This is a genomic window from Bordetella genomosp. 13, from assembly GCF_007679965.1.
Lineage (GTDB): Bacteria > Pseudomonadota > Gammaproteobacteria > Burkholderiales > Burkholderiaceae_B > Bordetella.
The window spans coordinates 1,133,588-1,248,930 of sequence record NZ_VEHL01000001.1 but is presented as its reverse complement, the minus strand read 5'-3'; the positions used below and the strand labels follow the sequence as shown (position 1 = coordinate 1,248,930).

97 protein-coding genes, 4 tRNA genes and 1 pseudogene (2 of these 102 running past the window's edge) are annotated in these 115,343 nt (G+C 68.2%); 42 read left to right on the top strand and 60 right to left on the bottom strand.

What is annotated here, in order from left to right; genetic code table 11:
* Positions 1–50, bottom strand: partial view of an NADP-dependent isocitrate dehydrogenase gene (locus tag FS845_RS05730; RefSeq protein ID WP_144631120.1) — the 5' end (the start) only. It extends 2,179 nt beyond the left edge of the window; the window shows 50 of its 2,229 coding nt (coding positions 1–50); it begins with the start codon at positions 48–50; its stop codon lies off the left edge, out of view.
* 158 nt (positions 51–208) lie between these two features.
* Positions 209–1,465 (bottom strand): NADP-dependent isocitrate dehydrogenase, encoded by a 1,257-nt coding sequence (gene icd, locus FS845_RS05725; RefSeq protein WP_144631119.1) that lies wholly within the window; start codon positions 1,463–1,465, stop codon positions 209–211.
* Between the two features lie 123 nt (positions 1,466–1,588).
* Between icd and FS845_RS05720 the strand changes: the two genes are divergently transcribed.
* Positions 1,589–2,014 (top strand): DUF1841 family protein, encoded by a 426-nt coding sequence (locus FS845_RS05720; protein ID WP_144631118.1) that lies wholly within the window; start codon positions 1,589–1,591, stop codon positions 2,012–2,014.
* Positions 2,015–2,035: 21 nt separating this feature from the next.
* Here the strand turns inward: FS845_RS05720 and FS845_RS05715 are convergent, their stop codons facing one another.
* The 4 genes from FS845_RS05715 to FS845_RS05700 form a co-directional block, all read right to left on the bottom strand.
* Complete coding sequence (locus tag FS845_RS05715) at positions 2,036–2,500, bottom strand: hypothetical protein (protein ID WP_144631117.1); 465 nt, start codon at positions 2,498–2,500, stop codon at positions 2,036–2,038.
* A gap of 178 nt (positions 2,501–2,678) precedes the next feature.
* Positions 2,679–3,155: a hypothetical protein gene (locus tag FS845_RS05710; RefSeq protein ID WP_144631116.1), complete on the bottom strand. Its 477-nt coding sequence runs from the start codon at positions 3,153–3,155 to the stop codon at positions 2,679–2,681.
* Positions 3,152–5,650: a cytochrome c oxidase subunit I gene (ctaD, locus tag FS845_RS05705; protein WP_222129963.1), complete on the bottom strand. Its 2,499-nt coding sequence runs from the start codon at positions 5,648–5,650 to the stop codon at positions 3,152–3,154. Before ctaD ends, FS845_RS05710 begins: the two co-directional genes overlap by 4 nt.
* Positions 5,647–6,390, bottom strand: a complete 744-nt coding sequence (locus FS845_RS05700) for a cytochrome c oxidase subunit II (protein WP_144631115.1) — start codon at positions 6,388–6,390, stop codon at positions 5,647–5,649. The genes ctaD and FS845_RS05700 overlap by 4 nt, the downstream gene beginning before the upstream one ends.
* Between FS845_RS05700 and FS845_RS05695 the strand changes: the two genes are divergently transcribed.
* A complete protein-coding gene (locus FS845_RS05695) occupies positions 6,389–6,859 on the top strand; it encodes a DUF2231 domain-containing protein (RefSeq protein WP_144631114.1) in 471 nt (156 codons plus the stop codon). The two genes, FS845_RS05700 and FS845_RS05695, sit on opposite strands and share 2 nt — an antisense overlap.
* A gap of 130 nt (positions 6,860–6,989) precedes the next feature.
* On the opposite strand, the gene FS845_RS05690 is transcribed toward FS845_RS05695, so the two are convergent.
* The 3 genes from FS845_RS05690 to FS845_RS05680 form a co-directional block, all read right to left on the bottom strand.
* Positions 6,990–7,436 carry a CopD family protein gene (locus tag FS845_RS05690; protein ID WP_144631113.1) on the bottom strand — a complete coding sequence of 149 codons (447 nt, stop codon included), beginning with the start codon at positions 7,434–7,436 and terminating at the stop codon, positions 6,990–6,992.
* Between the two features lie 255 nt (positions 7,437–7,691).
* Positions 7,692–8,054, bottom strand: a complete 363-nt coding sequence (locus FS845_RS05685) for a c-type cytochrome (protein WP_144631112.1) — start codon at positions 8,052–8,054, stop codon at positions 7,692–7,694.
* Between the two features lie 13 nt (positions 8,055–8,067).
* Positions 8,068–8,433, bottom strand: coding sequence for a c-type cytochrome (locus FS845_RS05680; protein WP_144631111.1), 366 nt, complete (start codon positions 8,431–8,433; stop codon positions 8,068–8,070).
* 154 nt (positions 8,434–8,587) lie between these two features.
* Between FS845_RS05680 and FS845_RS05675 the strand changes: the two genes are divergently transcribed.
* Together FS845_RS05675 and FS845_RS05670 are read left to right on the top strand one after the other, a co-directional pair.
* Entirely contained in the window at positions 8,588–9,463 is an 876-nt protein-coding gene (locus FS845_RS05675; RefSeq protein ID WP_144631110.1) for an AAA family ATPase, read from the top strand.
* 19 nt (positions 9,464–9,482) lie between these two features.
* Positions 9,483–10,655, top strand: a complete 1,173-nt coding sequence (locus tag FS845_RS05670) for a vWA domain-containing protein (RefSeq protein ID WP_144631109.1) — start codon at positions 9,483–9,485, stop codon at positions 10,653–10,655.
* A gap of 27 nt (positions 10,656–10,682) precedes the next feature.
* Here FS845_RS05670 and FS845_RS05665 read toward each other — a convergent pair whose 3' ends face one another.
* Together FS845_RS05665 and FS845_RS05655 are read right to left on the bottom strand one after the other, a co-directional pair.
* Positions 10,683–11,039 (bottom strand): transcriptional regulator, encoded by a 357-nt coding sequence (locus FS845_RS05665; protein WP_144631108.1) that lies wholly within the window; start codon positions 11,037–11,039, stop codon positions 10,683–10,685.
* A 303-nt stretch (positions 11,040–11,342) separates the two neighbouring features.
* A complete protein-coding gene (locus FS845_RS05655) occupies positions 11,343–11,888 on the bottom strand; it encodes a GNAT family N-acetyltransferase (protein WP_144631107.1) in 546 nt (181 codons plus the stop codon).
* A gap of 368 nt (positions 11,889–12,256) precedes the next feature.
* Here FS845_RS05655 and FS845_RS05650 point away from each other — a divergent pair, with 368 nt between their 5' ends.
* On the top strand, positions 12,257–15,010 hold the full coding sequence (locus tag FS845_RS05650; RefSeq protein ID WP_144631106.1) for a M16 family metallopeptidase: 2,754 nt from the start codon (positions 12,257–12,259) through the stop codon (positions 15,008–15,010).
* A gap of 73 nt (positions 15,011–15,083) precedes the next feature.
* Here the strand turns inward: FS845_RS05650 and FS845_RS05645 are convergent, their stop codons facing one another.
* The gene (locus FS845_RS05645; RefSeq protein WP_144631105.1) at positions 15,084–15,329 is read right to left on the bottom strand and encodes a hypothetical protein; all 246 of its coding nucleotides are present in this window, start codon (positions 15,327–15,329) and stop codon (positions 15,084–15,086) included.
* Between FS845_RS05645 and FS845_RS05640 the strand changes: the two genes are divergently transcribed.
* The 7 genes from FS845_RS05640 (at position 15,316) to FS845_RS05610 (ending at position 21,939) form a co-directional block, all read left to right on the top strand.
* A complete protein-coding gene (locus FS845_RS05640; RefSeq protein WP_144631104.1) occupies positions 15,316–16,518 on the top strand; it encodes a mandelate racemase/muconate lactonizing enzyme family protein in 1,203 nt (400 codons plus the stop codon). The two genes, FS845_RS05645 and FS845_RS05640, sit on opposite strands and share 14 nt — an antisense overlap.
* Before the next feature lie 39 nt (positions 16,519–16,557).
* Positions 16,558–16,899 (top strand): carboxymuconolactone decarboxylase family protein, encoded by a 342-nt coding sequence (locus tag FS845_RS05635; protein WP_144631103.1) that lies wholly within the window; start codon positions 16,558–16,560, stop codon positions 16,897–16,899.
* A gap of 128 nt (positions 16,900–17,027) precedes the next feature.
* Positions 17,028–17,999, top strand: coding sequence for a Bug family tripartite tricarboxylate transporter substrate binding protein (locus FS845_RS05630; protein ID WP_144631102.1), 972 nt, complete (start codon positions 17,028–17,030; stop codon positions 17,997–17,999).
* The gene (locus FS845_RS05625) at positions 17,996–19,504 is read left to right on the top strand and encodes a class I adenylate-forming enzyme family protein (protein WP_144631101.1); all 1,509 of its coding nucleotides are present in this window, start codon (positions 17,996–17,998) and stop codon (positions 19,502–19,504) included. The genes FS845_RS05630 and FS845_RS05625 overlap by 4 nt, the downstream gene beginning before the upstream one ends.
* A complete protein-coding gene (locus tag FS845_RS05620; protein WP_144631100.1) occupies positions 19,501–20,247 on the top strand; it encodes an enoyl-CoA hydratase/isomerase family protein in 747 nt (248 codons plus the stop codon). Before FS845_RS05625 ends, FS845_RS05620 begins: the two co-directional genes overlap by 4 nt.
* An 87-nt stretch (positions 20,248–20,334) precedes the next feature.
* Positions 20,335–21,327 carry an MDR family oxidoreductase gene (locus FS845_RS05615; RefSeq protein ID WP_222129962.1) on the top strand — a complete coding sequence of 331 codons (993 nt, stop codon included), beginning with the start codon at positions 20,335–20,337 and terminating at the stop codon, positions 21,325–21,327.
* Positions 21,328–21,939 carry a cysteine dioxygenase gene (locus FS845_RS05610; protein WP_144631098.1) on the top strand — a complete coding sequence of 204 codons (612 nt, stop codon included), beginning with the start codon at positions 21,328–21,330 and terminating at the stop codon, positions 21,937–21,939.
* Between the two features lie 56 nt (positions 21,940–21,995).
* On the opposite strand, the gene FS845_RS05605 is transcribed toward FS845_RS05610, so the two are convergent.
* Entirely contained in the window at positions 21,996–22,871 is an 876-nt protein-coding gene (locus FS845_RS05605; RefSeq protein WP_144631097.1) for an aldo/keto reductase family oxidoreductase, read from the bottom strand.
* Between the two features lie 86 nt (positions 22,872–22,957).
* Here FS845_RS05605 and FS845_RS05600 point away from each other — a divergent pair, with 86 nt between their 5' ends.
* Complete coding sequence (locus FS845_RS05600; RefSeq protein WP_144631096.1) at positions 22,958–23,596, top strand: TetR/AcrR family transcriptional regulator; 639 nt, start codon at positions 22,958–22,960, stop codon at positions 23,594–23,596.
* A gap of 223 nt (positions 23,597–23,819) precedes the next feature.
* On the opposite strand, the gene FS845_RS05595 is transcribed toward FS845_RS05600, so the two are convergent.
* The 9 genes from FS845_RS05595 to hrcA form a co-directional block, all read right to left on the bottom strand.
* Complete coding sequence (locus FS845_RS05595) at positions 23,820–24,923, bottom strand: alpha/beta hydrolase family esterase (RefSeq protein WP_144631095.1); 1,104 nt, start codon at positions 24,921–24,923, stop codon at positions 23,820–23,822.
* Between the two features lie 25 nt (positions 24,924–24,948).
* Positions 24,949–25,371: a CopG family transcriptional regulator gene (locus FS845_RS05590; RefSeq protein WP_144631094.1), complete on the bottom strand. Its 423-nt coding sequence runs from the start codon at positions 25,369–25,371 to the stop codon at positions 24,949–24,951.
* Positions 25,372–25,547: 176 nt separating this feature from the next.
* Positions 25,548–26,678 carry a molecular chaperone DnaJ gene (gene dnaJ / locus FS845_RS05585; RefSeq protein ID WP_144631093.1) on the bottom strand — a complete coding sequence of 377 codons (1,131 nt, stop codon included), beginning with the start codon at positions 26,676–26,678 and terminating at the stop codon, positions 25,548–25,550.
* Positions 26,679–26,782: 104 nt separating this feature from the next.
* Positions 26,783–28,705 (bottom strand): molecular chaperone DnaK, encoded by a 1,923-nt coding sequence (gene dnaK, locus FS845_RS05580; protein ID WP_144631092.1) that lies wholly within the window; start codon positions 28,703–28,705, stop codon positions 26,783–26,785.
* Between the two features lie 108 nt (positions 28,706–28,813).
* Positions 28,814–29,203, bottom strand: a complete 390-nt coding sequence (locus tag FS845_RS05575) for a thioredoxin family protein (RefSeq protein WP_144631091.1) — start codon at positions 29,201–29,203, stop codon at positions 28,814–28,816.
* Positions 29,204–29,220: 17 nt separating this feature from the next.
* Positions 29,221–29,778 carry a nucleotide exchange factor GrpE gene (grpE, locus tag FS845_RS05570; protein WP_144631090.1) on the bottom strand — a complete coding sequence of 186 codons (558 nt, stop codon included), beginning with the start codon at positions 29,776–29,778 and terminating at the stop codon, positions 29,221–29,223.
* 180 nt (positions 29,779–29,958) lie between these two features.
* On the bottom strand, positions 29,959–30,204 hold the full coding sequence (locus FS845_RS05565) for a hypothetical protein (RefSeq protein ID WP_144631089.1): 246 nt from the start codon (positions 30,202–30,204) through the stop codon (positions 29,959–29,961).
* Between the two features lie 64 nt (positions 30,205–30,268).
* Positions 30,269–31,366, bottom strand: a complete 1,098-nt coding sequence (gene hemH / locus FS845_RS05560; RefSeq protein ID WP_144631088.1) for a ferrochelatase — start codon at positions 31,364–31,366, stop codon at positions 30,269–30,271.
* A 57-nt stretch (positions 31,367–31,423) separates the two neighbouring features.
* The gene (gene hrcA / locus FS845_RS05555; protein WP_144631087.1) at positions 31,424–32,431 is read right to left on the bottom strand and encodes a heat-inducible transcriptional repressor HrcA; all 1,008 of its coding nucleotides are present in this window, start codon (positions 32,429–32,431) and stop codon (positions 31,424–31,426) included.
* Positions 32,432–32,637: 206 nt separating this feature from the next.
* On the opposite strand from hrcA, the gene FS845_RS05550 reads away from it, so the two are divergent.
* Together FS845_RS05550 and recN are read left to right on the top strand one after the other, a co-directional pair.
* Positions 32,638–33,537 (top strand): NAD kinase, encoded by a 900-nt coding sequence (locus FS845_RS05550; protein WP_144631086.1) that lies wholly within the window; start codon positions 32,638–32,640, stop codon positions 33,535–33,537.
* Between the two features lie 15 nt (positions 33,538–33,552).
* Complete coding sequence (recN, locus tag FS845_RS05545) at positions 33,553–35,211, top strand: DNA repair protein RecN (protein ID WP_144631085.1); 1,659 nt, start codon at positions 33,553–33,555, stop codon at positions 35,209–35,211.
* Positions 35,212–35,300: 89 nt separating this feature from the next.
* Here the strand turns inward: recN and fur are convergent, their stop codons facing one another.
* Positions 35,301–35,720: a ferric iron uptake transcriptional regulator gene (gene fur, locus FS845_RS05540; RefSeq protein ID WP_144631084.1), complete on the bottom strand. Its 420-nt coding sequence runs from the start codon at positions 35,718–35,720 to the stop codon at positions 35,301–35,303.
* A 176-nt stretch (positions 35,721–35,896) separates the two neighbouring features.
* Between fur and FS845_RS05535 the strand changes: the two are divergent.
* Positions 35,897–36,334, top strand: a pseudogene (locus FS845_RS05535) (outer membrane protein assembly factor BamE); the annotation flags it as partial.
* Positions 36,335–36,663: 329 nt separating this feature from the next.
* The gene (dapB, locus tag FS845_RS05530) at positions 36,664–37,458 is read left to right on the top strand and encodes a 4-hydroxy-tetrahydrodipicolinate reductase (RefSeq protein ID WP_144631083.1); all 795 of its coding nucleotides are present in this window, start codon (positions 36,664–36,666) and stop codon (positions 37,456–37,458) included.
* Positions 37,459–37,555: 97 nt separating this feature from the next.
* Here the strand turns inward: dapB and murB are convergent, their stop codons facing one another.
* Complete coding sequence (gene murB / locus FS845_RS05525; RefSeq protein WP_144631082.1) at positions 37,556–38,632, bottom strand: UDP-N-acetylmuramate dehydrogenase; 1,077 nt, start codon at positions 38,630–38,632, stop codon at positions 37,556–37,558.
* A 96-nt stretch (positions 38,633–38,728) separates the two neighbouring features.
* On the opposite strand from murB, the gene FS845_RS05520 reads away from it, so the two are divergent.
* A tRNA-Gly gene (locus tag FS845_RS05520) sits at positions 38,729–38,804 on the top strand.
* Positions 38,805–39,391: 587 nt separating this feature from the next.
* A complete protein-coding gene (locus FS845_RS05515) occupies positions 39,392–40,561 on the top strand; it encodes a citrate synthase (RefSeq protein WP_186332175.1) in 1,170 nt (389 codons plus the stop codon).
* A gap of 83 nt (positions 40,562–40,644) precedes the next feature.
* On the opposite strand, the gene FS845_RS05510 is transcribed toward FS845_RS05515, so the two are convergent.
* The 3 genes from FS845_RS05510 to FS845_RS05500 form a co-directional block, all read right to left on the bottom strand.
* The gene (locus FS845_RS05510; RefSeq protein WP_144631080.1) at positions 40,645–41,655 is read right to left on the bottom strand and encodes an SDR family oxidoreductase; all 1,011 of its coding nucleotides are present in this window, start codon (positions 41,653–41,655) and stop codon (positions 40,645–40,647) included.
* Positions 41,656–41,785: 130 nt separating this feature from the next.
* Positions 41,786–43,111 carry an LLM class flavin-dependent oxidoreductase gene (locus tag FS845_RS05505; RefSeq protein WP_144631079.1) on the bottom strand — a complete coding sequence of 442 codons (1,326 nt, stop codon included), beginning with the start codon at positions 43,109–43,111 and terminating at the stop codon, positions 41,786–41,788.
* Positions 43,112–43,309: 198 nt separating this feature from the next.
* Positions 43,310–43,729 (bottom strand): RNA-binding S4 domain-containing protein, encoded by a 420-nt coding sequence (locus FS845_RS05500; RefSeq protein ID WP_144631078.1) that lies wholly within the window; start codon positions 43,727–43,729, stop codon positions 43,310–43,312.
* Positions 43,730–43,893: 164 nt separating this feature from the next.
* Between FS845_RS05500 and FS845_RS05495 the strand changes: the two genes are divergently transcribed.
* Positions 43,894–43,969 (top strand) — tRNA-Gly (locus tag FS845_RS05495).
* 166 nt (positions 43,970–44,135) lie between these two features.
* Here FS845_RS05495 and FS845_RS05490 read toward each other — a convergent pair.
* Complete coding sequence (locus FS845_RS05490; RefSeq protein ID WP_144631077.1) at positions 44,136–44,993, bottom strand: LysR substrate-binding domain-containing protein; 858 nt, start codon at positions 44,991–44,993, stop codon at positions 44,136–44,138.
* Between the two features lie 94 nt (positions 44,994–45,087).
* On the opposite strand from FS845_RS05490, the gene FS845_RS05485 reads away from it, so the two are divergent.
* On the top strand, positions 45,088–45,468 hold the full coding sequence (locus tag FS845_RS05485) for a tautomerase family protein (protein WP_144631076.1): 381 nt from the start codon (positions 45,088–45,090) through the stop codon (positions 45,466–45,468).
* A gap of 22 nt (positions 45,469–45,490) precedes the next feature.
* Here the strand turns inward: FS845_RS05485 and FS845_RS05480 are convergent, their stop codons facing one another.
* A complete protein-coding gene (locus FS845_RS05480) occupies positions 45,491–46,717 on the bottom strand; it encodes a hypothetical protein (RefSeq protein ID WP_144631075.1) in 1,227 nt (408 codons plus the stop codon).
* 105 nt (positions 46,718–46,822) lie between these two features.
* Entirely contained in the window at positions 46,823–47,716 is an 894-nt protein-coding gene (locus FS845_RS05475; RefSeq protein ID WP_144631074.1) for a LysR family transcriptional regulator, read from the bottom strand.
* Between the two features lie 212 nt (positions 47,717–47,928).
* Between FS845_RS05475 and FS845_RS05470 the strand changes: the two genes are divergently transcribed.
* Positions 47,929–48,885 carry a Bug family tripartite tricarboxylate transporter substrate binding protein gene (locus FS845_RS05470; RefSeq protein WP_260986160.1) on the top strand — a complete coding sequence of 319 codons (957 nt, stop codon included), beginning with the start codon at positions 47,929–47,931 and terminating at the stop codon, positions 48,883–48,885.
* 9 nt (positions 48,886–48,894) lie between these two features.
* Here FS845_RS05470 and FS845_RS05465 read toward each other — a convergent pair whose 3' ends face one another.
* The 5 genes from FS845_RS05465 to FS845_RS05445 all read right to left on the bottom strand — a co-directional run bounded on the left by FS845_RS05465 (position 48,895) and on the right by FS845_RS05445 (position 53,719).
* Positions 48,895–50,319 (bottom strand): MFS transporter, encoded by a 1,425-nt coding sequence (locus FS845_RS05465; protein WP_144631072.1) that lies wholly within the window; start codon positions 50,317–50,319, stop codon positions 48,895–48,897.
* An 18-nt stretch (positions 50,320–50,337) separates the two neighbouring features.
* Positions 50,338–50,724, bottom strand: a complete 387-nt coding sequence (locus tag FS845_RS05460) for a lysozyme inhibitor LprI family protein (protein ID WP_144631071.1) — start codon at positions 50,722–50,724, stop codon at positions 50,338–50,340.
* A 55-nt stretch (positions 50,725–50,779) separates the two neighbouring features.
* Complete coding sequence (locus FS845_RS05455) at positions 50,780–51,472, bottom strand: N-acetylmuramoyl-L-alanine amidase (protein ID WP_409929261.1); 693 nt, start codon at positions 51,470–51,472, stop codon at positions 50,780–50,782.
* 166 nt (positions 51,473–51,638) lie between these two features.
* Positions 51,639–52,715, bottom strand: a complete 1,077-nt coding sequence (locus FS845_RS05450; protein WP_313960315.1) for a lactonase family protein — start codon at positions 52,713–52,715, stop codon at positions 51,639–51,641.
* 8 nt (positions 52,716–52,723) lie between these two features.
* A complete protein-coding gene (locus tag FS845_RS05445) occupies positions 52,724–53,719 on the bottom strand; it encodes a Bug family tripartite tricarboxylate transporter substrate binding protein (protein ID WP_144631068.1) in 996 nt (331 codons plus the stop codon).
* Positions 53,720–53,813: 94 nt separating this feature from the next.
* Here FS845_RS05445 and acnA point away from each other — a divergent pair, with 94 nt between their 5' ends.
* From acnA to FS845_RS05415, 6 genes are all read left to right on the top strand, one after another.
* Positions 53,814–56,453 (top strand): aconitate hydratase AcnA, encoded by a 2,640-nt coding sequence (gene acnA, locus FS845_RS05440; protein ID WP_144631067.1) that lies wholly within the window; start codon positions 53,814–53,816, stop codon positions 56,451–56,453.
* Between the two features lie 21 nt (positions 56,454–56,474).
* A complete protein-coding gene (locus FS845_RS05435; RefSeq protein WP_144631066.1) occupies positions 56,475–57,398 on the top strand; it encodes a GntR family transcriptional regulator in 924 nt (307 codons plus the stop codon).
* 36 nt (positions 57,399–57,434) lie between these two features.
* Entirely contained in the window at positions 57,435–58,160 is a 726-nt protein-coding gene (locus FS845_RS05430) for an ABC transporter substrate-binding protein (RefSeq protein ID WP_144631065.1), read from the top strand.
* 108 nt (positions 58,161–58,268) lie between these two features.
* Positions 58,269–59,687 (top strand): TIGR00366 family protein, encoded by a 1,419-nt coding sequence (locus FS845_RS05425; protein ID WP_144631064.1) that lies wholly within the window; start codon positions 58,269–58,271, stop codon positions 59,685–59,687.
* A gap of 148 nt (positions 59,688–59,835) precedes the next feature.
* A tRNA-Cys gene (locus FS845_RS05420) sits at positions 59,836–59,909 on the top strand.
* A gap of 100 nt (positions 59,910–60,009) precedes the next feature.
* Positions 60,010–60,085, top strand: a tRNA-Gly gene (locus FS845_RS05415).
* Positions 60,086–60,213: 128 nt separating this feature from the next.
* On the opposite strand, the gene FS845_RS05410 is transcribed toward FS845_RS05415, so the two are convergent.
* The gene (locus FS845_RS05410; protein ID WP_144631063.1) at positions 60,214–61,098 is read right to left on the bottom strand and encodes a LysR family transcriptional regulator; all 885 of its coding nucleotides are present in this window, start codon (positions 61,096–61,098) and stop codon (positions 60,214–60,216) included.
* 119 nt (positions 61,099–61,217) lie between these two features.
* Between FS845_RS05410 and argC the strand changes: the two genes are divergently transcribed.
* Positions 61,218–62,159 (top strand): N-acetyl-gamma-glutamyl-phosphate reductase, encoded by a 942-nt coding sequence (gene argC / locus FS845_RS05405; protein WP_144631062.1) that lies wholly within the window; start codon positions 61,218–61,220, stop codon positions 62,157–62,159.
* A 54-nt stretch (positions 62,160–62,213) separates the two neighbouring features.
* Here argC and FS845_RS05400 read toward each other — a convergent pair whose 3' ends face one another.
* The 11 genes from FS845_RS05400 to FS845_RS05350 form a co-directional block, all read right to left on the bottom strand.
* A complete protein-coding gene (locus FS845_RS05400; RefSeq protein WP_144631061.1) occupies positions 62,214–63,083 on the bottom strand; it encodes an oxaloacetate decarboxylase in 870 nt (289 codons plus the stop codon).
* 70 nt (positions 63,084–63,153) lie between these two features.
* Complete coding sequence (locus FS845_RS05395; RefSeq protein ID WP_144631060.1) at positions 63,154–64,119, bottom strand: Bug family tripartite tricarboxylate transporter substrate binding protein; 966 nt, start codon at positions 64,117–64,119, stop codon at positions 63,154–63,156.
* A gap of 80 nt (positions 64,120–64,199) precedes the next feature.
* Positions 64,200–66,203 carry an NAD(P)/FAD-dependent oxidoreductase gene (locus FS845_RS05390; RefSeq protein ID WP_144631059.1) on the bottom strand — a complete coding sequence of 668 codons (2,004 nt, stop codon included), beginning with the start codon at positions 66,201–66,203 and terminating at the stop codon, positions 64,200–64,202.
* Between the two features lie 187 nt (positions 66,204–66,390).
* Positions 66,391–67,242 (bottom strand): SDR family NAD(P)-dependent oxidoreductase, encoded by an 852-nt coding sequence (locus FS845_RS05385; protein WP_144631058.1) that lies wholly within the window; start codon positions 67,240–67,242, stop codon positions 66,391–66,393.
* Between the two features lie 14 nt (positions 67,243–67,256).
* Positions 67,257–68,267, bottom strand: coding sequence for a Bug family tripartite tricarboxylate transporter substrate binding protein (locus FS845_RS05380; protein ID WP_144631057.1), 1,011 nt, complete (start codon positions 68,265–68,267; stop codon positions 67,257–67,259).
* A gap of 58 nt (positions 68,268–68,325) precedes the next feature.
* Positions 68,326–69,159 (bottom strand): N-acyl homoserine lactonase family protein, encoded by an 834-nt coding sequence (locus tag FS845_RS05375; protein WP_144631056.1) that lies wholly within the window; start codon positions 69,157–69,159, stop codon positions 68,326–68,328.
* Positions 69,156–70,514 carry an MmgE/PrpD family protein gene (locus FS845_RS05370; protein WP_144631055.1) on the bottom strand — a complete coding sequence of 453 codons (1,359 nt, stop codon included), beginning with the start codon at positions 70,512–70,514 and terminating at the stop codon, positions 69,156–69,158. Before FS845_RS05370 ends, FS845_RS05375 begins: the two co-directional genes overlap by 4 nt.
* Positions 70,515–70,562: 48 nt before the next feature.
* The gene (locus FS845_RS05365; protein WP_144631054.1) at positions 70,563–71,963 is read right to left on the bottom strand and encodes an MmgE/PrpD family protein; all 1,401 of its coding nucleotides are present in this window, start codon (positions 71,961–71,963) and stop codon (positions 70,563–70,565) included.
* Positions 71,964–71,991: 28 nt separating this feature from the next.
* Complete coding sequence (locus FS845_RS05360) at positions 71,992–72,801, bottom strand: N-acyl homoserine lactonase family protein (RefSeq protein WP_144631053.1); 810 nt, start codon at positions 72,799–72,801, stop codon at positions 71,992–71,994.
* Positions 72,798–74,183 (bottom strand): MmgE/PrpD family protein, encoded by a 1,386-nt coding sequence (locus FS845_RS05355; protein ID WP_144631052.1) that lies wholly within the window; start codon positions 74,181–74,183, stop codon positions 72,798–72,800. The genes FS845_RS05360 and FS845_RS05355 overlap by 4 nt, the downstream gene beginning before the upstream one ends.
* Before the next feature lie 5 nt (positions 74,184–74,188).
* Positions 74,189–75,199: a tripartite tricarboxylate transporter substrate binding protein gene (locus FS845_RS05350; protein ID WP_260986159.1), complete on the bottom strand. Its 1,011-nt coding sequence runs from the start codon at positions 75,197–75,199 to the stop codon at positions 74,189–74,191.
* Positions 75,200–75,353: 154 nt separating this feature from the next.
* Between FS845_RS05350 and FS845_RS05345 the strand changes: the two genes are divergently transcribed.
* Complete coding sequence (locus FS845_RS05345) at positions 75,354–76,274, top strand: LysR family transcriptional regulator (protein WP_144631051.1); 921 nt, start codon at positions 75,354–75,356, stop codon at positions 76,272–76,274.
* Between the two features lie 57 nt (positions 76,275–76,331).
* On the opposite strand, the gene FS845_RS05340 is transcribed toward FS845_RS05345, so the two are convergent.
* Entirely contained in the window at positions 76,332–77,777 is a 1,446-nt protein-coding gene (locus tag FS845_RS05340) for an MmgE/PrpD family protein (RefSeq protein ID WP_186332164.1), read from the bottom strand.
* A 390-nt stretch (positions 77,778–78,167) separates the two neighbouring features.
* On the opposite strand from FS845_RS05340, the gene FS845_RS05335 reads away from it, so the two are divergent.
* The 8 genes from FS845_RS05335 to FS845_RS05300 all read left to right on the top strand — a co-directional run bounded on the left by FS845_RS05335 (position 78,168) and on the right by FS845_RS05300 (position 87,202).
* Positions 78,168–79,400 carry an MFS transporter gene (locus FS845_RS05335; protein ID WP_144631049.1) on the top strand — a complete coding sequence of 411 codons (1,233 nt, stop codon included), beginning with the start codon at positions 78,168–78,170 and terminating at the stop codon, positions 79,398–79,400.
* Positions 79,401–79,509: 109 nt separating this feature from the next.
* Complete coding sequence (locus FS845_RS05330) at positions 79,510–81,048, top strand: ABC transporter substrate-binding protein (RefSeq protein WP_186332163.1); 1,539 nt, start codon at positions 79,510–79,512, stop codon at positions 81,046–81,048.
* Positions 81,049–81,067: 19 nt separating this feature from the next.
* On the top strand, positions 81,068–82,072 hold the full coding sequence (locus FS845_RS05325) for an ABC transporter permease (RefSeq protein ID WP_144631047.1): 1,005 nt from the start codon (positions 81,068–81,070) through the stop codon (positions 82,070–82,072).
* A gap of 6 nt (positions 82,073–82,078) precedes the next feature.
* Entirely contained in the window at positions 82,079–83,020 is a 942-nt protein-coding gene (locus tag FS845_RS05320) for an ABC transporter permease (protein ID WP_144631046.1), read from the top strand.
* On the top strand, positions 83,017–83,841 hold the full coding sequence (locus tag FS845_RS05315; RefSeq protein ID WP_144631045.1) for an ABC transporter ATP-binding protein: 825 nt from the start codon (positions 83,017–83,019) through the stop codon (positions 83,839–83,841). Before FS845_RS05320 ends, FS845_RS05315 begins: the two co-directional genes overlap by 4 nt.
* Positions 83,842–83,844: 3 nt before the next feature.
* A complete protein-coding gene (locus FS845_RS05310) occupies positions 83,845–84,681 on the top strand; it encodes an ABC transporter ATP-binding protein (RefSeq protein ID WP_144631044.1) in 837 nt (278 codons plus the stop codon).
* Positions 84,682–84,724: 43 nt separating this feature from the next.
* Positions 84,725–86,053, top strand: coding sequence for an NtaA/DmoA family FMN-dependent monooxygenase (locus tag FS845_RS05305; protein WP_144631043.1), 1,329 nt, complete (start codon positions 84,725–84,727; stop codon positions 86,051–86,053).
* Between the two features lie 87 nt (positions 86,054–86,140).
* Positions 86,141–87,202, top strand: a complete 1,062-nt coding sequence (locus FS845_RS05300) for an LLM class flavin-dependent oxidoreductase (protein WP_222129961.1) — start codon at positions 86,141–86,143, stop codon at positions 87,200–87,202.
* Between the two features lie 152 nt (positions 87,203–87,354).
* On the opposite strand, the gene FS845_RS05295 is transcribed toward FS845_RS05300, so the two are convergent.
* The gene (locus FS845_RS05295; RefSeq protein WP_144631041.1) at positions 87,355–88,350 is read right to left on the bottom strand and encodes a tripartite tricarboxylate transporter substrate binding protein; all 996 of its coding nucleotides are present in this window, start codon (positions 88,348–88,350) and stop codon (positions 87,355–87,357) included.
* A 226-nt stretch (positions 88,351–88,576) separates the two neighbouring features.
* On the opposite strand from FS845_RS05295, the gene FS845_RS05290 reads away from it, so the two are divergent.
* On the top strand, positions 88,577–89,410 hold the full coding sequence (locus FS845_RS05290) for a S1/P1 nuclease (RefSeq protein WP_144631040.1): 834 nt from the start codon (positions 88,577–88,579) through the stop codon (positions 89,408–89,410).
* A gap of 184 nt (positions 89,411–89,594) precedes the next feature.
* Here FS845_RS05290 and nudC read toward each other — a convergent pair whose 3' ends face one another.
* Entirely contained in the window at positions 89,595–90,566 is a 972-nt protein-coding gene (gene nudC / locus FS845_RS05285; RefSeq protein WP_144631039.1) for an NAD(+) diphosphatase, read from the bottom strand.
* Between the two features lie 153 nt (positions 90,567–90,719).
* Entirely contained in the window at positions 90,720–91,172 is a 453-nt protein-coding gene (locus tag FS845_RS05280) for a hypothetical protein (RefSeq protein ID WP_144631038.1), read from the bottom strand.
* Between the two features lie 221 nt (positions 91,173–91,393).
* Between FS845_RS05280 and FS845_RS05275 the strand changes: the two genes are divergently transcribed.
* The 3 genes from FS845_RS05275 (at position 91,394) to FS845_RS05265 (ending at position 93,133) form a co-directional block, all read left to right on the top strand.
* A complete protein-coding gene (locus FS845_RS05275) occupies positions 91,394–91,900 on the top strand; it encodes a prepilin-type N-terminal cleavage/methylation domain-containing protein (RefSeq protein WP_222129960.1) in 507 nt (168 codons plus the stop codon).
* 10 nt (positions 91,901–91,910) lie between these two features.
* Entirely contained in the window at positions 91,911–92,321 is a 411-nt protein-coding gene (gene gspI, locus FS845_RS05270) for a type II secretion system minor pseudopilin GspI (protein ID WP_144631036.1), read from the top strand.
* 134 nt (positions 92,322–92,455) lie between these two features.
* On the top strand, positions 92,456–93,133 hold the full coding sequence (locus FS845_RS05265; protein WP_222129959.1) for a type II secretion system protein J: 678 nt from the start codon (positions 92,456–92,458) through the stop codon (positions 93,131–93,133).
* Positions 93,134–93,195: 62 nt separating this feature from the next.
* On the opposite strand, the gene FS845_RS05260 is transcribed toward FS845_RS05265, so the two are convergent.
* The 9 genes from FS845_RS05260 to gspD all read right to left on the bottom strand — a co-directional run.
* The gene (locus FS845_RS05260) at positions 93,196–94,170 is read right to left on the bottom strand and encodes an Rpn family recombination-promoting nuclease/putative transposase (RefSeq protein ID WP_186332162.1); all 975 of its coding nucleotides are present in this window, start codon (positions 94,168–94,170) and stop codon (positions 93,196–93,198) included.
* 142 nt (positions 94,171–94,312) lie between these two features.
* The gene (locus FS845_RS05255; RefSeq protein ID WP_186332161.1) at positions 94,313–107,485 is read right to left on the bottom strand and encodes a filamentous haemagglutinin family protein; all 13,173 of its coding nucleotides are present in this window, start codon (positions 107,483–107,485) and stop codon (positions 94,313–94,315) included.
* Positions 107,486–107,498: 13 nt separating this feature from the next.
* Positions 107,499–107,753: a hypothetical protein gene (locus FS845_RS26430; protein ID WP_186332160.1), complete on the bottom strand. Its 255-nt coding sequence runs from the start codon at positions 107,751–107,753 to the stop codon at positions 107,499–107,501.
* A gap of 287 nt (positions 107,754–108,040) precedes the next feature.
* The gene (locus FS845_RS05250; RefSeq protein WP_144631032.1) at positions 108,041–109,300 is read right to left on the bottom strand and encodes a PstS family phosphate ABC transporter substrate-binding protein; all 1,260 of its coding nucleotides are present in this window, start codon (positions 109,298–109,300) and stop codon (positions 108,041–108,043) included.
* A 235-nt stretch (positions 109,301–109,535) separates the two neighbouring features.
* Positions 109,536–110,774: a substrate-binding domain-containing protein gene (locus tag FS845_RS05245; RefSeq protein WP_144631031.1), complete on the bottom strand. Its 1,239-nt coding sequence runs from the start codon at positions 110,772–110,774 to the stop codon at positions 109,536–109,538.
* 477 nt (positions 110,775–111,251) lie between these two features.
* The gene (locus tag FS845_RS05240; protein ID WP_144631030.1) at positions 111,252–112,457 is read right to left on the bottom strand and encodes a substrate-binding domain-containing protein; all 1,206 of its coding nucleotides are present in this window, start codon (positions 112,455–112,457) and stop codon (positions 111,252–111,254) included.
* 166 nt (positions 112,458–112,623) lie between these two features.
* On the bottom strand, positions 112,624–113,832 hold the full coding sequence (gene gspF, locus FS845_RS05235; RefSeq protein ID WP_144631029.1) for a type II secretion system inner membrane protein GspF: 1,209 nt from the start codon (positions 113,830–113,832) through the stop codon (positions 112,624–112,626).
* 11 nt (positions 113,833–113,843) lie between these two features.
* Positions 113,844–115,292, bottom strand: coding sequence for a type II secretion system ATPase GspE (gene gspE, locus FS845_RS05230; RefSeq protein ID WP_144631028.1), 1,449 nt, complete (start codon positions 115,290–115,292; stop codon positions 113,844–113,846).
* Positions 115,293–115,303: 11 nt separating this feature from the next.
* Positions 115,304–115,343 carry the 3' end of a type II secretion system secretin GspD gene (gspD, locus tag FS845_RS05225; RefSeq protein WP_260986158.1) on the bottom strand. It continues 2,744 nt past the right edge of the window, so the window shows 40 of its 2,784 coding nt (coding positions 2,745–2,784); its start codon lies beyond the right edge, outside the window — the gene reads right to left on this strand; its stop codon occupies positions 115,304–115,306.

The window sequence follows — 115,343 nt, the reverse complement described above, 5'->3', positions numbered from 1 at the left end:
GCGGGCGCCTCGTCGGTGAGGGTATAGATGATCTTCGATGCAGTGGACATGTTCTTGGCTTACCTTGATGGATCAGGAAAAGCGGCCGCCCGTCCCCACTGGATGGCGCAGCCCGGAAATTCAAGTCTTATATAAGACCTGCATTATGCAGCAATTCGCCCGGAAACGCTCGATTCCGGGCCGAACGGCGCCAGACTGGGCGCCTTTCTCACATGTTCTCGACCATCGCCCGCCCGAAACCCGAGCATGACACCTGGTTGGCGCCCTCGAGCAGGCGCGCGAAGTCGTAGGTGACGGTCTTGGTCTTGAACGTCTTTTCCATGCTGGCGATGACCTTGTCCGCCGCCTCGGTCCAGCCCATGTGGCGCAGCATCATCTCGGCGGACAGGATTTCCGAGCCCGGGTTCACGTAGTCCTTGCCGGCGTACTTGTGCGCGGTGCCGTGCGTGGCCTCGAACATGGCCACCGTGTCGGACACGTTGGCGCCCGGGGCGATGCCCACGCCGCCCACCTGGGCCGACACGGCGTCGGAGATGTAGTCGCCGTTCTGGTTCAGGGTGGCGATCACGTCGAACTCGGCCGGACGCAGCAGGCTGCGCTGCATGAAGGCATCGGCATACACGTCCTTGACGACGACGTCGCGGCCCGTGCGCGGGTTCTTCAGGCGGCACCACGGGCCGCCATCGATGACGGTGGCGCCGAACTCTTCCCGCGCCACGGCATAGCCCCAGTCGCGGAAGCCGCCTTCGGTGAACTGCATCAGGTTGCCCTTGTGCACCAGCGTGACCGAGTTGCGGTCGTGGTCCAGCGCGTACTGGATCGCCTTGCGCACCAGGCGCTGCGTGCCCTGGCGCGACACCGGCTTGATGCCGATGGCCGAGGTCTCGGGAAAGCGGATCTTCTTCACGCCCAACGAGTCCTGCAGGAAGCCGATGAGCTGCCGGGCCTGGTCGGACTCGGACTTGTATTCGATGCCGGCGTACAGGTCTTCCGAGTTCTCGCGGAAGATGACCATGTCGGTCTTCTCGGGATGGCGCACCGGCGAGGGCACGCCGTGGAAGTAGCGCACCGGCCGCACACACGCGTACAGGTCCAGCTGCTGGCGCAGCGCCACGTTCAGCGAGCGGATGCCGCCGCTGGTGGGCACGGCCAGCGGGCCCTTGATGGAGACCACGTAGTCCTTGACGACCCGCAGCGTCTCTTCGGGCAGCCACACGTCGGCGCCATACACGCGCGTGGCCTTCTCGCCCGCGTAGACTTCCATCCAGTGGATCCTGCGGCTGCCGCCATAGGCCTTCTGCACGGCGGCATCCACGACGTGGATCATCACCGGGGTGATGTCGGCGCCGGTGCCGTCGCCCTCGATGTAGGGAATGACGACCTGGTCGGGAACGGCGAGCGCGCCGTCCGCGCCGACAGTGATCTTCCCGCCCTCGGCGGGAACCTTGACGTGTTGGTAAGACATGGGTGCTCCAGGGCGGAATCCGCTCATTCTATCTCGCCCGGTGGGCAGCCCAGGGGGAAGCCAGGGCGTAAAATGGAGGTTCCTAGACCGTATTGCCCGGCGCCGCGCGCCGGTGGACGACCGATGTTCAATCCCTCACGCGAACAGGTTCGCGAATTCTTCATCCAATCCTGGCGCAAGCACCGCGCCAACGAAGTGCTGACGCCGCTGGAATCCATGGCGCTGGACTGGATGATCGAGCACCCCGAGTACCACGCCGACCTGGAAAGCCCTGGCGCGATGGACGAGGAGTACCCGGTCGAGAAAGGCCGCACCAATCCCTTCCTGCACCTGTCGATGCACCTGGCCATCGCCGAGCAGCTGTCCATCGACCATCCGCGCGGCATCCGCGCGGCCTACCAGCAGATGGTGGCGCGCAGCGACGCGCACCACGCCGCGCATGAAATCATGGACTGCCTGGGGCAGGTCGTATGGGAAGCGCAGCGCCTGGGCACGCCGCTGGACAGCGACGCCTACATCGAACTGATCCGGCAGCGCGCCGGCAAGTAAGGTTCACGGCGCCGGCGGGCATCAGGCCGGCCAGAGCGTCACCTGGATGATGTCCGGCTCGACCGGCACGCTCTCGTCGCGCACGCCCTGGAATTCCACCCAGCCGATGTGCGCCGCCATTTGCTCGTGCGGCACGAAGAACACCGGCCCGCATGGGAAAGGATCCGGCGCAGAGGGGCTCGATATCGTGAACGACCGCGAGGGAAACCGTACCTGGGCGACTTCGACCTGCGTCCAGCCGCGGCCGCTTTCCAGCTCGCAATCCAGCGTATCCGGCCGCGCGTCGTGGATGCGGATGTCGATGTGCTGCTGCAGGCAGCCGGCGGTGTAGACCACCAGCCCCACCGCAGGAACGAAACAGCGCCGGGACACCATTTCCTGCGTGATGTCTTCCGGGGCGAGGAAGCCCGTGTCCTGCATGTCGATGAGATAGAACTGGCCGTAATCGGACTGCCATGCGAATCTCGCGCCGCCCAGCGATGCCATGCGCTTCTCCTTTTGGCCGGGCGCGTGCGGCCCGGCGTGTCCCCGTCTGCCAGGGGCAGATTCGGATGTCCGCGGCCATCGTAGCTTGGGGGAATCGGGGTCGTCCATCGCGCTTGGGGCGAGGCATCCGGCCATGGGGCGCGGTCATGGGGTAGTTATGGCGCGGTCATGCACGCAGTTATGGCACGCACGCCGCCGCCGTGATCACGGGCAGTCCCGTCACCACGGTCGCCACGGTGGCGCAGGCATCCATCATCCATGCCGCGCCGGTCAACGCGCGGGCGGCTTCCGAACCGCCCCGCCCCGTGGCCGCGGCTGCGCGCGCGCGGCGCAGGCTGTGCGTGGTCAGCACGACGTGGGCCACGATGCACGAAAGCCATACCAGCGCCAGGCCCCAAGACACGGCGCCGGCCAGCGGCGGCGCTTGCAGCGGGGCCAGCAAGGGACCGCCCGCCGCCATGCGGCAACCCAGCGCGTGGCCCGCGTAGAGCGTCGTCAGGGTCAACGCCCACAATGACCAGCCCGCCAACGCCCGCCACAGGCCGCGCGTGGCGGACCGACGGGACCCGTCCTTGCGGCGGCCCGTCAGGCTGGGTGACGAACCTTCGCGCTCCGCACTCCGGTATTCGCCCTTGGGGTGGCTCGTCAGGCTCATGCCATCACCTCCGGCATGACGTACAGCGCGGCCGCCGCCACGGTGGCCACGCCGGCCGACCAGGTCTGCCACAGCCGCACCACCGCGGGCTCCAGCGCGCGCGTCGCGGCGACGTAGCCCGCGCGGCCGCGCAGCGCCACAAACAGCGCCAGCACCACGCCGATGCCGCTGTGTAGCGCCACGTAATACGCCAGCACCGTGGTGGCCGCCGCGTAGGCGTGGCTGTCCGCCGAGGGCAGCGCCGCCCCCACCCAGCAGAACGCCGCCACCGTGGCGATGCCAGCCGTGCCGCTGGCCAACAGCCAGCGGTCGCGCGCCGCCGCCCGCTCGCGCCGGTTCGCGGCGCAGGCCGCATGCGCGGCCACCCCCGCAGCCACGGCGACCCCGCACAACCCCAGCACCGACGCGAGGGAAAGCTCCAGCCATGCTGGCGGCGGCCATTGCGGCGCCATCGTGCCCAGGAAGAAGATGCCGAACAGCAGCGAGGCATACAGCGCCGCATCCGCCACCAGCGCGCAGCACGTGCCCCACCAGCCGGGCGCGCCCGGCGCCAGCACGTGCACGGGCAGGAACACGCCCGGCGAGGCCTCGACCTCGGGCGGGTCCTGGCGCGCGCCCCCACGCCATGCCCACGCCAGGAACACCGCCAGCGCGATCGCGGCCCCGACCAGCGCCAGCGCATAGGCCTTGAACAGGATGCACAGGAAGAACAGCGCGGTGGCCAGGCCCGCATGCAGCGGCGCCCACGTCGGGCCCGGCAGTTCCGCCACCGACTCGGGCCGGCCGCTGAGCACGTCCACCGACAGGGTCTGCCGCCGTCCCGGCGCGGGCGTGCCCAGCCAGTGCCGCCCGCCCGCCAGTTCGGCGCCCAGGTCAGGCGCGTCCCACAGCGGTTCGCGGCCGTGCACGCTGGGAATCGAGCCGATGTTGTAGGCCGGCGTCGGCGTGGGCATGGCCCACTCCAGCGTGCCCGCCCGCCAGTGATTGCGCGGCGCCACCGGCCCGATGCGCGCATGCAGCAGCATGTCGACCAGAAAGACCGCGAAGCCGATCGCCTGCATGAAGCCGCCCACCGACGACAGCAGGTTGGGCAGGTCCCAGCCCAGCTCGCCGGGATACGCATGCATGCGGCGCGGCATGCCCAGCAGGCCAGTCAGGTGCATGGGCAGGAAGGTCAGGTTGAAGCCGACGAAGATCAGCCAGAAGGCGCAGCGCCCGGCATGCTCGGACGGCAGGCGGCCCGTGAAATGCGGCATCCAGTAGCAGGTGGCGGCCAATATCGGGAAGACCATGCCGCCCACCAGCACGTAATGCAGGTGCGCCACCACGAAATGCGTGTCGTGCGCCTGCCAGTTGAACGGCACCAGTGCCAGCATCACGCCGGTCAGCCCGCCGAGCACGAACACCGCCAGGAAGCCGCCCAGGTACAGCATGGGCAGGCGGAACCGCACCTCGCCCGACCACAGCGTGGCGATCCATGCGAAGAACTGCACGGCCGTGGGGATGGCCACCAGCATGCTGGCCGCGGAAAAGAAGCCCACCGCCAGCTGCGGGATGCCCACCGCGAACATGTGGTGCACCCACAGGCCGAAGCTGAGAAAGCCCATCGCCACGATGGCGGGCACGACCCATGCATAGCCGACCAGGGCATGCCGCGCGAACGTCGGCACCATCGTCGACACCAGTCCGGCTGCCGGCAGGAAGATGATGTAGACCTCGGGGTGCCCGAATATCCAGAACAGGTGCTGCCACAGCAGCGGATCGCCGCCCTGCGCGACCTCGAAGAACGGCAGGCCGAAGGCGCGTTCCAGCTCCAGCAGGATGCTGCCCAGGATCAGCGGCGGAAAGCCCACCAGGATCATGCCGGCCGTCACCAGCATGTACCACGCGAATATCGGCATGCGATCGAGGGACATGCCCGGCGCGCGGAACTTCAGGATCGTGCCGATCAGCTCGATCGCGCCGCACACCGCCGAGATCTCGGCGAAGGTGATGCCGATCAGCCACAGGTCGCTGTTGATGCCCGGCTGGTAGGCGGCGCTGGACAGCGGGGTGTACATGAACCAGCCGCTGTTGGGCGCCACGCCCAGCGCCATGCCCACCACCAGGATCGTGCCGCCGAACAGGTAGCACCACCAGCCATAGGCGCCCAGGCGTGGATACGCCATGTCGCGCGAGCCCAGCATCTTGGGCAGCAGGTAGAAGGCGAAGCCCTCCAGCATGGGTATGGCGAACAGGAACATCATCACCGTGCCGTGCATGGTGAAGATCTGGTTGTAGGTCTCGCTGTCCAGGAAGCCCTGCCCCGGCGCGGCCAGCTGCGCGCGGATCAGCATGGCCAGCAGGCCGCCGACCAGGAAGAAGCCCAGCGCCGCGACGATGAAGCGGCGGCCGATGGTGGAATGGTTCACCGCCGACAGGCCGCGCCATCCCGGCGGGGAGCCCCAATCGGCCAGCAGGGCTTTGTGGCGGGCGATGGCGGACATGCTCGTCATGGCGTCACCCTCGTGTTGGACAGGCGCTGCAACGCCCCGGGCAGGTCCGCGTCCGCATGCGCGGTCAGCTGCACGAACATCGAGGCGTGCTGCAGCCCGCAAAACTCCGCGCACACGCCGTCGTACACGCCCGGCTGGTCGGCCTGCAGGCGGATGGTGTTCACGCGGCCCGGAATGGCGTCGATCTTGCCGCCCAGCCGCGGGATCCAGAAGCCGTGGATCACGTCGGCGGCCGTCACGCTCACGTGCACCGGCACGCCCGCGGGCACGTGGATCTGGTTGACGGCGTGGCGCGGCCCGCCGGGCGCGTCCAGATGCCTGACCTCCCACCACCATTGGTGCGCGATTACCTCGACGCGGTACACGCCGGACCGCGCAAGCGGCGCGCGCAGGTCGCTGGCGCCCAGGCCCCAGGCCAGCAATGCGGACAGCACCACGCCGGGGAACACCAGTCCCCCGCCGACCAGGAACCACCGCGCGAAAGGCTTTGGGCCGTCGCGCGGCCGACGCAGGCAGGCAGCCGTCGCCAGCACGATCATCACCGCGAGAATGCACAGCGAGGCCCAGGCCATGATGTGCCACACCATGGCCGTGGCGCGTGCCTCGGGACCGGCGGGATCCAGCGCCGACAGGCGCCCCTGGCAGCCGGCCAGCAGCGAACAGGCCACCGCGCCGAGCGCGGCCCGGCACGCCAGTTGCTGGCTTGCGGGCCCACCCACCCGCGGACGAGGACCACGCATGAAGAAGCTGGCCAAGGCGCTGCCCGAAGGCACCACCACTGTCGTGGCCGTCAGCCGCCATCCGCTGCACCCGGCGCTGGTCACCTTTCCCATCGCCTTCATCGTGGGGGCATTGCCCAGCGACCTGGCGTATCTGCTGCTGGACGATGCGTTCTGGCCGCGCGTCTCGCTGTGGCTGCTGGGCGTCGGCACCCTGATGGGCGCGCTGGCCGGCGTGACGGGCACCGTGGAACTGCTGGCCGTCGAAGGCATCCGCCATCGCGCGGCTGCCTGGAGCCACTTCGTCATGGCGGTCATGCTGCTGTCGGTGTCGTTCATCAACTGGTTCTCGCGCCTGCCCGACGCCGAGGCGGCGGTCTTTCCGATGGGGATATACCTGTCCGCCCTGGGCGCCGTGCTGGTGGGCGCGGCGGGCTGGCTGGGCGGCAAGCTGGTCTTCGAAGACCAGGTCGGAATACACGACGAATAGGCGGCCCGCGATCGGGCGGCCCGCGATCGGGCGGCCCGCGGTCGGGCGGCCCGCGGTCGGGCGGCACGCGATCGCGAGGCCTGCCAACGGACCGCTTGCGGCCGCGCGGCCCGGTCCGTGGAACGCCGCGTCACCATGCCGTGCCTTCCGCGTCGGTCACGAGCGTCGGCTTGGCCAGCACCAGCCACAGCACGGTCGGAATCAATACCAGCGGGACGACGATCAGCCACGCCGTGGCCGCGCGCCGCCGCTTCTTGTGCGAGCCTTCGTGGCCCAGCTGCGCCAGCAGGCGGCCGCAATACACGTGAAAGCACGCCATCAGGGCGACGACCGACAGCTTGGCGGCCAGCCAACTGCCGCCGGCCTGGGCCAGCCACGCCAGGCCGCTGCCGCTGAGTATCGCCAGCACGGCCGCCGGCGACGCCAGGCCCACGAAGGCGAAGCGGCTCATCACGCGCAGGCGCTTCGTCGTGGCGGTGCTGGCCTCCTGGTCCACGCTGAACATCACGGGCAGGTACAGCAGCGCCGCGCTCCAGACGGTCAGGGCCGCGATGTGCAGGGCCATCAGCCAGGCCATGCCGCGATCCCCGCCCTACGACACTGGGCCGCGCAAGACAAACGGGCCGCGCGCGGCGAAGCGGATGGATGCGGGGTCTTCATCGTCATGGCGGGTTCCCTGTCGAGCGGCCGGATCGTCGCCATCGCAAGCGACGTGCCCAGGGGACGGACGGCGGCCCTTTCCCATCCCGACGATGGAGGCCTCCGCGGACGAGACGATGCCGCCCGTCCTCGCGGACGGGCGGCATCGATCAGCGACCGCGCGCAGAGCTGGCTAGCGGCGCACGCCCAGGCCGCTGGGCTGCGAGGCCAGCCAGGCGGACACGTTGGCGATGTCCTGGTCGGACATCTGCGCGGCGAAGGCGCCCATGATGGGGTTCTTGCGCACGTTGGCGGTGGCCGGGCTGTTGGACCCGCCACGCTTGTAGGCGTTCAGCGCATGGGCCAGGTAGTCGGCGTGCTGGCCGGCCAGGATGGGGTACTCGGGCTGCACCGCGGTCTTGGCGTCGGCGCCATGGCACGAGGCACAGTTCATCTTGTCGAACACGGCCTTGCCGGCGGCGAGATCCTGCGCGTGCGCAGGCAGGGCGGACATGGCCGCCAGGACGCCCGTCAGGGCAAAGATAGCGCGTTTCATGTGTCGGCCCCGATTACTTGAGGTTGGCGTAATAGGCCGCCAGATCGGCGATGTCCTGGTCGGACAGGCTGCCCGCGATCGCGTCCATCGTGGGATGGCTGCGCGCGCCCTTCTTGTATTCGTTCAGCGCCGCCTCGATGTACTTGGCGTTCTGCCCGGCGATCATGGGCACGTGGTAGAGCTCGGGGAACGATGCCTTGTAGCCGGGAATGCCATGACAGCCGATGCACATCGACACCTTGTCGCGCGCGTTCTGCACGTTGCCCGTGATGGGCGCGGCAGGCGCCGCGGCCTGGGCCTGCGCCGGCGCGGCGATGGCACAGGTGGCCATGAGGGCAAACATGGGCGCCAGGCGCACCAGGGGTAATCTCAACTTCATCGGTTTGTCTCTTCTCTAGTAGGAATAATGACTGAAGCTGGGCTGCCGGCAACGGAGCGACCCGGCCGGCAAACCTGTGGATTGTACGATAATTGATCCAGGTCCATACTGTAGACAGCCCCTGTTCCAGGGCTCCACAACGACTTCCCCGCCCATGCCCGTTCATCCCGAATCCCAGACCTCCACCCGTTTCGAAGGCACCGACCGCTACGTCGCCACCGACGACCTGAAGCTGGCCGTGAACGCGGCGCTCACGCTGCAGCGCCCCCTGCTGATCAAAGGCGAGCCCGGCACCGGCAAGACCATGCTGGCCGAGGAAGTGGCCCGCGCGCTGGGCCGGCCGTTGATGCAATGGCACATCAAGTCCACCACCAAGGCGCACCAGGGCCTGTACGAATACGACGCCGTGTCGCGCCTGCGCGACTCGCAGCTGGGCGACGAGAAGGTGCGCGACATCCGCAACTACATCGTCAAGGGTACGCTGTGGCAGGCCTTCGAATCGGACGAGCCGGTGGTGGTGCTGATCGACGAGATCGACAAGGCCGACATCGAATTCCCCAACGACCTGCTGCGCGAGCTCGACCGCATGGAATTCCATGTGTACGAGACGCAGCAGACCGTCGTGGCGCGCCATCGCCCGCTGGTCATCATCACGTCCAACAACGAGAAGGACCTGCCCGACGCATTCCTGCGCCGCTGCTTCTTCCACTACATCCGCTTTCCCGACCGCGACACCATGCGCGACATCGTCGGCGTGCACTTCCCCGACCTGAAGCAGGACGTGCTGCGCGCGGCCATGGACACCTTCTTCGCGCTGCGCGAAGCGCCTGGCCTGAAGAAGAAGCCCTCGACGTCGGAGTTGCTGGACTGGCTGCGCCTGCTGCTGGCCGAGGACGCCAGCGCCGCGCAGATCGACGCGCACGCGGCCACGGCCGTGCCCATGCTGGCCGGCGCGCTGCTGAAGAACGAACAGGACATGCAGCTGCTCGAACGCCTGGCCGCCATGACCCGCAGCGGACAGCGCCGCTAGGCACCCTCGCGGCGGCATCATGCTGATCGACTTCTTCTACCACCTGCGCGCGCACAAGCTGCCCGTGTCCGTGCAGGAATACCTGACGCTGGTCGGCGCGCTGCGCACCGACGTGATGTCGCCCACGCTGGACGACTTCTACTTCCTGGCGCGCGCCGCGCTGGTCAAGGACGAGTCGCTGTACGACCGCTACGACAAGGCCTTCGGCGCCTACTACCGCGGCATCGAGGCCGCGCTGCCGGCTGGCAAGGACATCCCCATCGACTGGCTGATCAAGCAGTTCGAGAAAAGCCTCACGCCCGAGGAAAAGGCCGCCATCCAGAAGCATGGCTGGGACAAGCTGATGGAGCTGTTCAAGGAACGGCTCGAGGAACAGAAGGAACGCCATGCCGGCGGCAGCAAGTGGATCGGCACCGGCGGCACCTCGCCCTTCGGCAACGGCGGCTACCACCCCGAGGGCATCCGCGTGGGCGGCGACTCCGCCGGCAACCGCACCGGCATCAAGGTGTGGGACATGCGGCAGTTCCGCGACTACGACGACCAGGTCGAGCTGGGCACGCGCAATTTCAAGGTGGCGCTGCGCCGCCTGCGCCGCTTCGCGCGCGACGGCGCCGACCTGGAACTGGACCTGGACGACACCATCGCCAGCACGGCGCGCAACGCCGGGCACCTGGACCTGCGGCTGGTGCCGGAGAAGCGCAACAACGTGAAGGTGCTGATGCTGCTGGACGTGGGCGGCAGCATGGACGACCACATCGCGCGCGTCGAGGAACTGTTCTCGGCGGCCCGCAGCGAGTTCCGCCACCTCGAGGTCTATTACTTCCACAACTGCCCGTACGAGAACCTGTGGCAGAGCAACCGGCGCCGCAACACCGAACGCTTCGAGACCTGGGACATCCTGCGCCGCTTCAATGGCGACTGGCGCCTGATCATCGTCGGCGACGCCACCATGAGCCCCTACGAGATCCTGCAGCCTGGCGGCTCGGTGGAGCACTACAACAAGGAAACCGGCGCGGTATGGATGCGGCGCCTGCTGGATGCGTGGCCCAAGGCGGTGTGGCTGAATCCCGAACCCACGGCGTCGTGGCAATACCGGCAGTCGATCGCGCTGCTGCGCGACATCATGCAGGATCGGATGTATCCGGTGACGGTGGCGGGGCTGGAGCAGGCGATGCGGTTGTTGTCGAAGTAGTAGGCGGCTTGGTATTCCGCCGCCATATCAGGCCGCCAACGCGAGAATGCGAAATTCTGTCGCTGTTGCCACGGGCCTGACCATATTTCGCTCGCGCCTCAGATCCACGATGCCATAGTGCGACATGGTCTTGAGCGTGCGGGACAGGTTACTGGGCTTGCGCCCGGTAGTCTGAGCCAGTGCAGCGATTGACGCAGGCTGCGTTTCAACAATCACGCGCAACAGCGCCCGGTTTTCATCGCTGAGCACTTCGGCCAGGGATTTCATGGAGGTGAACCAGATCTTGGGCTCGCCCGCCTTCGGCCTGTAGTCCCCACGGGCGATAGCCAACACGCGCTCGCGGATTTTCTCTTGCGGCATGATGCCGATGACGACAGACTTCATGGCGTTTTGACCCTCGCTAGTACGCGGTCCACGTCCGCGAAGAAATCAACCAACAACTGCTGCGCATCCTCGAACGCATAAGGGACACCCTTATCTACGGCATGCCGGTGCTTGTGGTCATAAGCATGGACACTCCCCGCATGCTTGAACCTCTTTGGTGGTTTGACCCATGAGCATTGTCGTACCCTAGGATCCGCTTGCCATAGGCTCATGCAATGTCGACGAATACCGGATTCCGTGTCGATCTTAGCTAGCCGGGCGTCGCCCCTCGTTCCGCACGGTGGAAAATCAGACAGATTGCCATCAACCATCCACGGGATGTTCCGGCGTCTGCAGCGTCAGCTGATAAAACGCCAGATCCAGCCATCGCCCGAACTTGAATCCCGCCTGGGTGATCGTGCCCGAATGCACGAAGCCCAGCTTCTCGTGCAGCTTGATGCTGCCGCCGTTGCTGGCATCGATGCCGCCCACCAGCACGTGCACCTGGTTCTCGCGCGCGGCGTCGATCAGCACGCGCATCAGCGCTTCGCCCAGGCCCATGCCGCGAAAGCGCTGGTCGACGTAGACGGAATGTTCCACCGAATACTTGAACGCCGGAAAGTTGCGGAACGTGCCGTAGCTGGCGAAGCCCATCAGCTGGCCTTCGGCATTTTCATAACCCAGAACCGGGAATCCGCCCGCCGCCTTCGCCTGGAACCAAGTTTCCATGGACTGCATGGTGCGCGGCTTGTAGTCGTACAGCGCCGTGGTGTTGACGATGGCATCGTTCAGGATGGCCAGGATGGCGGTGGCGTGGCGGTCGTAGGTGCATTGCACCGGGGTCGCACCGGCGGGGGTGGAGTCGGTCATGGCAAAGGAACGGGAGATCTGGCGGGATAGAGGCGGGATTGTAGGCCCGCGGCTGCGCTGTGGGCTCGCTTGCCGAGCAATCCATGCCGGCCCTCACCGGCCCTACCGCTGCGGCCGTATCGTCTTTGCAGGTCGGCGACAGGGATAATCATGGCCGCCGGCCGGCTGGCGCCGGTGGCGCTGCTGGCCTCGATGTGACGCGCGTCGATCGCCTCGATGGCCTCATACATCAGCTTGAATTTTCAACCACTTGTAAGGAAACCGCTGGCCTTTCTTGGACGATCTCATGACACGACCATGACGAAGGTTGAACCAACGGCTAGGGATAAACTCCAACAGGTCATCCGCAACTGATCAGGATCCGAAACATGCGTCTTTCCTTCTCGGTACTGCCAGGTCGCCTGCCTGCGCTGCTGCTATCGTCCTTCCTGGCCTTCCAGGCCGGGGCGACGCAGTTGCCCAAGGGCGTCTCCGAAGTCGCCTCGGTCGAGGGCATTACCGAGTACAGGCTGGACAACGGCTTGCGCGTGCTGCTGGCACCAGACGAATCCAAGCCCACCACCACGGTCAACATGACCTACCTGGTGGGCTCGCGCAACGAGAACTACGGCCAGACCGGCATGGCCCACCTGCTGGAACACATGATGTTCAAGGGCACGCCCACCATGCGCAACGCGCTGGGCGAGTTCTCGCGCCGCGGCCTGCAGGCCAACGGCACCACCGCCGCCGACCGCACCAACTACTTCGCCAGCTTCGCGGCCAACCCCGACACCCTGAAGTGGTACCTGGGCTGGCAGGCCGACGCCATGGTCAATTCCACCATCCTGAAGTCGGACCTCGACTCGGAAATGACCGTAGTCCGCAACGAGATGGAAAGCGGCGAGAACAGCCCCTTCCGCATCCTGATGCAGAAGATGCAGGCCACCGCCTACCAGTGGCACAACTACGGCAAGCAGACCATCGGCGCGCGATCCGACGTGGAGAACGTCGACATCGGCCAGCTGCGGGCCTTCTATCACCAGTACTACCAGCCCGACAACGCCGTGCTGATCGTGGCCGGCAAGTTCGATCCCAGGAAGGCGCTGGCCGACATCCAGGGCACGCTGGGCAAGCTGCCCAAGCCCAAACGCGCGCTGCCGCCCGAATACACCGTCGAGCCCACGCAGGACGGCGAGCGCGCCGTCACGCTGCGCCGCGCGGGCGGCACGCCGCTGGTGGCCGCCATGTACCACATCCCCGCGGCCGGCAGCGCCGACTACGTGCCCTTCGACCTGGCGGCCACCATCCTGGCCGACACGCCGTCCGGCCGCCTGTACAAGGCGCTGGTGCCCACCAAGGAAGCCACGGACGTATTCGGCTTCACCATGGACCAGCATGACCCGGGCATCGCCATGTTCGGCGCGCAGCTGCAGGCCGGCATGGACGAGGGCAAGGCCCTGTCCACGCTGACCGGCACCCTGGAATCCACCGCGAAGACGCCCTTCACCGAAGAGGAGCTGGAACGCGCCCGCAGCAAGTGGCTGACCGCGTGGCAGCAGACCTACAACGACCCCGAGCGCGTCGGCGTGGCGCTGTCCGAGGCCATCGCCTCGGGCGACTGGCGCCTGTTCTTCCTGCAGCGCGACCGCGCCCGCGACGCCAAGCTCGACGCCGTTCAGCGCGCGGCCGACGCCTACCTGGTGCAGGCCAACCGCACCGAAGGCCGCTACATCCCCACCGACAAGCCGCAGCGCGCGCCGCTGGGCGAGCGTCCCGATCTAGCTCAGGTCTTCAAGGACTACAAGGGCGACCCCGACTTCAAGGCCGCCGCCGCCTTCGATCCGACGCCCGCGAACATCGACAAGCTGACGCAGCAGCGCACGCTGGACCTGCCCGGCGGCCCCGTTCAGGTGGCCCTGCTGCCCAAGGCCACGCGCGGCGAGCGCGTGCAGGCGCAGCTGCTGCTGCAGTTCGGTGACGCCGAGGCCCTGAAAGGCCAGCGCAACGCGGCCGACGCGGCCGCGGACCTTCTGACCCGCGGCACGCCGCAGCTGACGCGCCAGGCCATCGAGGACCGCTTCGACAAGATGCAGGCGCAGGTCAGCTTCAGCGGCTCGGGCACCGACCTGGCCGTGGGCATGTCCACCACGCGCGAGCACTTCCCCGAACTGATCTCGCTGGTACTGGAGATCCTGCGCAACGCCAACTATCCCGAAGCGGAAGTGGCCGAGTACAAGAGCCAGGTGGTCACCTCGCTGCAAAGCGCCATGACCGAGCCCACGGCCCTGGCCTCGCGCGCCCTGGCCCGCCACAATAATCCGTGGCCGGCCGACGACGTGCGCTACACGCCCAGCTTCGACGAGTCGCTGGCCGACGTGAAGGCGCTGACGCGCGACCAGTTGGCCGCCTTCCACGACAAGTTCTACGGCACTGGCAGCATCAAGCTGTCGGCCGTGGGCGACTTCGATCCCAAGGCCGCCGAAGCCGCGCTGACCAAGGGACTGGAGGGCTGGAAGCGCGCGCCCGCCTACACGCGCCTGGACAACCCGTACCGCGACGTGCCGGCCAAGCTGTTCGAGACCGACACGCCCGACAAGGCCAACGCGTTCTACATCTCGCGCGCCCCGCTGAAGCTGCAGGACACCGACGCCGACTTCCCCGCGCTGTACCTGGCGAACTTCCTGCTGGGCACGTCCGAGACCTCGCGCCTGTGGAACCGCGTGCGCGAAAAGGAAGGCCTGTCGTACAACGTGCGCAGCAACCTGACGGCCTCGTCTTACGAGCCCACCGGCAGCTGGACCATCTACGCGATCTACGCGCCGCAGAACCGCGAGCGCCTGGAAAAGGCCATCTCCGAGGAACTGGCCCGCGTGCTGAAGGACGGTTTCACCGAGGCCGAGGTTCGCGACGGCGTGGATGCGCTGCTGAACTACCGCCGCCTGTCGCGCGCCCAGGACCCGGTGCTGACGGGCGTGTGGGTCGACTACATGAAGACCGGCCGCACCTTCGCCTGGTCGGCCGACATCGACGAGAAACTCAAGGCGCTGACGCCGGCCACCGTGAACGCGGCCCTGCGCAAGTACCTGAAGCCCGACGCCTTCAGTACTTCGGTAGCGGGCGACTTCGGCAAGAAGACGCCCTGACGCAGGAGGGCCGGCGGCCCGGGCAGCGCCGCCAGCCATTCAATATATAAAATCCTGATCCCAATTAATGGGATCAGGATTTTTTCTTTTGCAGCCGCGTTCCCGTATTTGGCCGCGCCTCGCGCCCGTTTCCCGCTTTTGCAAATAGCCGATCGGTATGCGACGGATGTTGTCGTGTGGATTTTTTGCGCGTATTATCGGCGACAGCATCCCGAATCAAAAGATTTAGTTCCCAAATAATAGGATTTATTAAAACCACAAAAGTTGTATTCGCCGGCGGATCCGGCCCAGAGGAGACTTCCAGGATGAAGATCGTCAACGTCCAAACCCTGTCGTGCGACGCGGGGTGGCGCAACTACCACTTCGTCAAGATCGAGACCGACGAGGGGCTCGTGGGCTGGAGCGAGTACGACGAGGGCTTCGGGTCGCCGGGCGTCAGCGCGGTCATCGAGCAGTTGGCGCGCGGCCTGGTGAACGCGCCGGTGCCGGGGCCGCAACGCTTCTACGCCGAGGCCTACAGCCGCACCCGCCCCGCCGCGGGCGGCGTGGTCGGCGAGGGCATCGGCGCCCTGGAAAATGCCCTTCTCGACCTGCGCGGCAAGATCCTGGGTGTGCCGTGCCACGAACTGCTGGGCGGCAAGGTGCGCGATGAACTGCGCGTGTACTGGTCGCACTGCCCGGCCTGGCGCATCAATCATCCCAAGTATTTCGGTCCGCCCGTCACCGACCTGGACGGCGTCAAGGCCATGGGAAGCGAGGCGCGCGAACGCGGCTTCACGGCGCTGAAGACCAACCTGTTCATGTTCGACGACGGCCCGGCCCATGCCTGGCGCCCGGGCTTCGCCGCGCCCTTCTATCCCGAACTGAACGCCGACCGCCGCCTGATCCGCAACCTGCGCGACAACCTCGAGGCGTTGCGCGACGGCGCCGGCCCCGACATGGAAATCCTGCTGGACCTCAACTTCAACCTGAAGACCGAGGGCTATCTGAAGGTCTTGCGGGCCATCGCCGACCACGACCTGTTCTGGGTCGAGATCGACTCGTACAACCCCGAGGCGCTGGCCTACATCCGCCAGCACAGCCCCTTCCCCGTCAGTTCGTGCGAGACGCTGTTCGGCACGCGCGAGTTCCTGCCCTACCTGCGCAACAACGCGGTGGACGTGGCCATCGTCGACGCCGTGTGGAACGGCGTATGGCAGTCGATGAAGATCGCCGACCTGGCCGAGACGCACGAGGTCAACGTGGCGCCGCACAATTTCTACGGCCACCTGTGCACCTTCATGAACGCGCACTTCGCCGCCGCCGTTCCCAACTTCCGCATCATGGAGACCGACATCGATCGCCTGGCCTGGGATGACGAACTGTTCACCCACGCGCCGGAGTACCGCGACGGCCACCTGATCGTTCCCGACCGCCCCGGCTGGGGCACCGACCCGGTGGAGGAAGCGCTGCGCGCCCATCCGCCCAGGCAGGGAGGCGGCCTGATCCAGCCGCGGCCCAAGCACTGATTCCGCAGTCCCGCTTTTCCAACCAAGGAGACGTCAACGATGCAGAACAACTGGGTAGATACGCTGAGCAACCTGCGCAAGTCCGCGGGCACCTTCGCCGAACACAATCCTCCGGTGGTGCAGGCCTATCGCGGCCTGAACGAAGCCCTGGGCCAGGGCAAGGCGCTGGATGCCAAGACGCGCGAACTGATCGCGCTGGCCGTGGCCGTGACCACCCGCTGCGACGGCTGCATCTCGTCGCACTCGGCCGCCGCGCGCAAGGCGGGCGCCACCGAGGCCGAGGTCGCCGAGGCTCTGGGCACCGCCATCGCGCTGAACGCCGGCGCCGCCTACGTGTACTCGGTGCGCGCCATGGAAGCTTTCGGCCAATTCAAGGAATAGGCGCGGCGCGTCGAAAAGAACCGCCGTGCCCTTGGCGTGCCCTCCGTAGGGTCCCCTTTTTCCCAGGGCTGCTCGGCGAAAAAAAACTGCCCACCTCCGGAAAATACCGGAGGGGCGAGGAGACAGACATGATTGCATTCCTGCGCCGGCGTGCCGGCGTGCTTTGCGCATGGGTACTCGCAGCATCCTTCACCCAATCCGCCGTGGCCGCCTGGCCCGCCGACAAGCCGATCCGCATGATCGTGCCCTATACGGCGGGCGGCGCGTCCGACACGCTGGGCCGTATGGTCGCCGCTCATCTGACGACCACGCTGAAGCAGACCGTGGTCGTCGAGAACCGGCCAGGCGCCGGCAGCATGCTGGGCTCGCAGTTCGTGGCCCGCGCGGACCCCGACGGCTACACCTTCCTGCTGGGCAGCATCTCCAACGTGCTGAACAACTTCTTCTACAAGGATCCGCTGTACGACCTGCGCAAGGATCTCGCCCCCGTGGCGCAGATCGTGTCCGTGCCGAACTACCTGGCCGTCGCGCCGTCGGTGCCGGCCAAGACCGTGCCCGAACTGATCGCGCTGGCGAAGAAGGACGGCAAGGGCCTGAGCTGCTCGACCTCGGGCATCGGCTCGTCGCCCTATCTGTCATGCGAGCTGTTCCGCCTGCTGTCGGGAGTGGAGATCATCAACGTGCCGTTCAAGGGCGGCGCGCAGGCCATCCAGGCGGCCGTCGGCCAGCAGTCCACCATGGTGTTCGCCAACGAGGCGCTGCCCTTCATCACCTCGGGACAGCTGCGCGCGCTGGGCGTGACCACGCCCAAGCGCTCCAGCTTCCTGCCGGACGTGCCGACCATCGGCGAGACCCTGAAGGACTACGACGTGACCGCGTGGTACGGCGTCTGGGCGCCCGCCGGCACGCCGCCCAAGGTGCTGGAGCGCGTCAGCGAGGACATCAAGGCCATGCTGGCGCAGCCGGAAACGCGCAAGACCCTGGCCACGCTGGGCGCGGAAGCCGCCCATGCCGGCCCCAAGGCTTTCGGACAGTACGTCGAACAGGAGATGCAGCGGTGGCAGAAACTGACGCAGAGCATGAACGTGAAGCCGCAATGATCCCGGCCGGACAGGTCCGGCTGGCCGACGGCCTGCGCCAGTGGGCCCGCCGCACGCCGGACCAGCCCGCGCTCAGCGACGATCACGCCGCCTGGACCTATGCCCAGCTGGACGGCCGCGTGGACGAGGCCGCGGACTTCCTGCGCGGCTTGGGACTCGGGCCAGGCGATCGCGTGATGCTGGTCGGCGAGAACAGCGCGGCGCTGGCCGCGCTGATCCTCGCAGCTGGCCGCATCGACGCCTGGGCCGTGCTGGAAAACGCGCGCCGCGCGCCGCTGGAGGTGGACGCCATCGTCGACCTGGCGCAGCCGCGGCGCGTGGTGTTCGTCACGTCGCAATCGCCCGCCGCGCAGGCGCATGCCGAACGCCATGGCGCCGTCGCCATGCGGGAAGGCTTCGGCGAAGTGGCCGTCGCCCCCCTGTTGGCCAGCGATGCCGAGCCGGTGCTGCCCGGCGCGGACCAGGTCGCGGCGCTTATCTACACTACCGGCAGCACCGGCAAGCCCAAGGGCGTGATGCTGACGCACGCCAACCTGTTGCATATCGCCCACCTGATGCGCACGCTGCGACGCGTGACCCATGCCGACCGCGTGTACGGCGTGCTGCCCATCACGCACGTGATGGGTCTGTCCTCGGGGCTGATGGGCACGCTGGCCTCGGGCGCGCACGTCAGGCTGGTCGCGCGCTTCGAGCCGCAGGCCTGCCTGCGCGCGCTGGCGCGGGACGGCATCACCATCCTGCAGGGCGCGCCGGCCATGTTCGCGCGGCTGATGCAGGTCGCGGCGGCCGAGGGCATGGCGGCGCCGTCGCTGCGCTTCATCGCGGCCGGCGGCGCGCCGCTGGATCCCACGCTGAGCGCCCAGGCCCGTGCGCTGTTCGGCCTGCCGCTGCACAACGGCTACGGCCTGACCGAGGCTTCGGGCACGTGCTGGACGCGGCTGGAGGACCTGCAGCCCGGCACCTCGGTGGGCCCACCCACGCCGGGCGTCGACCTGTGCATCCGCGATCGTGCAGGACGCGAGCTGCCGGACGGAGAAGAAGGCGAGCTGTGGCTGCGCGGTCCCAACGTGATGCGCGGCTACTACCGCGCCCCTGAACTGACTTCGGCCGTGCTGCAGCCCGACGGCTGGTTCAACAGCCAGGATCTGGCCCGCCGCCTGCCCGATGGGCGCATCGAGATCGTCGGCCGCACCAAGGACCTGATCATCCGCTCCGGCTTCAACGTGTCGCCGCTGGAAGTGGAGCAGGCCCTGAACAGCCATGCCGACGTGCAGTTGTCCGCCGTGTTCGGGCATGCCGTGGCGGGCAATGAGGAGATCGTCGCCGTGGTGGAGCCGGCGCCGGGCGTGGAGCCGCAGGAAGCCGCGATACGCGCGCACCTGGCCCAGCGGCTGTCGCCCTACAAATTGCCCGGACGCATCCTGTTCGTGCCGGCCCTGCCGGTGGCGCCCAACGGCAAGGTATTGAAACCCCGATTGATGCAGCAGATAGGAGAGTTGTTATGAGCGAGGCAGTGACCTACGAGTCGCGGGACGGCATCGCCGTCATCACCATCAACCGCCCGGATCGCCTGAACGCCATCGGCCCCGAGGTCGAGGCCGGCCTGGCCGCCGCGTGGATGCGGTTGAACGACACCCCCGAGGACCGCGTGGGCATCCTGACCGCCGCGGGCACGCGGGCCTTCTCGTCGGGCCGCGACCGCGATGCGCAGAGCCCGCCCGACTACCGCAGCTTCACGCCCAACGTGGGCGTCGCGCTGGACAAACCGCTGATCGCGGCCGTCAGCGGCTGGTGCGTGGGCGGCGCGCTGGTGCTGGTCGCCATGTGCGACCTGTGCGTGGCCACGCGCGATGCCCGCTTCACCTATCCCGAACCCAAGATGGGCTTTGCCGGCGGCATGATCGCCTCGCTGGCGGCGCGCATCCCGCACAAGGTCGCCATGGAGATCATGCTGCTGGGCGAGGTGCTGGAGGCCCAGCGCGCCTACGACGTCGGCCTGGTCAATCGCCTGGCCGAGCCTGGCCAGCACCTGGAAGAAGCCATGAAACTGGCGCGCAGGCTGGCCGACAACGCGCCGCTGGTGATGGCCATGCTCAAGCGCTTCGCCGCCGCCACCGTGCCGACCAGCCCGGTGGAACAGGCGGGCCTGGCCTGGCGCGAGAACGAGCGCGTATTCCGCAGCGCCGACTACCAGGAAGGCGTGGCCAGCTTCCGCGACAAGCGCGATCCCCGCTTCACGGGGCGCTGAGCGCCTTTATCCATTGCCCATGCCGGGCCGGACATCGCGGTGTCCGGCCCCGCCATTTTTCGACCCGCGACAAAGAAGGAGATGACCATGACATTCGCGGCCCTGATGCTGACGCAGCAAGACAAGGCCACGCACGCCGAGCTGACCAAGGCCGATGCCGGGCAGCTGCCCGAGGGCACGGTCACCGTGCGCGTGCAGTACTCCACCCTGAACTACAAGGACGCCCTGGCCATCACCGGCAAGGGGCCGGTGGTGCGGCAGTTTCCGATGGTGCCGGGCATCGACTTCGCCGGCGTCGTCGAGCAGTCGGACGACCCGGCGTTCAAGGCCGGCGACGCCGTGCTGCTGAACGGCTGGGGCCTGGGGGAGACGCGCTGGGGCGGCCTGGCGGGCTACGCGCGCGTGCCCGCCGACTGGCTGCAGAAGATCCCCAAGGGCCTGACCGCGCGCCAAGCCATGATGCTGGGCACCGCCGGCTATACCGCCATGCTGTGCGTGCGCCGCCTGGAGGCGCTGGGCGTGGCACCCGGCAACGGTCCGGTGCTGGTCACCGGCGCCAACGGCGGCGTGGGCAGCACCGCCATCGCCCTGCTGGCGCGGCGGGGCTACGAAGTCACCGCCAGCACGGGCCGCGCCGATGCGCACGAGCGCCTGCGCGGCCTGGGCGCCCACGCCATCATCGACCGCGCGCATCTGTCGGCGGCCGGCAAGCCCCTGCAGAAGGAGCACTGGGCCGCCGTGGTCGACAGCGTGGGTAGCCACACGCTGGCCAATGCCTGCGCGGCCACCCGCTATGGCGGCGTCGTCGCGGCGTGCGGCCTGGCGCAGGGCATGGACCTGCCCGCCACGGTGGCCCCCTTCATCCTGCGCGGCGTCACGCTGGCCGGCATCGACAGCGTGTACGCGCCCATGGCGCAGCGCCAGGCCGCATGGGACGACCTGGCGGCCACGCTGCCCGGCGAGCAGATCGACGGCATGGCCGAGGAGATTCCGCTGTCGCGCGCCATCGAGTACGCTGGTCCTTTGCTGGCCGGGCAATTGCCGCACGGCCGCGTGCTGGTGCGCATAGAGGAGAAGTGAATGGAACGCCGTCTCGATCGGCTGCGCGATTTCATCGCCGCGGCAACCCGCCTGGCCGATCGGCACGGCGCGGCCGGCATGGCCGGTCCCGAACTGCAGGGCGAACTGGCCAAACTGATCGCCCACGACGACTGGCTGCCGGATGCCTGTACCACGCCGCATTCCGAGTACTACCAGCAGTTCCTGCTGCACTGCGATCCGCTGGAGCGCTTCAGCCTGGTCAGCTTCGTCTGGGGCCCCGGCCAGGCCACGCCGGTGCACGACCACATGGTGTGGGGCTACGTGGGCATGCTGCGCGGCAGCGAGTACAGCCAGCGGTATCGGGTGCGCGACGGCGCCTGTGTCCCGGAAGGCGAGCCGGCGGCGCTGCAGCCGGGCCAGATCGAAGTGCTGTCGCCCGCCGAGGGCGACGTGCACAAGGTCTGGAACGCCCATGCCGACCGCACGTCGATCAGCGTCCACCTGTACGGCGGCAACATCGGCGCCATCGCCCGCCATGTGTTCGACCCCGCCACCGGCAAGGCCAAGCCGTTCGTCTCGGGCTACAGCGGCACCTCGCTGCCGAACCTGTGGGATCGGTCGGCGGAGGTGCGGGCGAAATTCCTGGCTTGACGGACACGTCTGAATCCCTTGATTCGAACCGCGACACCACGCGGTCCAATCCTGCGTCAGCGTGCCTGGCTACCGATCGCCTCCAGCGCCTTCACGGCCTCTGGCGATAATCCGATCCCCGCCGCCGCCACGTTCTGCTCCAGGTGCGCCACCGACGACGTCCCCGGAATCAGCAGCACGTTCGGCGAACGCTGCAGCAGCCACGCCAGCGCCACCTGCATCGGCGTGGCGTCCAATTGCGCCGCCACGTCGTTCAGGATGGACGACTGCAGCGGCGAGAAGCCGCCCAGCGGGAAGAACGGCACGTAGGCGATGCCGTCCTTGGCCAGGCTGTCGAGCAGCGCGTCGTCGCCGCGATGCGCCAGGTTGTACATGTTCTGCACGCACACGATCCTGCCCAGGCGCTGCGCCTGTCCGACCTGCGCCGCGGTGGCGTTGCTGATGCCCAGGTGGCGGATCAGGCCCTTGCGCTGCAATTCCAGCAGCGGTGTAAGCAACGGCTCCACGTCGCCTTCCGCCGGTCCCGCCACGTCGAACATCAGCCGCAGGTTGACCACGTCCAGCACGTCGCGGCCCAGGTTGCGCAGGTTGTCGTGCACGGCGGATTCCAGCTCCGCCGGCGACGAGGCGGGATTCCACGACGCATCGGTGCCGCGGCTGGCCCCGACCTTCGTCACGATGACCAGGTCGTCGCGATACGGATGCAGCGCCTCGCGGATGATCTGGTTGGTGACGTGCGGGCCATAGAAGTCGCTGGTGTCGATGTGATTGATGCCGCGGTCGAGGGCGGCGCGCAGCACGGCGACGGCCGCGGCGCGGTCCTTCGGCGGGCCGAACACGTGCGGGCCGGCAAGCTGCATGGCGCCGTAGCCCATGCGCGTCACGGTCAGGTCGCCAAGCTTGTAGGTTCCTGCGAGGGTAGCGTCGGTCATTTCGGGGTCCTTGTGAGAGGCGCCGAGTGCATCCGGCGCGAAGTACGTTCATAATATGAATAATCCTTCAGATTGAAAATTCGCATATGAGCGCCCACCCGGAAACCACGCTGAAGCCCCGCAAACAGCCGCGCCAGGCCCGATCCCAGGCCACCGTGGACGCGATTTTCGACGCCACTATTCAGGTTTTGCTGGCGGGCGGCCTGCAGAAGCTGACGACGATACGCGTGGCGGAACGCGCCGGGGTGTCAGTGGGAACGCTGTACCAGTACTACCCGAACAAGCAGGCGCTGCTGTATGCGGTGCTGGCGCGGCACCTGGACAGGATCCTGGATGCCGTCGAGGCGGCCGCCACGGCCAAGCATGGCAAGCCGCTGGCCGACATGGTCGGCGCCGTGGTGCATGCCTTCGTGCGCGCCAAGACCGACCGCATCGAGGAAGGCCGCGCGCTGTATGCCGTGGCGGGCGAACTGGAAGCGCGCGAGCTGGTGCAGCAGGCGCAGCAACGCAGCCGCACGCTGCTGGGTTCGATGCTGGACACGGCGCCGGACGCGCGGTTCGACGACCTGCCCATGGCGGCCTACATGTTCAGCACAGCCATGACCGGCCCGATCCAGGCCGTGATGGAAGGCACGGCGCCAGCCAGGCTGGTGCGCACGCTGCCGCATCACCTGGAATCGTTGTGCCTGGGGTATTTGCAACGCGAGGCCGCGCCCAGGCCGTGATGCCGCAGCGCCCACGCTGTAGGGCCGTTCGCAAGAAGCGCGCTTCATGCGGACGCCGCGCGGCAGACCCGGCCATCGCGAAACGCCTGCACTCAGTCCAGCATGATCCGCTTCGCCCCGCTCTGAACAGGGCCTGACCGATCGTCTGGCTGGAATCTCACGCCTGATGGGGTAATAAGCGCTTCAACCGATTGGATAGCACGTATGGGCTAGCGTGCGGCCGTCATTCCTGTTTGCCGCCCACTTTCTGTGCGAAGAAGAACCGCAGCATCTCGCCCGTGGCATCGGGCCCCGCCGGATCCGTGTACGTTCCGCTTTTCGATCCCCCGGCCCAGGCATGGCCCGCGCCGCTGATCTCCCAGCGTTCGGCGATGACGTCTCCCGCGGCGTTGCGATACGTGTGCCGGATGCTCTGGCGCTGGCGATTCGTGCCCGCCACGCGGTCCATCTGGACAGGGGCGCCGGAGCCGGCGCTGGCCACCGCCACCGCCAGGGCGTTGCTGGGATGCACGGTGGCATCGCGGTCGCCATGGAACACGATCGTCGGCACCCCGCTGCCGGCCTGCGCGGATCCGGAGATGTTCACGCCCTTCATCGCGGCCAGCGCCGAGGGCAGGTCGGAGGCCACGCCGGGCGCCAGGCCGGAATGCACGCCCGCGGCGGCATACAGGCCGGGATACGCGCCAGCCAGGATGGCGGCCATCGCCCCGCCCGCCGACAGGCCGGCCACGTAGATCCGCCGGGCATCGATGGCGTGGGTCTGCATGATCGAGCGCGTCATGCCCGCCAGGATGGCGGGTTCGCCGCGCTCCGCGCGCTGGTGATTGTGCTTGAACCAGTTCCAGCACTTCTGGGGATTGGCCTCGCGCGACTGGATGGGATACAGCACGTAGAAACCCTGGGCGCGGGCCGCGTCGTTCATGGCGGTGCCGGCGGCGAAATCGTCCGCGTCCTGCGTGCAGCCATGCAGCATGACCACCAGCGGCAAGGGCTGGTCGCCCGCGTTGGGCGGCACGTACAGCTTGTAGTGACGCAGCCCCGCCGAATTGCGGAAGGAACCCGTGGTGAACGTATCGCCGGCCTGGATCGGTTTGCGCAAGGGCACGTCGCCGGACGGGTCGCGCGCCGCCCCCGTACCGGACGCGGCGACGGACGCGGTGATCTCGATTGCCTCGACATCGATGACGTCGGCGTCCTCGCTCGCGCCGCGCGTGGTGCGGCCAACGCCGCGCAGGGCGGCCTGGATCGCGGCCGTGGCGGCGCGCAGGTCCCCCGACTGCGTAAGCTGGGTGGCCTGCTGCATGAGCTGCTGGAAATCAAGGTGCATGTAGATACCTTTACGGCTAGGGGCGTCAGCGGATGCGGTCACGCAAGGCAGCCTTGACGGCGGCGCTGGCGTGCAGGGCGCCCAGTACGGTCAGGGACTCGATGGTGGCCAGCGCCAGTTCGGGCGTGACGTCGGGCGCGATCGTCGCCAACCCCAGCACCCTAATCTGCAACATCTGGCCGCTGGCCTGCACCGCCAGCAAGTCCTCGGCGCGGTAGTGCTGGATTCCCAGGACGAGCGTCTTGCGGCTGACCGCCTGTCGCACCGCGTCGCCGTGCGTGGCGAGCTGGTTGCGGATGGCGGTGCGTATCAGGTCGGTGCGGTTCGCGTAGAACCCTTCCTGGACCAGCAGGTCGATCTGGCCCAGGTCGACGTAGCCCAGGTTGATGGTGACCTTCTCGTCGGCAGGCTTGGAGGCGGATGCGAGGGCGGGAGTGGGAGGCGGCATGACGACATCGTACACCATCCACTTGGATGGTTAGTGGAATATTTTTGTTTGTCGTGCCTGGCACTCAAAGAAAAAGCCCGTCTTGCCGGGGACCTGGCGCGGAGGCATCCTCCATCGCCAGCCAACCGTCAAAACGGGCTTGCCCTGCCGTGCCCTCTCGCGAAGGCCGCAACGGATCAGCTGAAGAACTCCTTCACCCGATCCGTCCAGCTCTTGCTCTGCGGCGAATGCCGGTCGCCGCCGTCGTTCAGCGAGGCCTCGAATTGCCGCAAAATCGACTTCTGCTCGTCGCTCAGGCGCACCGGCGTCTCGACCACCACGTGGCAGTACAGGTCGCCCGGATAGCCCGCGCGCACGCCGCGGATGCCCTTGCCGCGCAGGCGGAAGGTCTTGCCCGACTGGGTGCCTTCGGGGATCTGGATCTCTGCCTTGCCGCCCAGCGTGGGCACCTGCAGGTCGCCGCCCAGCGCCGCCGTGGTGAACGGGATGGTCAGCTCGCAGTGCAGATCGTCGCCGTCGCGCTGGAAGATCTTGTGCTGCTTGAGATGGATCTCGACGTACAGGTCGCCCGCGGGCCCGCCGTTGATGCCCGGCTCGCCGTTGCCGCTGGAGCGGATGCGCATGCCGTCGTCGATACCGGCGGGAATCTTCACCTGCAAGGTCTTGTTCTTGCGGATGCGCCCCACGCCGTCGCAGGCGGGGCACGGATCGGTGATTTCCTTCCCGCTGCCGTGGCAGGTCGGGCAGGTCTGCTGCACGCTGAAGAAGCCTTGTTGCATGCGCACGGCGCCCGCGCCGTTGCAGGTGCGGCAGGTCTTGGGCGTGGTGCCGGCCTTTGCGCCCGAGCCGTGGCAGGTGTCGCAATTTTCCCAGCTGGGCACGCGGATCTCGGTGTCGAAGCCGGCAGCCGCCTGCTCGAGCGTGATTTCCAGCGAATACTTCAGGTCGGCGCCGCGGTACACCTGCGGGCCGCCGCCCCGGCGGCCGCCGGCGGCGCCGCCGAAGATCTCGCCGAAGATGTCGCCGAAGGCGTCCGCGAAGCCGCCGCCCATGCCGCCCGCGCCCATGCCCGCGGCATTGGGGTCCACGCCGGCATGGCCATAGCGGTCGTACGCCGCGCGCTTCTGCTCGTCGCCCAGGATCTCGTAGGCCTCCTTGGCCTCCTTGAACTTCTCCTCGGCTTCCTTGTTATCCGGATTGCGGTCCGGATGGTATTTCATGGCCAGCTTCCGGTAGGCCTTCTTCAGTTCATCGTCCGAGGCGTTCTTGGCGACACCAAGAACGTCGTAATAGTCGCGTTTTGCCATAAGGTTCGGTGGGCTCCGGAAAGAGCGCTGTTCGGGTACGTCTTAAACGAACCCGCCCGGTAGGCGGAAAACCGGCTACCGGGCGGGTGCGTGCGGAGCGCGCCTTACTGGTCGCGCTTGACTTCCTTGAAGTCGGCATCGACGACGTTGTCGTCAGCCGGCTTCGCGTTGTCGGCGGCCTGTTGCGAGGCTGCCTGCTGCGAGGCCTGGGCGTCGGCATACATCTTCTCGCCCAGCTTCTGCGAAGCGGCGGACAGGGCTTCGACCTTGGCGTCGATCTGGGCCTTGTCGCCGTCCTTCAGCACTTCTTCGACTTCCTTGACGGCCGCCTCGATGGCTTCCTTCTCGGACGCTTCCAGCTTGTCGCCGTATTCGGTCAGCGACTTGCGGGTGGCGTGCACCAGCGCGTCGGCCTGGTTGCGCGCCAGGGCCAGCTCGGCGATGCGGTGGTCTTCCTCGGCGTTGGCCTCGGCGTCCTTCACCATGCGCTGGATCTCGTCTTCCGACAGACCCGAATTGGCCTTGATGGTGATCTTGTTTTCCTTGCCCGTGCCCTTGTCCTTGGCCGACACGTGCAGGATGCCGTTGGCGTCGATGTCGAACGTGACCTCGATCTGCGGGACGCCGCGCGGCGCTGGCGGGATGCCTTCCAGGTTGAACTCGCCCAGGCCCTTGTTGCCCGCGGCGATCTCGCGCTCGCCCTGGAACACCTTGATGGTCACGGCCGGCTGGTTGTCGTCGGCGGTGGAGAAGGTCTGCGAGAAGCGGGTCGGGATCGTGGTGTTCTTCTGGATCATCTTGGTCATCACGCCGCCCAGGGTCTCGATGCCCAGGGACAGCGGGGTGACGTCGAGCAGCAGCACGTCCTTGCGGTCGCCCGACAGCACGGAACCCTGGATGGCGGCGCCGGCGGCGACGGCCTCGTCGGGGTTGACGTCCTTGCGCGGCTCCTTGCCGAAGAACTCCTTGACCTTGTCCTGCACCTTGGGCATGCGGGTCATGCCGCCGACCAGGATGACGTCGTCGATGTCGGACACCTTGACGCCGGCATCCTTGATGGCGATGCGGCACGGCTCGATGGTGCGTTCGATCAGCTCTTCGACCAGGGCTTCCAGCTTGGCGCGGGTGACCTTCAGGTTCAGGTGCTTCGGACCCGAGGCATCGGCCGTGATGTACGGCAGGTTGATCTCGGTCTGCTGGCTGGAGGACAGCTCGATCTTGGCCTTTTCGGCCGCTTCCTTCAGGCGCTGCAGGGCCAGCACGTCCTTGGACAGGTCGACGCCTTGCTCTTTCTTGAACTCGCCGATGATGTAGTCGATGATGCGCTGGTCGAAGTCTTCGCCGCCCAGGAAGGTGTCGCCATTGGTGGACAGCACTTCGAATTGCTTCTCGCCATCGACGTCGGCGATCTCGATGATGGACACGTCGAACGTGCCACCGCCCAGGTCATAGACGGCGATCTTGCGGTCGCCCTTCTCGGTCTTGTCCAGGCCGAACGCCAGCGCGGCTGCGGTGGGCTCGTTGATGATGCGCTTGACTTCCAGGCCCGCGATGCGGCCGGCGTCCTTGGTGGCCTGCCGCTGGCTGTCGTTGAAGTACGCCGGCACCGTGATGACGGCCTCGGTCACTTCCTCGCCCAGGTAGTCCTCGGCGGTCTTCTTCATCTTGCGCAGCACTTCGGCCGACACCTGCGGAGGCGCCATCTTCTTGCCGCGCACTTCGACCCAGGCGTCGCCGTTGTCAGCCTTGGTGATGGTGTAGGGCATCAGGTTGATGTCCTTCTGCACCGCCTTTTCTTCGAACTTGCGGCCGATCAGGCGCTTGACGGCGTACAGCGTATTGCGCGGATTGGTGACGGCCTGGCGCTTGGCGGGCGCGCCCACCAGGGTCTCATCGTCCATGTAGGCGATGATGGACGGCGTCGTGCGGGCGCCTTCGGCGTTTTCGATGATCTTGACCTGACCGCCGTCCAGAACAGCCACGCAGCTGTTGGTCGTGCCCAGGTCGATGCCAATGATTTTGCTCATGGTAGGTTGCCTTGAATGAAATTCTGGAATGCGAAGAGTTGGTAAAAACCCGTCGAAAAACTCGGTCCCAGCCTAACTGGGGTCGGCCGCAGGGTTTTCAAGAGGAAATCACCCGCCTGCCGCTGCCGCCTGCTGCCGCCGGATGGCGTCCGTGAACTGCGGCAGGCCCGGCCAGCCGGTGATGCGGCCCAGCCGCTTGCCCGCGCGGTACAGCACGAAGGTCGGCACGCCATGCAGCCCGAAACGGCGGCCCAGCGGCTCGTCGGCGTACACGTCGGCCTCGAACCAGGTCAGCCCGAGGGCCAGCAACGCCTCTTGATGAAGCAATGCCGTCTGCTTGAACAGATTGCAATTGTAACAATCCTGTCCCCACAGGAAAACGCAACGCAGGTCGTCCCCGGGCGCTTGGGCGACGGCGGCGTCGAAGTCGTCATTGCCGACGTGGCGCATGCCGAACAGCGCGAAGACCTGCGCGGGATCGAAGGGTGCGTTGGCCATGATGGGACCGGGAGGGCTCAGCCGCCGGCGGCGACCACGACCAGCGCGGGGCGCAGCGTGCGATCGGCGATGGCGTAGCCCTTCTGCAGCAGCTGCACCACGGTATTGGCGGGCTGCTCGGCGGGCACGGACGAGATGGCCTGGTGCTGGTGCGGGTCGAACTTGTCGCCCTGGGCCGGCGCGATGTCCTTGAGCATGTTGCGCTCGAACGCGGAGGACAGCTGCTTCAGGGTCACTTCGACGCCTTCGCGCAGGTTCTCGACGGTCTGTTCGGGCTGGGCCAGCGCGGCCTCCAGGCTGTCCTTGACGGGCACCAGGCTTTCGGCAAACGACTCGATGCCGAACTTGCGGGCCTTGGACACATCTTCCTGGGCGCGGCGGCGCACATTCTCGCTCTCGGCCATGGCGCGCAGGGTCTGGTCCTGCGCCGCCTTCTGCGCGGCCTGGGCGGCGTCCAGTTCGGCGCGCAACGCGGCGATCTCGGCCTGCAAGGCCTCGACGCTGTCCAGCGCCGGGGCGGCAGCGTCGGCCGCTTGCTCAGGGGTGGAATCGACAGGCTCTTGGGGTGCCGTCATGGGGTCCTCCGGAAAGTGTTTCGTTGGGGTCGCCCAGCACGATGGGGACGAATGCCCCTGTTTCAAGTCCGGTCTTGAAAGAAAAATCGGGGTCGGGTGGCGTTTTCCCGGCCGGCGCGGGCTCGTTGCGCCGTGCGGGCCCGAACAGGCGCCGCCCGCGCGGCGGCGCCTGTGGACAACTTATTTCTTGCCGGGCTGGGCCGGCGCGACGGGATCGCTGGCCGGGAAGGTGTCTTCCAGCGCCTCGTCGACCCGCTGGTCGTGGCCCGTCTTGCGGTTTTCGGCATCCTTGCCGGCGTCGATCGAAATCGGATCGCTGGCGGGAAAGGTATCTTCCAGCGCGTCGTCCAGCTCGCGTTCGACGGGGTCTTTCTCGGCGGTGCCGGAACGGGGCTTCGAGTCGGTCTTCTTGGGATGGGTGGTCATGAGCACGCTCCTTGGTGATCCTGCCTACCCCGCAGCAAGCCGCGTGCCGGAGGGGGCCGCCGCTTCAGTGCCCGGCGGGCGTGACGGGCCACCCCTGCAGGTGATTGTCCACGATGTCCGTCAGCGCGGCCGTCCAGGCGGGACTGTCGTTCAGGGCCGGAATGTAGCGGAACTGCTTGCCGCCCGCCTCGAGAAACGCATGCCGGCACTCCTGGTTGATTTCCTCCAGGGTTTCCAGGCAGTCGGCCACGAATCCAGGGCAGACCACGTCCACCGAGGCGATGCCGCGCCGCGCCATTTCCGCAAGCGTGGGCTCGGTATAGGGCTCGAGCCAGCGGGCCGAGCCGAAGCGGCTCTGGAACGTGACCTCCATCTGCCCGGGCTCCAGGCCCAGGCGTTCGCGCAGCAGTTGCGCCGTCTGCATGCAGTCGCGGTAGTACGGATCGCCCAATTCGATGGAATAGCGCGGCAGGCCGTGGAAGCTGAGCAGCAGCAGATCCGGCCGGCCATTGGCCTGCCAGTGCGACCCGATGCGCTCGGCCAGCGCGCCGATGTAGCCCGGATCGGTATGGAACCGCTTGATGAAGCGCAGCGCCGGCTGGTCGCGCAGCCGCGCGGCATGCGCGCTGACGGCGTCGACCGCGGTGGCGGTGGTGCTGGCGGCGTACTGCGGATACAGGGGCACGGCGAGGATGTGCTCGCAGCCTCGCCGGCGCAGCGCCGTCATGGCGTCGGGCACCGACGGATTGCCGTAGCGCATGGCCAGCTCGACCTCGACGTCGCGGCCGCGCGCGCGCAGCGACCGCGCCAGCCCCTCGGCCTGCTGGCGGCTGTAGACCATCAGCGGCGAACCGCCGTCCATCCAGATGCCGCGATAGCGCGGCTCCAGCCTCTTGGGCCGCATCGTCAGCACCAGGCAGTGCAGGATGGGCTTCCAGAGATAGCGCGGGATTTCAATGACGCGCGGATCCGACAGGAACTCGCGCAGGTACTTGCGGATGTCGCCCCGGGACGGGGTGTCGGGCGTGCCAAGGTTGACCAGCAGCACGCCGACGCGGCCTGGTCCGGCAAGGGGAGGATTCTCATCGAACGGGTCGTCCTGGGCCGGGGTCTCGGGCAGGAAGCGCTCGGGCCACAGATACTTGAACAAGCGTAGGAACACACACACCCCCTGTCGGCTTGCCCGCGAAGCAAGCCGGTTCTGTCGTGTTGGATGGATTTACGAGTGGTTCTGGCTCAGCGCGTTGGACAGCAGCCGCGCCGTGATGTCGACGATGGGAATGACCCGTTCGTAGGCCATGCGGGTGGGACCGATGACCCCCAGCGTGCCCACCACCTTGCCGTCGACCCCGTACGGCGCGGTGATCACCGAGACTTCTTCGAAAGGCACCAGCTGCGAATCGCCGCCGATGTAGATCTGCACGCCCTGCGCGCGGCTGGATACGTCCAGCAGTTGCAGCAGGTCGGTCTTCTTCTCGAACAGGGAGAACATCTTGCGCAGCCGGTCCATGTCGGACGCGATGTCGGTCACGTCCAGCAGTTTGCGCTCGCCCGAGATGACCACGGCGTCGCCGTCGTCGGCGGCTTCGGCGCTGGCCTCGACGGCCGCCTGCATCAGCTTGGAGATGTCTTCGCGCAGCTGGGCCAGCTCGGTGGACAGGGTGCGGCGCACCGCGTCGAATGACTTGCCCGAGAAATGCACGTTGAAGAAATTGCCGGCCTCGGTCAGGTCGGAGTCGGAGTAGTCGCGCTGGGCGGCCAGGATGCGGTTCTGCACGTCGCCGTCGGGGGTGACTATGATCAGCAGCACCCGGCGCTCGGACAGGCGGATGAATTCGATCTGGCGGAAGACCTGCGAGCGCTTGGGCGTGAGCACCACGCCGGCGAACTGCGTGAGGTTGGACAGCAGCGCGGCCGCGGCGTTGACGGCGCGGGCAGGCTCGGACATGGGCAGCAGTTCGCCCACGTTGGGCCGGTGCATCTCGTACGCCCGCACGGCCAGCAGCGAGTCGACGAACATGCGGTAGCCGCGCGGCGTGGGGATGCGCCCGGCCGAGGTGTGGGGGCTGTGGATCAGGCCCTGGTCTTCGAGGTCGGCCATGACGTTGCGGATGGTGGCCGGAGACAGGTCGAAGACCTTCGACAGCGTGCGCGAACCGACAGGCTGCCCGTCGGCGATATAGCGTTCTATCAACGCCTTCAGCAGTGCACGTGCGCGTTCATCCATCCTTCTATTTTAGGGAATCTTTTGGAAATAAGGAGAAATTTGCCCGAGGACGTCCATCGGAAGGCGTGAAGCCCCGGCCGGCGGGCCGCGCCCGGCCCATGGCCCGGCGACGGGATGAGGCGCTTTTCTCCTGCTTGCGCCACGGACCGCCCCCTATAATCGTCAGACGTGCTCGCCTTCACCCATACCTACACAAGACTGCCACCATGCATTTTCCCACCGTCGCCCTGATCGGCAGGCACCAGGACAGCGGCCTGGACGGTCCGCTGCGCGCGCTGGCCGAGGCCATGACGCAGGCCGGCCGCAAGGTGCTCGTCGAGGCGGACACCGCCCGCAACACTCAGGTGCGCGAATACCCGGTCGCCGACCTGCAGGAGATCGGCCGCAGCGCATCGCTGGCGGTGGTCATGGGCGGCGACGGCACGGTGCTGGGCGCCGCACGCCACCTGGCGCCCTACGGCGTGCCGCTGATCGGCATCAACCACGGCCGCCTGGGCTTCATCACCGACATCCCGGTGCAGGACGCGCACACCGCGCTGAACCGGGTGCTCGAGGGCAACTACACCATCGAAGACCGCATGATGCTGCAGGGCAGCGTCTGGCGCGGCGACCAGCAGATGTTCGCGGCCTCGGCCCTGAACGACGTGGTGCTGAACCGCGCCGGCCGCGGCGGCATGATCGAGGTGCGCGTCGAACTGGACGACGCCTTCATGTATGCCCAGCGCGCCGACGGCCTGATCGTGGCCACGCCCACGGGGTCCACCGCGTACTCGCTGTCGGCCAACGGCCCGCTGCTGCACCCGGGCCTGAACGCCATGGTGCTGGTGCCGGTGGCGCCGCAGACCCTGTCCAACCGCGCCATCGTCATTCCGGATTCGGGCGTGCTCAGCATGACCCTGGTGGCCATGGGCCGCGTCGAGATCGGCGCCAGCGTGCATTTCGACATGCAGACCTGGTCCGACCTGCAGCCCGGCGACCGCATCACCGTGCAGCGCGCCCCGCACACCGTGCGCTTCGTGCATCCCGAGGGCTACAGCTTCTTCTCCACCCTGCGCCGCAAGCTGCATTGGAATCTGATGCCGCAGGCCACCGACAACGTTGAATAGCCACACGCGCCCGCCATGTTGCGCACCCTGCATATCCGAGACTTCGTCATCGTCGAAGAGACCGAGATCCACTTCGGTCCCGGCTTCACCGTGTTCTCCGGCGAGACCGGCGCCGGCAAATCCATCCTGATCGACGCCCTGGCCCTGGCGCTGGGCGAGCGCGGCGACGCCAGCATGCTGCGCGAAGGCGCGGCGCGCGCCGACATCACCGCCGTGTTCGACACGCCCAGCCACCTGAAAGAGTGGCTGACCGAGCGCGACCTGGACGCCGAGGGGCCGGAACTGGCCCTGCGCCGCGTCATCGACGCGCAGGGCCGCAGCCGCGCCTATCTCAACGGCACGCCCGTCACCGTGACGCTGCTGCGCGACCTGGGCGAACACCTGGTCGACATCCACGGCCAGCACGCCCACCAGAGCCTGATGCGGCCCGACGCCCAGCGCGACCTGCTGGACGCCCACGGCGGCCACGTCGAACTGCGCCACAAGGTGGCCCAGGCCTGGAAGCACTGGCGCGGCGTGCAGCGCCAGCTGGACGCCGCCCTGCAAGATGCCGACAAGCTTGCGGCCGACCGCGAACGCGTGCAATGGCAGGCGGACGAACTCGACGCGCTATCCCTGGGCGGCGACGAATGGGATAGCCTGCAGGGCGAGCACACCCGCCTGGCGCACGCGCAGTCGCTGCTGGACGACGCGGGCCAGGTGCTCGAGGCGCTGGACGGCGAGGACGATTCGGCGCGGCATCGCGTCGGCGTGGCGCTGCAGCGCGCGCAGCAGATGATGCGCCACGATCCCGCGCTGAAGGGCCTGTGCGAGGAGCTCGAATCGGCCGAGATCGCCATCGGCGAGGCGGTGTCCGACCTGAACAACTACATCACGCGGGTCGAACTGGACCCGCAGCGCCTGGCCGACGTCGAGACGCGCATGGGCGCCGTGTTCGAGACGGCCCGCAAGTTCAAGACCACGCCCGAGGAGCTGCCGGCGCTGCGCGACACGCTGCATGCGCAGTTGGCCGAGATGCAGGCCGCGGGCGACGTCGAGGCGCTGCGCGCCCAGGCGAACGCCGCGCAGGCGGCCTACGCCGCCGCCGCCGCCAAGCTGAGCACCGCGCGCCAGAAGGTGGCCAAGGACCTGGGCAAGGAAGTCAGCCAGGCCATGCAGACGCTGGCCATGCAGGGCGGCACGTTCGTGGCCGCCCTGATGGAATCCGCGCCGTCGGCGCAGGGCAGCGAAACCGTCGAGTTCCGCGTGGCCGGCCATGCCGGCACCACGCCGCGATCGCTGGCCAAGGTGGCCTCGGGCGGCGAACTGTCGCGCATTTCGCTGGCCCTGTCGGTCATCGCCAGCCGCGCCGCGCGCGTGCCCACGTTGATCTTCGACGAAGTGGACAGCGGGGTCGGCGGTGCGGTCGCGGAAGTGGTGGGCAAGCTGCTGCGCGAGCTGGGCGAACGCCACCAGGTGCTGTGCGTGACCCACCTGCCCCAGGTGGCGGCGTGCGGCAACACGCAGTACCGCGTCAGCAAGAGCGAATCGCGCGGCACCACGCGGTCGCAGATCACCGAACTGGACACCGACGCGCGCGTCGAGGAACTGGCGCGCATGCTGGGCGGCATCACCATCACCGACACCACGCGCAACCACGCGCGCGAGATGCTGGGCGTGTCCGAGGCGGCGTAGGCGCCCGGGCCGTTTGCAGATGCAAAAAGGCCGGCCCATCGGGCCGGCCCTTGCCGAACGCGCCGGCGGGCTACGCCGGCATGGTCATGTCAGCGCGATTTCTGGCAATTGCCGCAGATGCCGTACAGCACCATCGCGTGGCTTTCCAGCGCGAAGCCGTTGTCCTTGGCGATCTTGTGCTGGCGCTTTTCGATCTCGTTATCCGAGAACTCGACCACGGTGCCGCAGTTGGTGCAGATGAGGTGGTCGTGGTGGTCGCCGTCGTTCAGCTCGAACACCGCCTTGCCCGTGTCGAACTGGCTGCGGCTGAGGATGCCGGCCTGTTCGAACTGGGTCAGCACGCGGTACACGGTGGCCAGGCCGATCTCGACGTTCTCGGCGATGAGGGCGCGATAGACGTCTTCGGCGCTGAGGTGGCGTTCGCCCGACTTGCGGAAGATGTCGAGGATCTTCAGGCGCGGGAAAGTCGCCTTCAGGCCCATGTTTTTCAGGTCGCTTTGGTCGGTCATTTTGGTCGCTCTCCGTCGGCGTAAGCCAGGGCCCCAGGGCGCGGAAACCCGCCGGCTTCGCTACGGGTCTTTGCACCCTGCCGGCCATCTCGTCGCCGCTGCACGGAACTATCTTCTTGAAACCTTTATGATAACGGTTTTGTTCGTTTCTCAATAATGGCGGGGCGCAAGTGTCCATGATTGCACGTAATCCCATCCGGTCCGTCCGGACTCTCAAGACGGGCCTGGCTGCGCTGGGCATCGTGGCCTTGCTGGCCGGATGCTCCTCGGGCAGCAAGTGGGGCTTCCCGTACAAGATCGACGTCCAGCAGGGCAACTGGATCACGCAGGAGCAGATCGCCCTGCTGCAGCCCGGCATGTCGCGCGAGCAGGTCCGCTTCGCGCTGGGCAGCCCCATGCTGACCAGCGTGCTGCACTCCGACCGCTGGGACTACCCGTACTACTACAAGCCGGGCTACGGCGACGCGCGCGAACGCAAGTTCACCGTGTGGTTCGAGAACGACCGCCTGGCCCGCTGGAGCGGCGACGAACAGCCCACGCTGCAGCCCTACCAGCTGGACGAAGACGGCAAGCCGATCGAGCAGGCCCGCCCCGTGCCGGCCGACCAGGCCAAGGCCCAGCCGGCCCCGGTGGCCGCCGAGCCGAGTGCGGCCCAGCCGGCTACGCCCCCCGCCCAGCCCGCGGCGCCCGTCGCGCCGGATGCCAAGGCCGATGCCGCGAAGGCGGAAGCCGACCGCGCCGCCGAAGCGCAGCGCAGCAAGGCCGGCCAGACGCCCGACTCCGACCAGGCCCGCAAGCGCGACGAGGCCAGCCGCCAGGTCACCCCCAACGTGGTGATCCAGCCGCCGTCCAGCCCGTCGCCCTATTCCCCCGGCCTGCCCGGCAGCGACGCGCAGCCGCTGCGCTGATGCCCGCCATGCCCAGCCAAATCCAAGGAAATTCCATGCGTATCGCCATCGCGGGCGCCAGTGGCCGCATGGGCCACATGCTGATCGAGGCCGTTCTCGATTCCTCCGACCTGCAGCTGGCCGTGGCGCTGGATCGCGCCGGCTCGCCCTCGCTGGGCCAGGACGCCGGCGCCTTCCTGGGCCGCACCACCGGCGTGGCCATCACCGACCAGCTCGACGCGCTGGCCGGCGCCGATTGCCTGATCGACTTCACGCGCCCCGAGGGCACGCTGGAGCACCTGAAGGCCTGCGTGCGGCACGGCACCAAGCTGATCATCGGCACCACCGGCTTCGACGACAGCGGCCGCGCCGCCATCGAGGTCGCGGCGCAGAAGATCGCCATCGTCTTCGCGCCCAACATGAGCGTGGGCGTGAACGCCACGTTCAAGCTGCTGGAAATCGCGGCCAAGATCCTGAACTCGGGCTACGACGTCGAGGTGTTCGAGGCCCACCACCGCAACAAGGTCGACGCGCCCTCGGGCACGGCGCTGCGCATGGGCGAAACCGTGGCGAAGGCATGGGACGTGGCCCTGCCCGACGTGGCCGAATGGGCCCGCCATGGCGAGACCGGCGCCCGCAAGCCCGGCTCCATCGGCTTCTCGGTGGTGCGCGGCGGCGACATCGTCGGCGACCACACCGTCATGTTCTGCGGCACGGGCGAGCGCATCGAGATCACGCACCGCTCCACCACCCGCGCCAACTACGCCGAGGGCTCGCTGCGCGCCGCGCGCTTCCTCGAATCGAAGCAGGCCGGCATCTACGACATGCAGGCGGTGCTGGGACTGGATTGACGTTCTTCAGTCAGCCTGTCTGCCGACAAGGGCGGTCCGCGATGCGCGGCCGCCCTTTTTCATTGCTTGCGCGGCTGGGCCCGGCGCGCGAGCAGGCTTACGCCACCAGCACCGGCTCGCGCTCCAGCCGCACGCCGTAGCGTTCTTCCACGTCGCGCTGGATGGCCGAGGCCAGGTCCAGGATGTCGTCCGCCTTGGCGCCGCCGCGATTGACCAGCACCAGGGCCTGGCGGTCGTGCACGCCGGCCGCGCCCTGCGTCCTGCCCTTCCAGCCGCATTGGTCGATCAGCCAGCCCGCCGCCAGCTTGTAGCGGCCGTCGGGCTGGGCGTACGACACCAGCGAGGGAAAGCGCGCCAGCAGGTCGTCGCGCTGCGCGGCGGCCACGATCGGATTCTTGAAGAAGCTGCCCGCGTTGCCGATGACGGCAGGGTCGGGCAGCTTGGCGCGCCGGATGCGGCACACGGCGTCGAACACGTCCCGGGCGGTGGGATACGCGGCGACGTCGCTGGGACGGCGCGGTCCCGGATTGAGGAGGGGGTCGCGGCCCAGGTCGGGATAGTCCAGCACGGGCTGCCACGGCCGGGGCAGCGCGAAGCGCACCGACACGATCACCCAGGTGCCGGGCTCGGCATGCTTGAAGACGCTGTCGCGATAGGCGTAGCGGCAATCCTTCGCAGTCATGCGCACCAGGCGGCGATCACGCAGGTTCCAGGCCAGCAGGCTGTCGAAGCGCTGGTCCAGCTCGACGCCGTAGGCGCCGATGTTCTGCACGGGCGCCGCGCCGACGGTGCCGGGAATCAGCGCCAGGTTCTCCAGGCCGTCCCAGCCCTGCTCGATGCAGTGCGCGACGAAGCCATGCCAGTTCTCGCCGCCGGCGGCCTCGACGATCCGGGCGTCGGGGCGTTCCTCCACGAGTTCGATCCCCTTGAACGCCACGCGCGCCACCAGGCCGGCCACGCGCGTGGGCAGCACCACGTTGCTGCCTCCGCCCAGGATGAGCAGCGAAGGATGCTGGATGGCCAGGTCGGACAGGGCCGTCAGCTGCGCCGTGTCGTCCAGGATGATGCAGGCAGGCGCGTGCGAGGCCAGGCCAAGGGTATTGGCGGTGGTGAGGTCGCAGGGGGAAGGCGTCAGGGATGCGCCGGAGACGGCGGGGTCGGCGGACTGGGGCATGACGGACGGGTGCGGCGTGGGAACCTGGGCGATGATACTTGAACGAGCGAGCCGCCTGCACGGCGATCCGATTTGTGTATATAATTCGCGGCTTCCGCGGGAGTAGCTCAGTTGGTAGAGCGCAACCTTGCCAAGGTTGAGGTCGCGAGTTCGAGACTCGTCTCCCGCTCCAGAATTTCTGGTCCACGGCATCCAGGCTTGTCCGCACGAGCCGCCGCCAGACCGCGACAGCAAGGGGCGACATCGAGAGATGCGCCCCTTCGTCATTTCCGGCCCGGCTGGCGCGGGCCGGACGCCGGTGGAAGCGCTGCATCGCGCTGAAGAGGGCCGCGACGCAGCAGCATTTCGCCAAAGCGCTGCAGCGCGTGATCGGGCAAGGCGCTGTAGCCGATCACCACCGCGCAGGCGATCGACGTTTCGGCAGAAGGCCGACGTCGGCTCCAGCCCGACGCCCAGGACGCGCGCGTCGGCGATCAGCGTTGCCGCATCCCGGCCTTCGGGCAGCCACCACACCAGAAGAAAGCCCGCGTGCTGGCCGCCGACGCGCAGGGCTCGTCGCCCGCGGCCCGTTGCAGCAGGCGCATCGACGCGTCGCGCCGGCGCGCATAGACCGGCCAACACCATGATCTGGTCCGGATTCGAATGCGACGGCGGCATTCAATCCTTGATTACCATGGCAATATTGATCTTTTAAATCAATATATAAAAGTCTGAATCTTGACTGGATCGACTGGAACGAGCTTGGTTTCCTGGATTTCGATGGCCGAGGCGTGCAGCCTGCTGGCCGTGCGGCCGCAGACGATCTACGCCTACGTCAGCCGCGGCAAGCTCGAGGTGATGACCGACCCGGCCGACACGCGCCGCAGCCTGTATCGCGCCGAGGACGTGGCCAACCTGGCCAAGCGCAAACAGGCGGGGCGCAAGCACGAGACGCTGGCCGCCAATACCCTGTTCGGTTCGGAACCCAGCATCCCCACCGCGCTGTCCACCTTCATGCGCCAGCGCCTGTACTACCGTGGCCAGGACGCGCTGGCGCTGGCGCGCACGGCCACCGTCGAGTCGGTGGCCCAGCTGCTGTGGAACAGCGAACAGGCGGTGGATTTCTCGTCGGCGGCGCGCGGCGGCAAGGGCCGCGCCGCCCCGGGCGAGGCGCCGGGACGCGTGGCGGCCTTCACCCTGCTGGGTGGGCTGGCGGCCACCGGGCACTCCACGCGCGGCCGCACCACGCGCGTGCTGCACAACGAGTGCCAGAACCTGGTGGGCCAGCTGGCCGAGGCCTTCGGTGCCAAGCCCGGCAATGCGCCGCTGCACCTGCGCTTCGCGCAGGGCTGGAAACAGCCGGCGCGCGTGGCGGAGCATCTGCGCACCGCCATGGTGATGCTGATGGATCACGAGCTGACCAGCTCGGCATTCGCCGCGCGCATCGCGGCCTCTAACGCCGCGTCTCTGCCGGCCTGCCTGCTGACAGGACTGACCACCCTGGCCGCACCCCTGCATGGCGATGCGTCGGGCCGCGTGCAGGCCTTGTTCAGCGAGGTGGAGCGCGTCGGCGAAGATCAGGTCATCGCCCACTACCTGTCGTCGGGCCTGCCGCTGGCAGGCTTCGGCCATCACCTGTATCCAGACGGCGATCCGCGTGCCACGGCCCTGCTGGGCCTGTTCGAACCGCCCCAGGTGATCGCGCGCTTCATCCGCAAGGTCACCGAGCTGACCGGCCTGCAGCCGAACATCGACGCCGCGCTGGCGGCCATGGTGGCGCACCATCGGCTGCCCGCCGACGCAGCCTTCTGCCTGTTTGCCACGGCGCGCAGCGTGGGACTGCTGGCGCACAGCCTGGAACAACTGAGCGAAAGCCAGGTGATCCGGCCGCGCGGGCGCTACGTGGGCGTGATGCCCGACGCCGCGCCCGACGCACGGCCGCCAGGCTGACCGGAACAGCGGCCAGCGCGCTACCGAGCCGCCGCCGGCCCGGCCACCGCACAGGCGGCGCCTTCCGTCGCAGGGCGCGCGCCCTACTCCAGCGCGCCCCGATGCTTCTCGCGCCGCATCCACAGCGCGGCCCCGCCGATCAGCGCGGCGGCCGCCAGCCACGTCGTGCCGCTGTTCAGCGCCGCGGAGGTGTATACGCTGCGCCGCCGGCCGGACTGCTCGGTGGCGGGATGCGCGCCACCGCCCTCGTACAGCGAATCCGAGAGGCCCACCGACGGACCCTTGCCGCGCTGGTTGCGCATCAGCCAGCCCGCCATGCGGTCGGCCAGGCCGGGCATGTTCTGCCCCACCACCGAGATGGCACGCGAGGCGCCGCCCACGTACACGTCCCGCACGGGGTGCTGCGCCGCGTGCAGGATGGCTTCCGCCACCATCTCAGGGGCATAGACGGGCGGGGGCAACTGCGGCTCGACGTCCATGTAGTTGCGGGCATGCTCGGTGAAGCCGGTGGAGATGGACGCGGGCTTGATCAGCGTGACCGATATCGGCGCACGCGCTTCGCGCAGCTCCATGCGCAAGGCATCGGTGAAGCCCTTCACCGCATGCTTGGCCGCGGAATACGCGCCCTGCAGCGGCACCGCGCGGTCCGACACTTCGCTGCCCAGGTTGATCAGCGCGCCGCCACCCGAGCGCTTCATGTGCCGCACGGCCGTCATCGAGCCGTACACCACGCCCCAGTAGTCGGTCTCGAACAGCTTGCGCTGGTCTTCCAGGGGGACGTCTTCCAGCGTGCCGAAGATCGAGACGCCGGCATTGTTGACCCAGGTGTCGACGCGGCCATAGGTGTCGAGCGCGCGCTGCAGGACGCGCTCGTGGTCCTCGGGCACGCCCGTATCGGCCGTCACCACCTTGGCCTGGCCGCCGTCGCGCACGATGTCCTCGGCCAGGCGGGTCAGCGCCTCTTCGCCGCGGCCGCACAGCACCAGCCGGGCGCCTTCGCGCGCCGCCATGCGGGCCGTGGCCGCGCCGATGCCACTGCCGGCCCCGGTGATCACGATGACCTGGGCGCGTAGGGGTTTCAGTCGGAGTTTCATGGATATCGCTCCTGTATCGGGTCGCGGCGCGCGTGTCGCGCCGCGAAGGCCAGGAGGCCGCAAACGCCGTTCCCATGCCGGGGGGCGGCAGCCCCGGCGCCAGGCGCGCCTGCGCCCCCGGATGCCGCCCCTAGCGGAAGAAGCGGTTCGCCGGCCGAGGCAGGCCCAGGTTCTCGCGCAAAGTGCCGCCTTCGTACTCGCGGCGAAAAATGCCACGGCGTTGCAGTTCCGGCACCACCTGCTCCACGAAGGCGTCCAGACCGCCGGGCAGCCAGGGGAACATCACGTTGAAGCCGTCGGAACCCTCGGTGTCCAGCCACTGCTGCATCTGGTCCGCGATGGTGCGGGCCGAGCCCACGAAGGCCAGCCCGGCGTAGCCGCCCAGGCGCTGCGCCAACTGCCGCACGGTCAGGCCCTCGCGGCGCGCCAGCAGCAGCACGCGCTCGCGGCTGCTCTTGCTGGCATTGGTTTCGGGCACGTCGGGCAAGGGACTGTCCGGATCGAAACCCGAAGCATCATGGCCCAGCGCGATCGACAGCGAGGCGATGGCGCTTTCGTAATGGACGAGGCTGTCCAGGTGCGCCCGGATCTCGCGCGCGTGCTCGTCCGTATCGCCCACCACGACCAGCGCGCCCGGCAGGATCTTCAGGTGGTCCCGCGAGCGGCCCAGCCTGTCCATGCGCGATTTGACGTCGGCATAGAACCGCTGGCCGTCCTCCAGCGTGGCCTGCGCCGTGAAAACGACCTCGGCCGTCTCGGCCGCCAGCTGCTTGCCTGGCTCGGAGGCGCCCGCCTGCACGATGACCGGCCAGCCCTGCACCGGCCGGGCGATGTGCAGCGGCCCGCGCACGGACAGGTACCTGCCCTGGTGATCCAGCGTATGCAGACGGTCCGGATCGAAATAGACGCCGCTCTGCGCGTCGCGCACGAAGGCATCGTCGGCCCAGCTGTCCCACAGCCCGGTCACCACGTCGTAGAACTCGCGTGCCCGCGCATAGCGTTCGCCGTGCTCGAGATGCTCCTCGCGCCCGAAGTTGCGGGCCGCGTCCGGATTCGAGGTCGTCACGATGTTCCAGCCCGCGCGCCCGTTGCTCAGGTGGTCCAGCGACGCGAAGCGCCGCGCGATGTGGAACGGCTCGTCGAAAGTGGTGGACGCCGTGGCCACCAGCCCGATGCGTTCGGTGACCTGGCTGAGCGCGGACAGCAGCGTGAAGGGCTCGAAGGAGGTCGCCGTATGGCTGCGCTTCAGCGCTTCGCGCGGCATGTTCAGCAGCGCCAGGTGGTCCGCCATGAAGAAGGCGTCGAAGCGGGCGCGCTCCAGCGTCTGCGCGAAGCGCTTGAGGTGCGCGAAATTGAAGTTGGCGTCGGGATAGGCGCCGGGATAGCGCCACGCGCCGGTGTGGATGCTGACGGGCCGCATGAAGGCGCCCAGCTTGAGTTGACGTCGGTCGGTCATGGGGAATCCGGCCCGCTGCGCGGGTGGGAAGCCCGGCTCCCGTGAATGCGCCACCGCCCTGGACTGCGGTGTGGAGAACGCCGGGGGATCCAGGCATCGCCGTCCAGCATATACCCGCGCGGCACGGGGCCGAACGACACGATGGCTATACCGCTATGCCCGGATGCCACGGCACCGGGGGCGAGCGGCCGGAAACGGTCACCCGCCGTCGCGCCACTGGGACAGCCGGCGCCGGTCGCGCTTGGTCGGCCGGCCGTCGGAGATGGTCTGCGCCGGTTCGGGCGCCAGGCGGCGCTGCTCGGCGGCGCGCTGCCGGCTAGCCTGGCTGTCGGGCGTTTCCTCGTAAAGCAACGCGGCGACCGGCGCTGGTCCGCGCACGGCGCTGAGGCCGCGCACCTCCACTTCCATGTCGTGTTCCTGGCGGCGCACGACGATCCGGTCGCCGGCCCGCACCTCGCGCGCCGGCTTGGCGCCCTGGCCATTGACCAGCACGCGGCCCTTCTCCACCTCCTGGGCGGCCAGGCTGCGGGTCTTGTAGAAACGCGCGGCCCACAGCCATTTGTCCAGGCGGAGCTTGTCGTGGGCGGGCGCGGGGCCTTTGGGGTGGGAAGTCGACATATGCGACATGATAAAAGCATCGGCACGATGGCGCGCCTACCCACGTAGCCACGGCCCGGTGGACAAATTCACAAAACGGGCTATAATCTTTTTCTTTCGCGGAACGACTGCTGAAAGCAGCCAAAATACGTGGAATATGCGCGTGGAATATGCGCGTGGAATATGCGGGAGTAGCTCAGTTGGTAGAGCGCAACCTTGCCAAGGTTGAGGTCGCGAGTTCGAGACTCGTCTCCCGCTCCAGATTCAAGTTCACAACGCACGATGCGCCTTGTGAAACCCAAGCAAGAAAGGAGCCTTACGGCTCCTTTTTTCATTTTCCGGCAGGCGCCATGCAGGGCAACGACTTTTATCGTGCCCTGCCCCTACGGGCCTTGCCGGCGGCGCTACTTCCGCGGCCCGATGTTCCCTACTCCCGCACCACGCTTCTGAACGCTGCCGCCAGCGCATCCAGCGCATCGCGTGACCGACCTGTGCGTGATCGGGTATGCAACAGCACCGGCAAACGCGGCAGCTCAGGAAGCCGAAGCCTACGGCCTACGTCCTCCGCGCCCAGCGGCAGCATGCGAGGTGCCAGCGCGGCCACGCCCAGGCCTGCCATGACCGCGGCAACGACAGCCGCGACACCGCCGCCGACAAATACCTCCCGCCACGGCACGCCCGCCTGATCCAGCGCCTGTTCGGCCGTCGCGCGCACGCCGCACGGCTCGGCCATCGTGGCCAAGGGCAGCGGCTCGCCCGTGGGATGCTGCCAGCCCGGCGCGGCGAACCAACCGAAGGGCTCGTCCGTCACCAGTTCCCCGTCGTTCCTGCCCGTATCCATGCGCACGATGGCAGCATCCAGTTCGCGCCGATCGAAGCGTTGCAGCAGATCCACCGACGTCGCGATACGGATGTCGATGAGCAATTGCGGGGCTTGCGCGCTCATGCGAGCGATCAGCGCGGGCAGTTCCGGTCCTGCCACGTGGTCGCTGATACCGATCGACAGGCGCTGACGCTCCCCGGCGCACGAGGTCAACGCGCGGTCGTGCACTTCCAGCAAGCCTCGCGCATGCTCCAGGAACGCTATGCCATGCGTCGAGAGCTGGACATGCCGCGGGGTGCGCTCCACGAGCCGCACGCCCAGCCGCGTCTCCAGTCGCTTGAGCTTCAGGCTGACCGCGGACTGCGTGGTGCGCATGCTGTCCGCGGCGTGCGTGAAGCTGCCGAATTCGGCGATACGTACGAAAGCCCGCACGGCATCGATGTCGAGAGGGGAGTCATTCATTTCAAACAGTTATCTCTATTATCTCTAAGGATATCTTGTTGAAATGAATGATAGACCATAAGGTTCCAGCCTCACCCACCAGAAAGGAACCGTCATGCCATTCGTCCGTATTTCCCTGCGCGCCGGAAAGTCTCCCGCCTATCGGCAGGCGCTCTGCGACGGCGTTTACCAAGCCATGCGAGAAACGTTCAACGTACCCGAGGACGACCAGTTCATGACCGTCTCCGAACACGATGCCGCCGACTTCCGCTACGGCGCGTCATACCTGGACGTGGCGCGCAGTGACGACCTGGTGTTCATCCAGATCACCGCGAACGCCACGCGCAGCCTGGAACAGAAGAAGGCGTTGTACCAGCGCATCGCGCAACGGCTCGGCGAAAGCCCAGGCGTGCGCGGCGAAGACGTGTTCGTGAACATCGTCGAAGTCGCCCCGGAGAACTGGTCCATGGGCCATGGATTGGCCCAGTATGCATAAAGGCGGGCCGGATTGGCGGGGGCTATCTGCCCAGCGTCCCCGCCGCCCTCTCCATCGAATCCACCAGCAATTGCTGCACGAAGTTCGTGTGCATCAGCGCGCCCATCTCCTCGAAGGTCGAGCCTCCGGTCGCGGCCAGCGCCGAGAAGCCGATCACCGGGGGATGCTCGCCGCGCAGGGCCAGCAGGTACGAGGACGCCCCCAGCTCCTGCTCCACCGGCTTGTCCGAGGTGAGGGTGTCCACGAACATGACGTCCAGTGCGGACACCCGGTCCGCCCCCAGCACGCGGCTGGCGGACAGCATCTTGCGGTGCGCATATCCGTTGCGGGGCCACAGCACGTCCAGCATGTGCTGCGACACCATGTCGGCGCCGCCGCGCAGCAGCTCCGGGCTCATCTCGTACTTCGCCTGGCCTCCGATGCCGAACACCAGCACGTAGTTGGGGCTGTTCACGTTGGCGCCATCCTGGAACATCTGCGAGGAGAAGCCGTCCTCGTCCCAGGCGCCGACCGCGCGCCAGTGCGGCGGCAGCTTGAAATGCAGGTCCTTGCCCGACGGCAGCCGCACCACGTGGTCCACCATGGCGTCCATCAGCGGATCCGACGCCATCGGGTGCAGGAAGACCAGCGAGCGCATCATCTGGCGCATGCGGGGAATCAACTCGCCCGCCGCCGACGGGCTCATGTCGGCACGCACGATGAGCACCTTCAGCCCGCGCCGCCACACGCTGATCACGCTGCGCAGCGGTCCGATGGCGTCGAGGTTCTCGTCCCGCGTCACGTCGGTGGTGACGTTGGCGCTGACAGTGTCGCCCGCGTCATCATCGACGACGTCCTCCTCGTCTTCCCCGTTGCCGAAGCCCTTGGCCATCAGCCGGGCGTAATCCAGCGGCACCGCCGCGCGCGTGGGCACGACGTTGGCCACGTACACGGTGATGCGCAGCCTGTCGGGCCGCTGCGCGTTCTCGCCGATCATCAGGCGCGCGAAGCCGTCGATCATGCCCGAGGCTTCCAGGCCCTTCATCTCCCGACCGTCCGTCTTCCACGACAGATCCTCGGGCGTGTCCATGCGGAAGGCCAGCTCGGGCAATTGCGGCACGTCCACGGTCATCTCGCGCGTGGCCTCGGCGGCCGGGATCTCACCCTGCTGGCGGGGCGCGGCGTGGGAAGCGCCCTGCGCGCACAATAAAAAGCCCGCCACCACGGCGGGCAACAGGCGTGCACGGTATCGCTGGACCAATGTCGTCATGGCGGTGATGCGGCGGAGGGCGTCGAGGCCCGTATCTTAGCCAGCCCCTCGCGCGCCACACCCTGCCGAACGTAACGGACCGAAACCAAAGGCGCGGGATGCGTGCTAGCGGCCCGCCACCGTGTGGCGCTGGAACGAGGCCAGGCTGACCTGCATGGCGCTGCGCACCGCGGCCAGCACGCGGCTGTCGTCGGACTTGCGCGACACCATCGACAGCGTCAGCACCGGGGCGCCGCGCCCCAGCCGGACGATGCGCACCGGATAGCCCAACAGCGATACGGGATCGGGCTCCTGCAGCACCGAGATGCCCAGGCCGGCGCTGACCAGGGCGCGAATGGCGGGCGCGCTGTCGAACTCCAGCGTGCCGCGAATCTCGGGCACGTTGGCCGCCACGTACTGCGCGGCCATCGCGCCCGACACCGTCTTGCGGTCGTAGCGGATCCAGTCGTACTGGCGGAACAGGGTGGACGCGCTGGCGTCCTTGGTGCCGGGCGGCGCGATCAGCACCAGTTCGCGCTCGAGCATGGGCATCCAGGCCAACCGCGCCGATCCGCCGGTGACTGGCTGGGCCACCAGCGCGCAGTCGATCTCGGCCGCCTTCACGTCGGCGATCAGGGTGCTGCTGCGGCCGCGCACCAATTGCAGTTCCAGCCGCGGATGATGCGCGCGCAGGTAATGCATGATGCCAGGCAGGACCACCGGCTGCAGCGATTCGATGACGCCCAGCCGCACCACACCTTCCACCACGACCTTGTTGCCGGCGCGCAGCGCCTCCAGGCTGTGCAGCGCCTGCCGCATGTTGTCGGCGATCTCGTGCGCCAGGCGGTTGGGCTTGGCCTGCAGGCCGGACCGGTCGAACAGCGGCTTGCCCACGTACAGCTCCAGCTGCTTCATCTGCATGCTGACCGCGCTGGGCGTGACGTTGATCTGCTTGGCGGCGCCGGCGAAGGTGCCGGTCTGCAAAACGGCCTCGAGCGTGCGGAAGGTTTCGATCTTCATCAAAAACCCTTATGAAGTAGCTAAAGGAAGTTCGCTATTCTAATGAAGCCCGCTCTGACTAGACTAGACCCCCAAGAGCGAACGACAACAGCGAGACATTCTTCAAACGCCCGCGGCCGCCGTGCCCGCGCGCGGCAGCGGCCCAGGCGAAGGCCATGCAGATCGCGAGAGTCCCCGTCGCGACCAACGAATACAACGTCAAAGGAGACACCATGCACAGACGATCTTTCATGGGCGCCATGGGCGCCGGCATGCTGGCCGCATCCGGCCTGGCCCGCGCGCAGGGCGTGCCCACGCGCATCATCGTGGGCGCCACGCCCGGCGGCGGCACCGACCTGGTGGCCCGCCTGCTGGCCGCGGAACTGGCCCGCGCGATGGGCGGCACCTTCGTGGTGGACAACCGCCCCGGCGCGGGCGGCAATATCGCGGCGCAGACCGTGGCGCATGCCGAGCCCGACGGCCGCACGCTGCTGGTCTGTTATACGAGCCACGCCATCAACGCCACGCTGTATCCCAACCTGGCCTTCGATCCGGTCAAGGACTTCTCGCCGGTGTCGTCGGTGGCCACGGCGCCGTCGATCCTGCTGGCGCACCCGTCCGTCCAGGCCAACACGCTGCCGGAACTGATCGCGCTGGCGAAGAAGGAGCCGGGCAAGCTGAACATGGCGCTGCCGGGCATCGGCTCGGCCGGCCACCTGGGCGGCGAGATCCTGAAGATGCAGGCCGGCATCGACATGGTGATGGTGCCGTACAAGGGCACGGCGCCCGCCATGACCGACCTGCTGGGCGGTCAGGTACAGCTGATGTTCGCCGGCGCGGCGCTGGCCAAGGGCCAGTTGCAGGGCAAGGTGCTCAAGCCGCTGGGCATCAGCAGCGCCAAGCGCATGGAGAACTATCCCGACATCCCGCCCATCGCCGACACGCTGCCGGGCTACGACTTCAGCGCCTGGTACGGCCTGCTGGGCCCCAAGGGCATGGATCCGAAGCTGGTGGCGCAGCTGTCGCAGGCCACGGTGAAGGTGCTGTCGGACGCGGGCAACAAGAAGCGCCTGCTGGACGAGGGCCTGATCGCCACCGGCAGCACGCCCGAGGCGTTCAGCGCGTTCGTGCAGGAAGAAGTGGATCGCTGGGGCAAGGTGGTGAAGGCCTCGGGTGCGAAGGCCGGCTGATCGCCGCCTTCAGGCGCCGTCCTTGCCCAGCGGCGGCGCCACCTCTTCCAGCGGCTTGCGCTCGGCGGGCACCGCGTAGCGCAGCGCCAGCAGGCCTGCCACGATGACCAGCACCGCGGCCAGCCCATAGCCGGCCGCCACGGCCTGCCGGCTGCCGCTGCCGATCAACGAGCCGAACAGCCAGGGCGCCACGAAGCCGCCCACGCCGGTGCCGATGGCATAGAACACGGCAATGGCCGCGGCCCGCAGCTCCAGCGGGAACACCTCGCTGACGGTCAGATAAGCCGAGCTGGCCGCCGCAGAGGCCAGAAAGAACACGCCGGACCAGCACAGGGCCTGGCCGCGCGCATCCAGCCATCCATTCATGAACGCCCAGCCCGTCAGCAACAGCCCCACGCCGGATAGCGTGTAGGTGGCGGCGATCATGGGCCGTCGCCCCCAACGGTCGAACAACGGCCCCAGCAGCAGCGGGCCCAGCACATTGCCCAGCGCGAAGGGAAAGATGTAAAGCCCCGCCCGCGCGGCCGGCACCTCGTAGAAGCGCGTCAGCACCAGCGAATACGTGAAGAAGATGGCGTTGTACAGGAAGGCCTGCGACACCATCAGCGCCAGCACCATGGCGCTGCGCTGCCGGTACTGGCGCAGCAGCACGTCGGCCAGCCGCCGCAGCGTGGGCATGCCCTGCCGCACGTAGGCCAGGCTGCCCGCGGGCGGCGGCAAGGGGCCGCATCGAGCCGCCACTTCCCGTTCTATGGCCGCCACGATGCGCTCGGCCTCTTCGGTGCGGCCGTGCATCATCAGCCAGCGCGGGCTTTCCGGCACGTGGCGGCGCACCAGCAGAATGGCCACCGCCAGCACCGCGCCCAGCAGGAAGCCGGCGCGCCAGCCCAGCTCGGGCCCCAGCACCGCGGGATCGAGCAGCACCAGGCTCAGGCCCGCCCCCAGCGCGGCGCCCAGCCAGAAGCTGCTGTTGATGGCCAGGCTGACCCGGCCGCGCACCCGCGCGGGGATCAGCTCGTCGATGGCGGAATTGATGGCGGCATACTCGCCGCCGATGCCCAGGCCCGTGACGAAGCGGCACGCGGCGAAGGCGCCGAAACCCGGCGCGAAGGCCGTGGCCAGCGTGCCCAGCATGTAGACGACCAGCGTGGCCAGGAACAGGCGCTTGCGTCCCAGCCGGTCGGTCATGCGGCCGAAGACCAGCGCGCCGACCACCGCGCCGGCCACGTACAGCGAGCCCGAGGCGCCGATCTGCGTGGCGCTCAGGCCCAGTGTGTCGGGGCGCTCCAGCACGCCGCCGATGGCGCCCACCAGCGTGACCTCCAGCCCATCCAGCACCCAGGCCACGCCCAGGGCCAGCACGACGCGCCAATGCCAGGGCGACCAGGGCAGGCGATCCAGCCGGGCCGGGATGTCGGTGCGTTCGGCAGACATCCCCGGCCCCCTCGCGGCTTACTGCGCCAGCTTGGCGTCGTTGCAACCCGTGCTCTTGCACTCGCGCTCGCGCTCTTTCAGCACGCTCACGCGCTCCTGCGTCATGTCCATGGCGCAGGTCAGGTTGACGTAGTAGCCGTTGGGCTTTTCCAGGCTGCAGGCCTCGTCGCGCTCCTTGATCCAGGCCAGCTGCGCCTTCCTCAGCGTGGCCTGCTGGCCTTCGTTCAGCGTCTTGCGCAGCGTGGTGTATTGCGTGTTCAGGTCACGGTCGGCCTGCGAATACTCGGTGCTCTTGCAATAGACCTGGTCGAAGGCGTTGCGCGGCTTGCCGCAGCCGGCCGCCCACGCGCCCGCGGTGGGCAGCGCACCCAACAACAACCCGGCAACGATCAGTTTCTTGTTCACGTTCTTGCTCCATCGGATCGCCACGTTCGTGGCAGCTTGGTTGAAACCGGAAAGTTCACTTGCCCTGCATGCACGCGCGTATGCCGCGCGCGATGGCGTCGGCCTGGCGGCGCACGACGGCCGGCTCGCCCAGCCGATGCTCTTCGTCCGGGTTGGCGATGACGCCCACCTCGACCAGCACCGCGGGCATGGCCGCGGTCTTCAGGACGACGAGATCGTCGAAGCGATGGATGCCCAGCCGCGCGTCGATCAGCGGGCGATTTTCGCCGGGAATGGGGGTCTGATGGTAGAGGGAGGGTACCTCCCCGATGGTAAGCAGTTGTGTACCGATGGCACGCGCGCAGGCCAGGCTTTTCGCGTAGTCCGGATTCTTCTCGGACACGAACAGGGAGTATCCGCGGAACTCGCGGCGCCGTCCCGCATCGATCCATTCCTGCTGGATGGAGTCGTGATGAATGGATACGAAGAAGTCGGCGTCCGGGTGGGCGGCGGTGCGCTCCTTCAGCGCGATGTCCTTGCCGTCGGCCGCCATGCGTGCCACGCGCTGCCCGTCGGCGGCCAGGGCGGCCGCCAGCGCGTCGCTGACCTGCAGGTTGTAGTCGTACTCGACCTTGCCGCCAGGACTGACCGCGCCGGGATGCGCGCGCATGTGGCCGGTATCGACCACCACGTAGGCCGCCCGGGCCGCGTGCGGGCAGACGCCCGCCATGATCAGACCCGCCAGCAAGGCGGCATGCGCACCCGACATCTTCATCCACGTCTCCGGACCGGGCGGCACGGCGTGCCGCCATGAGGGCGAGCGCCGGGACCGGCGTGGCCCGATACGGCATCGGGCAAGGCGCCCGGCGCAAGCCTCCGGATGGTACTGCACGCCGCCGACGGCTGCCCGACGGCTGCCCACGCGGCGCGGCACGCTAGGCGGGTGCCGAGAACACCATGCAGACCGGACTGCCCGTGGGCGTGGCCAGGCCAGTGGGCGCCAGGCTGCCGTCGTCCGGATCCACGCGGAACACGGCAATGCCGTCGCTGTCCTCGTTCAGCGCGTAGAGGTGCGCGCCGTCCGGCGCCAGCACGATGTGGCGCGGCGTGCGCCCGCCCGTGGCCCAGGCACCCTGCCAGCGCAGCAGGCCCGTGTCCGCGTCGACGCGGAACACGGCGATGCTGTCGTGGCCGCGGTTCGAGGCATAGACATACCGCCCCCGACCATCCACCTGGATCGCGGCCGCGCGGCTGTTGCCGGTGTAGTCCTCGGGCAGCGACGGCAGCACCTGCAGGGGATGCAATGCGCCCGTCCGCGGATCCAGGCGGTACGTGACCACCGAGGAATCCAGCTCGTTGATGCAATACGCATACGGCGCGGCCGGATGGAAGGCGATGTGCCGCGGCCCGGCGTTCTCGCGCGCGGCTACGCGCGGCGGCTCGGCGGGCACGAGCCTGCCTTCATGGAAGCGGAACGAGAACACGCAGTCCAGGCCCTTGTCGGGCACCACCACGAAGCCGCCATCGGGCGTGAACGGATTGAAGTGCGGCTTGGCATGCGGCTGTTCGACCCGATGGGGGCCGGGCTGCCCCTGCAGCGGCAGCAACTGGCACAGCGGCCGCAGCGTTCCGTCTTCCGCGATGGGCAGCACCGCCAGGCTGGCGCCGATGTGGTTGGACACCACCACGTGCCCGCCATCCGGCGCGATGGCCAGGTGCACCGGGTTCCTGCCGCCCGTATCCTGGGTGTTCAGGTGCGCCAGCCGGCCCGTGGCCCGGTCCACGGCGAATGCGCTGATCTGCGTGGTATCGCCGTGCACGCTGTACAGGCGGTCGCCGCGCGCGTTCAGCGCCAGGAACGATGGGTTGACCAGGCCGTCCAGCACCTGCACGGGCGCGAGCCGTCCGGTGGCCGGATCGACGCGGAACACGCTGATGCCCTCCCCGCGCGCACTGCGCTCGCGTGTGGTGCGGCTGCCGACGTATGCATACCTGTCGCGGTGTCCTTGCATGGCGTCGCTCATTCCGCCGTGATGTTGGCTTGCTTCACGATGGTCTCGTACTGCGCGCTCTCGGTCTTGATGAACGCCGCGAAGTCCGCCGCAGACATGGCCGCCGGCTCGCCGCCCTGCTCGCGCAGGCGCTGCGCCAGCGTCGGGTCCTGCAGCGCCTGGCGCACGGCCTCGTTGATGCGGTCGATGACGGGCGCGGGCGTGCGCGCCGGGGCGAACAGGCCGAACCAGTTCTCCAGCCCGTATTTCTGCAGGCCGGCGGTCTCGGCGATGGCGGGAATGTCCTTGGCGAAGCTGGCGCGCTGGGCCGACGTGACGGCCAGCGCGTCGACGCGCTTGCTCTGGATGAAGGGAATCGCGCCCGCGTAGCTGACGAAGGTCATGTCCACATTGCCGCTGGCCACGTCGGCCAGCTGCGCCGAGGCGCCCTTGTAGGGCACGTGGGTCATCTTGATGCCGGCCAGGGACTGCAGCAGCTCGCCGTTGAGGTGCTGCGGATTGCCCACGCCGCTGGTGGCGTAGGTCAGCGCGCCCGGCTTGGCCTTGGCGCGCGCCACCAGTTCGGCCACGCTGGCCACCTTCAGCGAGGGTCCCACCACCAGCACATTGGGCACGCGCGTCACCAGCGTGACAGGCGCCAGGTCCTTCTGCGGCGAATACAGCATGCGGTTGCCGTAGACGTACGGATTGATGGCGGTCTCGCCGGCCGAACCCAGCAGCAGCGTATAGCCGTCGGGCGAGGCCTTGGCCACGTACTGCGCGCCCAGCATGCCGCTGGCCCCGGGCTTGTTCTCCACGACCACGCCCTGCTTCAGGGTGTCGCGCAGCTTCTCGGCCAGCAGGCGGGCCATGGCGTCGACCCCGCCGCCCGCCGAAAACGGCACCACCAGCGTGACGGGCCGCGCAGGGTACTGCTGGGCCGACGCCGTGGCGGGGCCAGCCAGGGCGGCGGCTAGAACGGCGGCCAGCGCCGATGACGAAAAAGCATTGCGGATAAGAGGCATGACGAGGTCTCCGATGGAATTCTGCTTGTGCCGGGCAATCCGTGCGCCCGGCTATGATTGCATTTTATAGCATGCAAATGCAATAATGCAGCCCATGGAAAACACTGATCCGCCGCCCTGCGCCGACCTGGCCGTCGGTCCGCGCACGTACCGCATCGTCGACCTGCCGGGCCGCCACGGGCCCGACTACGCGCGCCTGCCGGCCGTGCTGCGGCTGCTGCTGGAGAACGCCCTGCGCAACATGCGCGGGCAGGAACGCGACGATGCCGTGCGGGCGCTGTTCGACTGGCTGGACACCGGCACCAGCGAGGCCGAGATGGCCTTCCAGCCCGGCCGCGTGCTGATGCACGACACCACCAGCACGCCCGCGCTGGTCGACATCGCGGCCATGCGCGACGCCCTGGCCGAGGCCGGCGTGGATCCGTCCGTGCTCAATCCGGGCCTGCCGGTGGACGTGTCGGTGGACCATTCTCTGGCGGTCGAGGCCTATGCGCGCCCCGACGCCGCGGACCAGAACATGCGGCACGAGATCCGCCGCAACCAGGAGCGCTACCGCTTCCTGCGCTGGGCCTCGCAGGCGCTGCAAGGCGTGCGCATCAACCCGCCCGGCACGGGCATCATGCACACCATCAACCTCGAGCAGCTGGCCACCGTGGTGCGCGTGGACACGCGCGACGGCCAGGACTGGGCCGTACCCGACATGATGATCGGCACCGACAGCCATACGCCGATGGTCAACGGCATCGGCGTGCTGGGCTGGGGCGTGGGCGGCCTGGAGGCGCAGACGGTGATGTTCGGCATGCCCACCATGCTGCGCATCCCCGACGTGATCGGCGTGCGGCTGACGGGCGCGCTGCGGCCCGGCGTGCTGGCCACCGACCTGGCGCTGACCGTGACGCAGCGCCTGCGCGAGATCGGCGTGTCCGGCGAATTCGTCGAATTCTTCGGCCCCGGCGTGGCCACGCTGGGCGCCGGCGAACGCGCCGTGGTGGCCAACATGGCGCCGGAATACGGCGCCACCACGGGCTACTTCCCCGTCGACGAGAACACGCTGGCGTACCTGCGCCAGACCGGCAGGGACGCGGCCGCCATCGAGCTGGTCCGTGCCTACCTGCAGCGCACCGGCCTGTGGTTCGATCCGCAGGCCGAGCCGCGCTACACGCGCACGATCCACGTCGCCCTGGACGCCATCGGCATGCACGCCGCCGGTCCGCGCCGTCCTCAGGACCTGATGGATTACCGCGCGGTACCCGCCGCGTTGCGCGCCCAGCACTTCCAACCCGTGGCCCCGTCGGCCGACCTGCCACGCCACCCGGTGGCCGTGGCCGCCATCACCAGCTGCACCAACACCACCGACCCCGGCCTGCTGGTCGCGGCCGCGCTGGTGGCGCGCAAGGCGCGCGCACGCGGGCTGGCGGTGCCGCATTGGGTCAAGACCTCGCTGGGTCCCGGGTCGCCCGCCGCCGCCAGCTACCTTGGCCGGGCGGGCCTGCTCGATGACCTGTCCGCCGTGGGCTTCGACATCGTGGGCTACGGCTGCACGACCTGTATCGGCAACTCCGGACCGCTGCCCGAGGCAATCGCCCAGGCGGCCGGCGCGGGCCGCATCCAGCCGGTGGCCATGCTGTCGGGCAACCGCAATTTTCCCGGCCGCATCCATCCCGACCTGGAACTGGGCTTCCTGATGTCGCCGCCGCTGGTGGTCGCCTACGCCCTGGCCGGCGACGCCGAGCGCGACCTGGGCGCGGACCCTGTCGGCCATGACGCGCACGGGCGGCCCGTGCATCTGGCCGATCTGTGGCCGACCCGCGAGGAAGTCGACGCCTGCCTGCGGCAGGGCCTGGACGCCGCCGACTTCCGCCGCGATTTCCAGATCGCGCTGCGCAATCCCCTGTGGCAGGCGCTGGACGCGCCGGATTCGGCGCGCTTTCCGTGGGACCCGGCCTCGACCACGCTGCGCCGGCCGCCCTTCGCGTCCACCGAATGGGGCAGCCAGCTGGGTCGCTACGCCGCGCATCCGCTGCTGGTGGTGGGCGACGACATCACCACCGACCACATCTCGCCGGCCAGCGCCATTCCGCCGGACAGCCTGGTGGCGGATTTCCTGGTGGCGCGCGGCGACGACCGCGACGACCTGAACGTGTTCGCCTCGCGCCGCGGCAACTGGGAGGTCATGATGCGCGCGGCCTTCCACAGCAAGACCCTGGCCAACCTGCTGCGCCCGGGCATGCCGGTGGCGCACACGCTGCATGCGTCCAGCGGCGAGGTGCTGCCCATCTGGGACGCCGCGCAGCGCTACCGCGACGCGGGCGAGGCGGTGGTGCTGGTGGCGGGCGAACGCTACGGCACGGGCTCGTCGCGCGACTGGGCGGCCAAGGGGCAGCGCCTGCTGGGCATACGCTGCGTGCTGGCGCTGAGCTTCGAGCGCATCCATCGCTCGAACCTCATCGGCATGGGCATCCTGCCGCTGCGGCTGCCGGCCGGCATGGGCCCCGAGGCGCTGCGGCTGCGGGCCGGCGACCGCATCGAGATCGACGCGCCCGCGGACACCCTGCGCCCGCGCGTCGACATCCCCGTACGGCTGCTGCGCGGCGACGGGCGCGTCGAGTCCTTCCTGGCGCGCGCGGCCGTCGAGACGCAGCTGGAGACCGAACTGTTGCGCCACGGCGGCGTCATCCCCGCCATCCTGCGCCAGACCCTGGCCGCGCACGGCGCGGACCCGAAGCGCGCCTGATTCTGGGCTACATTGCCGTGCATGAAACCGCAGAACTCCATCGCCGCCCAGATCGTCGAGGTGATCCAGGCCGACGGCCTGGCGGTCGGCGCGCACCTGCCCGCGCAGATGCTGGCCGACCGGCTGCGCGTGTCGCGTTCCCCCGTCAACGAGGCCCTGCAGCAGCTGCACGAGAAAGGCGTGCTGGAACGCGTACGCAATCGCGGCTATTTCGTGGCGCGCACCGTCGACGTGCCCGCCCCACAGGCGGCCGCGGCGCTGGGCCTGGACGAGCAGGACACGGCCACCAGCGTGTATTTCCGCATCGCCGACGACCTGCTGCGCGGCGAACTGCCCACCACCTTCACCGAATCGCTGATGCGCGGCCGCTACGACCTGACGCAGGCGCAGCTCAATGCCGTGCTGGGCCGCATCGCCAACGAGGGCTGGGCCGAGCGCAAGCAGGGCTACGGCTGGTCGTTTTCCAGCATGATGACCACGCCCGACACGCTGCTGCAGTCGTACCGGCTGCGCCTGGCACTGGAGCCGGCCGCCCTGCTCGAACCCACCTACCGCCTGGATCCGGCCACGCTGGCGCGCTGCCGCCAGGCCGAGCTGCACCTGCTGGACGGCGGCATCCAGACCGATACCGCGGACCAGCTGCATGACCGCGGCGTGCGCTTCCACGAGTCCATCGTCGAGGCCTCGGGCAACCCCTTTTTCATCGATACCGTGCGGCGCGTCAACCGCGTGCGCCGCCTGCTGTCGTACCGCTCGATGAAGGACCGCAAGCGCTACCGGCAGCATTGCGAGCAGCACCTGCACGTGCTGGAACTGCTGGAGCAGCAACGCAACGAGGAGGCCTCGCGTGCCCTGCGCGAGCACCTGCAGAGCACGCTGGACAATCTGGGCAACATCAAGGACATCCTGGGATCGGATGCGCCGGCCAGGCGGCCGCGCAAGTAATCCGGTGCCATTCCCCTCGACTGGAGCATCACCCGCATGGACGCCGCCATCAAGCAAGCCTTCACCCCCACCGGCGCGCTGCGCGCCTCGATCAACCTGGGTAACGCCGTCCTGGCCGGCCGCGATGCGCAGGGCCAGCCCAGCGGCGTGTCGGTCGACCTGGCGCGCGCCTTCGCCGAGCTGATCGGCGCTCCGCTGGAACTGGTCGTGTTCGACACGGCTGGCAAGTCGGTCGAGGCCGTCACCAACGAACAGGCCGACATCGGCTTCTTCGCCGTCGATCCGCTGCGCGGCGCGGGCATCGCGTTCACCGCCCCCTACGTGCTGATCGAGGGCGCCTACATGGTGCGGCAGGACTCGCCGCTGCAAGGCAACGACGAGGTCGACCGCCCCGGCATCCGCGTCACCGTGGGCAAGGGCAGCGCCTACGACCTGTACCTGACGCGCGAGCTGAAGCAGGCCGAGATCGTGCGCACGGCCTCGTCGCAGGCGGTGGTCGACACGTGGCGCGAGCAGGGGCTGGAAGTGGCCGCCGGCGTCAAGCAGCAGCTGGAAGCCGACGCGAAGCGCGTGGGCGGCGTGCGCCTGCTGCCGGGCCGCTTCATGGTGATCCAGCAGGCCATGGGCTGCCCCAGGTCGCGTCCCGCGGCGGCCGCGCAGTTCCTGGCGCAGTTCGTCGAGGCCCGCAAGGCCGACGGTTTCGTGGCGCAGGCCCTGCAGCGCCACGGCATCCAGGGCGCCTCGGTGGCGCCGGCCGCCTGACGGCACCGCTGCGCTTTACGCTACCATCGCGCCTCGCGCACCCGCGCGGGGCCACGAGCTCCTAAGCGCGCGCAATTCCTTCACATCAAGAACAGAGGTCATGAGGATATGGCAGCACCATTGGAAGAAAGTCGGTCGGCGCGGTTCGCCATGCGTTGCGCGGCCTGGGCCGAACGCTGGTTCCCGGATTCGTGGGTATTCGCGACGGTAGGCGTCCTGCTCATCGCCGTGGCCGCGCTGGCCATCGGCGCCAGCCCGGCCAGCACAGCAAAGGCCTTCGGCGACGGCTTCTGGAGCCTGATCCCCTTCACCATGCAGATGGCCTTCGTGGTCATCGGCGGGTACGTGGTGGCCACCTCGGGCCCCGCGTCCAAGCTGATCGACAAGCTGGCCATGCTGCCGAAGAACGGCCGCTCGGCCGTGGGCTGGGTCGCCATCATCTCGATGACGGCCTCGCTGCTGAACTGGGGCCTGAGCCTGGTGTTCGGCGGCCTGCTGGTGCGCGCCATGGCGCGCCGCACCGACCTGAAGATGGACTATCGCGCCGCCGGCGCCGCGGCCTACCTGGGCCTGGGCGCGGTGTGGGCGCTGGGCCTGTCCTCGTCGGCCGCGCAGCTGCAGGCCAACCCGGCCAGCCTGCCCCCGTCCATCCTGGCCATCACTGGCGTGATCCCGTTCACCGAGACCATCTTCCTGTGGCAGTCGGGCCTGATGCTGCTGGTGCTGGTCATCGTGTCGTGGTTCATCTCGTACATGACCGCGCCCAGCGCGGCGTCGGCCCGCGACGCCAAGGATTGCGGCATCGACCCGTCCTTCACCGCGCCGCCCGTGTCCAAGCCCACCCGCCCCGGCGAGTGGCTGGAGCACAGCCCGCTGCTGATCCTGGTGCTGGTGGCGCTGGCCGCCGGCTGGCTGATCCAGGAGTTCTCGACCAAGCCCGCCATCCTGGCGATCTCGGGCCTGAACACCTACAACCTGATCTTCATCATGGTCGGCGCCCTGCTGCACTGGCGTCCGCGCAGCTTCCTGGACGCCGTGGCGCGCGCCGTGCCCACCACGACCGGCGTGCTGATCCAGTTTCCGCTGTACGGCTCGATCGCGGCCATCATGACGCAGGTGAAGGGCTCGGGCGGCGAGACCATCGCGCACCACATCTCCGAGTTCTTCATGCGCATCGCCACCCACGACAGCTACGCGCTGCTGATGGGCGTGTACTCGGCGGTGCTGGGCTTCTTCATCCCGTCGGGCGGCGGCAAGTGGATCATCGAGGCGCCCTACGTGATGCAGGTGGCCAACGAGCTGCACTACCACCTGGGCTGGGCCGTGCAGATCTACAACGCGGCCGAGGCGCTGCCCAACCTGATCAACCCGTTCTACATGCTGCCCCTGCTGGGCGTGCTGGGCCTGAAGGCGCGCGACCTGATCGGCTTCACCTTCGTGCAGCTGCTGGTGCACATCCCGCTGGTGCTGTTCCTGCTGTGGGCGCTGGGCCAGACGCTGGCGTATTTCCCGCCGATCAAGCCGTGATGGCGGCGTGAACCATGGCGGCCGCGGTCGCCATTGCATCGATGCGACAACGGCCATCCCTCATCGGATGGCCGTTTTTTTTGGCGATATCGCCCGTTTTGCGACATCTGGCGCGAGCTCATGTATACTAGCGGGCTTGATGCGGTTTGGCGCAATGGCAGAGTGGTTATGCAGCGGATTGCAAATCCGTGTACGTCGGTTCGATTCCGGCTTGCGCCTCCAGCACTTCCCGAATAATTCCGGGTGCTGGAAAAAATATGGTATTATTTTTGGCTTGCTGCGGTTTGAACAAAATCCAGACATCAAGGCAGTACCACTCCACGCGGGAGTAGCTCAGTTGGTAGAGCGCAACCTTGCCAAGGTTGAGGTCGCGAGTTCGAGACTCGTCTCCCGCTCCAGATTCCGGTCCATGCGCGTCATGGGTCATTGAAAAAGCCGAAAGACTCGCTCTTTCGGCTTTTTCATTTGCGGCGCCCAGCGGACCATCGGACGGCCGCCGCCCCTTTCCCTTGCGCGAGATGCGCGCTCAACGCGTCTTCATCCCCAGCAGCGCCTCCAGCATCAGCTCCGTCGCGCCATCGTCCACGCGGGCGCGATGCGCGATCCCGAGTTCCCTCGCAAGGGCCGGCCGTAGCGGCCGCATGCTGATGCGGCGATCGGGCGCCGGCGCGCCCTCTTCATGGGGCAGCAGCGCGGCGCCGTAGCCGGCCGCCACCAGGCTCTTCATCGCGTCGTTATAGTTCAACTCGATGCGTGCCTGCGGCCGCTGGCCCGCCGCGGCGAACCACTCGGCGGTCTGGCGCGACAGGCGCGTGCCGCGGTCATTGGCGATCAGGGGCCGCGACGCGAGCCAGGCGGGCGTCACGTGGCGAGGCGGCTTCCAATCGACCGGAACGAACGCCAATACCGGATCCTGGCGCCAGGGCCGCACGCGCAAGCCGCGCAGCGCGGGCTGCGGCAGCGCGACGATGCCGATGTCCAGGCTGCCGGCGGCAAGGCGCGCCAGGGCTTCCTCGCTGGTCAGGACCGACGCCTGCACGTCGATGTCGGGATGCTGCGCGGCCAGCGCCTCCAGCGCGCGCGGCAGCAGGTGTGCCAACGCGCCGGTGGACGCCCCCAGGCGCACGCGGCCGCCCTTGGCCGCGATCTGGCGCTGCACGGATTCCAGCAGGTCGTCCGCTTCGGCCAGCAGTTGCCGGGCACGGTCGATCAGCAATGCGCCCGCGGACGTGGCGGTGACGCCGGCCGGCGCGCGATTCAGCAGGCGCGCGCCCAGGCGCGCCTCGAGCTGCGCGACGTGCAGGGTCACCGTGGGCGGAGCAAGATGCAGCGCCTTGGCCGCCGCGGCGAACGAGCCCAGGTCGGCCACCGCCAGCAGCGTGCGCAGGCGGTCGAGATTGATTTCACGCATCGTACCTCCGGAGCCCGCCATCGATTCATTGTTTCTGAATCCGTAGTTTGCCAGATTCAAATAGTATGAATGGCGCCGGCATTGCATCATGGACGCCTCGAATCCCACCGGAGCTATCCATGTCCCCTCTCGTCTTCATCGATGGCGATCAAGGCACCACCGGCCTGCAAGTGCAGCAATGGCTGGCGGGGCGTACCGACCTGCGCGTGCTGCAGCTGCCCGCGGAGCACCGCAAGAGCACGCCCCACCGCGCCGAGGCGCTGAACGACTGCGACGTCGCGCTGCTGTGCCTGCCGGACGACGCCGCGCGCCAGGCCGTGGCGCTCGTGCGGCGTCCTGGCGTGCGCGTAATCGACGCGAGTTCGGCCCATCGCACCGCGCCGGGCTGGACATACGGCCTGCCGGAACTTGACGCGGCGCAGGCCGAACGCATCGCCGCAGCCGCGCGCGTCAGCAATCCGGGCTGTTATCCGACCGGGGCGCTGGCCCTGCTCAAGCCCCTGGTCGACGCCGGCCTGGTGCCGGCCGACTATCCCGTGGTGATCCACGCGGTGTCGGGCTATTCGGGACGGGGCCGTGCCGGCCTCGAAGATCACGAGGGCGCAGAGGCAGCCAACGCGACGCCATTGCAGGTCTACGGCCTGGGCCTGAACCACAAGCACGTACCCGAGATCCAGCAGCATGCCGGCCTGGCGCATGCGCCGGTCTTCGTGCCGGCGTATGGCCACTATCGGCAAGGTATCGTGTTGACAATCGCGCTGCATCTGCGCCTGCTGCCCGCCGGCGTGACGGCCGCGCAGCTGCATGCCGCGCTGGCCGCGCGCTATGTGGGGCAGCCTTTCATCGAGCTGCAGCCGTTGGCGGAGAACGCGGATGCGCAGCGCCTAGACCCCAGGGCCTTGAACGACACCAACCGGATGCGCCTGGGCGTCTTCACGCAGCCGCGCACAGGCCAGGTGCTGCTGACCGCCGTCTTCGACAACCTGGGCAAGGGCGCGGCCGGCGCGGCGGTGCAGAATCTCGGCCTGATGCTCGGCCTGCCGTGGCGGGATGCCGCCTAGCCTAGCACCCTCGTTTGCGGCGCACCCGCCTTCAATGGCTGGCGCGCCGACGCCTCACTCCTTGTAGCGCTGCTCCAGCTCGTCGTACAGCGGCTTGTCCACCAGGCGCTGGCGCTCGTTGAACGGCGCCAGCAGGGTCGGATCCTCGTCGAGCTTGCCGTCGCGGCGCAGCGTGGACAGGGCGCGCTGCATGCCCAGCACGGCGCCCTGCAGCGCCGCGTTGGCGTACAGCACCAGGCTGTAGCCCTGCTTGCCCAGCGCCTCGGCCGTCTGCGCCGGGGTCTTGCCGCCCACCACGATGTTGATCAGCTGCGGCTGGGGCAACAGCTCGGGCACCTTGCGGATCTCTTCCTCGTTGATCATGGCCTCGACGAACAGCACGTCGGCGCCCGCTTCCGCGAACTTGCGGGCCCGCTCGACCGCCGCCTCGAAGCCGTGCACGGCGCGCGCGTCGGTGCGCGCGATGATGATGAAGTCGTCGTCGCGGCGCGCATCGGCCGCAGCCTTGATCTTCGACAGCATCTCTTCCAGCGGCGCCACGTCCTTGCCCGCGAAGTGCCCGCAGCGCTTGGGAAAGATCTGGTCCTCGAGCTGGATCGCGTCCGCGCCCGCGCGTTCCAGCGTGCGCACCGTGTGCCACACGTTCACGGCGTTGCCGAAGCCCGTGTCCGCGTCCACCAGCAGCGGCAGGTCCACCGCGTCGCGGATGCGCGAGGTGGCGTCGGCCACGTCGCGCAGCCCGATGATGCCCAGGTCGGGCGCGCCGTAGTGCATGTTGGTCAGGCCCGCGCCGGTCAGGTAGACCGCCTCGAAGCCCTGGTCCGCCACCACCTTCGCGCTCATCGCATTGAACGCACCCGCCACCACCATGCCATTGCGCTGCACGATGCGATCGCGCAGTACCCGTTTCGTCGACGTGCTCATTGCCGTTGTTCTCCTGGAAAAGGTCTATCCGCTGGGCCGGCGCGGCCCGCAGGGACCCGCGCGCGGCGGGCTATTCGATACGTGTCCCCGACGCCTTGATGGCCTGCGCCCAGCGGGCGGCCTCGCTGTCGAGGAACGCGCCAGTGCGGTCAGGTCCATAGCCTATGATACTGACCCCCACCGATTTGAGCTTCTCCCGCAGCTCGGGATCGCGCAGCGCATCGTCGAATTTCTGCGCCAGCGTCGCGACCGTCTGCTGCGGCAGCTTGGCTGGTCCCAGCAGCATGTACCAGGTCGTCACGGCATAGTCCTTCACCCCGCCCTCGGCGATGGTGGGGATGTCCGGGGCGATGGGCGAGCGCTCGCGGCCCGTCTGGCCCAGCGCCAGCAGCTTGCCGTCGCGGATGAAGGGCAGGCTTTCCGAAATGGGCTGCATGGTGATGTCCAGCCGCTGGCCCACCACGTCGGTCATCGCGGCGCCCCCGCCCTTGTACGGCACGTGCAGGTATTGCAGTCCGGTCATCGAGCGCAGCACCTCGGTGGCCAGGTGCGACGAACTGCCGTTGCCCGAGCTGGCGAAGCGGATCGCGTCGGGCGATTTCTTGCTGGCCTGCACCAGCTGGTCGATGGTCTTGATGCCCAGCTGCGGACGCGCCAGCAGCACCAGCGGCGCCTCGCCGATCAGGGACACCGCCTTGAAGTCGGACAGCTTGTATTCGACCTTGCGGTACAGGCTCGGATTGATCGCGATGCCCGGCGTGCTGAACAGCAGCGTATAGCCATCCGGCGCGGCCGTGGCCACGGTATCGAACGCCAGGTTGCCGCCCGCGCCGGGCCGGTTGTCCACCACGAAGTTGTAGCCCGAGGTCTGCGACACTTTCTGCGTGACGATGCGCGCCACGATGTCGGCGCTGCCGCCCGCCGGAAAGGCCACGACGACGCGGATGGGCCGGTTGGGATAGTCCTGCGCCGCGGCGGCGGGCTGCAGCACCGAGGCGGCCAGCAGGCTGGCGAGCAAGGCAAGGGAAGCTTTCATGATCGGGAGTCTCCTAGGGGATGGTGCGCGGGCGGCATGGGCCCGCGTGCGTTCTGTTGCGGCGGGACTGCCGCCGGACCTCACTGCGCGCAGCCGGCCGGCGCGCTGACCGGCCGGTGCTGCTCCTGCGCCAACGCGGCCATCCAGCCGTCGCGGATGGCGGCCAGGAAGTCGCCGGGCTTGCTGCAATCGCCGACGCGCTCGTACGGAATGCCGGTGGCCTGGACGGCCGCCAGCACGTCCAGCGCGGGCCGCGGACCGGTGGCGAACACCAGCCAGTCGCCGACGTCCAGCGCCTGCACGTCCTGATCGGGCATCTGGATGTCGAGGTGCCTGCCGCGTACGCCGACGATGCGGCAGTTGGTCAGCATGCGGATCCCGTCGGCCGCAAGGCGTTCCACCAGCTCATAGCGGTTGTTGCGCGCCATGCCATTGGCGATGCCCGGCTGCAGCTCCAGCACGGTCACGGCCACGCCGCGCACCCGCAACGCATCGGCCGTCTCCGCGCCCACCATGCCGCCGCCGACGATGGTCACGCGCAGCCCCGCGGGCAGCGTGTCCAGCTCGGCCAGCACGTCCCACGCATGCAGCACGCGCACGCCCGGGTCCAGCGCCGCCAGGTCCAGCGGCGGCCGCGCCGGCTGCGCGCCGGTGGCCACGATCACGGCATCCGGCGCATGCGCGCGGATGCGATCGGCATCGGCATCCACGCCGGTGCGCACGGGCACGCCCAGCTCTTGCAGGGTCTGCCACCGGTAGGTCCAGACGGGCTCGACCTCGGTCTTGTCGGGCGAGGCCACGGCCAGCGGCACCTGTCCGCCGGGCCGCTCGCGCTTCTCCCAGATCTCGACATCGTGCCCGCGTCCCTTCAGCACCCGCGCGGCCTCCACGCCGGCCACGCCGGCGCCCAGCACCAGCACGCGGCGGCGCGGCGCGGCGGTCGGCGCGTACAGCTGGGGCTCGGCATATTCCAGCGCCTCGAACTCGGTGCCTATCATCGGGTTCTGCACACAGGACACGTCCTTCTCCTGCGTCAGGCGCTCGAAGCAGACGTTGCACGCGATGCACTGCCGTATGGGCGCGCGCACCTTGCCGAAGGCCTTCAGGCACCAGTGCGGATCGGCATACAGCGCGCGGCCGATGGACGCGAAGTCGGCCGCGCCCGAGGCCAGCAGGTGCTCGGCGTCGGCCGGCTCGACCATGCGCCCGGCCACGAACACCGGAATGCCCACGGCCTGCTTGATGGGCCGCGCCACGTCCGCCAGGCAGGCGCGCGGAAACGAGGGCGGCTGGATACAGAACTTGGACAGCTGCGGGCTCTCGTTACTGCCGCCGGACAGGTCGATGGCGTCCGCGCCGGCATGCTGCACCGCCTGGGCCAGCGCGATGATCTCGTCCGGCGTGTAGCCACCCTCGGCGAATTCGCTGGCGCTCAGCCGCACCGCCAGGCACATGTCCGGCAGGGCCTGGCGCATGCGGTCGATGGTCTCCAGCAGGAAGCGCATGCGGTTGTGCAGCGTGCCGCCATAGGCGTCCGTGCGCTTGTTGATGCGCGGGCTGAAGAACTGCTGGAACAGATAGCCGTTGGCGGCATGGATCTCCACGCCGTCATAGCCCGCGAGCCACAGCCGGCGCGCGGCGGCGACGAACAGGTGCTGGATCTCGACGATCTCGGCGGCCGACAGCGCGCGCACCTTGTCGCCGGTGTTGGGATTGACCCACGGCGAGGGGCCGACGGGTTCCATGTTCAGCACCGAGCGGCGCAGCAGGCCGCCGCGGTGGTTCAACTGCGCGAACACGTGGCAGTCGTGCCGCTTGATGGCCTCGACGATGCTGGCCAGGCCGGGAATGAAGCGGTCGTGATAGCAGCACAGCGAGTTGTGGTGCGGCCGCGCCTGCTCGGTGACCACCATGGCCTCGGTCATGATCATGGCCACGCCGCCGCGCGCCCGCTCTTCGTAGTAGCGCTTGTCGCGCTCGGTCGACAGGCCGTCGGTGGTGCTGTAGTTGGTGCCCATCGGCGCCATGACCACGCGGTTCTTCAGGCGCAGGCGGCCTATCTGCCCCGGTTGTTCCAGCAACATGAAGCGTCTCCTTTTGGCGGTGTTCGAGCCGGAAAGCCCGGGCCGGCCGCGATGCTCGTTTTGATGGAGTGGAGTCTAATTACTGAGGTTTTCTCTATCAATCACATCAAAATCAAAATACTGGTGAATCTAAATCATCAATTTGGCCGAATTGACGCTTCAGCGCCGATCAGCGTCCGTGGCCTGGCTACCTGGGCTGGAAAGCGGCCGACGTGCCGCCGTCCACGGGCAGGATCGCGCCCGTGACGTAGCCCGCGTCCTCGCTCAGCAGGAAGCGGATCACCGACGTGACGTCGGCGGGCCGCGCGACGCGGCCAATGGGCGACTGGCCCGAGACGCGATAGCTGTTGTGCGCGGCGTCGGCCGCCAGCTTCTGCGTCATCGGCGTGTCCACGGTAGCGGGCGCCACTGCGTTGACCAGGATGCCCTGGGCGGCCAGCTCCACGGCCAGCACGCGCGTCAGCTGGGTCAGCGCCACCTTCGACGCGGCATACGCGCCGCCGCCCACCTTGGGGCGCAGGGCCGCGATGGAGGCGACGAATACGATGCGGGCCGACGGCGCGCCGTCGGCTGCAAAGGCGTCGTCCGCCGCATCCGCGGCGTGGGCTGCATCGCTCTTCCCCGCCGCATCCGCCGCGCTGACCGCGCTCTGCGCCGTGGCCGCATTGGCCAACAGCGGCAACGCCGCGCGCGCCGCCAGCCACGCGCCCTTGGTGTTGATCGCGAACAGCGCGTCGAAATCCCGCTCGTCCATCTCCAGCAGCGGACCGGTGCGGAAGATGCCCGCCGAGCACACCAACGCATCCAGCCGCGGCGTGCGCCGGGCCACGTCCTCGAACGCCCGCGCCACCGACCCGCTGTCCGACACGTCGCAGACCAGCGGGACGAAGCGGCCGGCGGGCGCGCCATCGGCCACATCCCGCAGGCCGTCGCCGGACAGGTCCATGCCGTAGACCGTCCAGCCGCGCGCGATCAGGTCCCGGCAGCAATCGGCGCCGATGCCCGACGCCGCGCCCGTCACGACTGCATGCTTGCCCATGGATTCTCCCGCGTTCAGTCGGCCACCGCGCCCGACTCCTTGGCCACCTTGCCCCAGCGCACCGATTCCGACTTCATGAATTCGTCGAAGGCCGCGGGCGTGGGCTGCGTGAAGGGTTCGATGCCCAGCTTGGCCAGCGAGGCCTTCACGTCGGGCGACTGCACCGTCTTCAGCAACGCGGCATGCAACGTATCGATGATGGGACGCGGCGTATCCTTCGGCGCCATGACGGCGAACCAGTTGAAGGCCAGCACCGACGGCAGGCCGCCCTCGGCGGAGGTCGGCACGTCGGGCATCACAGTGGCGCGGTGGTCGTTGGTGACGGCGATGGCGCGCAGCTTGCCGTCCGTCACCATCGTGTACAGCGCCGGCAGGTCCACGATGATGCCGTCGACGTGGCCGCCCACGGCGTCGGTCATGCCCGGGCCCGCGCCCTTGTAGGGCACGTGCACGATGCGGCCCTTGGACTCGGACTTCAGCAGCTCGATGGCCAGGTGCGGCAAGCCGCCGTTGCCCGCCGAGGCCAGCGTGATGTCGCGCGTCTTGGACAGCGCCACCAGCTCCTGCAGCGTCTTGGCCGGCACCTTGGGATTGATGGCCAGCAGTTCGGGCGTGGCCGCCACGGTGGTGATGCCGGCCAGGTCCTTCAACGGGTCGTACGGCAGCTTGGGATAGGTGTGCGGGCTGATCGCCAGCGGACTGGCGCTGCCCAGCGTGATGGTGTAGCCGTCCGGCGCGGCGCGCACGGTGTACTCGGTGCCGATGGTGGCGTTGGCGCCGGGGCGGTTGTCCACCACCACCGACACGCCCAGGATCTCGCCCAGCTTGGGCGCCAGGATGCGCGCCACGATGTCGTTGGAGCCGCCCGGCGGAAAGCCCACCACCAGGTGCACGGGCTTGGACGGGTAGCGCTCGGCGCCCCAGGCCGGCGCGCCGGCGACGGCGGCGGCCAGGGCCAGCGCGCACAGCGCGCGGCGGCGCAGGGAAGGCAAAGGGAATGAATGCGGGGTCTTGCGCGGCAACATGGTCAGTTCCTCCAGATAGTTCTTATGGGTCGGTGCTTCTTGCGACACTCGCCTCGGGCTACTGCGTGGGGGGTACGTCCAGGCGCGCCGCGATGCCGGCCAGCGCCGGCGCGGGCGGCGGGTAACGCTCCATCACCGCCGGATCGTGTCCGGGGATCACGTGCGCGGCCGAGTCGGCCAGCGCCTGCAGGCGCGCGTATCCCTGGAATACGTCGCCCAGATGGAACACGAGCGGGAAACAGCGCTCCCGCTCGAAATGTTCGTAGAAGTGGCTGGCGTCGGACGCCAGCACCACCCAGCCCCGCGCAGTATGCACCCGCACGGCCTGCAATCCGGCGGTATGGCCGCCGATGCGGTGCACGCTGATGCCGGGCGCGATGTCGGCGTCGCCGTCGTGGAACACCACGCGGTCCTGGTAGGCCAGCCGGATCATGCCGGCCACGTGGTCGGGTTCGTAGGCGCGGCGGTTCAGCTCGCAGCACATGTGGCGGCCGGTCGCGAAGTCCATCTCGGCATCCTGCAGGTGAAATCGCGCCTGCGGCCACGCATCGAAGGTGCCCACGTGGTCGTTGTGCAGGTGAGTGATGACGATCTCGCGCACGTCGCGCGGCGCGATGCCCAGCAGCTCCAGGGCCTGCGCCGGCGTGCGCAGCAGCGTGCGGTGGCGTTTGTCGGCCATGTCCTGGCCGAAGCCGGTGTCGACCAGCAGCAGCCGGTCGGCATCGCGGATCACCCACACGTAGTAGTCCAGCGGCATCGGCGCGTCGTGCGCATCGCCGCCCACGAAATTGGCCGGCCGCCGGGCCGCGCGCGTGGCGTACTTCAGGGCCAGCACCTCGTAGCACGGCAATGCCGGCTGCGCCGCGGCGCGCGGACGGACGGCCTCGCTCATCGCGCGCCCGCGGGCGCCAACAGGCGCATCAGTTCGCCGACGTCGCGGCAATCCTCGATGCCGGCCACCATGGCCGCGGCCTCGGCGGCGCGCGACTCGCCCAGCACCGGGATGGCCAGGCTGTCGAACTTGGCGCGCAGCTCGGCATCCGACATGGAGTTCTGGATCGAACCCTTGGGATAGTCCACCTGCGACACGTGGCGCGTACCGTCTTCCATCTCCATGATCATGCGGCACGACACGCCGCGCGGCAGGCTGTCGTCCACGCTGATCTGCACCATCTCGGACAGGCGCAGCAGCATGGGTTCCGAAAGGCGCGCGTTGTTGTACTGCGCGAACAGCGCCTGCCCGTCGGTCAGCGCCACCGCCACCGAGTACGGCAGACTGACCTGCGCCTCGTGATACGTGCTGGGGTGCGCGTTCTGGTGGTACAGGGCCCAGTCGGGATGGCGCTCCATCTGGATGCGCTTGATGCGCGACAGGTCGGGCGCATGCTTGCGGCGGATCTCGAGCGCGCAGTCGATGGCGTTGTGGATGGGGCGCGCGCACGAATAAGGCTTGAACTCGATGTCCAGCCTGTACGGCTTGTCCAGGTCGGCCACCAGCTGCTCGGGCTGGTTGGCGTCGGTGAAGGCCGCCAGGAAGCCGCGCTCGCCGTCGAAGATGGTCGCCGCGCCGGTGAAGCCCAGCTGCGCCATGGCGGCGGCCGTGATGCCGCTGCGCGAGGCCGGGCCCGGATTGAAGCGCTTCTGCATCGACGGGCCGTACATTTCCATCAGGCCGCCGGCCTGCGCGCCGGTCAGGCCCAGCGCCGAGACGATCTGCTCTTCCGACAGCTTCAGCAGTTGCGCGGACGCGATGGCCGCGCCGAACACGCCGCAGGTCGGCGTGGTGTGATAGCCGCGGTTGCGCAGCGAGTTGTTGGCGGCGCGGCTCAGGCGCTCCATCATCTCGCAGCCCGCCGCCAGCGCGGCCAGCAGTTCGCGGCCGCCGGCCGACACCTGCTCGGCCGTGGCCAGCGCGGCCGAATAGACCGGCGGGCTGAAGTGGAACAGCGCCAGCACGTCGATGTCGTCCAGCTCGACGCTGTGCGAGGAGATGGCGTTGGCGAACGCGGCCTGCATGGCCGGCACGCGCGCGCCGTCGCCGATCAGCGTGGCCTGGGCGTGGCCGCCCATCGAGCCGGCGTACTGGCGCGCGACCTTGCCGCTGCCGGTCTGGCTGCCGGCCACGGCCACCCCCAGGTAGTCCAGCAGCAGCCGCTTGACGGCGTTGCGGTTGTCATCGGTCAGCCGGTCGTAGCCGAAGCCGGCGAAGTGTTGGGCGAGTTGTTCAGCGAGCGTCTTGTTTGCCATGGTGAATGCGGTTCGTGGTGTGAAAGTCGATGAAAGGAGTAGGCGCGATCAGGCGCGCGGCCGGGCCAGGATGCCGATCAGTTCGTCCAGCGAGTCCAGCGCGTCCGCCTGGGCGCACAGCTGCACCACGCGGTCGATGTCGGCGGCCGCCAGGCAGGAGCCCACCACGTTGCGGAACTTGAATTCCACGTCGTCGGCGGAGATGGGGTTCTCGGGGCTGCCGCGCCGGTTCAGGATGCGATGGGTCAGCTCGCGGCCGTCGCGCGTGCGGATCGTGACCACGGCCGCGTGGCGGAACGCCGGCCCCATGGCTTCGATCTCGTCGTCGACGCGCGCCTCGATGCGCGCGATGAACCGCATCAGGGCGGGATCGGCCAGGCGCTCCTGCCGGTACTGGTCCACGAAGGCCACGCCGTCGTGGGCGATCACCGCCAGGCCGTAGTACAGGTTCATCTGCGCGGCGGTCACGCCCTGCGCCTTGTAGTCCCACGCGCAGTGCACGTAGGTCATGTGGCTGACGCCCACCCGCAGCGCGGTCACGTCGTCGGGCGACAGCGCGTGCTCGCGCATCAGGTGCGACAGCGCGTCCAGGGCCGCGTGGATGCTGGTGACGCTGGCGTGCGGCTTGTAGCCGACCTTGGCGGTTTCCCAGGTGCTGCCCAGCCCGTCGGTCAGGCGCGCGGCGTTGGGCGCGTCGGAATAGGAACTGAGATAGCCCCCATAGCTGGCCTCCAGCACGTCCACGATGCCCGTGAAGTCGCGCTGCGCCAGCTCGGCGGCATACACGCCGCTCTGCGCGGCGCGGCCGCCATGGAAACGCTTGACCATCGCGCCTTCCTGCGCGGCCATCAGGCCACCCGCCTGCGAGCCCACGATGCCCAGCGCGTGCTGCATGCGGCCGCCGTCCAGGTCCAGGCTGCGCCCGGCGCATCCGGCGGCCACGAACACGCCCGAGGTGCCCTGCGGATGGAAGCCGCGGTAGAACAGGCTCATGGTGGCGGCATTGCCCACCCGCGTGCCCACTTCGTAGCCGGCCACCATCGCGGTCAGCAGGTCGCGGCCGGTCCAGTCGCCATCGCGCTCGGCATACGCCAGCGCCACCGGCACCGCGATCGATCCCGCGTGCACGATGGACTCCTTGTGGATGTCGTCCAGCTCGAAGGCATGGCCCGCCGTGCCGTTGACCAGCACGGCGCCGGCCACCGAGGTCTTGCCCCCGCCGCCCATCAGCGACGCCGCTGGGCCATGCCCCTCGGCCTGCACCATGGCCTGTACCGCCTGCGTCCAGGGCAGCGTGGCGCCGTAGAGGCAGCAGCCGATGCTGTCCAGCAGGCTGGTCTTCATGCGTTCCAAGACCTCGGCGGGCAGGTCCTCGTAGCGCAGCTGCGCGGCGAAGCGCGCCAGGTCTTGCGTGGCATTGGCCAGCAAAGGGGGTTTGGAACTGCTCATGGTGTCCTCTGCGATTGCGTTGGGTGGGTCAGGCCGTGGGCTCGGCGTCCAGCCGGACCACGATGCCTTCCAGTTCGGCCGAGGCCGCGGGGTAGCGCTGCATCACCAGCGGGTCATGGCCGGGGATGATGTGGCGCGGGCTGTCGGCCAGGCGCTGCAGCGTGGCGTAGCCCTCCAGGGCCTCGCCCAGGTGGAACATGGTGGTGAACACGCGCTTCTGCTCGAAGTGCTCGTAGAAGTGGCTGGTGTCCGAGGCCAGCACGACCCAGCCGCGCCGCGTGTGCACGCGCACGCACTGCAGGCCGTGGGTGTGGCCGCCGATGCGGTGCACGGTCAGGCCCGGCGCCAGCTCGGCCTCGCCCTGGTGGAACGTGACGCGGTCCTTGTAGACCATGCGCACCATGCCCACCACCTCGTCGACCTCGTAGCCGTGGTTGAACTGGCGCTGGCGCATGTGGCGGCCCGTGGCGTACTGCATCTCGTCGTCCTGCAGGTGGAACTGCGCGCGGGCGAAGGTATCGAAGGTGCCGACGTGGTCGTAGTGCAGGTGCGTGATGATGACGTCGCGCACCTGCGCCACGTCCACGCCCATCAGGGCCAGGCCCTGCTCCGGCGCGCGCAGCAGCGTGCGGCCGCGCTTCTGCGCCACCTCGGCGCCGAAGCCGGTGTCCACGACGAACTCGCGGTCGGGGCCGCGCACCAGCCACAGGTAATAGTCCATCGGCATGGGCGCGTCGTGCGGGTCGCCGCCGATGAAATGGTTGCGGCGCATGGCGTCGCGCGTGGCGTAGCGGATGGCATAGACCTCGTAGGTCGGCAGGTCGCGGGTGTCGGTCATTGTTTCGAGGACAGGGTCGTTGACGGTTGCAGAAGCGCGCCGAGCGAGGCCAGCTCGGGCAGGGAGGGCAGCGACAGCACCAGGTCGCGCAGGCGCGGCGTGGCGGCGCCGTAGACGGGCCCGGCCGCCAGTTCGAACTTGCGCTGGACCTCGGCGCGCGGCATGGGGTTCTCGGGTTCGCCGCGGGCGTGGTCCAGGGACTGCTCCAGCACGCGGCCATCGGTGGTGCGCACCACGGCGACCGCGCCGCGCCGCAGCGGATAGCCTTCGTCCAGCGCCGCGTCGGCCCGCACGCGGATGCGCGCCATCAGCGCGCGCACGGCGGGGTCGGCCAGCATGGCGTCGGTGTAGCGGGCCGGCGTGGCGTCGCCCGCGCACAGCATCACCGCGATCGAGAAGCCGATCGAGAACTGCGCTTGGTCGCCATCGCGCGGCGCCTCGATGGCGGCGGCCAGCGTCACCGTATCGACGCGCACGTCGATGGATTCGATCTGGTTGGCCCGCAGCGCATGCCCGCGCGCCAGGTCGGCGACCGCGTCCACGGGCGCGTGGTTGCCGCGGCAGCCGCCGTGCGCTTTCAGATAGGTCTCGTCGATGTGCCAGCGCTGGCCCAGGGCCTCGGCCACGGGCGCGGCCTGGGCATCCTGCGCGAACGCCTTCAGGAAGCCCTGCTCGATCACGGCCGGCGCGCCGCGCGCGCCCTGTGCGGCATACAGCGCGGACAGCAGGCCGCCTTCGCTGCTGCGGCCCACCTGCAGGGGCTGGCTGTCGGCGCTCTTCAATGCTTCCTTCAGGCCGGCGCCATGGCTGCACGCGATGGCGATGGCATGGGCGGCCTGCGTGTCGTCCAGTTCCAGCAGCACCGCGGCGGCGGCGGCGGTGGCGGGCGCGGCCAGGATCGCCGTGCTCTGGAAGCCGCGCTGCACCGTCGACGGATAGATCGCGCGGCCCAGCCGCAGGAACACTTCGTAGCCGGCCGCGATGGCGGCCACCAACCGCGCACCCGAGGCGCCGCGGGCCTGCGCCAGGGCCATGGCCGCGGGGATCACGGCCGAGGACGGATGGCCGCCCGTATAGCGCGAGCCGTCCTCGAAATACGTGGAGTGCGCCAGTGCGCTGTTGATCAGGGCCCCGTCGCGCAGGCCGCGCGCCGCGCCGGTGCCCCAGATGGCGATGGGGCCATCGCCCGGCAGCAGGCCCAGCAGGCCGACATGGGTGCCCGCCCGCACGCCGGTGGCGGCGGCGGCCAGCACGTCCAGCACGCGCAGCGTGACGGCATCGGCCACGCCGGCGGGCACGTCGCTCGTGCGCAGGCTGGCGGCGAAGCGGCCCAGCCTGGCGGCCAGCGCGGGCGCCTGGGCGGTTTCAGCGGAAGCGTCCATGCCCGTCAATCCACTTTCACGCCGATGGACTTGATGACGCCGCGCCACTTCTCGACCTCGGCGCGCACCTTGGCCTGCGCCTGGTCGGCGCCGTCGGCCACCACCTCGGCACCCTGCTGCGCGTACAGCGCGCGGATGTCGGGCGAGGACAGTGCCTTGACCACATCGGCGTTCAGCTTCTCCACGATGGGACGCGGCGTGCCGGCCGCGGTGAACAGTCCATACCAGGTATCGGCCTCGTAGCCCTTCAGGCCGCTCTCGGCCAGCGTGGGCAGGTCGCGCGCCATGTCGGGCCGCTGCGCGCTGGTCGTGGCCAGGCCGCGCAGCTGGCCCGACTTGATGTACGGAATCACCACGGGCGCGTTGGCGATCATCACCTGCACCTGCCCGCCCAGCAGGTCGGTCATGGCCGGGCCGCTCCCTTTGTAGGGCACGTGCGTCAGCGAAACGCCCGCCATGCTCTTGAGGATCTCGGTGGCCAGGTGCGGCGGCGTGCCGTTGCCGGGCGTGGCGTAGTTCAGCGCGCCGGGCTTGGCGCGCGCATAGTCCAGCAGTTCCTGCACCGACTTCACGGGCAGAGAAGGATTCACCACCAGGATGTTCGGCGTGTTGGCGACGATGGTGATGGCCGCGAAGTCGCGCACCGCGTCGTACGGCAGGTTGGCGTACAGGCTCTGGTTGATGGCGTGCGTGCCCACCGTGCCCAGCACCAGCGTGTAGCCGTCGGCCGGCGCCCGCGCCGCCACGTCGGTGCCGATGTTGCCGCCCGCGCCCGCGCGGTTCTCCACCACGACCGGCTGGCCCCATTGCTCGGACAGCTTCTGCGCCAGCGGACGCGCCAGGATGTCGGTGCCGCCGCCCGGCGGGAACGGCACGATCAGGCGGACGGGATGGTCGGGAAAGCCGGCGGCGCCCGCCGCGGCCGCATGGGCGGATGGAGCCGCGAAAGGCAGCGTGGCGACCAGCGCCGCGGCCAGGACTTTCCATGAACGGGACATCCCGCTTACTGCGTTCATCGCCTGTCTCCTGTCGAAGGCTCGCGTCCGTCGTCGTGATCGCGGCGCGTGTTTCTACTTGATGCAGGCAGTCTAATTACGGTATAAAAACCGATCAATCAGGCGTAATTCAAAATACTAGTGAACCAAATTCACTAAATACCGGGGACCCGCCTTGGAGAACCTCAATGCCCTGCGCGTGTTCGTGCGCGTCGCGGAAACGCGCAGCTTCACCGAGGCCGCCAAGCGCCTGGGCCTGACCTCGTCCGCCGTCAGCAAGGCCATCACGCGGCTGGAACAGGAACTGGGCGTGCGGCTGCTGCACCGGACCACCCGTTCGGTCGGGCTGACCAACGACGGCGCCAGCTTCTTCGAGCACTGCCTGCAGGTGCTGGCGCAGATCGAGGACGCCGAGAACGCCCTGAACCGCACCACGTCGCGGCCGCATGGCCGGCTGCGCGTGCACATGCCGGTGGGCTTCGGGCGGCGCGTGATCGTGCCGGCGCTCAGCCGCTTCCTGCAGCACAATCCCGACCTGGTGCTCGACGCCGAACTGAGCGACCGCAACGTCGACCTGGCCTATGAAGGCATCGACGCCGCCGTGCACATCGGCGAGCCCGCCGATGCCCGCCTGATCGCGCGCAAGCTGTGCAACCTGCGTTTCGTGGCCTGCGCCTCGCCCGAATACCTGGCGCGCCACGGCGCGCCCCAGACGCCAGAGGAACTCGACCGCCACCACTGCCTGGCCTACGTGCTGATGCACACGGGGCGCTACCGCGAGTGGCAGTTCACCAAGGACGGCAAGGCCTATCCCAAGACCGTCTCGGGGCGGCTCAACATCAACAACGCCGAGTCCCTGCTGGAAGCCGCGTGCTCGGGGCTGGGCATCGCCATGATCAGCAACTTCATCGCGGCCGACGCCATCCGCGACGGCCGCCTGCGCTGCATCCTCACGGACTTCGTCAGCATCGGGCCGCCGGTATCGGTGGTCTACCTGCCCGGCAAGCAGCTGTCACCCAAGGTGCGCGCCTTCGTCGACTTCCTGCTCGACCTGATCCCCGGCGATCCCGATTGGGACAAGATCACGCCGCAATAGGCGCCGCCCACGCCTGCGCCCCGGCGGCCCTGCGGCCCCTATGGCCCATATGGCCCGTCAGGCCGCGACCGCCGCGTCGGCGGCCGCCGCGCGCACCTCCGCCCGCATCAGCAGCTGCGCCAGCGGTTCCACCGAGCCGCCGTCGAACAGCGCGTTGGCGGCCTGCAGCACGCGGCCCGCATGCGGTTCGCCCACCGCGGCCGTGGCCAGCGACAGGTACTTGCGCTCGATCTCGTCGCGCGACATGGGGTTCTCGGGCATGCCGCGCGAATACTCCACCTTGCGCGTCAGCGTGCGGCCGTCGCGCGTCACCAGAGTGACCCGGCCGCCGTAGATCTCGGGATAGGCCCGGTCGATCTCCGGATCGATCTCGATCTCCACGCGTCCGGCCAGCGCCACCACGCCGGGCTCGACGATGCGCTCGGGCGTGAACTGCTCCAGATAGGCCTGGCCGTCGCACATGGCCACGGCGATGTTGTAGCGCAGGCTCATCTGCGCGTTCAGCACCGAATCGGCGCGGTACTCGAAGCCGGTCTGCGTATCCACCACGCTGGCGATGCCGGCCACGATGCGCGCCACGTCGTCCACCCGCAGCGCGTGCTCGCGCATCAGGTCCAGCGCCGCATCGATGCAGGCGTGATTGCTGCCGCAGCACGCATGCGGCTTGAAGCAGGTCTCGTCGGTGTGCCAGCGGCGGCCCAGCGCCTCGGTCAGCATCGCGGGGCGTGGCGTGTCCGACATGCCGAACAGCAGTCCGCCGTCCTCGGCTTCCAGGATGTAGCGCGGACCGATGAAGCCGCGCTGCGCCAGCAGCGCGGCCATCACGCCCGCCTGCGCGGAACGGCCCGGATGCATGCGCTTGCTCATGCCGCCGTCGGCCGTGAAGGCCCAGGTGCCGGCCGACTGCGTGCCCGCCAGGCCCAGCGCGCTGGCCGTGGTGTCCGCGTCCAGGCCGAGGATGACGCTGGCCGTGGCGGCCGCCGCCAGCGTGCCCGTCGTGCCGGTCAAGTGCCAGCCGCGCATGCGCGCCCGGCTGGGATTGGCCGCCTGGCTGACGCGGTTCATGGTCTCGTAGCCGGCCGCCATCGCGGCCAGCAAGGTGCCGCCATCGGCCTGCTGGCGCTCGCCCAGCGCCAGCGCCACCGGCACCACCAGCGCGCCCGGATGGATCTTGGCGCGGCTGTGGTCGTCGAAGTCGAAGGCATGCACGGCGGTGCCGCCGGCCAGCACGCTGTTGGCCGCCGCGATGCGCGCGCCGCCGCCCCACAGCGCGGCCTCGGCCGGGCCCTGAAGCTCGCGCGCGAACTCGCCCATGATGCGGCCCCACGGCGTGGTCAGCCCGTACAGTCCGCAGCCCAGGGCATCGACCAGCGCCTTGCCCAGCACGTCGCGCGTGTGGGCCGGCACGTCGGCGGGCCCGAGCCCCGCGACGAAGGCCGCCAGCTCGCGCGTGATGCCGCGATGCTCGCGGGCCAGTTGTTTCCATGCCTTCAGGTCGTCCACCTCGTCTGCTCCTTGCGCGGATCGGCCGGTGCCTCGACGGCGCGCGCGAGGGCGCGCGCCCGGCCCGGCGCTGTCCCGTCGATGATAGGCAGCGCCGGCGGGCCTATCCAGGCGGCGCGGCTCAAAACAGAGATGAACGGCGTTCAACAACCAGCGAGCGACGGTGTCGATCCGAGGAGTCGCTGCGTTGATCCGATCGTGGCATCGGCCCCTGGCGTCGCCCCAACGCGCTCGCCGCCGCATCGCGCATGGGCTCGCATACCCTGCGGACACTACGCGCCGGGCGACCCTGCCCGCGGAGTATCATCGACCACAAGGAGACAGGGCCTTCGGCCGCGCGGTGGGATCACCCAGCCGCCCGCCCCACAAGAACAAGCCCATAGAGAAGCGATGACACGCGCAGTACCTGCCTGGCTCATGCCGGTTGCGGCAATCTTCATCCTGCAGACCACCTCGGCGTTCCTGTCCCGGATCATCCCGGTCATCACGCCGGCCATGTCCGAAGAGTTCGGCTGGAGCGGCAGCTCCGTCGGCTACCTGACCGCCAGCAACTCGCTGGGCGGACTGGCGATCCTCGTGGCGGGCTCGACCCTCATCAAGCAGATCGGCGGCATGCGCAGCCTGCAGCTCACGCTGGTGCTGGGCGTGATCTGCATGATGCTGTTCCTCAGCCCCAGCGTGGCCATCGCGCTGGCCGCCTGTTTCGTGATGGGCCTGAGCAACGGCGCGGCCAACCCGGCCGGCAGCGAGGTGCTGCAGCGCTACTCGCCGCCCGGCATGCGCAATCTCATGTTCTCGGTCAAGCAGGCCGGCGTGCCGCTGGCCGGCGTCATCGCGGGCCTGCTGGTGCCCTTGATCGTCATCGGCGCCGGCTGGCGCTTGGCGGTGTTCGCGTGTGCCCTGCTCGTACTGGTGCCCACGCTGCTGACCTGGCGGCTGAGCGCCAGCCTGGACGACGTGCCCGCCCGGCCGGGCCGCGCGCTCGCCATGCCGACCTGGCAATCGGTGCGCGCGCTGGGCGTGCCGCTGGCCTCGCTGGCCAGCAACCGCGGCCTGCTGAAGATGTCCATCGTGGGCAGCCTGTTCGCCGTGTGCCAGAGCTGCTGGTTCACCTTCACGGTCATCTATCTCATCGACGACCTGCACTACTCGCTGGCCCTGGCCGGCATGGTGTCGGCCGTGATGCAGCTGGGCGGCGTGATCGGCCGCATCGTGCTGGGCTGGCTGTCCGACTACCTGCGCTCGGCCACCGCGACGCTGACCCTCGCGGCAGTCCTCTCGGCCGCGACGACGGCGCTGCTGGGCCTCACCAGCCCGCACTGGCCGCTGTGGTCAGTGCTGCTGCTGGCCTTCGTGGCAGGCAGCTCGGCCGCCAGCTGGAACGGCGTGCAGATCGCCGAAGTGGCGCGGCGCTCGCCGTCCCACCTCATCTCCGAGACCGCCGCGGGCTCCAGCATGCTGGTCAACCTCACCAACATGATCGCGCCCACCGCATTCGCGGCCTTCGTCGCGTTCACGGGCCGCTACGACTACGCCTTCCTGTGCGCGGGCGCCTGCTCGCTGCTGGTGCTGGCCTGCCTGCCGCGCGACAAGGCAGAGCGGCCCGAACGCGCGGCGCGCTGAGCCTCGCATCGCCACGGATCGGGATATTCATATTCTTTAATAGACGTTCGTTCTCGCCGCACATCGCTTTAAGCTGGTCGCCCCGATATGCAGAGTCCGAGGATCGACGGTGGCGGAGAAGCGCAGGAAAAGAACGTGGGCAGTGGCCGCGGCGGTGGCCGCGGTGGCGGTGGTGTCGGTGGTGTGGAGCGCGAGCGGCGGCAAGCCCGCCGACAAGCCCAAGACGGTACGCTGGGCCATCGGGCTGCCGACCTCCTGGGACCCCGTCACGTCGAAGATCGGCTGGGACATCTTCGGCCTGAACCTCGCGTATGAAGGGCTGACCGAGATCGATGCGAACGGCCTGCCGCAGCCCGGCCTGGCCAAGAGCTGGAAGTACAACGCGCAAGGGACCGAGGTCACGTTCACGCTGCGCGAGAACCTCAAGTTCACGGATGGCACCGCGCTGAACGCGAAGGCGGTGGCCGATTATTTCGTCCGGTCCAAGACCCAGAAGGACGCGCGCTCGGCCGAGCTGCTGGAGACGATCACCGACATCGTCGCCGTCGACGATCTCGACGTGCGCTTCACCCTCAGCCAGCCCGACTACCAGGTGCCGCTGCTGCTGGCCGGACGCGTCGGCTATGTCGCCAGCCCCAGCGCCGCCGCCACCGACCAGAAGCGGCTGGAACAATACCCTGTGGGCGCCGGCCCCTTTCGCGTGGTCGAATCGGTGCTGGACGACCGCACGGTCTTCGAGAAGAACCCGGACTACTGGCGCGCCGACGAGATCTTCATCGACCGCTTCGAGCTCTATCCGCGCCCCGATCCGGCGTCGGTCGTGTCCGCCGTGCAGACGGGCGTCTATAACGTGGCCTTCGCCTTGCCGGCGCAGGCCAAGGCGGCCGAGGCCGCCGGCCTGGACGTCGAGTACACGGCCACGGGCCAGGTCGCCGACATCCTCATCAACCGCAATCGCGCGCCTTTCGACAACCCGAAAGTGGTCGAGGCGTTCCGCTATGCCTTCGACCGCGACGAGTTCGTGAAGGTGCTGAACTTCGGCGTGGGCACCACGACCAACCAGCCCTTCCCGTCGCGCTATCCCCAGTTCGACAAGTCCATCGCCGACATCTGGCCCTACGACCCCGACAAGGCGCGCGCGCTGCTCGCGCAGGCCGGCTACCAGCCGGGCGAACTGAAGGTCGAATTCACGCAGACGGGCGACAGCGCGCCCTTCGCCGAGCTCGTGCAGGAACAGTTGAAGAAGGTCGGCGTGAACGTCGGCATCCGCGTCGTGCCCATCGGCAAGAGCACGCAGCTGAAGTACTACGACAAGGACTTCGCCTTCACGCAGGACACGTCCACCGGCAGGGAATCGCCCGTCCAGGCGCTGATGGTCTTCTACGGTCCGCAAGGCATCATGAACGGCAGCGCCCCGCATGCGAGCAAGGAGTTCCTCGATGCGCTGGCCGAACTCAGGACCACCCCGCTGGACGCCCCCAACTACCGGGAAGTGCTGAACCGCGCCGTCCGCATCGGGGTCCAGCAGAACCCGAACAACTATCTCTACGAGATCCCCTGGACCTTCATCAAGGCCGACGGCGTCACCAAGCTTGCCGGCGGCCAGGGCCAGATCCGATGGGAAGGCGTGAAGGTCTCGGGCAAATAGCCGCCGGCACCAGGACACCATGACGCAAGCCACGTCTTCCCCGGCGCATCCGTTGCGATACCGTCCCGTCTTCAGGACCCTGAACGGCGTGTTCAGGATCCTGCTGATCTCGATACCGGTGTTCCTGTTCGCGACGCTGATCACCTTCCTGCTGCGCGAACTCAGCGGCATCAGTCCGCTGGCCTTCGTCGCGGGAGAGGACGCGACGCCCGCGCTCATGGCCGAGATCCAGCACCGCTGGGGCCTGGACCAACCCGTGTTCGTCCAGTACCTGGACTGGCTGCTGGCCATATTCCGCGGCGACCTGGGACTGTCCTGGAAGGACTCGCAGAGCGTCTCGGAGATCCTGTGGCAGAAGGCGCCCATCAGCCTGTCCATCACTTTCTTCGCGCTGGCCATCGGCGTGGTCTTCGGCACGGTCTTCGGGCTGCTGGCCGCCCTCAAGCGCGGCACGTGGGTCGACCGGGCCATCACCGTGGCCACGTCGGCGGTGTCGGCCTTGCCGAGCTTCGTCATCGGCATCGTGCTGATCGCGGTGTTCGCGGTCGGCTTCAGGCTCTTTCCATCGGGCGGCTACGTGTCCTTCGAGCAGGACCCCGGCGCATGGCTGGCCCGGATCACGCTGCCGGCCATCGCGCTGAGCCTGGACACCGTGTCCGACATCGCGCGGCAGCTGCGCACCGGCATCGTCGGCGCCTACGGATCGAACTACGTCACCGGCGCGCGCCTGCGCGGGCTGTCCGAGTCGCAAATCCTGTGGACCCAGGTGCTGCGCAACGGCGTGGGGCCCGCGCTGACCGTGCTGGGCATGAAGTTCCCCACCCTGCTGGGCGGGGCCGTCATCACCGAATCGATCTTCCATCTTCCCGGCTACGGCATCTTCACGGCCGCCGCGGCCCAGCAGGGCGACGTGCCGGTGGTCCAGGGCGCGCTGATCTTCTCGATCGTGCTGGTCCTGGTGTTCAACCTGATCGTCAACGCCGTCCTCAACCGCCTGACGCCCGCCGCGCAAAGGGGCATCTGAGCCGCCATGTTCATCGACGCACTCAAACGCCCCATCGGCTGGCTGTCGGCCGCCGTGCTGCTGTCCATCCTGCTGCTGGCGGTCTTCGGACCCGTGCTCGCGCCCTACGACCCGCTGGCGAAATCCTCGGCCGTGCTTGCCGCGCCGTCGGCCCAGCACTGGCTGGGCACGGACTACCTGGGCCGGGACGTGCTGAGCCGCGTGCTGACGGGGTCGCGGCTGTCGGTGTTCGCGGCGCTCGAGGTGGTGGTCATCGGCTTCTTCGTCGGCGTCATTCCGGCTCTGCTGTCGGTCTATTCCGGCCGGGTGTTCGAATGGTTCTCGCTGCGCATCACGGACACGCTGGTCACCATCCCCTTCCTGGTCTTCGCCGTCGCGGTGGCGCAGCTGATCGGCAACGGCCTGCACCAGGCGATGATCGTGGTGGGCATCATGATCTCCCCGGCGTTCTTCCGCATCACGCGCTCGGCCACGCTGGCGGTCGGCAATACCCAGTACGTGCAGGCCGCCGTGCTCAGCGGCGCGAGCCCGCTGTGGATCGTGCGCAAGCACGTGCTGGGGAAGATCGTCGCGTCCATCGCCATCGCGGCCGCCAACGTCCTGGCGGGCGGGTTCGTGGTCGTGTCCAGCCTGACCTATCTCGGCATCGGCATCGTGCCGCCCCATCCGACCTGGGGCGGGATCCTGTCGTCGGACCTGGCGTACCTGGGCCTCAAGCCCTACGCCCCGCTGTTTCCGGCGGCGCTCATCGTCATCACGATCGCTGCCTTGAACGGCTTTGCCGACGCCCTGCGCGACGTGTCGCGCGGTGCGAAACGGCGCGGCCTGGCGGTCGACCCGACGTGGCCGTCCGGCCGCAAGGCCCGCCCCGCCGAAACGCCCGTCGAGGCGCCCGCGAACCTCGGCTCGGCCATCCCCGCCGCGGCCGGCTGGCGGCGCGCGCCATGAACAGCCACGCCGACACGAAGGTGCTCGAGGTCGAGAACCTGGCGATATCGGACAGGCACACCGGCCGCGTGCTGGTGCGCGGCATCCAGTTCTCGCTGGCGCGCGGCGGGCGGCTGGGCATCGTGGGCGAGTCGGGCAGCGGCAAGTCGCTGACCTGCAAGGCCATCCTAGGCATCCTGCCGGACAACCTGCACGTCAGCGCGGGGCGGATCCGCTTCGATGGCCACGACGTCACGCACTTCAGCCACGAAGACTGGCTGCCGCTGCGCGCCAACCGCATTTCCGCCGTGTTCCAGGACCCGGGGTCGTACCTCAACCCTTCCATCCCGGTGGGCAGGCAGCTCGCGCAGGTCCTCCGGCACCGCGCCGGCCTGCCCGTGCAGGACATACACGCCCGCACGCTCGAACTCTTCCGCCAGGTGGGCCTGCGCGACCCGGCGCAGGTCCACGACCGCTACCCGCACGAGCTTTCCGGAGGCATGCTGCAACGGATCGTGATCGCCATCGCGGTCGCGGCCGAACCCATCCTGCTGATCGCGGACGAGGCCACCACCGCCCTGGACGTGACCGTGCAGGCCGAGGTGCTGGACCTGATCTCGGACCTGCGCGAGCAGCGCGCGCTGTCGCTGGTGTTCATCTCGCACGACCTGGCCGTCGTGTCCCAGGTGGCCGACCACGTCATCGTGATGCGGGATGGCGCCGTCGTCGAGGCCGGCCCGACGCACAGGGTACTGTCCGCGCCCGCCGATTCCTACACGCAACTGCTGATCCAGGACCATCTCGAATATGGCCTGGACAAGTTTCTTCACCAGGGCGCCTGAGACATGAGCACCGCGCCACCGCCCGTCCTGCGCGTCGAGCAGCTTTCCGTAGCCTACCGGGGCGCCGCGCCGGTCCTGCGGGACCTGGACTTGAACCTGGCGGCCGGCGAGGTCGTCGGCCTGATCGGCGAGACCGGTTCCGGCAAGACGACCCTGGCCCGCGCCATCCTGGGACTGGTCCGCCCGCAGCAGGGGCGCATCTGGTTCCAGGACAGGGACATCTCGTCGCTCGCCCCGCGCCACCTGCGGAAGTTCCGCCGCTCGGGCAGCATCCAGTACGTGTTCCAGGATCCGCTGCAGAGCCTGGACCCCGATTTCACGATCTTCGAGTCCCTGGCCGAAGGCCTGCGGGTCGCGGGCATCACCGCTGCGGACGTGCTGCGCAAGGCCGTCGAGGACGCGCTCGCCGACGTACAGCTGACGGCGGATTTCGCGGACCACTATCCCGCGGAGATATCGGGCGGACAGCGCCAGCGGGTGGTGATCGCGCGCGCCCTCATCCGCAAGCCGGCAATGCTGATCCTGGACGAACCGGTCAGCGCCCTGGACGCGTCCAACCGCATCAAGCTGCTCAAGCTGTTCAAGGACCTTTCCGCGGGCCGCGGGATCACGCAGCTGTTCATCTCGCACGACCTGGGGTCGGTGGCCGGCATATCGGACCGCATCGTCGTGCTGTATCGCGGCAGGATCGTCGAAAGCGGCACGCCGGCGCAGGTCCTGAACGATCCGCAACACCCCTATACCCGACTGCTGGTGCGGTCGGCGCCGTCCATCGTGCGCGCGGGCGCAGACCGGGACACGCGCCGGCAGTTGCACGATGCACTCGCCCGGCTCGACTGAACCCGCCGGCGCCGACGTGCCGGCCACCTGGAACCAGCGCAACATGCAAGAGCCCAAACAGATCCGACTGGCCATCAACCTGCTGGCTTCCGGCCGCCACGACGCCTCGTGGAAGACGCTGGACCGGCCCGAGACCCTGTCGCTGGACATCGACGGCTTCGTCGCCGCGGCCCGGCTTGCCGAGCGCGGCAAGCTCGACGGCATCTTCATGGCGGACAGCACGGGTGGCCTGACGCCCGAGGCGTACCGGCGCCCCTGGCGCGCCATCGCCCCCAGCATCCTGCTGGCGCATCTTGCCGCCCACACCGAACACATTGGCCTGGTGTCGACCGTGAACGCGCTGTACGGCAGCCCCGCGCTGCTTGCGCGCGAGATCGCCAGCCTGGACCACGTCAGCAAGGGGCGCGCGGCCTGGAACCTCGTGAGCAGCCAGCACGAGTTCGCGCAGAAGATGTTCGGCTTGGACGAAGAGCTCACCTCGGACCGGAAGTACGCGAAGGCGGAAGAGTTCATCCGCATCGTGATGGGCCTGTGGGAGTCCCTGCCGGCCGATGCCATCGTGGCCGACGCGTCGCGCAGCGTCTACGTCGATCCCGCCCGCCTGCGTCCCCTGCGATTCGAGGGCGAATATTTCCGGTCCGAAGGCACGCTGGCCCTGCCGGGCGGGCACGCCGAGCGGCCGGTGCTCGTGCAGGCGGGCGCATCGGAATCCAGCAAGCGCTTCGGCGCGAAGTGGGCGGATGCGCTGTTCACCAGCCACTGGAACCTGGGCGACGCCCAGGCCTTCTATCGCGACGTGAAGCACGCCGCCGCCGGCTACGGACGCGATCCCGCCGGGCTGCTGGTCATGCCCGGGCTCTATCCGGTCATCGGCGACACCGAGGAAGCGGCGCGGCGGCGCAAGCGGGAGCTGGACGACCTGCTGGACCTGGAGCACAACAAGGGTGCGCTGGCGACGATACTGGGCATCGATCCCGTCCATCTCGACCTGTCGCGCCCCCTGCCCTACGACAGGATCGACCTCGATGGCGCGGACAGCCTCACCCCCGTCCGGCGCCGCGAGAAACTGGTGAAGGACGCCCAGCGCCGCCGGCTGACGACCCGCGACGTGCTGGTCGAATACGTGACCGGCGGGCACCGCATCGTCATCGGCACGCCCGAACAGCTCGCCGACGACATCATCGCCTGGGTGGACGAGGACGGCGCGGACGGCTTCAATTTCAATATCGACACCCTGCCCGGCGGCCTGCACAACATCGTCGACGGACTGGTGCCCGAACTGCAGCGGCGACGGCGCTTCCGCCTGGACTACGAAAGCAGCAGCTTCCGGGGCAATCTCGGCCTGGCGGCCGCCGCGCCCAGCCCGCGCTGACGCCCCCCCTCCTTCCACGGCGATGAGGCGGCGATGCGGGAACCGGTTCCCGCGCCGCGCGCCGGCCACAACACACATGGTGCCACCTTGCAGTCTCCCTTGCGTTTTGGTGTCTGGGCCCTGGTCCACGGCAGCCGAGCGGCGTTGCAGGACCCCGACGAGCCCTTCGATGCCTCGTGGGAACGCAACCGCGACCTCATCCTGAGGGCCGAGCGGGCGGGCTTCGACTCCGTCCTGATCGCCCAGCATACGGTCAACCCGCACCACGACTCGCTCGACCAGCTGGAAGCCTGGACCAGCGCGGCCGCCGTCGCCGCGCTGACGCAGCGCATCGAGATCATCGCGGCCATCAAGCCCTTCCTGTACCACCCCGTGGTGCTGGCCAAGATGGCGCAGCAGATCGAGCACATCAGCCGGGGACGCTTCGCCATCAACCTGGTCAACGCCTGGAACAGCGCCGAGGCCCTGAAAGCCGGCCTCCCGTTCGCCGAGCACGACGAGCGCTATGCCTACGGCACCGAATGGATCCAGGTGGTGGACGCCTTGCTGCGCGGCGAGCGCGTGTCGTTCGAGGGCCGGCATTTCCACGTGCGGGACTACGAGCTGCGTCCCCACGACCCCTATCGCGCGCGTCCGCTGATCTACGTCGGCGGCGAATCCGAGCCGGCGCGCACGCTGGTCGCCGGCCATGGCGACGTGTGGTTCATCAACGGCCAGCCGCTGGACGACGTGCGGGGGCTGATCGCAGACGTGCGTGCGCGGCCGCGCGGCGGGCTGGCGCCCATCCGCTTCGGCCTGTCGGCCTTCGTGATCGCCCGGCCCACCGCGCAAGAAGCCCAGCAGGCCTACGACCACCTGGCGGCGCTGGCCGCCAAGGACGAGGCCCTCAAGGCGCAGAAGCGGGTGCATACGGATCCGAAATCCGTCATGCACCAGACCTTCCAGAAGTCCGCCCGCGTGGGTTCCAACGGCGGCACGGCCGCCGGCCTGGTGGGCACCTACGACGAAGTCGCCGAGCGCATCGCCGAGTTCCACGCGGCGGGCATCGAACTGTTCATGCTGCAGTTCCAGCCCTTCGAGCAGGAGATGGAGCGGTTCGCGCGCGAGATCTTCCCGCGGCTGCGGCACGGGCGCGAGGCCGGCCGCTGAAGGGACCTGGCTGCCGATTCCGTGCTGCCGGCCCACGACATAGGCCGGCATTCTCCGCCCCGCTTCGCGGGCGCCACGTCGGCATACGTCACGCCAGCGCGGCTTTGCCTCGGCCGCACAACGACGAGCCCTTCACCAAGCTGCGCCGCGGCTCACTTCACCGAGATGTCCGCCTCCTTGGCCAGCGACTTCCACATCGGAATCTCGGTCTTCACCACCTGATCCAGCTCGGCCGGCGTGCCGCCCACGGCCACGGCACCCTGGGCGATGAAGGCCTCCTGCACGGCCTTGTCGCGCGCGGCGGCGGCCACGGCCGACTGCACCCTCGCGATCACGGCGGGCGGCGTGCCCGCGGGCGCGAACATGGCGTACCAGGAATCCACGTTGAAGCCCGGCACCGTCTCGGCCACCGACGGCACGTCGGGCAGCACGGGCGTGCGCTTCTCCGTCGATACGGCCAGGGCGCGCAGCCGGCCTTCCTTGATGTGGCCGGCCACCGAAGGCAGGGACACCCACAGCAGCGGGATCTGCCCGCCCACCACGTCGACCGTGGCGGGCCCGCCGCCGCGATACGGCACGTGCGTCAGCGGCAGCCCCGTCTTCAGCTTGAGCAGTTCGCCCGCGATGTGGCTGGGCGAGCCCGTGCCTGCCGAGCCGTAGGGCACTTCCTTCCGGGTCTTGATGTAGGCGATGGCCTCTTGCAGCGTCTTCGCGGGAAACGAAGGATGCGCCACGAGGACCTGCGGCGCCGACGCCACCATCGACACGGACGCGAAGTCCTTCTCGGTATCGAACGGCAGGCTGGCGTAGATGGCAGGATTGATGGTGTGCGAGGACAGCGTGATCAGCAAGGTGTAGCCATCGGGCGCGGCGGACGCGACATAGCGCGTGCCGATGGTGCCGCCCGCGCCGCCCTTGTTCTCGATGACGATGGGTTGGCCCAGCGCCTGGCGCAAGGGCTCCTGCAGGATGCGCGCCGCCACGTCGACGCTGCCGCCGGCGGGATAGGACACGATCAGGCTGATGGGCTTGGTTGGATACGCCTGGCCGCCATTGGCGGCATGCGCCGGCGCGGTGGCGGCAATGAAGGTGGCCGCGGCCGCGACGCGAGCCAGTTGGGCAAGAAGGAAGGGGCTACGGACATGCATGGTCTGACTCCTGTTTTTATGAGGCTGTGTCCAGCCCGATTTGTGCATCAGCGCACCGCGCCGTGCGCGATGTCCGCCCATTGTAGGGATTGCCGGCGCACCCTGCGGACGCTTATAACTGGACACCTTTTGCATATGCCGGATGCCGCATTTCGGTCTCCCTTCATGCCTTTGGCGTCATACACTCCACGTACGCTGACCGCTCTGCCCTGCAAGGACTTACACCATGCGTCTTGCCCCCGTCGCCTGCGCCGCCGCACTGCTGCTGGGCCCCGTCCAGGCCGCCCATGCATGGGGCGAGGAAGGCCATTCCATCATTGCCGAGATCGCCAACCGCCGCCTGTCCGCCGAGGCGCACAAGGGCGTCGAGGCGCTGCTGGGCAAGGGCGCGTCGCTGGCCTCGGTGGCCAGCTGGGCCGACGACGAGCGCGTGCGCGATCCGCGCACCACGCGCTGGCATTTCGTCGACATCCCGCTGGCCAAGGAAGACTACCAACCCGCGCGCGACTGCGTGGCCGACTCCGACAAGGGCGACTGCATCGTGGCCGAGATCGCGCGCGAGCAGGCCGTGGTGGCCTGCGCCACGCGGCCCGCGTCCGATCGCAAACGCTCGCTGATGTTCCTCACGCACTTCGTGGCCGACATCCACCAGCCGATGCACACCGTCAAGGAAAACAACGGCGGCAATGGCGTGAAGGTCACCGTGGTGATGCGCAGCGGCGCCAACGGCACGGCGTCCGAGGACACCAACCTGCATGCCGTGTGGGACGCCACGCTGATCCGCAAGACCGTCTGGGCGTGGGGGAGCTATGTGGACGTGCTGGAATCGAACTGGTTGTCCAAGGCGGGCAACGACCTGGCGGGCGGCACGCCCGCCGACTGGGCGCTGGACAGCCACCGCGCGGCCGCCAGGATTTTCGAGATGCAGCCGCGCAACGACGTGCTGGACGACGCCTACCTGGCCAAGGCACGGCCCATCCTGGACCGGCAACTGTCGGTGGCGGGCCTGCGGCTGGCGCACCTGCTGAACCAGGCTTTCGCGGCGAAGCGCTGCAAATAGGGGCTGAGCAAGCCAAGGCCGGCGCAGCCTTTACATCGGCCGCGTCCGGAGGCTTCGGGTGCCTTGCGGAACGTGCCGGGATCGCGGTCACAATGCGCGCGCACATGACGCGCCAACGTTGTCGTACGGCCTCGCCTGCCTGACGAACGAAGCGACGCCCGGCAAGCTTCGACCCGCTACGCCGTCATTCCAGCTCGCGCGATTGCACCCGCGTGAACACGCCCTCGCCTTCTTCCACGAACGCCTTCATCAGGTGATAGGCGATGGCGAAGGGCTTGGGCGCCGACAGGCCCTCGGGATGCGTGCCGGCGATCATCTCGGCCGCCTCGGCGCGCGTGAACCAACGCGCGTCCTCCAACTCGTGATAGTCGATGACGACCTCGTCGCTGACGGCCCGCGCGAAGCAGCCGATCATCAGCGACGAAGGAAACGGCCAGGGCTGCGCGGCGAAGTAGCGCACCTCGGCGCACGCGATGCCGGCCTCTTCCATGACCTCGCGCCGCACGGCGTCCTCGATGGTCTCGCCGGGCTCGAGGAAGCCCGCCAGCGCCGAATACATGCCGGGCGCGAAGCGCTGCTGGCGGCCCAGCACGCAGCGGTCGCCGTCGATGGCCAGCATGATCACCACCGGATCGACGCGCGGGAAATGCTGCGCGCCGCAGGCATCGCAATCGCGCCGCCACCCGGCGGCCGAGATACGGCTGGGCGCGCCGCAATTGGCGCAGAAACCATGCCGGTCGTGCCAATGCAGAATGGCCTTGGCGCCGCCCAACTCGCCCAGCACCGAGGGCACGAACAGGCCGCGCGAGGCGATGCTGCGCAGGTCCATCAGCACCGTGCCGGGACGTCGGGAGATGCGGTCGGAGTCGGCCGCGGAATAGGCCAGGGCGAACAGCGCCGCGCCCTGCTCGTCCTGCCCCATGAAGACCTCACGCACAGGTTCGCCCAGCCCAGCCAGCTGGTCGGCATCGAACAAGGGGTCGATGTCGCCATCGCGCGCATCCAGCATCGGCACATCGCCCGCAAAGACGAAATAGCGCGTGGAGGGCTCGCGCCGGCGGGTGGCGATGTAATCGGCATCGTCGCGCCGCCCTGACTGGCGATCCAAGGGGTTCAGGCCGAAGTCGATCTGGGATGACGAGTCGAAGAAAGGCATGGTGTCAGCGAAGCAGTTGCGGCGCTGCCTACGGTAGCACCAAAGGGCGGGGAGCGTCGATGCGTTGCGGAGGCTGGGGCGGGCGATGCATCGCGGCCGCAGAAGGGCGGTCCTGCCGCCGCCAACGCTCTTGCCAGAGATGCCGATCCGCAATCAGCGCGCCGCGTGCACGCCCGATACCCGGGTGATGCCGCCGCCGGCCACGCCCGGCTGCTCCGGCACGGCGATACGCAGGATCTCGCCGGCCTTGTCCACTTCGATGCCGTCGCGGCCGATGCGGCGCACGACGACGGAATCGGCCAGCGTGTCGCCCACCGCGTACGCGCGCGGCGCACCGCCGTTGACGGACAGCACCGCCACCGCCCGCGCGCTGGACCACATCAGGCCACTGGCCTGCACCTCGATCTTCAGCGGGCCGGGCACGAACCACTGCACGATCTTCTCGTGGCTGGGGTCGGCCGCGGGCGCGGAGGCGGCGGCTGGCGGCGCGGCGGCGGGCAGGGGTTCGAACAACAGATATCCCCACACCGCGAGGGCGGCGACGATGCCGACGGATCCCACCAGGCGCGCCAGCGCGCGCGGATCGATACGTCCCAGGGTTTTCATGGGCGGCTTCCTTGCGCGAGACATGAAATGGCGCGGGCCACCAGCCCGACGCGGGGTATTAATCCAAGACGAGTTTCACACGCAAAAACCGCCCAGATCCAGTGAATTTTCCACGCCGGAACATGGTCGCGGTTCGTTCAGCCAATCGCGGTCCCCGGTTCATCTATGCATCACATTCCGGGAGTAGCCTGGGTCCCCACTTCCACCGCGTGGAGCTTGCCGTGATACCTGCCCGCCGTCGTCCGCGCCGCCCGCGCGGCCAGCAAGGCTTCACGCTCATCGAGATGATGGTGGTGCTGATGATCATCGGCATCGGCACGGCGGCCATCAGTCTCAGCGTGCGTCCCGACCCGGCCCGGGTGCTGCGGCAGGACGCCCAGCAACTGGCACAGATGTTCATCATCGCGCAAAGCGAGGTCCGCCTGGACGGCCGCAGCATCGTCTGGCAGGCCGACCGCGAAGGCTATCGTTTCGTGCGCCCCAGTTGGATCATCCCGGACGGCGACGTCATCCCGGTGCTGTCGGCCGGGGCGCCGCCCGACACCTTCGCGCGGGACGACTCCCTGCACGCACGCCGCTGGCAGTCCGCCGCGGTGCAGGTCGGCCCACGCCCCACCGTCACCCTGGACGCCGAGCGCGTCGGCGAGCCGTGGGCCATCCAACTGTCGGACGGCACGTCCACCCTGTCGGTGGTGCGCGATGCGGTCGGGCGCTTCTCGGTGCAATAGGCGGCGCCGCATGTCCATGCCCACGCCGACGTCCATGCCCCTTTTGCGCCAGCGCCGGCGCGCCCAGGCCGGGTTCACGCTGATCGAGGTGCTGGTGGCCCTGGCCATCGTGGGCATCGCCCTGGCGGCGGTCATGCGCACCATGGGTGTCATGACCCAGAACAACGGCAAGCTGCGCGACCGCTCGCTGGCGATGATCTCGGCCGAGAACCGGCTGAACGAACTCGACCTGGAGCCCGGCGCGCCGGCCCCTGGCGCGCAGCGCTTCGCCTGCCCGCAGGGATACGCCCACTTCATGTGCGAGCAGCGCGTCGACCTGTTGAAAACCGGTTTCCGAAAAGTCACCGTCGACGTCTACGAAGCCGAGGACTCGCGCAGGCTCGTGGCCACCCTCAGCCGTGTCGTGGGACGGGTGCAATGAGCGCCTTGCGCCGCCTCCTGATTACTCGCGTAGCGCCCGTCTATCGCATGGAAGGGCGGGATAGCGCGGCCAACAAGCGGCATCGCCGCTCAAGCCTGTTGGCGGACCGGGCTGTAGCCGCTAAGCGACTCGGCGTGCATGACTCTCACCGGTTCCACCGACCCCAGCGTGGAGCCCATGCCCAGGCCGGCTTCACGCTGATCGAGATCCTGGTGGCCGTGGTGCTGATGGCCTTCGTCAGCCTGATCGCGTGGCGCGCGCTGGACAGCGTCACGCGCGCCAGCACGCACCTGGACCGCAGCACCGAAGCCACGCTGTCCACCTTGCGCGCGCTGGAGCAGTTCGAACGCGACATCGCCCTGCGCGCCACGGTGGAGCTGCCGCTGTCGCCGGAAGATGGCAACCGGCCGCAGCTGGACGAAGACGGCCTGCCGCTGCGCAAGCGCCTGCTGCCGGAGTCCCTGACCACCGAGCGTGGCCGCGTGCCGTTCCGCATCGAGATCGTGCGCGCGCTGCCCGACGCCAACGGCATGCTGCAGCGCGTGTATTGGTGGATCGAGCGCGGCACCTTGTACCGCTCGGCCGCGCCGGCCTCCGACCATTTTCCGCTGCCGGCGCCGGACGCACGTAACGCCGTGGCGGTGCTGCAGGACGTGCAGGATTTCGAGGTACGGGCCTGGCGGCCGGGCGCCGGGTGGACGCGGTTGCCCTACACCGCGGAATCGAAGCAGAGCAGCGGACTGGAGGTGCTCATTGCGCAACGCACCGATCGTGGGGACGAGCGATATCGCAGGGTGATTGCGTTGCGGTAGTCGCGGCGCCAGCCAGTGTCGGATAAGCGTGATCGACTCGCAGCCACGACGGTGCCGGGGGCTCAGCGAAAGACCTGGTCCAAGGTCGTGGCGTCGAGCAGGTTCAGGCTCCAATCGGCAAGCTGGGCCGCATCGGCCTGCTGCAAGCGGCCACGGGCATGCGCAGGCACAGTCCCGAGACGCCGAAGCATCTGCTGTTCCAGTATGTCTTGCAACGCCTGCCGGCGGCCTCGTTCCAGGCCTTGTTCCAGGCCTTGTTCCAGGCCTCGCTCCAACCCTTGCTGCAGCCCTTCCTCGATTCCCTCTATCTTCGCGAAATGCAGCGCATCCCGTTCAGCCCAAAGCGCCTTTTCACGAAGGTCCGCACGGATCTGCAGCTCTTCGTCAGAGCACATGGCCTCGAGATGATCGAGTGCTTCGCGCACCGGCGGATAAGCAATTTGACTCATGATGTCCTCGTCCAGGTTATGGCGCAGGCAAGTAACCCATGCCTGAAGCGCAGCGGACCGTGAATCGATCAAGGGCAGGGCCTTGGACAACTCGACCACATGCCACTGCAGCACGTCCGAGAATTCTATGACCGGCCGCGCCGCATCGCGCAGCGTGAAGCGCCAATCAGACTGATCCGAGACATCGGGAAGCCAGCTCTGCTCCAGCAGCGTGACGCCGATGGACGGCTTCAACTGCCCGTAACCCTGGCCGGACAGCAACTGCCGCGACAGCCCTCGCGCCAGGTAATACACGTTGCGCTCGGCCCAATGGGCCACGCGTCGCCGCTGCATTTCCACGATGAATCGCCGCCCCGCGGTATCGCGTGCGTGGACATCGAACTCCACCCGTTTTTCGCGTGGGTCCTCGCCGAGGATACTGGGGTTCAGCATCTCCACGATCTGGATGGGCGCAACAGGTCGGCATACCGCGTTGATCAAATCCGACAGCAGATGCGGATGGCTACAGAACAAGGCCTTGAATACGAGGTCGTTGCTAAGCGCCAGACCGTAAGGCCGGCACCCTGATGGCAGGTGAAGTCGAGACAAGATTACGGTTCTCGCAAAGCTGCGATAACGGAACCCGCACTCTATCGAGCGACGCCAACCGGCACCATTGGACGGTTTCGCCACATGTGACCATCAAATCACACCTCCCCGCCGCACCGCGCGGCGGGGAGACCCATCACGCCTACTGCGCCAGATTGCGGCGCTCGGCGTCGGTCAGGCGGCTGCGGCCCTGGGCGTCCAGCTGCCCGTTGCCCACCATCTGGATGGCGCTGCCCGGATCGTAGCTGACGGGCTGGCCGCGCGGGCGGTCGGGGCGCGGCGCCGGGGCGGCCGGCGCGCCCTCTTCGCCGAAGCCCAGCACCTGCACCGAGATGATGGACGGCAGGTTCTGGCGTGCCGCGGCCTGCGAGCGCGCCACCGCATCCTGCGCGGCCGAGGCCGCCGAGGTGGCCGCCGAGCTGGCCGAGGTCAGCGCGCCGACGTTGACCGCCGCGATGGTCGGCACGCCCACGCTCTCGCCCTGGGACTTGATGTTGGCCGCGTTGAGCACCTGCAGCGCCGCGACGTTGACGTTGCCCGAGGCACGGATGCCCGCCTCGCCCGCGTCGATGGTGCCCAGCGGGGCATACAGGTCCACGTCGCCCGGCGCCACTTCCGGCAACGGATCCAGCGTGGCGAAGCCCGCGCCGGTGGACGGCACGTTAGGCGACAGCGCCACGTTGCCTAGCGCGTCGTACACGCGGCGCACCGGCGTGTACACCAGCGCCGTCTTCGAGCCCCGGCCCGCGTTGATGTCGCCCTGCACCGACCAGGCCACGATGTCGCCACCGAAGGTGGTCATCACGCGGCTCTGGCCCAGCAGCACGTCGTCCAGAGAGAACAGCTGGATGTTGCCCGAACCCTGCGTGATGACGCCGGCCGTGCCGTTGATGCCCGGCGGCGGCAGGCCCTCCACGCCATAGATCTGGCTGCCGCCCGGCGTCATGATCTGGATGTCGCCGCCGAAGCGCGTCTGGATGCCCGCATCGCCGAACAGGGTGACGTCGCCGTCGTAGGCGATCGGCTTGCCCGCCGCGTCGTTCTGTGGGAACAGCGCGGCGATGGCCTGCCGGCTGCGCAGGTAGCTGCCGGCCCGCACGCCGCCGTCGTCGTTGTACTCGCGGCCGCCCGCCTTCAGCTCCGCGAAGTACACGTTGCGCGCATAGACGCGCTGCTGCTCGGCCGGCAGGCTGTTGAAGAAGGCCACCGCATCGGTCGTGCCGTCGTAGTGCTGGCCGCTGGTCGTGCCCTCGCCATAGCGCGTGCGCAGCCAGTTCACCAGGTGCAGCTGGCTGGCCTGCTGGTAGTCGCGCGCTAGGTCGCGCCGCGCCGCCGTGGTATCCGCCGCGCGCACGGCGTCCAGCTCTTGCTGCTTGGCCTGCAGGAAGGCCTGCTCGCCCTCGGCGTCGCCGGTGTAGCCGTAATTCTCGGCCAGCCATTGCGTCAGCGTCAGCTCGCCGCTGTACACGTGCACCACCTTGCCCGGCTGATCGGCCAGCGGCTGGCCCGTCACGGCCTGGTTGGCCGGGTCGAGATACTGCCGCACGAAGGCCGCGTAATCGGGGCCGTTCTTGCCCGCGCCGACCGTGATGGCGATGTTCGCGCCGCTGCTGTGGTCGTTGGGATCGACGTTGACGATGGGGCCCAGGCTGGCAATGGACGCCTGGTTCTCCTGGCGCAGGTTGCGTCCGGCGCTGATGTCCAGCGTGCCGGGGCCGGCTACGTTGAAGCTGCCGAAGATGATGTCGCGCCCGGCCGAGACGACGGAGATGTCGTCCTGGTGGGTGTGGATGAAGACGTTGCCGATGGACGTGCCGGCGCCGCCCGAGAATTCCTGCGGCAGGCTGCCCGGTTGCCCCAGGCGCGTGCCCGACCCGACGATGTCGCGGCCCGCCAGCATCCATACCGGGCCCGCGCCTTCGTACTGCACCTGACCCGTGCTGAAGGTCAGCAGCTCGCCCGTTCTCAGGCCGACGATGTCGCCCTGGTTCGCGTACACCCGCATCGCCACGTCGTTCGTGCGCGAGACGTCGGCCGCGCTGGCCGAGCCGAAAGCGACGATGGGGAAGCGTTCGACCGTCGAGCCCACGCTGTCCGCGCCGACGTTGCTGGCGACGACGACGCTGTTCTCCCCCGAGTCGGTCCGGCCGACGAAGGCGGCCCGCTGCGGCGTGGGCACGAAGGCGGGATCCGCGCCCGAAACGTTCACGGAGTAGTTCGATGCGTACACCGAGTCCTGCGCCAGCAGCTTCAGGCTGGACGAGGCCGACGGCGCGAGCATCAGCGCGTACGGCGCCGCCGACGGACCCGTCCCGAACGAGCTGAAGTAGATGGACCCGCTCGATGCCACCGCGCTCAGGATCGACGGGAAGACGAAGCGGCCATCCGTCTGCGAGTAGTTCTGCCCGGAGATGGGCGTGACCAGGCCAGACAGGTTCGCGTTCTCCGTCTGCGTGCTGGGCGTCAGGTTGCCCCCCACCGACGAAAGGTTGATCCCCGAATGCCCCGTCCACAGCGAGAACCAGCTCAGCCCGCCGCCGCTGTACTCGGTGTCGCCCATCGTGAAGGGCGTGGAGTTCTGCAGCGCGACGCGGCCCGGATCGCCCGCGCCCGCCAGCACGAGGTCGCCACGCGTGGACAGGCTGAACGACGAATCGCCCGGCAGGACCACGAGTCCGCCGAAGGCGCTGGCCCGGCTGGCGCGCAGCGGTTCCAAGGCCCGGACGTCGGCGGGATTGGCGATGCCGTAGGCCAACGACAGGCTGCCCAGCGATGCCGCGCTCAACGCGGTGTCGCCCCGCAGGTTGGCCAGCACCCCGAACAGGTCCATCTGCGCCTGGCCCGACGGCGACATCGCCCGGTCCACGTACGGATTGAACTGTCCGCCGATGCGCACGTTCAGGTCCCCGCCGCCGGTAAGGGTCAGCGCACCGGTCGCGCCATCCACGCGCCCCGTGCTGCCCACGGCGAGCACCAGGCCATCGCTGCGCGGCACGTCCTTCGTGTCCGTGCCGCCTCGCGCGGCCAGCGTGCCCGCGTTGCCGCCGGACTCCACGGTCAGGTTGCCGCCGCCCAGCGTGCCCACGCCGGTGAAGCCGGTCAGGTAGGGCATGTTGATGCCGGCAAACACCGCCGAGTCGAACGAGAACGGCGCGCGCGTGTAGGTGCCGAAGTTGATCCACCACGCAGTGTCGACACTGTCCGCCCCGCTGCCGCTGCCCGTGCCCTGGCGCCACAGCCAGTTCCCCACATTGGCGCTGGAATGCTGGATGCGGTCGGTCGAAGTGGGGTCCTGGGTGGACACGCCGAGCGAGTCTCCGGATATCGTCCCCCCCGCGCGCAACAGCAGATCGCCGCCGCCCGTCGGATAATAGGCCGCGTACAGATTACGGGCGCTGCCGTCATTGACGAAGGGCTCGTAGCTGCTGCCCTCGGCGCCCAGCACCGAGCTCGACGACGGGGTATACGTGCCGCGCGCCAGGTTGTAGGCAGCGTCATCGCCGCCGGCCGACTGCGTGCCCGCCGTATACACCCCGTACTGCGACAGCATGCGGAAGTCGCCGCTGGCCAGCACGTCCAGGTCGCCCGTGCCCGTGCGCAATACGCTGAACACCGGGTACAGGCTCTTGGTGCCGCTGGTGGCGACGTGCGCATCGCCCAGCGTCAGGCTGCCCTGCGCGCCCGCCAGGCGCGCGCGGGTATCCGCCGCCGCCGCATCCGCGCCCGCCACCAGCCGCATCGACCACGACAGCGAGCCTTCGGGCAGCAGTTGCGCCACGGCCCAGTTGTAGCCCTGCTGGCCGTTGCTCGCGGTACGCGGCCGCAGCACCACCGAGGCCGGGTTGCCCACCAGCCGCACGTTGACGTTCCACGGCACGATGGAGCCTGCCTTCAGGGCCAGACGGCCGTTCTGCAGGAACGTGGCGGGCAGCGGCACGCCGGCCGGCCAGGTCATCGCGTTGATGGCCGCGTTGGCGGTCAGCACGCTGCCCGCGCCCAGGCGCGTGCCCGCGGCAAGCGTCACGCTCTCGGCCAGCCGCGTGCCCGCGGCCTGCAGCACCGCGCCGCCCGCGCTGTAGATGGGCGCGGCCAGCACCGTGCCCGCCGGCACCACCAGCGGCGCGCTCAGCGTCACGTCGGCGCCGATCACCGTGCCCGCGGTCAGCGTTACCGCCTTGATGGGCACGGCGAAGTTCAGCTTCGTGCCCGCCGGGTACGAGGTGCCGTCGTTCAAGGTGACCAGCCCGCTGGCGGGCACCACCACGTCGCCGCCGAAGGGCTGCAGGCCGGTCTTCAGGATCCAGCCGTTGTCGTCCGGCGTGACCAGCCCGTTGGGCAGCGAGAAGCCATCGGTCAGGCTGCCATTGATGTCCATGTTGCCCGCCGCGCGTATCGTCAGCACGCCGGGCTCGCCCGAGCCGTAGACCGCGGTCTTCTGGCTGTGCGGATTGACGCTGGCGTAGCGGTAGCCGGAGAGATCCACGTCGCCGGAGATCCGCAGGTCGTTGGCCGTGACGATCTCGACGCCCGGCCGCAGATGGAAGGCGTCCTGGTAGGCCAGCAGCCCGCCCAGTTTGCCCGCCAGTGTGCCGCCGGACCGGAGGTCGGCGACCGCGGCGTCCATGAACAGCACGCTCTGGGCGTTCTTCTTGTTCAGGTAGGCCTGGTCGATCAGGCGATAGGCCTTGCCGCTGGCGGCATCGGTGCCGGGGCGCACCACGGCGTCGGCGTCCGCGTCCTGCGCGGCATCGCTGTCGGCATAGCGCTGGTTGGCCACCAGCGCGACCGTCTGCGCGCCCTGGATGCTGACCGTGCCACGCGCATCGACGTCCACGTCGCCGGCCGTCACCCCGCCCAGGCGCGGCGCGTACAGCGTGACCGTGCCGCGCGGCAGGCCGTCGTTCTCGCCCGCGGCGGGACGCGCGGCATCGGCGGCCAGCGGCGCGCCGGTGCCCGCGCGCAGGTCCATCCGCGCGCCGTCGGCCAGCACCAGTTGCCCGCTGCCCGCGTTCAGTTCGATCACGGCGCGGTTGGGCGCGTCGATGATCTTGCCATAGCTGTCCACGCGCAGCGCCGTGCCATGCGTATCCAGCAACGACGTGCCCGCCAGCGTCAGTCCGCGCCCGGCCGCCAGGCGGATGCTGCCCACCTGCTCGCCGCTGGCGTCCACCTTGCCCTGCACGGTCAGCGTGCCGTTGTCCACCGACACCTCGATCTGACGCGCGCGCAGCTCGTCGCCCACGACCAGGGCCAGTCCCTCTTCTTTGGTCTGGAAGCTGCGCAGGCCGAACACCTGGCCATCGGTCAGCCGCTGGTTCAGCCCGCTGAAGTCCGCGATGCGCTGGCCGTGCAGTTCGACGCCGCCAAAACCGTAGGACACCAGCGTGCCGCCCGCGTCGTACTGGCCGGAAGCCGCGCCCAGGATGCCGCCCTGCAGATCGATCAGGCCCGCCGAGGCGTCCAGCGCCGTGGCGGTCAGGCGGCCCGCCTGGTTGTTCTGCGCCGACAGGTCCACCGTGGAACCCGCCGCCTGCGTGATGTTGCCCGCGCGGCTCTGCACCACCACGTCGCCGCCCCAGCTGTATTGGCTGACGTCGAAGAAGTCGACCTTGCGGCCAGACATGTCGATGCGCGCGTTGCCGGTCAGCGTCACGTCGCCTTGCGCGGCCAGCGTCAGCTTGCCGCTGGGCAGCACGATGGCCGAGTCGACGTTGATGCTGGCGCCGTCGAACGCCCACTCGGCGCCCAGCGCGTCCGAGCTGGCGCCGGACTGCTGGCCTTGCGGCGTGGCCAGCGTGATGGCCCCGCCCGCCTTGACGCGGCTGACCGCGCCGGCCTCGCCCGTCAGCAGCGGCGTGTTGATGTTCAGCGTGCCGCCTTCGTACGCATAGCCGCTGCCTTCGACGTACGCGCCGCGCGAGGCGTACACCGAGAAGGTGCCCTTGTGGTTGGCGGTAACGCGGTCGCTGGCGTTCAGGTTGACGGTGTCGAAGCCCACCGCCATGCGGTCCAGGCTGGCCGAGCCGTTGGCCTGCGCGCTGGGGCCGAAACCGAACTCGATGCGCTCGGCCTCGACGTTCAGGGTGCCCGCGCCCGTGCCCGCACCGCCGTTGATGATGGCGCCCGGCGCCGTGGCGGCGCCGTTCCATACCAGCGTGGACGTGCTCAGGGTGGCCACGTCGCCGGCGGCGCCGGCGCCGTAGATGGCCGGCGCGCCCAGCACCAGGCGGCTCAGCGACGACACGCCCGTCACCGGGTCGCGCGTATCCAGCGACACCGTGCCGAAGAAGTTCAGCGACTGGCGCGCGGTCAGGATCAGGTTCTCCAGCGCCGGGGCGCCGTAGTCCGTGTCGCCGGACAGCAGGCGGCCCAGCAGCTCCTGGTTCAGCGTCAGGCCATTGGGCAGCGTCCGCTGCGCGGCGGCCTGCGCCAGGCTCTCGGCGCTGCCGACGTTGAAGGCGCTGACCAGCAGCGACAGGTTGCGCGTGCCGTAGCGCACCGCATCGCCGAACTGGATGTCGCCGTCGGCCGCCAGCGCGATGGTGCCTTCGGAGTACAGCCGCGTCGTATCCACGCACGCCGTGGCGCACACGCCGATCGACAGGTTGGACGCCGTATCCGGATTCTGCGTCGCATCCACCGCGATCAGGTCCAGCCAGCCGTTGGAGGCCGCGATGACCGACGAACTGGCGCCACCCACGGTGGCGTAGTAATAGCCCTGCGACGAGTCATAGGCCGGCGCGCCGCGCCCGATGGTGTTGATGCTGGCGCCGGGCTCGATCACGATGCTGCGGCTCGTACCCAGCGGATCGTCGGCGATCAGGAAGACCTCGGGCGCGGACAGCTGCGCGCCCGCGCGCAGCACCACTTCGCGGGTGAGGCCGTTTTCCGCGCCGGCGAACGTCATCTGGTTGCCGTCCGCGCCGTAGGTGGCGCGGGCGTTGCCGCCAATCTGCAGCCTGGGCGCGCCCAGCGCATTGAGCTGGTCGGCGCGGTACGTGACGCCGGCGTATCCCGGCGTCGCCGCCGCGTCCGGCCCGACGATCTCGACGCGGCCGGAATTCGTGCCGTCTACCGTCACCGCGCCGCCATAGCCGTCCTCGGCGCCCTGGAACCGCGCCAGGCCTTCGAAGTGGAACGAGTCCGCGCCCGCGCCAGGCTTGAGCGACAACCGCAAGGTCCGGGCGTCGGCGGGCAGCATGGCCCGGGCCACGCCCAGCCGCTGCGCGTCCGCACGGACGAAGTCGGCGTAGCTGGTTTCGACGTACTGCGAGTACTTGCGCAGGACGTCCGCCGAGGTCAGCGTGATGCGCGTGGACAGGGTGTCCTGAATGCCGCCCGGCCGAGTGGCCGAGCCCGTGTTGACGGTGGACAGACGTCCGGCCACTGACCACGAGCCGTTGCGCAGCGCAAGGGCGCGATCGGGCACGGCGGCGCTGGCCGCGCCGTTGAGTTCGACGCGGAACGCCCCGGGCAACAGCGCATAGGTGGAGGGCAGCAGCGTGTAGGTGCCCGCCGGCAGGCCCGAGACGCCAGCGCCGATGGTGATCTGGCGGCCGATGTTCGGATCCACCGCGCCGCCTTCGGCGGCGACCGGCGCATAGACGGCCTGGCTGCTGGGCACGATGGCGTAGACCGGGTTGGTATTCAAGCCCGGTAGGGTGAAGCTGCCGTCGGCGCGGTTCTGCACCAGCGGGTGATAGCGGGCGTCGGTCGAGCCGCCCCGGCCCGAGACGAAGGCCGCGCCAGTCAGGTCGCCGCCGCCGGACAAGTCCAGTATCGCACCCTGCTGCACGTCGACCTGGCGTCCGCCCAGCGTCACGCTGCTGGCCAGGCTGCCCACGCCTTGCAGGTTGACCGTCTGCCCCGCGTACGAGTACGTGATGCCGTCCGTAGTGCCGCCATACGGCATCACCAGGCCCGCGGCGCTGACCGAGGTCAGGCTGCCTGGCAGCAGCACCACGTGGTTGGCGATGCCGATGCTGCCGGTCTGCGTGCCGAACACCAGCGAACCCAGCGGCGCGCGCAGCACTCCGCCCTGCTCGATCGTGCTGGCGCCCAGCGTCAACGAGCCGAACACCGAGTACGGCACGGCGGGATCGGCATCGGTCGTGCGGCCGATGGTGAGCTTGTAATCCGGGTCGTACAGCGTGCTGCCGTCGGAAGCTGTGCCCCAGTCGCGGCCTACCAGCACCCGAGCGCCTACGCCCGTGGCCGGGTATACCTGTGCCGCCATCAGATTGATGTTGCGCGGGCTGGCCAGCTCGGTGCTGACGCCGCTGGCGATCTGGCTTGTCGACACGCCGCCCAGGAACCGGATGTCTCCGCGACTGTACAGCGTGACGTCGTTGAACGTGCGCCGCTCGACGGACAGGGCACCGAGAACCTGCGGCACAGTGCCTTTTGCGCCGAAGTGCACCGCATCGCGTATGTCGATCAGGTCTGCTATCGCGCGGAGATCGCCTGCGGTGTACAGGCGAGTCTGTCCGTCGGATAAGGCGGGAGATGTGTAGACATCGCCGGGCGACTTGATCGTGCTGACCCCGGCCAGCCGCAAGTAGGGGCTGTTCAAGGCGACGCGCGACGAGTCCGCAGCGTCCTGCGATAGGCCCATCGCCTTGGAGTACAGACGGATGCTCTGGCCCATGTCCAGGGACACGTTGCCATCGAAGCTGATCAGGCCGTTGCTGAAAAGGACCAGGTTATCGAAGCCGCCGGCCGAGATCCTGTCGACGCCCAGCGTGGCTTGGCCATAAGTGAGCCCCGCAGACAGATCGGGCTGGGCATCGTCGGCAAGCTGGCTGGCGCCCTGCGCTTGACGGAGCAACAACTCACGCGGTTGCAGAACCGCGGATTGCACGCCTGCTGTCCGATAGAACGGCGCTTCCAGCCCGACCGCCAGCGTACCGCCGGCAGCCCCTTCACCGCCGGATGCTGCGCGCAGGGTGCCATCCGTGTAGAGTCCAGCAGAAGAGCTAAGCGCAATGCTACCGCCCGCACTCGCTACCGACTGCTCACCCTTGCCTTGCACATACAGGCTGCCGGCCGCGCCTGACGCATCCAGCACAGCGCCGGGGCGCACCACCACGAAGAGGTCGGGCGCGGAAACTGTACCCTTCGTCTCGTCGATCTGACCGCCCACGACGATGCTGCCGCCCTCGGACACATTGCCATAGCGCCGCCCCTGCTGATCGACAGCCATCTCGGCGCGGCCAGATACGTCCAACAGGGCGTGGTCGCCGATCCAGATGGAGCGCGTATGCGCCTGAGATACGCCGGAGTTATACCCTTCGCCCGCGCTCGTGGCAGCAATACCGATTTGCCCCAAGGTGATACTCCCACCCGGTGCATTTAACGTCCCGTCGACCGTCATTTGGCCGGTTGAAAATAATCGAATCTGCTCGCCCGGGTCGACCGTGATAACCGCGCCCTCCTCCACGGACAACGTTCTGTAAGCGTTGAGTACGGCCGATCCACTCCCCAATGTCAGGCTCGCACCGCCGCGCTGCTTAAGAACAGCGCTGATGGGATCCTGTAGGTAAATGGGTGGCAGCCACGTTCGGATTATTTCGGAGGTGGCGCCGGGCGATGCTATCTGCTGAGCTTCTACATTCAGAGTGAAGACGGGCATCCGCACATTGAGGGTACTGTTCGATGCAACAAGCAACTCCGTCTGGCTGCGAACGTCGTAGTGAGTGAATCCAGCCTCGAAAAATGGTTGGGGCAATTGCAGCACGGGCAACACTGCGACATCTTCGCCGAGGGACACACCGGCAGGAATCAAGGTGCCTGGAGAAAAAGTTGTCGCGACCGGAGAAGGGTTTCCAGCTTTAATTACAGCAGGCGTAGGTGCAATGGGAAACCCTTCGCGAAATACGCCATCTGGGACTGTGAAACTTGGGAAAGAAATGCTCGGAGAGCTTCGAGACATAAAAGTAATCACCGAACCCTTCGGAATGATCGCTTGCTGCGTGTCTCTCGGTGTAAGTTGTAAATAATGCGAGACCCCGTCGGAATCATTATAAAAAATCTGTATTACCTCCCCGCCGCCAAGGACATTAATCGGAATTGGAATATGCCAATCTCCGATCAACGTAACGAATGGCCAACTACTAGGAAAAGCTTCGACGACTTCACCAGCAGCTGCAAAATTCTTGATATATGCGTAGTCCACGGGTAATGCATCGCCCACATCGACGCTTAACTCTTCATTCAGCACTAAAGCAGCTTTGGTAATCTCGCCTGCCTTTAATATCCCGTTTTGCTCCAAGACTCGTCCACCGATACTCACCGTCGCACCCGACTCCACCATCAGCGTGCCGCCGCCTACCACGCCATAACCACGGATGTCACCGCCGATGGTCACTACACCCGGCACCTTGTTCAGAGCACGCACGTTGGCCGCCAACGTAACGTCACCACCTCGGCCTGCCCTGCGCAACGCCCTATCGCGCTCCAGCACCCCGCCCGACGACACGTCGATGACCGACCCCTGCTGCAACGTGACGCTGCCCGTGCTGCGCAAGATCACCGAACCGCCATCCACATAAGGCACGCCGGATACATCGGCCGCGTCGCGCCTTAGGTCAGTCCAGATGCCGCGAGCATCGAGCATCACATTCTCGGCCACAGACACATGCGCATCCGCATTGGCCTGATCCGGAAGCTCGGCATCGCCCAGTGAGATCCGACCGCCGCGCGCCACCAGATTGGCATTGATCTGCACGTCATGCGCATTCAACGCAATCTCGCCGCCGTTATCCACCTGCAGCACGTTGTCGACCGTGACGGATTCGCTTGCCGTGGTGATGCCACCTAGTCGATAACGCCCGAGCGCCTCGGCGTCCAGACGGATCGTGCCGGCCTGCTCTTCGCTCATCGGCGTGTCCAGGCCCAGCGTCTCGGCCAGACCCTGCTGTGCGCCGCCGAAGACGATCTCTTGGCCGATCCAGGTCTTGTCCAGCTCGTAACCCAGGACACCGGTGGCGGTGTCGTATGTCGGCAGATAATTGCCGATCCACAGCCGCGCGCGCCGCGCAGCCGCGGTTTGCGACTGGTTGTAGCCATCCACGCCAGCCTGCGGCCGGTCGACCTGGCGATCACCGTTGAACACATCGGAGACCAGTTCGCCCTCGAGCACGGAGGCGGTGGTGGCCACGACGAGGGAACCCGCATCGCGGCCCACCGTGTAGCCCGCCTCATAGCGTTGGCGCGGTCCGATCAGGGGACTATAGAAACGGCGCGTGGCCTTCTCGCCCCAGCGGGCCGACGTAGCTTCGTAGCCGTTGTAAATGCCGGTATACAGGATGTCGCCCGGCGCGGTGGAGACGTTGTACAGCCGTCCGTCGGCGCCCCGCAGCCAGCTCATGTTGATGTAACCCGGCTGCACGTCCAGCGTGCCGCCCGACAGGTTGATGCGCGACCCGGCTTGCGTGACGACTTCCTTGCCCGCGAATCGCACCGTGCCGCCTTGCGCCATCCACTCGCCCGCGGTGTGCTCGGCATTGGCCACATACCCGCTGACTTCCAACAAACCGCCGGCGGTATACCAGCGGTCGGGCGTGCCGTTGGGATTGGTGTCGGCGTTGTAGTCGCCCTTGACGAACACCAGATCGCGCCGATCTACCCACACGTCGTTGCTGTTCAACGCGCCGTCGTCGCGGTTGACCGGCGCGTCGCGTTGCTCGTTGCCCTGGATGTTGACGGACAGGTTATTGGACTCCATGGCCACCCGAACGCCCACGGCGCCGGACACGTCCAGCGTGGCGCCCTGGCGCACCAGCGCGCGCGCGCCCGCGGTGACGGCGATCTGGCCGCCTGTGGCCAAGGTCAGCGACTGGTCCTGGAAATCCACCGTGCCGTCGCTGACGATCTCGACCAGCGACTGGTCCGTGCGATAGCGGCTGGCCTCCGGCTTGGCCAGCAGTTCCAGCGCGGCCTTGCGCTGCGAGTCCAGCGCCGTCAGGTCTGTATTCGCTTCCAGCAGGATGGCGCTGGTGGCCTGCGGCGCCAGCGTGATGCTGCCGACCTGGCCCGCGGCCTCGCCCGACTGTGCGGCCGTGCGCAGATGCAGGGTGCCGCGCACGTCCACCGAGGTGGTCGCGGCGATGCTACCCTGCTGGCGCACGTCGGCGCCGGTCAGCGTGATGTCGCCAGTCGTCGCGATCAACAGCCCGGCGTTCTCCACCAGCGCCGAGGTGGCCAGGTTGCGGCGCACCGCGGTGACCTCATTGCCGCGCGTGGTCGAATAAAGATTGCTCTCGGTGCCCTGGCCACGACGGATGATGAAGTCGTCGCCAGCGGCCATCGTCACCTGCCCGGCGGGTGTGGAAATGGCACCCGCGTTGTGCACCTCTGTGCCCATTAACAGCACATAGCCGCCGCCCTGCGTGGCGGTGGACGGCGCGCGCGTGACGATGCTGGCGCCCGCTTGCACTTGGATTGCACCCTGGGCGCCGCTGAAGGCGGCAGTAGAGTCATCGGCCGAGAAGATGCCGCGCTGCAGGAACTGCTCGTCCAGCAGATTGATCGTCTGGCCGCCCTCGGTGCGGGTCTGGTCCGTCCGCGTTGCCGCTACTACCAGATTGCGCACGTCGACCTGGCTGCTGCCGGAGAACACCACGCCGTTCTGGTTGACGACCATGACCGTGCCATCGCCCTGGATCCTGCCCTGGATGCGGCTGGGCGCGACAGAACCCACGACCTTGTTCAGCACGGCATCGGTGGATTTCTGGTCGAACGCCAGCGTGGTGTTGCGCCCGATGTCGAAGGTATCCCAGTTGAGGATCGCCTTGTCGGCCGTCTGCTTGACCGTGACCTTCGTCTGGCCGTTCTGCTCGCTTGCCACGGGACGCTCGGCGCCGCTCCAGGCCAGCGCATTGCCGCTGGCATCCTTGTCCCACAGTCCGCCCTGGCGATAGCCGTCGGGCGCCGAAACCTCGTCTTGCGCGGCGCGCCGCGCCGCCGCCTGCATGGCCAGCTGCTGCGAGATGGACGATGCACTGCGATTGAGGTTCTGGATGGACTGCTGCAGGCGCTGCTGGGCCTGCGCCTGCTGCTGTTGCGCGCGGGCGTTCCCGCCCGGCATCACGATGGCTGGGCTGCGTGTGAAGCCCGCGCCCTTGGACGATCCGGACTGTGCGAACCATGCTCCGCCGGCGGCATGGGCCGCGGAAGAACCGCCGGCCAGCAACAAAGCCGCCAACGCATGCGCCAGCGGCGCCATGCGGAATACCGGGGCCGAGCGGTGCAATGATGCCGCGCCATGGCTGCGCGTGCGGACAATACGGGTCGATGCCAACGATTTGCCTTGCATGGTTGTCCTTCGATCAATCCGAAAAAAGCTTTGCGACAGAAGTCTCGCGATGCGGCAGGCGGCGCCGCATGAGGCGAAGACGCGTAAAGGCGATGGCACGCCGGCCGGATGTCGGCGGGCATGCCAGGGAATACGGGGAGAATTTGACGGATTCGCCATCGGGGATTGCCGCAGTGCAATGCCGCATGACAGAATCCGCATTATTCGCAGCAGACCGGCCGAGCAATTCCCTTTTTGTTTTATCGAAGGGATTCAAGGTCTTGGCCATGCTGGGAGCGATGTACGACAAACGGTAACGCTCCATCATCGCGCACCGAAATGACAGTTCGTGATGGAGAATCGCGGACTTGAGTTACATACGCTTTGCCGCTATAGCTTTCATGGGCAGGTAGAGGGAACCAATAAAGGGTGGCGCCTATTCGCCATTATTTGCCCTGCGTGTGACAAAAACTTTAAAGGCTTACGAAAACATATCGGCGAAGCCTTTTGGAGCCTCGCCAATATCTCAACCAGCACCACCTCTTGTGGTCAGGGCTATCCAGGTGGCCTCGACGATTACAGCAGCGGCTTACCGATGCCGTTGCAAACCGTGGCGTTGCCGATGTTCTGCCCACGCCCCGACGTGTTATTCAGGAACGTGTTCGTGACGGCGGTCTTCCACGAGGACGGCAGCGGCACGAAGTTGTCGGCAGTGATGGCCGCATCGAAGTCAGTCGTGGTGTATAGCCTGGTAAGAAACGCGACGATGGCGGCTTGCGTGCCATTGGCATCTGCACCGCTATAGCACTGGTTCACGACCAGGGCCGTGAAGCCAACAATTGGGTAACCTCCGGGGTGCAGGCCAAACTTGGGAACCCAGGCATCGCGGGTAACGGCAGTAGCGTTGGTAGGCGTCGTCGGCACCCATGCCATAACAGCCGCGTTAACGTTTGCACTCGTTGGCGAGAAGCCGCGCACCTTGGCATATTTGGCCGCATTCGACAGATCGGCCGGCAAAATAAGGTCTGGCCCCATATAGCCAATCCGACCTTCCGCGGCAAAGACAGCGTCGCGCATTCCCGCACTGTACTTAACTTGCATAAAAGTAGGAGGGACTTTGTCGTTTTTGAACTGCTGAGAAAAGTTTTGTTGGTCAAGCTGGAAAACTCCCCTCCCCACATTGTTAGCAGCCTTCAAATTAGTGGTGGCATATAGTTCAGTGGGACATTGCGTCCGCAGGAAATTACCGAGAAGAGCGCTTGTTCCACTGCCGTCCTCACGGTATAGCACCGTAATAGGGCCCGTACGATGAGACCCTTCAATACCGCTCCAGTCGGTAACGGCACCCGAGAAGATTCGACACAAATCAGCTACATCGGGGGCGGTCGGACTGATTTCAGCCGAGAAGTCCAACTGAGTCGATGTGTTGAGAGGAGTGCCTACAGCGAGGGCCTTTCGGAATGGGATCACGACTGACGTGACTACAGCCGGAAACTGCAGCACTGGCCCCCATTTATTGTCCTTGTCATCAATGTGATTGGCCTTGTACACGGCGTCCTCGGTGGGTGAGATGACAACGTCACTACCTGCAATAGCAACACTGCGGGCTGGGCGATCAAATAGTGCGCCTTCGTTAGTCAATACTGCAGTCTTGCCCACCTCGCTACCCGTAACTTTGTACGAAAAGTTAAAGTTGTCAGCTGGCATGATAGCGATGTACAAGCCTTGAGCCAGCGTAGATCCACCTGAGACAACTTTCTGAGCTATAGCGCCGGCGGCGAAAGACATTAGACCCAACGCAATGGTCGAAATCAGAATAGAATTTTTTCTCGCCATGAATTATCTCCTCATGTTTGAACGACCTAACAAGGAAAAGCAAGGCCTGGGTGCCCTGCACTGAGGCCCGCCTGAGTTCTTGGTTGATATGGCGGGCACCGACAGATCGCAAACGGGGGCCACACCTATTCAGAACATTCTCAATTGCCATAAAGAAGGCGAGGCTTAACGCCTCGCCCACTTCAACTATGGCCCCCCAGCTTGTGGCCGAGTGGCGTGCAGTTGACCCTGGCTATTACAGCAGCGGCTTGCCGATGCTGTTGCAAACCGTGGCGTTGCCGATGTTCAGGCCACGACCCGACGTGTTGTTCAGGAACGTGTTCGTGACAGCGGTCTTCCACGAGGACGACAGCGGCACGAAGTTGTCGGCGTTGATGGCGGCATCGTGGTCGGTCGTCGTGTACAGCTTGGTCAGGAAGGCGACGATGGCGGCTTGCGTGCCGTTGGCGTCAGTACCGCTGTAGCACTGGTTCACGACCAGGGTCGTGAAGCCCACGATCGGGTAGCCGCTGGTGGGAACGCCGAAGTTGGGGGCCCAGGCAGCGCGGGTATTGAAGTTGGCACTGGTGGGAACAGCACGGTCGGCCACAGCCAGGCCGACGTTGGCGCCCGTCGGCGAAGCGCCGCGCACCTTGGCGTACTTGGTCGGGTCGGCCAGGTCGGCCGCGGCGACGACGTCCGGACCCACGTAGCCTACACGGCCTTCGGCGGCGAACACGCCGACACGCATGCCGCTGCTGCCCGTGACCGGCACGAAGTTCGAGGGAACCGTATCGTTCTTGAACTGCATCTTGAACGTTTGCTGGTCCAGCTGGAACACGCCGCGGCCCGTGCTGTTGGTGGCCTTCAGGTGGCTGGTGGCGAACAGTTCGGTGGGGCACTGCGAGCGCAGGAAGTTGGCCAGCAGGGCGCTGGTGCCGCTGCCTTCGTCACGGTACAGAACCGTGATCGGGCCCGAACGGTTGGAGCCGGGGATGTCGCTCCAGTCGGTGACGGCGCCGGAGAAGATCTTGCACAGGTCGGCCACGTCGGGAGCGGTGGCGCTGTCGGTGGCCGAGAAGTCCAGGTCGGCGGCGCCGGAGGTGACGGCCTTGTTGAAGGGGATCGTGACCGAGGTGGCCACCGACGGGATCTGCAGCATCGGGCCCCACTTGTTGGTGGCGGCGTCGATGTGGTCGGCCTTGTAGGTGGCGTCTTCGGCCGGGGTGATGACGACGTCGCTGCCGGCGATGGCAACGCTGCGGCCAGCATGGCCGAACAGCGAACCGTCGTTGGTCAGCACGGCGGTCTTGCCCGTGCCGCTACCCGTACCCAGGTACGAGAAGTCGATGTTGTTAGCCGGCATGATGGTGGTGTACAGCGTCTGGGGCAGCGTGGCGCCGCCCGACACAACCTTCTGGGCCATGGCGCCAGCGGCCACGGACATCAGACCCAGCGCGACGGCCGAAGCCAGAACGGATTTCTTGAACGACATGACTTGATCTCCTGACGAATTGGATAAACCGGATGAGGTTGAAATCACGATACGGAGGAAAAAAGGGAATTCGGTCTGTCGCACCCCCTCCACTGCAATCTCGTGCGACAGAGACAGTATCAATTCGCTGTATGACGGCTAATCAAATCAAATCGCGGACTTGAGTCATATTCGAATTTTTTTGGCATGCCGTTGAACCAGATCGCGCTTTATATTCACTTTTGATGACAACCGATAAGTTCGAGTTGCGGACTTGAGTCACACACTCCTTCTCGAGAGACAACTACCGGTAGACTTAAAGCAATGTCGTCACGCGGGCGCAAAGAAAAAGGGCGAGCCAAGCTCGCCCTTAGAATTCGAAATTAGCAAATAACTTAAACCATCCATTAAACCTATAAATAATCAACAAAAATTCCACCATGCGCGAGATAACCGCCACTCGTCAATTAACAAAACCAGCCCATCAACACAACTACGTTATGGCAACGGTTTTCCCATTCCATTGCACACCAACGGATTTTGCACATTCTTCCCCCGCCCAGAAGAATTGTTCAAAAACGTCGCGACGACCGCATTCCGCCATGGCATCGGCAGCACTACCTCCGGACCCGACAACGATCCTAGCGAATAAAACCCGTTGAGAAACTCCATCATCGTGCTCACGGTGGCCATCGGATCCGCCCCCAGGAAACACTGGCTGACGACCAACGACGAAAAGCCCGCGATGGGATAGCCAACGGACGGATTGCCGAAATTCGGCATCCAGCCCGCTCGCGTGTTCACCGCGACGCCCGAGGGCAGCGGCACGCCGTTGGCCGCCAAGGAAATGCTGGCCTCGGTAGGCGAAAACCCCTTCACCTGGGCCACCCTGCTCGCATCCGCAGCCCAGGGCGTCAACGCGCCGGGGTTCACGTAACCGATGCCGCCCACATTGGCCAGTACAGCCGCATCCATATTCCCGCTGCCAGACACCGGCACGAAGTTGCCCGGCACGATGGCCGCGGGAAACTGCGCCGCGAAAATCGGCTGGTTCGCGTCGAATGCGCCGCCGGTCAGGTTGGGCTCGGTGGCCGTGCAGGCCGCGTTCAGGAAATTGCCCAACAGCACGCTGGTCCCGCTGCCATCCGCGCGATACAGCACGGTGACCGGACCCGAGCGATGCGAGCCAGGAATCATGGACCAGTCCACGATGCGGCCCGAAAAGATGCCGCACAGGTCCGCCACGTCGGGCAGCGTGCTGGAGGCGAGCGCTCGAAAGTTCAGCGCTTCGGGATTGCCGGACGTATTCGTCTTGTTGAACGGGATCGCGACGGCACTGACGTAGGCGGGCATCTGCAGTACCGGCCCCCACATATCAGCGGGCGTGGCGGGGCTGGTGATGTGGGCCAGCGCGTAGGCGGCGTCTTCGGCGGGGGTGATGATCAGCTCGCTGGCCGACATGGGCACGCTGCGGCCGGCATGGCCGAACAGGGCGCCGTCGTTGTTGAACACGGCGATCTTGCCGATGCTGCTGCCCGTGCCCGCATACGAGAAATGCACGCCGTCCACCGGCATGAGGGATTGGTACATGGCGATGGGTTCGGTTGCCCCGCCGGTGACGACGCTCTGCGCGGCGGCATGCGCGCCGATCAAGGCAAACCCGGCCGCCAGCGCGGACGACACAAGAATGTTCCGATGCGACATGGTGAATCTCCTAACGGTTGAACCACGGAATGGAAACCACTAGAGGATGAGTCACGACCTCATCGCGCGCCTCTGTCGAACGGCTACCGCGCGACGCCTTCAATATCGGCGCCGTACATGACCCAAACTGCAGGCGTGCCGCGGACTTGGGACACATAAGTCCGATCTACTGCACCAACTGATTCATCTCCATGATCGGCATCAGTACCGCCAGCACGATCATCATCACCATGCCGCCCATCACCAGGATCATCAGCGGCTCCAGCAGCGCGGTCATCGACATCGCGCGGCGTTCCAGGTCGGCGGACAGCGACTGCGCGGCCCGGTCCAGCATGGGCGGCAAGGCGCCCGTTTTCTCGCCGCTGGCGATCAGGTGCGTCAGCAGCGGCGGAAATATCTTCTGCACGCGCAAGGCGCCGCCCAGTGACACGCCTTCGCGCACGCGGGCGGTGGCGTCGTGCACGCACAGCTTCAGGCGCTCGTTGCCCAGGGTCTGGCGCGCGGCCTCGAGCGCGCGCAGCAGCGGCACGCCGGCGTCGGTAAGAATGGCCAGCGTGGACGCGAAGCGCGCGGTGTTCACGCCCAGCACGAAGCGTCCCATCAGCGGCAGCCTCAGTACTCGGCTGTGCCACGACAGGCGGGCTGCGGGCGCGCGCTGCGAGATGCGCCAGATCCAGAAGCCGCCCACCGCCACCAGGGCGTTCAACCATCCCCAGCTGCGCACGTAGTCGCTGGCGGCCAACATGGCCTGGGTGAGGAACGGCAGCTCTTGCCGCGCCTGGGTGAAGGCAGTGACGACCTGCGGCACGACGTAGCTGAGCAGGAAGATGACGATGCACACCGACACGAAGGCGACGATGACCGGATAGATGAAGGCGGCCACGATCTTGGAGCGCAGCGCGTTGCGCTCTTCGATGTAGCTGGCCAGGCGCTCCATGACGCGGCCCAGGTCGCCGGAGTCTTCGCCCGCGCTGATCAGCGCGCGGTAGATTTCGGGAAAGTCGCGCGGACGCGCGGACATGGCGTCGGCCAGGCGCTGGCCGGCGCGCACGTCGGCGCGCACGGCCGCCAGCGTCTCGGCGATGTGCTTGCGCTCGGCCTGCTCGATGGTGGCGCTGAGCGCGGCTTCCAGCGGCAGGCTGGCGGCCAGCAGGCTGGCCAGCTGGCGCGTGGCCCAGGCCAGGTCGGCGTCGGACAGGCGCGGCGCGAAAGGCGAGACGGCGACGTCGCCCTTGCCCGAGGACTCGACCACCTGCAGGGCGGTCAGGCCGCGGGCGCGCAACTGCGTGCGCGCCGCGCGCGGGCTGTCGGCGTCCAGCCGGCCCCGCTCGATCTTGCCGGACATCGCGGCCGCTTCGTATTTGAAACTGGGCATGGTCGGACTCCTCAGGCGTCGCGCGTGACGCGCAGGATTTCTTCGGGGGAACTGATGCCGGCATCGACCCAGCGCTGGCCGTCGTCGCGCATGGTGCGCATGCCGGCGCGGGCGGCCGCGGCGCGCAGGGCCTGCTCGCCCAGGCCTTCGTAGATGCAGCGGCGCGACTCGTCGTCGATGACGAACAGTTCATGGATGCCGGTACGGCCGCTGTAGCCGGTGTTGCTGCACGCGGGGCAGCCCACCGGCCGGTAGACGATGCGGCCCTCGGGCAGGGTCTCGGGCCTCTTGCATTGCGGACACAGGCGGCGCACCAGGCGCTGGCCCAGCACGCCCAGCAGCGACGAGGCCAGCAGGAAGGGTTCGACGCCCATGTCGGTCATGCGGGTGACGGCCGACACGGCGTCGTTGGTGTGCAGCGAGGCCAGCACGCCGTGGCCGGTCAGCGAGGACTGCACGGCGATCTGGGCGGTTTCCAGGTCGCGGATCTCGCCGATCATGATGGTGTCCGGATCCTGGCGCAGGATGGCGCGCAGCGCGGTGGCGAAGGTCATGCCGATGCGCGCGTTGACCTGGATCTGGCCGATGCCCGGGAAGTCGTACTCGATGGGGTCTTCGGCGGTCAGTACGTTGGTGGTCGACGTATCGATCTTGCCCAGCGCGGCGTACAGCGTGGTGGTCTTGCCGCTGCCGGTGGGGCCGGTGACCAGCACGATGCCGTGCGGCTGGCGGATGAGGTTGGCCAGCCTGGCCAGCGTGTCGGGCGCCATGCCCAGGGTTTCCAGCTGCAGGCGGCCGGCGTCTTTTTCCAACAGACGCAGCACCACGCGCTCGCCGTGGCCGGTGGGCACGGTGGACACGCGCACGTCGATGGGCCGGCCCCCCACGCGCAGGGTGATGCGGCCGTCCTGCGGCAGGCGCTTCTCGGCGATGTCCAGGTGGCCCATGATCTTGATGCGCGACACCAGCGCCGCATGCAGCGCCTTGCGCGGCGACACCACGTCGCGCAGCGTGCCGTCGACGCGGTAGCGCACCACGGAATGGGTCTCGTAGGGCTCGATGTGGATGTCGCTGGCGCCGTCGCGCGCGGCCTGCGTCAACAGCGCGTTGATCATGCGGATGACCGGCGCGTCGTCCTGCGCGTCCAGCAGGTCGGTGACGGCCGGCATGTCCTGCATCAGTCGGTCCAGGTCGACTTCGCTTTCGGCGGCGCCCACCACCGAGGCCGCGTCGCCGGTGTCGGAATAGGTGGCGGACAGCAGCGTGTCGAGCTCGGCATCGCTGACCTGGACCAGCGTGATGCCGCCATAGCGGCGGCGCACCTCGGTGATGGCCCAGCCGGGGGTGCCCAGCGTGGCCACCAGCTCGAGCCCGCCGGGGGCCTGGCGCAGCGCCACGCGCTGGGCGCGGGCCCAGGCATACGGCAGGGCGGCGTAGGAAGGCGTGGCGGGCGTGTCCATGGGGCCTCCGATCAGGGCGAGACGACGATCTCGGGCTGGTAGCCCAGCTCG

Coding starts and splice junctions, on each gene's coding strand:
- icd (WP_144631119.1), bottom strand. CDS start 1,465: ATGTCTTACCAACACGTCAAGGTTCCCGCCGAGGGCGGGAAGATCACT.
- FS845_RS05720 (WP_144631118.1), top strand. CDS start 1,589: ATGTTCAATCCCTCACGCGAACAGGTTCGCGAATTCTTCATCCAATCC.
- FS845_RS05715 (WP_144631117.1), bottom strand. CDS start 2,500: ATGGCATCGCTGGGCGGCGCGAGATTCGCATGGCAGTCCGATTACGGC.
- FS845_RS05710 (WP_144631116.1), bottom strand. CDS start 3,155: ATGAGCCTGACGAGCCACCCCAAGGGCGAATACCGGAGTGCGGAGCGC.
- ctaD (WP_222129963.1), bottom strand. CDS start 5,650: ATGACGAGCATGTCCGCCATCGCCCGCCACAAAGCCCTGCTGGCCGAT.
- FS845_RS05695 (WP_144631114.1), top strand. CDS start 6,389: ATGAAGAAGCTGGCCAAGGCGCTGCCCGAAGGCACCACCACTGTCGTG.
- FS845_RS05700 (WP_144631115.1), bottom strand. CDS start 6,390: ATGCGTGGTCCTCGTCCGCGGGTGGGTGGGCCCGCAAGCCAGCAACTG.
- FS845_RS05690 (WP_144631113.1), bottom strand. CDS start 7,436: ATGGCCTGGCTGATGGCCCTGCACATCGCGGCCCTGACCGTCTGGAGC.
- FS845_RS05685 (WP_144631112.1), bottom strand. CDS start 8,054: ATGAAACGCGCTATCTTTGCCCTGACGGGCGTCCTGGCGGCCATGTCC.
- FS845_RS05680 (WP_144631111.1), bottom strand. CDS start 8,433: ATGAAGTTGAGATTACCCCTGGTGCGCCTGGCGCCCATGTTTGCCCTC.
- FS845_RS05675 (WP_144631110.1), top strand. CDS start 8,588: ATGCCCGTTCATCCCGAATCCCAGACCTCCACCCGTTTCGAAGGCACC.
- FS845_RS05670 (WP_144631109.1), top strand. CDS start 9,483: ATGCTGATCGACTTCTTCTACCACCTGCGCGCGCACAAGCTGCCCGTG.
- FS845_RS05665 (WP_144631108.1), bottom strand. CDS start 11,039: ATGAAGTCTGTCGTCATCGGCATCATGCCGCAAGAGAAAATCCGCGAG.
- FS845_RS05655 (WP_144631107.1), bottom strand. CDS start 11,888: ATGACCGACTCCACCCCCGCCGGTGCGACCCCGGTGCAATGCACCTAC.
- FS845_RS05650 (WP_144631106.1), top strand. CDS start 12,257: ATGCGTCTTTCCTTCTCGGTACTGCCAGGTCGCCTGCCTGCGCTGCTG.
- FS845_RS05640 (WP_144631104.1), top strand. CDS start 15,316: ATGAAGATCGTCAACGTCCAAACCCTGTCGTGCGACGCGGGGTGGCGC.
- FS845_RS05635 (WP_144631103.1), top strand. CDS start 16,558: ATGCAGAACAACTGGGTAGATACGCTGAGCAACCTGCGCAAGTCCGCG.
- FS845_RS05630 (WP_144631102.1), top strand. CDS start 17,028: ATGATTGCATTCCTGCGCCGGCGTGCCGGCGTGCTTTGCGCATGGGTA.
- FS845_RS05625 (WP_144631101.1), top strand. CDS start 17,996: ATGATCCCGGCCGGACAGGTCCGGCTGGCCGACGGCCTGCGCCAGTGG.
- FS845_RS05620 (WP_144631100.1), top strand. CDS start 19,501: ATGAGCGAGGCAGTGACCTACGAGTCGCGGGACGGCATCGCCGTCATC.
- FS845_RS05615 (WP_222129962.1), top strand. CDS start 20,335: ATGACATTCGCGGCCCTGATGCTGACGCAGCAAGACAAGGCCACGCAC.
- FS845_RS05610 (WP_144631098.1), top strand. CDS start 21,328: ATGGAACGCCGTCTCGATCGGCTGCGCGATTTCATCGCCGCGGCAACC.
- FS845_RS05605 (WP_144631097.1), bottom strand. CDS start 22,871: ATGACCGACGCTACCCTCGCAGGAACCTACAAGCTTGGCGACCTGACC.
- FS845_RS05600 (WP_144631096.1), top strand. CDS start 22,958: ATGAGCGCCCACCCGGAAACCACGCTGAAGCCCCGCAAACAGCCGCGC.
- FS845_RS05595 (WP_144631095.1), bottom strand. CDS start 24,923: ATGCACCTTGATTTCCAGCAGCTCATGCAGCAGGCCACCCAGCTTACG.
- FS845_RS05590 (WP_144631094.1), bottom strand. CDS start 25,371: ATGCCGCCTCCCACTCCCGCCCTCGCATCCGCCTCCAAGCCTGCCGAC.
- dnaJ (WP_144631093.1), bottom strand. CDS start 26,678: ATGGCAAAACGCGACTATTACGACGTTCTTGGTGTCGCCAAGAACGCC.
- dnaK (WP_144631092.1), bottom strand. CDS start 28,705: ATGAGCAAAATCATTGGCATCGACCTGGGCACGACCAACAGCTGCGTG.
- FS845_RS05575 (WP_144631091.1), bottom strand. CDS start 29,203: ATGGCCAACGCACCCTTCGATCCCGCGCAGGTCTTCGCGCTGTTCGGC.
- grpE (WP_144631090.1), bottom strand. CDS start 29,778: ATGACGGCACCCCAAGAGCCTGTCGATTCCACCCCTGAGCAAGCGGCC.
- FS845_RS05565 (WP_144631089.1), bottom strand. CDS start 30,204: ATGACCACCCATCCCAAGAAGACCGACTCGAAGCCCCGTTCCGGCACC.
- hrcA (WP_144631087.1), bottom strand. CDS start 32,431: ATGGATGAACGCGCACGTGCACTGCTGAAGGCGTTGATAGAACGCTAT.
- FS845_RS05550 (WP_144631086.1), top strand. CDS start 32,638: ATGCATTTTCCCACCGTCGCCCTGATCGGCAGGCACCAGGACAGCGGC.
- recN (WP_144631085.1), top strand. CDS start 33,553: ATGTTGCGCACCCTGCATATCCGAGACTTCGTCATCGTCGAAGAGACC.
- fur (WP_144631084.1), bottom strand. CDS start 35,720: ATGACCGACCAAAGCGACCTGAAAAACATGGGCCTGAAGGCGACTTTC.
- dapB (WP_144631083.1), top strand. CDS start 36,664: ATGCGTATCGCCATCGCGGGCGCCAGTGGCCGCATGGGCCACATGCTG.
- murB (WP_144631082.1), bottom strand. CDS start 38,632: ATGCCCCAGTCCGCCGACCCCGCCGTCTCCGGCGCATCCCTGACGCCT.
- FS845_RS05515 (WP_186332175.1), top strand. CDS start 39,392: ATGGCCGAGGCGTGCAGCCTGCTGGCCGTGCGGCCGCAGACGATCTAC.
- FS845_RS05510 (WP_144631080.1), bottom strand. CDS start 41,655: ATGAAACTCCGACTGAAACCCCTACGCGCCCAGGTCATCGTGATCACC.
- FS845_RS05505 (WP_144631079.1), bottom strand. CDS start 43,111: ATGACCGACCGACGTCAACTCAAGCTGGGCGCCTTCATGCGGCCCGTC.
- FS845_RS05500 (WP_144631078.1), bottom strand. CDS start 43,729: ATGTCGACTTCCCACCCCAAAGGCCCCGCGCCCGCCCACGACAAGCTC.
- FS845_RS05490 (WP_144631077.1), bottom strand. CDS start 44,993: ATGAATGACTCCCCTCTCGACATCGATGCCGTGCGGGCTTTCGTACGT.
- FS845_RS05485 (WP_144631076.1), top strand. CDS start 45,088: ATGCCATTCGTCCGTATTTCCCTGCGCGCCGGAAAGTCTCCCGCCTAT.
- FS845_RS05480 (WP_144631075.1), bottom strand. CDS start 46,717: ATGACGACATTGGTCCAGCGATACCGTGCACGCCTGTTGCCCGCCGTG.
- FS845_RS05475 (WP_144631074.1), bottom strand. CDS start 47,716: ATGAAGATCGAAACCTTCCGCACGCTCGAGGCCGTTTTGCAGACCGGC.
- FS845_RS05470 (WP_260986160.1), top strand. CDS start 47,929: ATGCACAGACGATCTTTCATGGGCGCCATGGGCGCCGGCATGCTGGCC.
- FS845_RS05465 (WP_144631072.1), bottom strand. CDS start 50,319: ATGTCTGCCGAACGCACCGACATCCCGGCCCGGCTGGATCGCCTGCCC.
- FS845_RS05455 (WP_409929261.1), bottom strand. CDS start 51,472: ATGTCGGGTGCGCATGCCGCCTTGCTGGCGGGTCTGATCATGGCGGGC.
- FS845_RS05450 (WP_313960315.1), bottom strand. CDS start 52,715: ATGCAAGGACACCGCGACAGGTATGCATACGTCGGCAGCCGCACCACA.
- FS845_RS05445 (WP_144631068.1), bottom strand. CDS start 53,719: ATGCCTCTTATCCGCAATGCTTTTTCGTCATCGGCGCTGGCCGCCGTT.
- acnA (WP_144631067.1), top strand. CDS start 53,814: ATGGAAAACACTGATCCGCCGCCCTGCGCCGACCTGGCCGTCGGTCCG.
- FS845_RS05435 (WP_144631066.1), top strand. CDS start 56,475: ATGAAACCGCAGAACTCCATCGCCGCCCAGATCGTCGAGGTGATCCAG.
- FS845_RS05430 (WP_144631065.1), top strand. CDS start 57,435: ATGGACGCCGCCATCAAGCAAGCCTTCACCCCCACCGGCGCGCTGCGC.
- FS845_RS05425 (WP_144631064.1), top strand. CDS start 58,269: ATGGCAGCACCATTGGAAGAAAGTCGGTCGGCGCGGTTCGCCATGCGT.
- FS845_RS05410 (WP_144631063.1), bottom strand. CDS start 61,098: ATGCGTGAAATCAATCTCGACCGCCTGCGCACGCTGCTGGCGGTGGCC.
- argC (WP_144631062.1), top strand. CDS start 61,218: ATGTCCCCTCTCGTCTTCATCGATGGCGATCAAGGCACCACCGGCCTG.
- FS845_RS05400 (WP_144631061.1), bottom strand. CDS start 63,083: ATGAGCACGTCGACGAAACGGGTACTGCGCGATCGCATCGTGCAGCGC.
- FS845_RS05395 (WP_144631060.1), bottom strand. CDS start 64,119: ATGAAAGCTTCCCTTGCCTTGCTCGCCAGCCTGCTGGCCGCCTCGGTG.
- FS845_RS05390 (WP_144631059.1), bottom strand. CDS start 66,203: ATGTTGCTGGAACAACCGGGGCAGATAGGCCGCCTGCGCCTGAAGAAC.
- FS845_RS05385 (WP_144631058.1), bottom strand. CDS start 67,242: ATGGGCAAGCATGCAGTCGTGACGGGCGCGGCGTCGGGCATCGGCGCC.
- FS845_RS05380 (WP_144631057.1), bottom strand. CDS start 68,267: ATGTTGCCGCGCAAGACCCCGCATTCATTCCCTTTGCCTTCCCTGCGC.
- FS845_RS05375 (WP_144631056.1), bottom strand. CDS start 69,159: ATGAGCGAGGCCGTCCGTCCGCGCGCCGCGGCGCAGCCGGCATTGCCG.
- FS845_RS05370 (WP_144631055.1), bottom strand. CDS start 70,514: ATGGCAAACAAGACGCTCGCTGAACAACTCGCCCAACACTTCGCCGGC.
- FS845_RS05365 (WP_144631054.1), bottom strand. CDS start 71,963: ATGAGCAGTTCCAAACCCCCTTTGCTGGCCAATGCCACGCAAGACCTG.
- FS845_RS05360 (WP_144631053.1), bottom strand. CDS start 72,801: ATGACCGACACCCGCGACCTGCCGACCTACGAGGTCTATGCCATCCGC.
- FS845_RS05355 (WP_144631052.1), bottom strand. CDS start 74,183: ATGGACGCTTCCGCTGAAACCGCCCAGGCGCCCGCGCTGGCCGCCAGG.
- FS845_RS05350 (WP_260986159.1), bottom strand. CDS start 75,199: ATGAACGCAGTAAGCGGGATGTCCCGTTCATGGAAAGTCCTGGCCGCG.
- FS845_RS05335 (WP_144631049.1), top strand. CDS start 78,168: ATGACACGCGCAGTACCTGCCTGGCTCATGCCGGTTGCGGCAATCTTC.
- FS845_RS05325 (WP_144631047.1), top strand. CDS start 81,068: ATGACGCAAGCCACGTCTTCCCCGGCGCATCCGTTGCGATACCGTCCC.
- FS845_RS05320 (WP_144631046.1), top strand. CDS start 82,079: ATGTTCATCGACGCACTCAAACGCCCCATCGGCTGGCTGTCGGCCGCC.
- FS845_RS05315 (WP_144631045.1), top strand. CDS start 83,017: ATGAACAGCCACGCCGACACGAAGGTGCTCGAGGTCGAGAACCTGGCG.
- FS845_RS05310 (WP_144631044.1), top strand. CDS start 83,845: ATGAGCACCGCGCCACCGCCCGTCCTGCGCGTCGAGCAGCTTTCCGTA.
- FS845_RS05305 (WP_144631043.1), top strand. CDS start 84,725: ATGCAAGAGCCCAAACAGATCCGACTGGCCATCAACCTGCTGGCTTCC.
- FS845_RS05295 (WP_144631041.1), bottom strand. CDS start 88,350: ATGCATGTCCGTAGCCCCTTCCTTCTTGCCCAACTGGCTCGCGTCGCG.
- FS845_RS05290 (WP_144631040.1), top strand. CDS start 88,577: ATGCGTCTTGCCCCCGTCGCCTGCGCCGCCGCACTGCTGCTGGGCCCC.
- nudC (WP_144631039.1), bottom strand. CDS start 90,566: ATGCCTTTCTTCGACTCGTCATCCCAGATCGACTTCGGCCTGAACCCC.
- FS845_RS05280 (WP_144631038.1), bottom strand. CDS start 91,172: ATGAAAACCCTGGGACGTATCGATCCGCGCGCGCTGGCGCGCCTGGTG.
- gspI (WP_144631036.1), top strand. CDS start 91,911: ATGTCCATGCCCACGCCGACGTCCATGCCCCTTTTGCGCCAGCGCCGG.
- FS845_RS05255 (WP_186332161.1), bottom strand. CDS start 107,485: ATGCAAGGCAAATCGTTGGCATCGACCCGTATTGTCCGCACGCGCAGC.
- FS845_RS26430 (WP_186332160.1), bottom strand. CDS start 107,753: ATGGCCAAGACCTTGAATCCCTTCGATAAAACAAAAAGGGAATTGCTC.
- FS845_RS05250 (WP_144631032.1), bottom strand. CDS start 109,300: ATGGCGAGAAAAAATTCTATTCTGATTTCGACCATTGCGTTGGGTCTA.
- FS845_RS05245 (WP_144631031.1), bottom strand. CDS start 110,774: ATGTCGTTCAAGAAATCCGTTCTGGCTTCGGCCGTCGCGCTGGGTCTG.
- FS845_RS05240 (WP_144631030.1), bottom strand. CDS start 112,457: ATGTCGCATCGGAACATTCTTGTGTCGTCCGCGCTGGCGGCCGGGTTT.
- gspF (WP_144631029.1), bottom strand. CDS start 113,832: ATGCCCAGTTTCAAATACGAAGCGGCCGCGATGTCCGGCAAGATCGAG.
- gspE (WP_144631028.1), bottom strand. CDS start 115,292: ATGGACACGCCCGCCACGCCTTCCTACGCCGCCCTGCCGTATGCCTGG.